Below are 111702 nucleotides of genomic sequence, written 5' to 3'. Positions count from 1 at the left end.
CGACCACGTACAGCGGGCCGGGGGCGTCACCGCGGGTGGGCTCGGGCGCCGGGTCCTGGGCCGGCACGGTGACCTGCACGGTGTCCCCGCGGTTGATGACGGGGAGGTCGCGCTGGGTCGGGGTGTAGCCCTCGGGTTCGGGCTCGTCGCCGAAACGGCTGGTCACCTGGCCGAGGCGGGCGGTCTCGTCGCCGAAGCGGCCGGGCTCCGCGCCCGGGCGGCCGGCCTCCTCGCCGAGGCGGCCGGCCTGATGCACGTACGCGGGTACGCGGAAGTCGCGGACCGTGTCCGTACGCACCACGGGTCCCTGACCGGCCCCCTGAGTCATCGACCCCTCCACCACCGTCGCGCCGCATTCCACCGGATCGGACTGCCTGGTCGCGGCTGTCCGTGGTGTCGTGCGCCCATCATAGGAATGCGCCTGGCGCTCTGTGATGCACCAGGGGTGGTGAATCGTGGCAGGACCCGGAGGCCGGGCCGATTCCTCCCGAATTGCCGGCCCCGGCGCATCCTTCCCGGGGAGCCCCCGGCCGCCCGGAGGTCACCGGCGTCCACTCCCCGGCGCCCTTGACGCCGTCGGGCGCCCCCGGAACGCTCCGTCGCCGTCGACCGGTTCGTCCGCTGCAGGGCGGGCGCCCGACTCGCGTCCGCCGGGCATCCCTGGGAACGCGCGCCCGCCGTCACCGGGCATCCCTGGGAACGCGCGCCCGCCGTCACCAGGCACGCCGGAGAACGCGCGCCTGTCGCCGCCGGGCGGGACGTCGTCTGCGGCGCCCGGCGGCCGGCCCTCATTGTTCGGGCGTACGCGGCGGGCTCACCGTCGTGCGGGGGCGGCGGCGCTGCGAGGACGTGCGAACGATCAGCTCCGTCGGTATCACCTGCTCCAGCGGCCCCGCCGTATCGACCCCCTCGATGGCGTCGATGAGCAGCTGCACCACGGCCGTTCCGATCCGCCGCGGCTTGAGGGAGAGCGTGGTGATGGGCGGCTCGGTGGTGGCGTACACCGTGGATTCGCTGCAGCAGACGAGCAGCAGGTCGTCGGGCACGCGTAACCCGTAGCGCCGGGCGGCCGCGAGCAGGTCGGTGCCGTTGGGGTCGAACAGCCCGTAGACGGCGTCGGGCCGGTCGGGCCGTGCGAGCAGCCGGTCGGCGGCCACGGCGCCCGCGCACGGGTCGTGCGCCGGATAGGCCTCGTACACCGGATCCTGGCCCACGCGCTTGCACCAGCGCAGATACGCGGTGGTGGACAGATGGGTGTACGTGTCCGTGGTGGTGCCGGTGAGCAGGCCGATACGGCGGGCGCCGGCCGCGGCGAGGTGGTCGAGGATCTCCAGGACGGCGGCCTCGTGGTCGTTGTCCACCCAGGCGGTCACGGGGAGCGATCCGGCCGGGCGGCCGTCGGAGACCACGGGCAGGCCCTGGCGGACCAGTTCGGTCACGACCGGGTCCTGGTCGGACGGATCGATCACCACGGTGCCGTCGAGCGCCACGTTCGACCACACGTCGTGGCGCGAGGTCGCGGGCAGAATGACCAGCGCGTATCCGCGCGCGAGCGCCGCGGAGGTGGCGGCTCTGGCCATCTCCGCGAAGTACGCGAACTCGGTGAAGGTGAAAGGTTCATCCCCGTACGTCGTCACGGTCAGGCCGATGAGGCCCGACTTGCCGGTACGGAGCGTGCGGGCCGCTGCGGACGGGCGGTAGCCCAACCGGTCGGCGACCTCGCGGACATGGCGGCGGGTGGCGTCGGGTAGCCGGCCCTTGCCGTTGAGCGCGTCGGAGACGGTCGTGATGGAGACACCGGCAGCGGCGGCCACGTCCCGGATACCCGCCCGACCCTGCCGGCTACTGCCTCCGCGGGTGGTGCCCGCCCGGCTCACCTGGTGCTTCCCTGCTGCTGTCATGGCGAGCCGATAGTAGGGCTCATGAGGGTGGTCGGCGTGGGCGCATATGCACGCGTTGACAGGCACGTTTCTGCAAGGTCCATTTCCCTTAACTGCCATGGATACCAAGGTAGTTAAGGGCTTTCGGAGCGTTCGCCACGACGCGTGACTGCATGCGCCTGGCAAGTGCTGCATGTTGCGAACAGGTCTCAACTCACCTTCACGGGGGATGCGCGCCACGGCGCAAGCCACCGGCGCACGGCACCCCGCAGGGCGCTCCCCCTCTTCCTCCGCGCTCTGCCGTCCCGGGCTTCTCCCGAGCCGCGTCACCGTCACAGCCGCTCCGGATGCCCGCGTCGCTCTCGTTATCCACAGGCCATTCGCAGGCGGGCTGAATCCTCATAGAGTGAGGAGTATTCGAACCTGAGTGGCACGACGCCTTCAGTGGCATGAGGAGGACCTGCGGTGAGCCAGAGCCCGAAGCTGCGCCCTGCGCTGGACGGCATCCCGACGTACAAGCCGGGCAAGCCCGCCGCGGCCGGCGGTCCGGTGGCGTACAAGCTGTCCTCCAACGAGAACCCGTATCCGCCCCTGCCCGGCGTCATGGAGCAGGTCACGGCGGCCGCCGGCAGCTTCAACCGCTACCCGGACATGGCGTGCACGGGGCTGATGAACGAGCTGTCGGAGCGCTTCGGCGTCCCGCTCTCGCACCTCGCCACCGGCACCGGTTCGGTGGGCGTCGCCCAGCAGCTGATCCAGGCGACCAGTGGCCCGGGTGACGAGGTGATGTACGCGTGGCGGTCCTTCGAGGCGTACCCGATCATTACGCAGATCAGCGGCGCGACCTCGGTGCAGGTCCCGCTGACCCCGGGGGAGGTGCACGACCTCGACGCGATGCTCGCGGCGATCACCGACCGCACCCGCCTGATCTTCGTCTGCAACCCCAACAACCCGACGGGCACCGTGGTGCGCCGGGCCGAGCTGGAGCGCTTCCTCGACCAGGTGCCGAGCGATGTTCTCGTCGTCCTCGACGAGGCCTACCGCGAGTTCATCCGCGACACCGAGGTGCCGGACGGCATCGAGCTCTACCGCGACCGTCCCAACGTCTGCGTGCTGCGCACCTTCTCCAAGGCGTACGGGCTCGCGGGTCTGCGCGTCGGCTTCGCCGTGGCGCACGAGCCGGTGGCGGCCGCGCTGCGCAAGACGGCGGTCCCGTTCGGCGTGAGCCAGCTCGCGCAGGACGCGGCGGTGGCCTCGCTGCGCGCCGAGGACGAACTGCTCGGCCGCGTCGGCGCGTTGGTGGCCGAGCGCACCCGCGTCGTGGAGGCGCTCAGGACCCAGGGCTGGACCGTCCCCGAGACGCAGGCCAACTTCGTCTGGCTGCGCCTCGGGGAGCGCACGGTCGACTTCGCGGCCGCCTGCGAAAAGGCCGGCGTCGTGGTGCGCCCGTTCCCGGGCGAGGGCGTACGGGTCACCATCGGTGAGAACGAGGCGAACGACCTGTTCCTGCACACCGCGGAGGCCTTCCGCAAGGAGCTGTGACGGCAGGGGCCTTGGTTTCCCCCACGCTCTTTATTCGGCGACCAGTTCCACGCGGATCGGGTCGCCGTTGCGCACGGTGGCGAGGCGGCGGGGATCGCCGTCGAGCGAGCCGAGCAGATTGCACGGGCTCGCCAGGCGGCACTCCTCGCCGCGCGAGATCGGCGTCGGGCCGTACGGCAGCGCAAGTGCGTCGCCGTCGGTCCAGAACGCGACGGTGCCGGGGTCCACGACCTGCTCGGCATCGTCCTCGCGCTCGACGCTGACGCCCGTGTCGAAGTAGACCTCCTCGCCCCAGGTGTTGGCCGAGGCGGTGATCGGGAGCGCCTTGGCCAGCGCGCGGCTGGTCGGGGTGTCCTCGAGGGTCGCGGTCAGATGGTCTGCGGGCCAGGAAATGCGTATCTGCATGCCGCGGATTCAACAAGATGTTGAAGTTCTTGGGAAGGCCCGTCTCGCATGTCACAACGCGAGGCCCCGGCCCGTCATATGGGGTGGAAGCCCGGAAGGGGACCCCGCCGGATGTTGCCGACATGCGGTACGACATAATGCTTGTGAATGTGAACGCGTTCACAAACGTGTCCTGTTTGATCCCGTAATCACCGGGATCAAGGGGGCAAACTGCCGCTGTGACCACGGCGACGTAAGGAGACTGACGACGTGGACCTGGCTTTGGCGCCGGAGACCCTGGCGCGATGGCAGTTCGGTATCACCACCGTCTACCACTTCCTTTTCGTCCCCATCACGATCTCGCTCGCCGCTCTCGTGGCCGGCCTGCAGACCGCGTGGGTGCGGACGGAGAAGGAGAAGTACCTCAAGGCGACCAAGTTCTGGGGAAAGCTGTTTCTGATCAACATCGCGATGGGTGTCGTCACCGGCATCCTTCAGGAGTTCCAGTTCGGCATGAACTGGTCCGACTACTCGCGCTTCGTCGGTGACATCTTCGGCGCACCCCTCGCGTTCGAGGCTCTGATCGCCTTCTTCTTCGAGTCGACCTTCATCGGTCTGTGGATCTTCGGCTGGGACAAGCTGCCGAAGAAGATCCACCTGGCCTGCATGTGGATGGTCTCGATCGGCACCATCCTGTCCGCGTACTTCATCCTCGCGGCCAACTCGTGGATGCAGCACCCGGTCGGCTACAAGATCAACGAGGAGAAGGGCCGGGCCGAGCTCACCGACTTCTGGCACGTCCTGACCCAGAACACGGCGATCGCCCAGATGTTCCACACCATGACCGGTGCCTTCATGGTGGGTGGCGCGTTCATGGCCGGCATCGCCGCGTACCACCTGATGCGCAAGAAGCACATCGAGACCATGAAGACCTCGCTGCGGCTCGGTCTGGTCACGCTCGCCATCAGCGGTGTGCTCTCCGCGGTCAGCGGCGACCACCTCGGCAAGATCATGTTCGAGCAGCAGCCGATGAAGATGGCCGCGGCCGAGGCGCTGTGGGACGGCGAGGAGAGCGCGCCCTTCTCGATCTTCGCGTACGGCGATGTCGACGAGGGCCACAACAAGGTCGCCATAGAGATTCCGGGCCTGCTGTCCTTCCTCGCGCACAACAACTTCGACGAGTACGTCCCCGGCATCAACGACCTGAACGAGCAGATGCAGGAGAAGTACGGTCCCGGTGACTACCGGCCGAACATCCCGGTCGCGTACTGGGGCTTCCGGTGGATGATCGGGTTCGGCATGGCCTCGCTCGGCATCGGTCTGCTCGGGCTCTGGCTGACGCGGAAGAAGTTCCTGCTGCCGCAGCACCTGCGGGTCGGCGAGGACGAGGTGCCGCACCTGGTGGTCTGGAAGAAGCCGCTCGGCGCCAAGTGGGGCAAGTGGTACTGGCTGCTCCTGCTTTGGACCATGCTCTTCCCGCTGATCGCCAACTCCTGGGGCTGGATCTTCACCGAGATGGGCCGGCAGCCGTGGGTGGTGTTCGGCGTCATGAAGACCTCGGCCGCCGTCTCCCCCAACGTCTCGCAGGGCGAGGTCATCGCCTCGATGTCGATCTACACGCTCCTGTACGCGGCGCTCGCCGTGATCGAGGTCAAGCTGATCGCCAAGTACGCCAAGGCCGGGCCGCCGGAGCTCACGGAGGACGACCTCAACCCGCCGACCAAGATCGGCGGGAACTCCAAGGACGACTCCGACCGGCCGATGGCCTTCTCGTACTGAGGGAGTGACAGGGATATGGAACTCCACGACGTCTGGTTCGTCCTGATCGCCGTTCTGTGGACCGGCTACTTCTTCCTCGAGGGCTTCGACTTCGGGGTCGGCATCCTCACCAAGCTGCTCGCCCGCGACCGCACCGAGCGCCGGGTCCTGATCAACACGATCGGCCCGGTCTGGGACGGCAACGAGGTGTGGCTGCTGACGGCCGGCGGTGCCACCTTCGCCGCGTTCCCCGAGTGGTACGCGACGCTGTTCTCCGGCTTCTACCTGCCGCTGCTGTTCATCCTGATCTGCCTGATCATCCGCGGTGTCGCCTTCGAGTACCGGCACAAGCGGCCCGAGGACAAGTGGCAGACCAACTGGGAGCACGCGATCTTCTGGACCTCGCTGATCCCCGCGCTCCTGTGGGGTGTGGCCTTCGGCAACATCGTGCGGGGCGTGAAGATCGACCAGGACATGGAGTACGTGGGCAACTTCTGGGATCTGCTCAACCCGTACGCGCTGCTCGGCGGACTGGTGACGCTCTCCCTGTTCACCTTCCACGGTGCGGTGTTCACGGCGCTGAAGACGGTCGGGGACATCCGGGAGCGGGCGCGCAGGCTGGCGCTGCAACTCGGCCTGGTCACCGCGGTCCTGGCGCTGGTCTTCCTGATCTGGACCCAGATCGACAACGGTGACGGGAAGTCGCTCATCGCGATGATCGTGGCGGCGCTCGCCCTGGTCGGTGCGATCGGTGCCATCAAGGTGGGGCGCGAGGGCTGGTCGTTCGCGCTGTCCGGGATCACGATCGCGGCGGCGGTGGCCATGCTGTTCCTGACGCTCTTCCCGAACGTCATGCCGTCCTCGCTGAACGAGGAGTGGAACCTCACGGTCACCAACGCCTCGTCCAGCCCGTACACCCTGAAGATCATGACCTGGTGTGCGGCGGTGGCCACCCCGATCGTCCTGCTCTACCAGGGCTGGACGTACTGGGTGTTCCGCAAGCGGATCGGCACGCAGCACATCGCGGCCGACTCGCACTGAGCGCGCGGTGAGCGTGTGATGTCCAGGGGTGCGCCAACGACGGCTCGGATACGGGCTGTTGGCGCACCCCTTTCCCGTACTGGAGGCTGTTTCACGTGAAACCGGTCGATCCTCGCCTCATCCGCTACGCCCAGGCCACCCGGCTCTTCCTCATCGCGATCGTGGTGCTCGGCCTGGCCGGGGCCGGCCTGGTCATCGCCCAGGCGATGCTGATCGCCGAGATCGTGGTGGGCGGCTTCGAGCAGGGGCTTTCCGCAAGCGCGTTGGGCACTCCGCTGCTGTTGCTCGCGGCCGTCGCCGTGGGGCGCGGTCTGGTGGGCTGGCTCACGGAGCTGGCCGCGCACAAGGCCAGCGCGGCGGTGAAGTCCGAGCTGAGGGGGAGGCTGCTCGGACAGGCGACCGCGCTGGGCCCCGGCTGGCTGAGCGGGCAGCGGACCGGTTCGCTGGTCGCGCTCGCCACTCGCGGGGTGGACGCGCTCGACGACTACTTCGCGCGCTACCTCCCGCAGTTGGGGCTCGCGATCGTCGTGCCGGTGGCCGTGCTCGCACGGATCGTCACCGAGGACTGGGTGTCCGCGGCGATCATCGTGGTCACGCTGCCGCTGATCCCGCTCTTCATGATCCTGATCGGCTGGGCCACCCAGGCGCGCATGGACCGGCAGTGGAAGCTGCTCTCGCGGCTGTCCGGGCACTTCCTCGACGTGGTGGCCGGACTGCCCACGCTGAAGGTGTTCGGACGGGCCAAGGCGCAGGCGGAGTCGATCCGGAAGATCACCGGGGAGTACCGGCAGGCGACGATGCGGACCCTCCGTATCGCCTTCATCTCCTCCTTCGCCCTCGAACTGCTCGCCACCCTGTCGGTCGCGCTGGTCGCGGTGACCATCGGGATGCGCCTGGTCCACGGGGAGCTGGACCTCTACATCGGGCTTGTCGTGCTGGTGCTCGCGCCCGAGGCGTATCTGCCGCTGCGACAGGTCGGGGCGCAGTACCACGCGGCCGCCGAGGGCCTCGCCGCCGCCGAAGAGATCTTCTCCGTCCTGGAGACCCCGCTGCCGGCCGCCGGTGACGGACCCGCGCCGAGCGGGGAGTTGAGCGTCGAGGGCGTGACCGTGCGCTATCCCGGACGCGACACGGCGGCGGTGGAAGGGGTGTCGTTCACGGTCCGCGAGGGCGAGACCGTGGCGCTCGTCGGGCCCAGCGGCGCGGGCAAGTCGACCCTGCTCGCCGCCGTGCTCGGTTTCGTACGTCCCGACGAGGGGCGGATCCGGGTCGGCGGGACCGATCTCGCCTCCGTGGCGCCGGACGCCTGGCACGGTCAGGTGGCGTGGGTGCCGCAGCGGCCGCATGTGTTCGCGGGCACGCTCGCCGAGAACGTACGGCTCGCACGGCCGGACGCCACCGACGCACAGGTGTGGCAGGCCCTAGAGGACGCCGGCGCCCTGGAGTTCGTGGACGCGCTGCCCGCCGGGCTCGACACCCTGCTCGGCGAGGACGGCGCCGGGCTCTCGGCCGGGCAGAAGCAACGGCTCGCCCTGGCCCGGGCGTTCCTCGCGGACCGGCCCGTGCTGCTGCTCGACGAGCCGACGGCCGCGCTCGACGGGGCCACCGAGGCGCAGATCGTGGACGCGGTACGGCGGCTCGCGGTGGGCCGGACCGTGCTGCTCGTGGTGCACCGGCCCGCGCTGCTCGCGGTGGCGGACCGGGTCGTACGGATCGAAACGGGCGCTCTCTCCGGTGAGTCGACCGCTCCCGCGACCGCGGTGGCCCTGCGCGAAGGCGTGGCCGAGGCGGCCGCCGGCGGGGACGGCCTGGTCGCGGTCACGGTGGATGAACCGGATGCCGTGCGGCCCGTACGGGCCGGAGTGCTCGCCCGCGTACGGGACATGGCCGGGGCGCGGCGCGGTCGGCTGCTGCTCGGGCTCTTCCTCGGCAGCCTCGCGCTCGGCAGCGCCGTCGGTCTGATGGCCACCTCCGGCTGGCTGATCTCCAAGGCCTCGCTCGAGCCGCCCGTCCTGCACCTGATGGTGGCCGTCACCGCCACCCGGGCCTTCGGCATCGGGCGCGCCGTCTTCCGGTACGCCGAGCGCCTGGTCACCCACGACGCCGTCCTTCGGATGCTGGCCGACACCCGGGTCGCCGTCTACCGGCGCCTGGAGCGGCTCGCGCCCGCCGGGCTGCGCAGGACCCGGCGCGGCGATCTGCTCGCACGGCTCGTCGGCGACGTGGACGCGCTCCAGGACTACTGGCTGCGCTGGCTGCTGCCCGCGGGCGCGGCGGCGGTCGTGGGGGTGGGCGCCAGCGCCTTCACCGCCTGGCTGCTGCCCGAGGCAGGTGCGCTGCTCGCCCTCGGACTGCTGCTCGCCGGGGTCGGGGTGCCGTGGCTGAGCGGGCTCGTGGCCCGCCGGGCCGAACGCCGCCTCGCACCCGCCCGCGGGGTGCTGTCGACGCGGGTGGCCGATCTGCTCACCGGGACGGCCGAGCTGACGGTCGCGGGTGCCCTTCCCTCCCGTACGGCCTCGGCGCGCGCAGCCGACGCCGACCTCACCCGGATCGCCTCCCGGGGCGCGGGCGCGACCGCGCTCGGGGCCGGGCTCACCGCGCTGATCTGCGGGCTCACGGTCGTCGCGGCCGGCGCGGTCGGGGTCGCGGCCGTCGGCGACGGGCGGCTGAACGGGGTCTCGCTCGCCGTCGTCGTACTGACTCCCCTGGCCGCCTTCGAGGCCGTGACCGGTCTGCCGCTCGCCGTGCAGTACCGGCAGCGCGTGCGGCGCAGTGCGGAGCGGGTGTTCGAGGTGCTCGACGCGCCCGAGCCCGTGCAGGAACCGAAGGTGCCCGCCGAAGCCCCCGCCGACCCCTTCCCGCTGGAGCTGCGCGGGATCACGGCCCGGCACCCCGGGCAGGAGCGGGACGCCCTGGCCGACGTGGACCTGACCCTGCACGAGGGGCGGCGGATCGCGGTGGTCGGCCACTCCGGATCGGGCAAGACCACGCTCGCCCAGGTGCTGCTCCGGTTCCTGGACGCGACCGACGGCTCGTACACGCTGGCCGGCGTGGACGCGTACGGGATGCACAGCGACGCGGTACGGCGGCTCGTCGGACTGTGCGCCCAGGACGCGCACCTCTTCGACAGCTCCGTGCGCGAGAACCTGCGTCTGGCCCGGCCGGACGCCGAAGACGCCGAGCTGCGCGAGGTCCTCGGCCGGGCGCGGCTCCTGGAGTGGGTGGACTCGCTGCCCGAGGGCCTGGACACCCTCGTCGGCGAGCACGGGGCCCGGCTCTCCGGCGGTCAGCGGCAGCGGCTCGCGCTGGCCCGCGCGCTGCTCGCCCGCTTCCCCGTCCTCGTCCTGGACGAGCCCGCCGAACACCTCGACCTGCCGACCGCCGACGCCCTCACCGCCGATCTCCTGGCTGCTACGGAGGGCACGGCGACCGTGTTGATCACGCACCGTCTGGCCGGGCTCGACGCGGTGGACGAGGTGCTCGTCCTGGCGGACGGGCGGGTGGTGCAGCACGGCGCCTACGCCGAGCTGATCGAGGCCGAGGGGCCGCTGCGGAGCATGTGGGAGCGGGAGCGCGCGGCGGATGTGCTGGTGGGGGCGGGGCGGTGACAAGGGCGATGCGGCGCCTACCCGACTTTCCTCTGAAATTCGGACTAACTAGGCTCAAGGCATGCAAGCCCCCGCCTCCCCCGAAGAGCTGCCCGCCGATCCGCCTCCGTTCCCGGAGCGGGACGTGACCGGGAGCGCCGCCGCCGAGCAGGCCGCGCGCAGCCTCCAGTCGCTGCCCGAGGAGCTCGCGGCCCGGCTTCCGCAGCTGCTCGAAGCCATGGTCTCGGTGGGCAGCGGGCTCGATCTGCACACCACGCTCGACCGCATCGCGGAGACCGCGGCCAGCCTCACCGGGGCGAAGTACGCGGCGATCGGCGTGATCAACGACAAGGGCGACGGGCTCGCCGACTTCGTGACGTACGGCATCTCCCGGGAGCACCGCGAGCGGATCGGGGCGCTGCCCGACGGCAGGAGCGGACTGCTCGGTGCGCTGATCAAGGACCCGGCGACGGTACGGCTCGACGACCTCTCCAAGGACCCGCGCTCGGTCGGCTTCCCGCCGAACCATCCGCCGATGCGGACCTTCCTCGGCGTCCCCATCCGGGTGGGCAACGAGGTCTTCGGCAACCTGTATCTGACCGAGAAGCAGGGCGGGGGCGGCTTCGGCGTCTACGACCTGCACATGGTCAAGGTGCTCGCGACCGAGGCCGGCATCCAGATCGGCAACGCGCGTCTGTACGAGGCGACCCGGCAGCGCGAGCGCTGGATCGACGGGTCCGTGGCCGTCACCACCGCCCTCCTGTCCGGCGCCGACGCCGACGAGTCGCTGACCGTGGTGGCCGAGCAGGCCCGCAAACTCGCCGCCGCCTCCGCCGCCTTCGTGCTGCTGCATGCCGAGGAGGGCGGCCTGGAGATCGTGGCCGAGTCCACCGAGAGTGGCCCGTCCTCCGCGCTCGGCATGCTCGTGCCGCCCGAGTCGCCCGTCGTGGACCTGCTCCTCGGCGGCGAACCGGTCTTCGTCGAGGATGCGGCCTCCGACCAGCGCCTGATCACCGAACTCGCGCTGTCCTACGGGCCCACCATGTTCCTGCCGCTGGAGAGCGGCGGGCGGGTGCTCGGGGTGCTGGCCGTGCCGCGGGTGCGGGGCGCACAGCCGTACAGCGAGGCCGAGAAGACCCTCGCGATGCAGTTCGCCGCACAGGCCGCGCTCGCGCTGATGATGGCCGAGGCCCAGCGCGACCGGGAGCGGCTCGCGGTCTTCGAGGACCGCGACCGGATCGCCCGCGACCTGCACGACCTGGTGATCCAGCGGCTGTTCGCCACCGGGATGATGCTGGAGAGCGCCCAGCGGCGGTCGGTGGTGCCCGAGGTGCAGACCGGCGTGGGCAAGGCGGTCGACGAACTCGACGTGACCATCCAGGAGATCCGTACCGCGATCTTCGCCCTCCAACAGGGGCCGGCCGAGGCGCCGTCCGGGCTGCGGACCCGGGTGCTCAGAGAGATCAACATGGCGGCAGTGCCGCTGGGGTTCAAGCCCTCGCACCGCTTCCTCGGGCCGGTGGACACCGTGGTCGGGGAGCTCACCGGCAAGAACCTGATCGCCGCGCTGCGCGAGGCGCTGTCCAACGCCTTCCGGCACGCGCAGGCCGGCCGTATCGAGGTCGTGGTGGACGCGCAGGCCGAGCTGCCGGACGGGCGGGAAGGCGTCCGCCTCACCGTGGCCGACGACGGGGTCGGCATCCCCGAGGGCGGCCGGCGCAGCGGTCTGAAGAACCTCAAGCGGCGGGCCGAGTCGCTCGGCGGCGACAGCTGGTACGGGCCGGGGATCGGGGAGGACGGGGCGGGGACGACGGTGGTGTGGCAGGCGCCGCACTGAGGTTCCCGGTCGGTGGAGCGCTGTTCTCGGTGGGCCCACGCTGTTTCACGTGAAACACCGCGGGCCCGAGCCCGGGCCCTGCCCCCGCCCACCCCAGGCCCCTGTTCGGCTCAACTCCCCGACCCCGTATGGGGCAAGGGTCACCCCTGTGCCCTGTTCGTACGGGCGTGGCGTCAACCGGCGGGTGACGATCCGTGCATGGTCCTGACGACGCGTCGCATTCCGTCCGTCCTCGCGGTGGGCGCGCTGCTGCTCGCGCTCGCCGGGCCCGCGGCCTCCTCCGAGCCGGACCCCGAAGGGTCCGGCGGACACGGCCACGGGCCGGGCACGAGCGGCAAGGTGGCGCGGCTCCTCGAGGACGCGGCCCAGGCCACGCAGGAGTACGAGCACGGGCGGCGGGCCGCGGAGGTGCAGCGCCAGAAGGCCCAGCGGCTGGAACGGCTCGTCACCCGGCACCGCAAGGAAATGAAGCGCCTGAACGCCGAGTTGGGGCGGATCGCACGCGGCCAGTACCGCGACGGAGGCGGCATCCCGTATGCCGCACAACTCCTGCTCGCCGACGACCCGGAAGAGCTGATGCGCGGTCAGCGCGCGGCCCTGCAGGCGAATCTGGCCATGAACCACCTGATCGACAAGACCCAGCGGGCGGCCCGCCGCCTCGACGAGGACCAGCAGCGGGCCACGGCCGCCTGGCACTCCCTCGATGAACGCCGGGCTCGGCTCGCGACGTTGAAGAGCGGGCTGGAGAAGAAGCTGGAGGACGCCCGGTGGACGCTTCAGGGCGAGGCGGACCGGCAGGTGGCGGCCGGTGCCTGCCGTGGTGCGGTCCGGCTCGACCAGCCGTCGCTGCCGAAGGGCCGTCCGTGGGTCGCGCCGGTGGAGACGTATGAACTCTCCGCCGGGTTCGGCAGCGGCGGCGAGCGCTGGGCGAAACGGCACACCGGCCAGGACTTCGCGGTCGGCATCGGCGAACCCGTGCGGTCGGTCGGCGCCGGGCGCGTGGTGAGGGTGTCGTGCGGGGGAGCCTTCGGGATGGAGGTGCTCGTCCGGCACCCCGGCGGCTACTACTCGCAGTACGCCCACCTCGCCTCCGTCACCGTCGACCAGGGCGAGAAGGTGCGGGCGGGCCAGTGGGTCGGGCAGGCGGGCACGACCGGCAACTCGACCGGCCCGCATCTGCACTTCGAGATCCGGCTGACCCCGTATCTGGGGTCGGGGGTCGATCCGCGCAGGTGGCTGGCGGAGCGGGGTGTGAAGCTCTAGCCGCCGCGCCGGGGGAGCCGGAGGCGGGGCACGCGCGGCTCAGTTCGCGGTGCGGGCTTCCTCGATGAGCTGCTCGATGATGACGGCCACGCCGTCGTCGTTGTTCGCGACCGTGCTGCTGGAGGCGGCGGCGATGACGTCCGGGTGGGCGTTGCCCATCGCGTACGAGCGGCCGGCCCAGGTGAGCATCTCGACGTCGTTGGGCATGTCCCCGAAGGCCACGACCTCCTCCGGGCCGATGCCCCGCTCGGCGCAGCACAGGGCGAGCGTGCTGGCCTTGGAGACGCCCGGCGCACTGATCTCCAGGAGCGCGGTGGGGCTGGAGCGGGTGACCTCGGCGCGGGTGCCGATGGCCTCGCGGGCCAGGGCGAGGAAGGCGTCGGGGGTGAGGTCGCCGTGGTGGGCGAGGAGCTTGAGTACCGGCTGGTCGGCCAGGTCGAAGTCCTCGGCGAGCAGCTTCTCGGCGGGGGCGATCGCGATCACCGGGTCGATGTGCACCGGCGGATAGGCGAACTCGTGGCAGATGCCGCCGGTGCGCTCGACCGCGAAGGAGGTGCCGGGGGCGGCGGCGCGCAGCACCTCGATGACGTCGAGGGCCGTCTCGCGCTCCATCGCGCGCAGCTTCACGAAGCGGTGCTGTCCGGGGCCGCCGTGCAGATCGACCACCGCGGCGCCGTTGCCGCAGATCGCCAGGCCGTGGCCGTGCACATGGTCGCTGACGACGTCCATCCAGCGGGCGGGACGGCCCGTCACGAAGAACACCTCGATGCCGGCCTGTTCGGCGGCGGCGAGGGCCGCGACCGTACGCGGCGAGACGGACTTGTCGTCCCGCAGCAGCGTGCCGTCCAAGTCCGTGGCGATCAGCCGGGGACGGGGCTGGGCGGGCGCGGGGTGCTGGGCTGCTGCGGAGGTCGTCACCTCCGCATTGTTTCGCATATGCCGCAGAGCCGTGCTGCCGGGTGCACATTTGAGTGGGGGTGAGCGCTGGTGAGTGATATCACAGCGTGCCGGGGGCTGCCGGTCCGGTCGCCCCCGGTCGCCTCGTACGGCATCAGGCCAGGCGGGCCGCCGCCTCCCGCGCGATCTGCTCGTAGCCCTGCTCGTCGGCGGCGAAGACCGAGTCCGCGATGGGCATGTGGACCACGAGCTCGGTGAAGCCGAGTTCCGCGTACGGCCGCGCGAACTCGACGAAGGCGTCCACCGAGCGCAGCGGGTGGGCGCCGGCCGCGTACGTGTCCGGGTTGAACTCGGGTGTGAAGCCCGTGAGCAGGATCTTGTCCAGCTCGGCCACGTCCCGGCCCTGCTCGGCGCAGGCCTTGCCCAGCTTGGCCACCTGTGCGGCCACCGCTTCGACGGACTGCTCGGGCGTGCCCGCCTCGTACAGCTTCGGGTCGCCCGTGGTCACCCACGCCTGGCCGTGCCGCGCAGCGAGCCGCAGCCCGCGCGGGCCGGTGGCGGCGACGGCGAGCGGCAGCCGCGGGGACTGCACGCAGCCGGGGAGGTTGCGCGCCTCGGTCGCCGAGTAGAACGCGCCCTCGCTCGTGACCTCCGCCGGCTCGCTCAGGAGCCGGTCGAGCAGCGCCACGAACTCGGCGAACCGGTCCGCACGCTCCTTCGGCGTCCACTGCTCCTCGCCCGGCTTCTTGAGGGTGGTGGCGTCGAAGCCGTTGCCGCCCGCGCCGATGCCGAGGGTGATCCGGCCGCCGGAGATGTCGTCGAGGGAGATCAGTTCCTTGGCGAGGGTGACCGGGTGCCGGAAGTTCGGCGAGGTCACGAGGGTGCCCAGGCGCAGCGTGCTGGTCGCGGTGGCGGCCGCGGTGAGCGTCGGAATCGCACCGAACCACGGGCCGTCGCGGAAGGTCCGCCAGGCGAGGTGGTCATAGGTGTACGCGGCGTGGAACCCGAGTTCCTCGGCGCGCTGCCACTTCTCGCGGCCGCCGCGAAGCCAGGGGGTGGTGGGGAGGATGACGGTGCTCAGGCGCATGGTCCTCAGCGTACGTCGGGGGCGGGGTGGCTTCCCGGGGCTGCGGGGGGCGGAGCGACCCTGAAACGCCGCCCACGCCCCTTGTTGAAATTCCAAGCTACGGAATACATTTTCCGCGATGTGATGACGGGGGCGCTCATCTCGTGATGATCCGGGCAAACCCCCGCGAGTGAAGAGGGGAGTCCCGTGCACAGCAGCACCTCGCCGGTCCGTAAGGCCGCGGCCGAACTCGTCGGTACCGCGGCCCTGGTGGCCGTCGTCGTCGGATCGGGGATCCAGGCCGCGGGCCTCACGCGGGACACCGGGGTCCAGCTGCTCGCCAACTCGCTCGCGTCGGCGATCGGGCTCGGCCTGCTGATCGCGCTGTTCGGCCCGGTCTCGGGCGGTCATCTCAATCCGGTGGTGACCCTGTCGGCCTGGTGGCTGGGGCGGCGCGACGGCAGCGGGCCGGGGACACGGGAGGCGCTCGCGTACGTCCTGGCGCAGACCGCGGGGGCGGTCGCCGGAGCGCTGCTCGCGGAGGCGATGTTCGGGCGGGCGCAGGTCGTGTGGTCCACACAGGAGCGGACCGGGGGCCGGCTGCTGCTCGGTGAGGTGGTCGCCACCGCCGGTCTGGTGCTGCTGATCTGCGGTCTGAACAGGATCGGCCGTCCGCAGCTCGCGCCGGTCGCGGTGGCGGCGTACATCGCGGCGGCGATCTGGTTCACCTCGTCCGGCTCGTTCGCCAATCCGGCGGCGAGCGTCGGGCGCGCCTTCACGGACTCGTTCACCGGGATCTCCCCCGGCTCGCTGCCGGGGTTCATCACGGCTCAGCTCGCGGGCGGCGCGCTGGGGCTCGCGCTGGCGGCCCTGCTGTACGGGAAGCCGGGTGGGCAGGAGGAGTCGGGCGTACGCGAGGGGTCGCGCGGGCAAGGGGAGCTGGGCGGGCAGCGCGAGGTGGGCGCCGCGGGGGAGGTCAGCCCGGGAAGCGCAGGTAACGCGGCGGTACGGCTGCGGTCAGCCACACCCCGTTCGCACTGACGCGGAAGACGTGCCCGTCCCGGTGCATCGCGCCCGCGTCCACGGAGAGGATCACGGGACGGCCGCGGCGGGCGCCCACGCGGGTGGCGGTCTCCCGGTCCACCGAGAGATGGACGTCGTGCCGGGCCATCGGGAGCAGCCCGTCGGTGCGGATCGCGTCCAGGTGGCGGGCCACCGTGCCGTGGTAGAGGTACGCGGGCGGAACGGCGGGCGGCAGGTCGAGGTCCACCGGGACCGTGTGGCCCTGGCTGGCGCGGATCCGGCCGCCGTCGACCGCGAAGCGCTTCTTGTCGTTGACGGCCACCACGTGGTCCAGTTCGGCGCGCGTGAACACGAAGCCGTGCGCGGCCGCGGCGGCGATCAGGGTGTCGATCTCGACCCAGCCGTGGGCGTCGAGGGTGAGTCCGATGCGCTCGGGCTGATGGCGCAGGTGTCTGGAGAGATACTTCGAGACCTTTATGGTCCGCCTCTCGTCGGGTGTCGTGTGGGTCATCGCCCCAGGATGCCGGGGCGGCTCCGGCGGACGCATCAGGATTTACGGACCCGCGATCCGCGGCAGCGCGGCGTGGAGATCCAGTCGGCTCCGAATTCCCCGAAAATTTACCGGACTTAGGCATGATCCACAGGTAACCCTGGTTATCCACAGGCTGGTTGGCGAAAGTGTGGACAACCCTGCGGGGTCACCGGCCCGCTGGGGACAACTCGACTGTGGCACAGGGGACTTGGCCAACTCAGGTTTTCTCGCCCTGTTTTGCCGCGAGTGCGTCCAAGGTCCTTGCGTGCACCTCGCGTTCGGCTGCCGTGGCGATGAAGACGGAAAGCCCTTCGACGCCAACAAGCCCACGTACCGCATCAATTGTGCGTATGGGCAGAGCCACCGGAATGTCGCCGGAGGGGGCCGGAACGGAAGGCGCCGCGCCCAGGTGCTGCTGGAGGTGGCGGGTGGCGAACATCCGCATCGCGCGGGCCAGTTCGGCGTCCACGGTCTGCTGGGCGAGCGGCCGCAGGCGTCGTACGAGCGCGGCCGCCTCGGCGGCGTCCGCGTCGGTCGGCGGCTGATGTTCCAGATACCGCAGGAAGACATGCTCGGTCGTGAACTCCAGGAAACGGGAGGCGATGTGCTCCACCTGCACCCGCAACTCCCGCAGATGGCCGGAGATCGCTCGCAGCGGCACCCCGGCCGCGTGCAGTTCCGCCGCCACGGCCAGCTCCTGCGGACTCGGCACGAGGAACTCGTCCGGGCGGCCCGGAATCCTTTCCAGGACGCCGAGTTCTATCGCCTCCTCGACCGCCGCCTCGTCCGGGTTCCCGCCGAACTTGCGGTCCAGCTCCTCGCGGGTGATCCGGTCCGCCTCCTCGTCGGTCCAGGGACCGTCGACCTCGGCGACCAGGCCGAGCACACCGCCGAGACCGCGGCCGGAGTCCCAGGCCTCCAGGAGCTCCTTGATGGAGGCCAGGGTGTAGCCGCGGTCCAGGAGGTCGGCTATCTGCCGCAGCCGGGCCAGGTGGGCGTCGCCGTACACGTTCGACCGGCCCCTGCGCTCGGGGCGGGGGAGCAGGCCGCGGTCCTGGTACGCACGGATCGTGCGGACCGTGGCGCCGCTGTGGTGGGCGAGATCCTCGATCCGGTACTCGGCGCGTTGCCCCGCGCCCGGCTTGCGGTCCGCATCCGCCAGCCGCTCCGTATCCGCCGGCCGGTCCGCACCCGCACCCCGTTCCGCGCCCGCCGACCGTTCCGTACCCGCCTGCCGACCCGCGCCCGCCCGCTGCTCCGTCACTCGCCCGCCCCTCCTGCCCCTCCCGGCCCGCCCGTGGCCCTCGGCGCCCGACCCTACCCACGCCCCTACAGGGGCGGCTCCACCCGTGCGATCGCCCGCAGCGCCTTCGGTGTGAAGCGGGACATCAGGTGGGCGCCGCGTGCCTCCGGGGTCACGGGGACCACCGCCCGGTCGGTGAGCACCGCGTGCAGGATCGCATCGGCCACCTTCTCCGGCGGATAGTTGCGCAGCCCGTACAGCCGGGAGGCGCGCTTCTGCCGGCGCTTCTCCTCGGCCGCGTCGACCCCGGCGAAGCGGGCGGTCGCGGTGATGTCGGTGTTCACGAAGCCCGGGCAGACCGCCGTCACGCCGATGCCCTGACCGGCCAGCTCGGCCCGCAGGCACTCGCTGAGCATCAGGACGGCGGCCTTCGAGGTCGCGTACGCGGGCAGCGCCTTCGAGGGCTGATACGCCGCCGCGGACGCGGTGTTGACGATGTGGCCGCCCTGGCCGCGCCCGGCCATCTGCGCGCCGAAGAGGCGGCAGCCGTGGATCACGCCCCACAGGTTGACGTCGAGGACCTTCTTCCAGTCCTCGGGCGTGGTCGCGAAGAAGGAGCCGGAGAGCCCGATCCCCGCATTGTTGACCAGCACGTCGACGATCCCGTACTCGGCGGCGACCTTCGCGGCCAGCTTCTCCATGGCCGCCTCGTCGGAGACGTCCGTCTGCTCGCCCCAGGCCTCCGCCGCGCCGATCAGGCCCGCCAACTCCGCGGTGCGTGCGGCCCCTTCACCGTCCCGGTCCACCGCGACCACCCGCGCGCCGGCCTCGGCGAAGGCGAACGCGGTGGCCCGTCCGATGCCGCTCGCGGCCCCGGTGACGAGGACGAGCTGTCCGCCGAAGCGCTGCGCGTACGCGTCGGCACGGCGGCCCTTCCTGACGGGCTCGGTGCGGGCCGTGGCGGGCACCGAGCCCGGCGCCTCGGCCGATATCACGAACTCACGTATCCACGAAGCAAGTTGATCGGGGCGCGTCCGCGGCACCCAGTGCTTGGCCGCCACCGTCCGGCGGGTCAGCCGGGGCACCCACCGCTCCAACTCGTCGTAGAGCTGCGGCGACAGGAAGATGTCGCCGGTGGGCGTGATCAGCTGCACAGGGGCGTGTGCGCGGGCGTCGGGGCGTGGGCGGCGCAGCCGCGCCCGTACGTTGTCCCGGTAGAGCCAGGCGCCGTGGGCGGCGTCCGAGGGCAGCGAGGACGTCGGGTAGCCGTCACCCGGCACCTTCTCCACGCGCCGCAGCAGCCGCGGCCACTGCTTGCCGAGCGGTCCGCGCCATGCGAGCTCGGGCAGGACGGGGGTGTGCAGCATGTACACGTACCAGGACTTGGCGCCTTGGCCGAGCAGCTGGCCCACCTTGCGCGGGGTCGGCCGCGTCATGCGCTTCTTGATCCAGTGGCCGAAGTGGTCAAGGGACGGGCCGGATATGGAGGTGAAGGAGGCGATCCTGCCGCGCGTGCGCTCCACCGTCGTGAACTCCCAGGCCTGCACCGAGCCCCAGTCGTGGCCCACCAGGTGGACGGGGGCGTCGGGGCTCACGGCGTCCGCGACGGCCAGGAAGTCGTCGGTCAGCTTCTCCAGCGTGAAGCCGCCGCGCAGCGGGGCCGGTGCGGTGCTGCGGCCGTGGCCCCGTACGTCGTAGAGCACCACATGGAAGTGCTCGGCCAGCCGCGCCGCGACCTCGGACCACACCTCCTTGGAGTCCGGATAGCCGTGCACCAGAAGGACCGTGGGCCGCCCGGCGTCCCCCAGCTCCGCGACGCACAGCTCGACCCCGCCCGTCCGCACGAACCGCTCGCGCGCACCGTTCACCTGTCCGCTCCCCACACTCACGCCTCCGCTTCCCGTCTCCCGGCGCCCGCCGCGCACGCCTCCGCTGCCTGCCTCCCGGCGCCCGCCACTCACACCCGTACCGCCTTCGCCCTTGCCGTCCCAGCCGCCCTCGCCGCCCAGCGCCGTACATGCGGCAGCTCGTCGTCCAGCCAGAACGCGCTCTCCGCCGGGTCCTTCGAGTCCGTCACCACCAGCAGCTCCTCGAACTTCGCGCCCGTCCCCGGAAGCCGAGATGCGGCTCCACCGCCCACAGGCCCGGCTGCGGCGGATGGTCGGAGAACCGGTACGGGGACCACAGCGGGGACCAGCCGTCCCGGTGCCCGTGCAGGGCGTCGCTCGCGAGCCCCTTCAGGGACTGCGTGCCGAACCCGAACACCGTCGGGTTGAACCGCCGCTCCTTGACCCGGTCCACCTTGTGCGCGATCACGCCGAAGGGGTACGCGCGGTGCCGGTTCGCATAGCCCTGCCGCTGCATCAGACGCTCCACGTCCTCGTAGATCTCCCGCAGCGGCCGCCGCTCGCGCACCTCGGCGAGGATCAGCTCGCGGTGCGCCTCCAGGTCGTCGAGCAGCTTGTCGTGCAGCGGGTTCGGCCCCAGGCAGCCCGAGTAACCGATGTCCGCCGTATGGCCGTTGAAGACCGGAGCCATGTCGAGGATGTACGGCATCCCCTCCTCCAGGACCCGGTTGGTCGGGAAGAACTGCAACGGGACCTTGAACCCCACGAAGGCCGTACGGTCCCCGAACCAGGCGAACGGCAGATGGAACCAGTCCCGCACCCCGCGCTCGCGCAGCCACACCCGCTGCATCCGCGCGGCCTCACGCTCGGTCACCCCGGGGGTGAGCTGCGCGGCCACGGCCTCGGCGCACTCGTACGCGAGCGCCTGCACCTGCCTGAACCCCCGCAGCCGCGCGTCGACTCCGACCCCTGAGCTCATGCCACCCGCCCTGTCCGTCCGGTCATGCGTGCTCTACTCCCCCAAGCTCTCGACTGCGCTCGAGCAGGGGGTACCCCCATCCGTAACTTGACACTGATGAATGTGACAATGCCTGACGGCTGCGTCAAGGGGCGTGCGCAGCCTGTGGAAAACCTTGCGGATACGGGAAGTTGGGCCTGTCCGGTTCGGGACGAGTGGCCGTCACCGCATGCGTAAGGCGCGGATAAATTCCGCCTATGAGCCCTTGTACGCGCGGTAGCCGCCGGATCCTCGCTCTCACCGTCGCCGGCGTGTTCGCCCTCGTGGGATGCGGTGCGCAGGCGGCGGGTGCCGGCGGGAAGAAGGCGGTGGAAGCCCAGGCCGACAAGCCTGCCGGGGCGCCCAACGGCGTCGAGAAGCTGACCGCCGACGAGGCGATCCGACGCAGCCGCGAAGTGATGGCCGGGATCCAGTCGGTCAGACGGGTCTACACGCCGACCGTCCAGCCGGGCAAGGACAGCCCGTTGATCACCTCGGAGGCGGATCTGCGGACCGGCTGTGCGCTCCGCTACGACTTCGGGACGTACGGAAAGACGGACGTCCGGTTCACCACGACAGGCAACAGCCCGGTGGTGTACATGCGCTTGGACGCCGCCGCCCTGAAGAACGAGCACGGCAGCAAGGGCGAGCAGGCGGCCGAGCGGTACGCGGGCAGGTTCGTCGCCGACGACCAGCCGGACATCATGCTGTACCAGCGCCTCGTCTACCCCTGCGAGCTGGATGTCTTCTCCTGGGAGAACACCGAGCCCGGACCCGGGACCCGGTACGAGAAGGGCACGCCGACCGAGATCGACGGCATGCCGGTGCTCCCGGTCGTGCAGACCAACGCGGACAGCGAAGGCAACGCCGCGCAGACCGCGTACATCGCGCTGCGCGGCAAGCCGTACATCGTGCGGCAGTCCTCGGAGGGCTACCGCGCGGATCTCAGCCGCTTCGACGAGGAGTTCGGCATCGAGGCACCGGGTCCGGGGCAGACCGTGCCGATGGCGGAGTTCAACGCGTTCCTCGGCATCGAAGCCCCCCACTGGGAGATCGACGTCCACTGACCCCGCAGCCCCCGCCTCAAGTCGTACCCCTACGGGCCCGTACGCCCAAAGACGGAGACGCAGACAGGAACCAGGTCTGACGCCGGAGGTGACGCGCGCCACTACCTTCGGAATGTGACTGTGATCGCGACCGAAAGCCTGAGCAAGCGGTTCCCCAGGGTGACCGCTCTTGACCGGCTCTCCATGGACATCGGCCCGGGTGTGACCGGACTCGTCGGTGCCAACGGAGCCGGCAAGTCCACGTTGATCAAGATTCTTCTTGGTCTGTCCCCCGCTTCCGAGGGCCGTGCCGAAGTGCTCGGTCTGGACGTCGCGACCAAGGGGGGCGAGATCCGCGAGCGGGTCGGGTACATGCCCGAGCACGACTGCCTGCCGCCGGACGTCTCGGCCACCGAGTTCGTCGTCCACATGGCCCGGATGTCGGGGCTGCCGCCGGCCGCCGCGCGCGAGCGCACGGCCGACACCCTCCGCCACGTAGGCCTCTACGAGGAGCGCTACCGCCCCATCGGCGGCTATTCGACCGGCATGAAGCAGCGGGTCAAGCTGGCCCAGGCGCTCGTGCACGACCCGGACTTGGTCTTCCTCGACGAGCCGACCAACGGCCTCGACCCGGTCGGCCGCGACGAGATGCTGGGCCTGATCCGCCGTGTGCACACGGACTTCGGCATCTCGGTGCTCGTGACGAGCCACCTGCTCGGCGAGCTGGAGCGCACCTGCGACCACGTCGTCGTGATCGACGGCGGCAAGCTGCTCCGCTCCAGCTCCACCAGCGACTTCACCCAGACCATGGCCACCCTCGCGGTCGAGGTCACCGACACCGACGCGCACCCGGACGGCACCCGGGCGGTACGCGAAGCGCTCGCCGCCCGCGGGGTCACGCTCCAGGCCACCACCGAGGAGGGCCTGCCCGGCGCCGGCCACATCCTGCTGCTCGAAGCGACCGGCGAGGAGACGTACGACCTCGTCCGCGACACCGTCGCCGAGCTCGGCCTCGGCCTCGTCCGGATGGAACAGCGCAGGCACCACATCTCCGAGGTGTTCAAGGACGAGCCCGCGCCCGAGGAGGTAACGGCCCGATGAGCACCCCGAACAGCACGGCCCAGACCCAGATCCACAACATCGGCTACCGCAAGTACGACGGCCAGCGCCTCGGCCGCGCGTACGCCCGCCGCTCGCTCTACTCGCAGTCCCTGCGCGGCGCGTACGGCCTCGGCCGCAGCGCGAAGTCCAAGGTCACGCCGATGATCCTGTTCGCCGTGATGTGCGTGCCCGCCGCGATCATCGTCGCGGTGGCCGTGGCCACCAACGCGACCAAGCTGCCCATCGAGTACACGCGGTACGCGATCGTCACGCAGGCGATCATCGGTCTCTACCTCGCGGCCCAGGCACCTCAGTCCGTCTCGCGCGACCTGCGCTTCAAGACGGTGCCGCTGTACTTCTCGCGCCCCATCGAGCGCGTGGACTATGTGGTGGCCAAGTTCGCCGCCATGGCCACGGCCCTGTTCATCCTGACCGGGGCGCCGGTGATCGTCCTCTACGTGGGCTCGCTGCTCGCCAAGATGGACTTCACGACCCAGACCAAGGGATTCGCCCAGGGGATGGTCTCCGTGCTTCTGCTCTCGCTGCTCTTCGCGGGCATCGGCCTGGTGATGGCCGCGCTGACCCCGCGCCGCGGTTTCGGTGTCGCCGCCGTGATCGCCGTCCTGACCATCTCGTTCGGAGCGGTCTCCACCGTCCAGGCCATCGCGGACGCGCAGGGCTCGACGGGCGCGGTCGAATGGCTCGGCCTGTTCTCGCCGATCACCCTGATCGACGGCGTGCAGACCGCCTTCCTCGGTGCGGGCTCCTCCTTCCCGGGCGCCCACGGCCCCGGCGCCGGCCTCGGCCTCGTCTACCTCCTGGTCGTCCTCGCGCTGATCGCCGGCTCGTACGGAGCCCTGATGCGCCGCTACCGGAAGGCGGGGCTGTGACCATGACCGGCATCGACCACGGAAAGGCCGGGCTCTAGAACCATGGCCACCATCGAAATCGACCACGTCAGCCGCTGGTTCGGCAATGTCGTCGCCGTCAACGACGTCACGATGACCATCGGCCCGGGCGTCACCGGCCTGCTCGGCCCGAACGGCGCCGGCAAGTCCACCCTGATCAACATGATGGGCGGCTTCCTCGCCCCCTCCACCGGCTCGGTCACGCTCGACGGGCGGCCGATCTGGAAGAACGAGCAGATCTACAAGGAGATCGGCCTCGTCCCCGAGCGCGAGGCGATGTACGACTTCCTCACCGGCCGTGAATTCGTCGTCGCCAACGCCGAGTTGCACGGCCTGGGCAAGAAGGCCGCCGAACTCGCCCTCGCCACGGTCGAGATGGAGTATGCGCAGGACCGCAAGATCGGCACGTACTCCAAGGGCATGCGCCAGCGCGTGAAGATGGCCTCCGCTCTGGTCCACGACCCGTCGGTGCTGCTGCTCGACGAGCCCTTCAACGGCATGGACCCGCGCCAGCGCATGCACCTCATGGAGCTGCTGCGGCGCATGGGCGCGGAGGGCCGTACGGTCCTGTTCTCCTCGCACATCCTCGAAGAGGTGGAGCAGCTCGCCTCGCACATCGAGGTGATCGTGGCCGGACGGCATGCGGCCAGCGGCGACTTCCGCCGGATCCGGCGCCTCATGACCGACCGCCCGCACCGCTACACCGTCCGCTCCAGCGACGACCGCAGGCTGGCGGCCGCGCTGATCGCGGACCCGTCCACCGCGGGCATCGAAGTCGACCTCACCGAGGGCGCGTTGCTCATCCAGGCCGTCGACTTCGGCCGCTTCACCGAGCTCCTGCCGCGGGTCGCCCGCGACCAGGGCATCCGGCTCCTGACGGTCTCGCCCTCGGACGAGTCCCTGGAATCGGTCTTCTCCTACCTCGTCACGGCCTGAAGGGAGCGACGACCTCATGTACGACCCCACAGTCGCCCGTCTCACCTACCGGGCCCTCCTCGGCCGCCGCCGCGCGCTGATCCTGTTCCTGCTGCCCGTGCTGCTCATCGCCATCTCGGTGGCGGTACGGGCCCTCACCGGCGCCGACGACCAGGTCGCCGCGGATGTGCTCGGCGGGTTCGCGCTCGCCACGATGGTCCCGCTGATCGGCGTCATCGCCGGTACGGGTGCCATCGGGCCCGAGATCGACGACGGTTCCGTGGTCTATCTCCTGTCCAAGCCGGTCAAGCGGCCCACGATCATCACCACCAAGCTCATCGTGGCGATCGGCGTGACCATGGCCTTCTCGGCCATCCCCACGTTCATCGCGGGCATGATCCTCAACGGCAACGGACAGCAGGTGGCGGTCGCCTACACCGTCGCGGCCCTCGTCGCCTCGATCGCGTACGCGGCCCTCTTCCTCCTCCTCGGCACGGTCACCAAGCACGCGGTGGTCTTCGGGCTGGTCTACGCCCTGGTCTGGGAGGCGCTCTTCGGCTCGCTGGTGGCCGGCGCGCGCACCCTGTCCGTCCAGCAGTGGTCCCTGGCCCTCGCCGAGAAGGTCGCGGGCAGCGACCTGGTGAAGTCCGACGTGGGCCTGCCGGTCGCGGTCGTGCTGCTCGCGGCGGTCACGGCCGGGGCCACCTGGTACGCGGGCCAGAAGCTGCGCACGCTGACGCTGGCCGGCGAGGACTAGGCCGACCGCGCGTCAACAGGAGCCCGGGACCTACGACTTGTGTCGGTCCCGGGCTCCTCCCGTTGCCTGATCCACCCGGGTGCGGCCCCCTCGTAACGTCGCAGCCATGCGCATCGGAATCCTCGGAACAGGCCATGTGGGCAAGGCGATCGCCGCCGGAGCGGCAGCGGCGGGACACGAGGTCGTCTTCGGCTCACGCACCCCCGACACCCGCGCCGACCTCGGGCACCCGGCGGTCAGCCACGCGGCGGCGATCGCCGGGAGCGACCTGGTCGTCAACGCTCTGACCAGCAACGCCTCCCTGCCCACGCTCACCGCGCTCGCCGCCGAGCTCGACGGGAAGGTCCTGCTCGACATCGGCGTGGACCTCACCGCCGAGCTCGGGCTCGCCCACCCGAACTCCAGCCTCGGCGAGAAGCTCCAGGCCGCGCTGCCCGGCACCCGCGTGGTGAAGTCGCTCTGCACCATCGACAACGAGGCGATGGCCCAGCCCCTGAAGACCTTCGGCACCCCGACCACGATCTTCCTGTCGGGCGAGGACGCCGCCGCGAAGGCCGTGGTCGGCGCCTTCCTCGAAGACCTGGGCTGGGACCGGGCGGACCAGCTCGACCTGGGCGGCATCACCACGGCCCGCGGCCAGGAGCACTTCGCGCTGCTCTTCATGGCGGTGGGGGACGCACTGCAGAACTACACGTTCAACTTCCGGCTGGTCACCCCGCAGGCACCCTGACGCACCGTGGGCCGCTCCTCGTCGCTCCCGTCGCGCAGGCTCCCGCGGCCCGGGTGATGATCAAGGGGTGACCGAGCAGCCGGCCCCCGCCCCGGAGCGCTCGCCCGAGCCGTCCCGACCGGTGCGGAGCTGGGTGCGCTCCGCCCCCGGCACGCACGTCTGGCTGCTGATCATCTTCTGCACCAGCCTGGTGATCGTCTTCGCCACGGACCCGTACGAGACGTATCTGCTGCACCGCAACAGCAGCAACCTGGTGCAGCTGAACGAACGCCCCGTCCGTGCCCTGCTCCTCAGCGCCTTCTGGATCGAGAACCCGAGCTCGCTCCCCCTGTACGTGGTCCTCTTCGAGCTGATCCACGCACGGGTGGAGCGGGCGCTCGGCACGCTGCGCTGGCTGATCGTGGTGGCCACGGCGCACATCGCGGCGACGCTCATCAGCCAGAAGGCGGTCCTGTACCGGATCCAGCACCATGACGCCCCGCGCCATCTGATCCATGTGGTCGACATCGGCGTCTCGTACGGCCTCGCGGCCTCGGCGGGCATCCTGACGTACCTGCTCCCCGGCCGCTGGAAGTTCGCCTACGCGGTGGCGGTCATCGCGTTCTTCGCGATCCCGCTGGCCGCGGACGCCACGTTCACCGACCTGGGCCACGCCATCGCCCTCACCATCGGCTTCGCTTTCTGGCCGCTGACGCGGGGGCGGGCGCGGCATCCGGAGTACCGGAGGTAGGCAGGCGCGCTGGGTGCGGAAGAGGTGGGGGTCGAACCCACACGGGCAGTCCCCTGCCCCGACACTTTTCGAGAGTGCGGCCGGCGCCGGCTTTCGGCCGGCTCTTCCCGGTGCTCGTTTCGTACGGCGCGGAGGATGCGCGGATCGAACGCGCGCGGGGTTTTCGGCCCCGACGACGGCTTAGCAAGCCGCTGCCTTACCACTCGGCCAATCCTCCGGGAGGGGCGGCCCGTGCGGCATCGCGCACGAGAAAGCCGCCCCGGGCTGCTCACAGGGCGGCTGCGACGGAGTGCGGTGAACTACTCCGGAGCCGGGTGCTGTGAACTGCCCTGTCGGGAGCTCGACGAGCTCGAGATGGACATCGTCGTGCTCCTCTCCCAGCGGGCGGGCGCCCCGGAACGGGCGCGTGCGGACACCTCTACTGTGCCGTCGGGGTGGGCCGGCCCGCCACTGATTTTCCGGACCGCCGTACGTACAGGCCAGGGGGTTCCGTCCCCTCGGACCTCCGCACCGCACCCGGTGGCGAGGGCCAGTCCGGCCCTCCCGGGACCCCTGCACCGCGCACGCGTGGCAAGGGGTCAGCAAGCCCGGCGCTCCTAGCCGCCCCGGCACCGCACTCCCGCGGCGAGGGTCAGTCGGCCCGGTCCTTCTCGGTCCCCGGAGCTGCTCCCCGATACCGGGCGTTCAGCCCAGCACCCGCAGCAGCACCGCCACATGGCTGTGCTCGACGTCCTTCGAGGCCGTCAGGAGTGTCACCGGGCCCGCGGCCACCAGCTTGCGCAGCTCGTCGAGGGCGGCGGCGGCTTCCGGGGCCGCCAGTTCGGCCTCGTATCGGCTCGAGAACTCCTCGAAGGCGTCCGGTCCCTGTGCGTGGTACCACTTCCGCAGCTCCGCCGACGGGGTCAGGCTCTTGGGCCATACGTCGATGTGCGCCGCGTCCTTCGACAGGCCGCGCGGCCACAGCCGGTCCACCAGGACCCGCTTGCCGTCCGACGGTGAGGGGGCCTCGTAGATCCTGCGGCCGCGAAGGGTGCTCATGCGCCGAGCCTACGACCGGTCGGACGCGACCGCCGGACGGCCGTCCACGGCCCGAGCCCTCGGGCAGAGGCGCCCGGAGCCGCCGGTCAGAAGCCCCCGGAGCAGACCGGCGCCCCCGCGCTCACGCCCCGAGCAACCGCTCCAGGACGACCGCGATGCCGTCCTCCTCGTTGGAGAGCGTCAGCTCGTCGGCCACCGCCTTGAGCTCCTCGTGTGCGTTGGCCATCGCGACGCCGTGGGCCGCCCAGCCGAACATCGGGATGTCGTTGGGCATGTCGCCGAACGCGATCGTGTCCGCCGCCTTGCGGCCCAGCCGGCGCGCCGCCAGGGAGAGGCCCGTGGCCTTCGACAGGCCCAGCGGCAGCAGTTCGACGATGCCCGCGCCGGCCATCGTGACCCCGACCAGCTCGCCCGCGACGCGGTGCGCCACGGCCCACAGCTCGTCGTCCGTCAGCTCGGGGTGCTGCACGTACACCTTGTTGAGCGGCGCCGACCACAGCTCCGAGGCGTCCTTGATCGGCACGTACGGCAGCGGGCCCTCCTGGGCCTGGTAGCCGGGGCCGATCAGCACGTCCCCGTCCACGCCGTCGCGGCTCGCGGCCAGCGACAGCGGGCCGACCTCGGCCTCGATCTTGGCGAGGGCGAGACCGGCCAGCTGGCGGTCGAGCGTGACGGAGGTGAGCAGCCGGTGCTCACCCGCGTGGTAGACCTGCGCACCCTGTCCGCACACCGCGAGCCCCTCGTAGCCGAGGTCGTCGAGGATGTGCCGGGTCCAGGGCACCGCACGGCCGGTGACGACGATGTGCGCCGCACCGGCCTCGGTGGCCGCCGCGAGCGCGTCCCTGGTGCGCTGCGAGACCGTGTGGTCCTCCCGCAGCAGCGTGCCGTCCAGATCGGTCGCGACCAGCTTGTACGGGAAGCCCCCCACGGACCCGCCGGTAGGTGCGCTCACTTGGCGATCGGCTCCAGGACCTCACGGCCGCCCAGGTACGGGCGGAGCACCTCGGGGACGCGGACCGAGCCGTCGGCCTGCTGGTGGTTCTCGAGGATCGCCACGATGGTGCGCGGGACGGCGCACAGCGTGCCGTTCAGCGTCGCGAGCGGCTTGACCTGCTTGCCGTCGCGCATCCGGATCGACAGGCGGCGCGACTGGAACTCGGTGCAGTCCGAGGTCGAGGTCAGCTCGCGGTACTTGCCCTGGGTGGGGATCCACGCCTCGCAGTCGAACTTGCGGGCCGCGGAGGAGCCGAGGTCACCGGTGGCGACGTCGATGACGCGGTACGGCAGCTCCAGCGAGTCCAGCCACTGCTTCTCCCACTCCAGCAGACGCTGGTGCTCGGCCTGCGAGTCCGCCGGGTCGACGTACGAGAACATCTCGACCTTGTCGAACTGGTGGACGCGGAAGATGCCCCGGGTGTCCTTGCCGTGCGAACCGGCCTCGCGGCGGAAGCAGGGCGAGAAGCCCGCGTAGCGCAGCGGGAGGCGGTCCGCCTCGATGATCTCGTCCATGTGGTACGCGGCGAGCGCGACCTCGGAGGTGCCGACCAGGTACAGGTCGTCCTTGTCGAGGTGGTACACGTCGTCGGCGGCCTGGCCGAGGAAGCCGGTGCCGGCCATCGACTGCGGGCGGACCAGCGCGGGGACGAGCATCGGCGTGAAGCCGGCGGCCGTGGCCTGCGCCATCGCCGCGTTCACCAGCGCGAGTTCGAGCAGTGCGCCCACACCGGTGAGGAAGTAGAAGCGCGAACCGGAGACCTTGGCGCCGCGCTCGACGTCGATCGCGCCGAGGATGTGGCCGAGCTCGAGGTGGTCCTTGGGCTTGAAGCCCTCCTCCTCGAAGTCGCGGATGGTGCCGTGCGTCTCCAGGGTGACGAAGTCCTCCTCGCCGCCGACCGGGACACCGGGGTGGACGAGGTTGCCCAGGCGCTGGAGCAGCTCCTCGGTCTCGGCCTTCGCCTTGTCCTGCTCGGCGTCGGCGGCCTTCACGGCGGCCGCGAGCTCCTTGGTCTTCTTCAGGAGCTCCTCGCGCTCCTCGGGCGAGGCCTTGGAGACGAGCTTGCCGATGGCCTTCTGCTCGGCGCGCAGTTCGTCGAAGCGGACGCCGGACGACCTGCGCCGCTCGTCGGCGGAGATGAGGGAGTCGACGAGCGCGACATCCTCACCACGGGCGCGCTGGGAAGCGCGGACACGGTCGGGGTCCTCACGGAGCAGGCGAAGGTCAATCACGGGATCCAGGCTACCGGTGCGGAGGGGCTCCCTTCGAACGGTATGGAGCGCCCTCGGTGTCCCGGCCCGTAGCAGCTCTCCGGCAGCGCTCCGGTCCACCGCGGTCCGTCCCCGCACGGTCCCGGTCCTACCTGCGGATTGTCTCTGTCCACAGAAGTTTTCCACAGGGGTCCATCTCGACCTGGGGACAAGTCGACAACGAACTACGACACAGTCGACAAATGGCTTTCTCGCGGGCACTTCTGTCCACAGGTGGGCATGTCACCCTTCGTCAACCTGTTTCCATTGATCAACACGTTGCAGGGATTCGAATCCACTCGAAAGTGGGTGTACGAGAGGTTTGAACCGGGAATCCTGAGGCGCCGTCCACCGATGCCGAACGCCGGCTTCCGAAATCCACAGATCATGGAGAAGGCCTGTGGATAACTCTGTGGAGCTGTGCACCGCTGTGGACAACCCGCTCTCAACTGCCGCCTGTCACAAGGGGTTTGAGTCAAAGCGGGATGCCGGAATTGCCCCTATCGAGAGGGATAGGGGAATGCGTTGACGGCCTGGTCGACGGCCTGGTGGACGGCCTGGGGAAATGCGCTGCCGCCGGGCGCGCGGGCGCTGCTACGCCCGCCCGTCCTGGGCGCGCGTCAGCCAGTCGGAGGCCGAGACGAAATCGGCGTCCGTGGTGCCGGGGCGCAGCGCGCGGACCTCCGCCGGCGAGACGCCCGCCCTCGGATACGAGCCGAGGAAACGGACCTTCGGGGAGATGCGCTTGAGGCCCATGAGGGCCTCGCCGACGCGGCGGTCCGAGATATGGCCCTCGGCGTCCACGGCGAAGCAGTAGTTGCCGATGCCGGCGCCGGTCGGGCGGGACTGGATCAGCATCAGGTTGACCCCGCGGACCGCGAACTCCTGGAGCAGTTCGAGCAGCGCGCCCGGGTGGTCGTCGCCCAGCCAGATCACGACGGAGGTCTTGTCCGCGCCCGTCGGGGCGGCGGGCCGGGCCGGGCGGCCGACCAGCACGAAGCGCGTCTCGGCGTTCTCGGCGTCGTGGATGTCGGTGACCAGCGCTTCGAGCCCGTACGTGGCGGCGGCGAACTCGCCCGCGAAGGCCGCGTCGAAGCGGCCCTCCTGCACGAGCCGCGCCCCGTCCGCGTTGGACGCGGCCGACTCCCACAGCGCGTCCGGCAGGTGCGCGCGCAGCCAGTTGCGCACCTGGGGCTGGGCGACGGGGTGGCCGGTGACGGTCTTGATGTCGCTGAGCTTCGTGCCGGGACGCACAAGGAGTGCGAAGGCGATCGGGAGCAGCACCTCGCGGTAGATCATCAGCGGTTCGCCGGTGGCGAGTTCGTCGAGGGTGGCGGTGACGCCGCCCTCCACCGAGTTCTCGATCGGGACGAGCGCGGCGGCGGCTTCCCCGTTCCGTACGGCGTCCAGCGCGGCCGGCACCGAGACCATGGGCACGAGCTCGCGGGTCGCGGCCTCCGGGAGCGTGCGCAGGGCGGCCTCCGTGAAGGTGCCTTCCGGGCCGAGGTACGTGTAACGGGTCGCCGACATACCGTCACCCTAATGGGCCGGACGGAGCATGTGCGCCCCGATGGGCGGCCGTCACCCTTCGGGGAGCCGTCCCCTTCGAGAAGCGCCCCTTTCCAGGGGCCGTCGTGCGGCCCTCACCCTTCGAGCAGCCGCTGCCCCACGTACTCGCCCTCGCCCGGCCCGCCCGGCACCGCGTACAGGCCGCTCGACTCGTGCCGGATGAACGCCGACAGCGCGTCCCCGCGGTCCAGCTTGCGCTGCACCGGGATGAAGCCGCGCAGTGGATCGGCCTGCCAGCAGATGAAGAGCAGGCCCGCGTCCGGCGTCCCGTCCGCGGCGATCCCGTCGTGGTACGAGAACGGGCGCCGCAGCATCGCCGCCCCGCCGTTCTGGTCCGGTCGCGAGATGCGCGCATGGGCGTCGAGCGGGATGACCACCTTGCCGTCCGCGCCCACCTTGTCGAGCTCGGGCTCCGTGGTCTCCGTACCGCCCGTCAGCGGTGCGCCGTCCGACTTGCGGCGGCCGATCACCTTCTCCTGCGCGTCGAGCGCGAGCTTGTCCCAGTCGTCGAGCAGCATCCGGATGCGCCGCACGACCGCGTACGAACCCCCGGCCATCCACGCCGGATCGGCCCCCGAGTCCGGCACGAAGATCCGCCGGTCGAAGTCGGGCTCCGACGGCTTCGGGTTGTTCGTGCCGTCCACCTGGCCCATCAGGTTCCGTGCCGTCATCGGCTCGGCGGTGGCGCCCGGCGAACGGTTGAAGCCGTTCATCTGCCAGCGCACCTTCGCCGCCTGCCCGGCGTCCTTCTGCACCGCGCGCAGCGCGTCGAAGGCGACCAGCGCGTCGTCCGCGCCGATCTGCACCCACAGGTCGCCCTCGGACCGCCGCGGGTCCACCTGGTCCGAGGAGAACGGCGGCAGCGGATCGAGCGCGCCCGGCCGCTGCTTCTCCAGACCCGTACGGGAGAAGAAGGTGCGGCCGAAACCGAAGGTGACGGTCAGAGAGGACGGACCCGCGTCCCGGGCCACGGCGGCGTCGGAGCCGCCGCCCTTCATGAGCCGCCGCGCGGTCGCGGACCAGCGCTTGAGGAGCGCCGCCGCCTCCTTGCGGCCGGCGCCCGGCGCGAGGTCGAAGGCGATCAGGTGGCCCCTGGCCTGCAACGGCTGGAGGATGCCCGGCTGGTGGGCGCCGCCCCACGCGACCTCGGTGGAGCCCACGGTGCTGAGCGCGGCCGGTGCGTCCGGCGAGGCGGCGGCGTAGCCGGCCGCACCGCCCGCCGCCCCGAGCACGAGCCCGCCCGCGCCGACGGCGCCCGCGGTCCCGAGCAGCCGCCGCCGCGAGATGCCGTCCACGGAGGCCCGCTCAGCCGTCTCCGTACGGTCCTTGCTGTCCTGCATGGTCGATCAGCCGATCTTCACGTTCTTGCGCACGGTCACCTGGTCGATGTCCGAGGTCCGCACCGTCACCGCGAGCTCCCACTCGCCGCCCATCGGGATCTGCACCCCGGTCGAGGACCAGTGTCCCGTCACGATGCGGTCGGGGGTGACCGGCAGCGGGCCGATGTCCTTGGACTCCAGGGTGAAGGCCACCTGGACCTCGGGGAGGTCGAAGGGCTTGCCGTTGGGGCGCGTGGCCCACACGTGCAGCTCGTTGGAGCCCGTACGGCCCGGGGTCAGGTCGATCCGGACCTTGCCCTTGCCGTCCTCGCCCTTGGTGTCGAAGGGCAGGGTGAGGTCGAGCGGCTGGTTCACGCCGGCGCCCGCGGAGGCGCCGGACTGCTCCGCCTGCTCCACGGTCCGTCCCGGCTCCGTCGAGGTGAGCACCGTGGTCACCGCGAGCAGCACCACCGCGACTCCCGCCTCGGCGAGCACCGAGCGCCGCAGTCCCGCACGGCCCGGATCCGCGTCCCGCAACTGCTTCTCGCGGGCCGCCGCGACCGCGGCCTGCTGCCGGGCGAGCTGGGCGGCCCGCTTGGGGTTCTTCGGCGCCTTGCCCGAGCCGTCGGCAGAGCGCGCCGAGCCGGAGGCACCCGCCGCACCGGAGGAGGCCGTCGAGCCGGAGGAGCCCGTCGTGCCGGATGCACCCGCCGAACCGGAGGCTCCACCCCCCGCCGCGGCCGCCACCTTGGTCCGCTGCTCGCCGACCTTCGCGGCACCCGCCGCGGGCAGCTCCGCGAGCCGCGCGGTCCACTTGCGCGAGATCCAGCCGATCCCGAGCAGCAGCGCGATCAGGCCGATCTTGACGATGAGGAGCTGCCCGTACGAGGTGCCGGTCAGCGCCGACCACGAGCCGACCTGCCGCCACGACTGGTAGATGCCGGTCGCGGCCAGCACGACCACCGACCAGAAGGCCAGCGAGGAGAACCGGCGCGCGGCCGCGGCCTCGAAGGACGGCACCTTGAACAGCGCCACGAGCAGCGCCGTCAGACCGCCCAGCCAGGCCGCCACGGCCAGCAGGTGCAGCACGTCCACGGGCATCGCGACACCGGTCTGGATCCCGCTGGACGCGTGCTCGGCCAGCGCCCAGGTCGAGGCGATACCCGCCGCGACCACGGTGCCGCCGATACCCAGACCGAAGGTGAGGTCCCGCTTCTCCTTCGCGTCCTCGCGCTTCGCGTACGCCCCGAAGAGCACCGCGATGAACAGCGCCGCCGCCGCGAGCAGCAGCAGCCGCGAGACGAGGGCGGCACCGGTCTTGGTCTCCAGGACCGCGCCGATCCCGCCCAGGTCGAACACGTCGGAGAGCTTGCCGGAGTCCTGGTACGGGCCGCGCAGGAGCAGCAGCGCGAGCGTGGCCGCGGTCAGCGCGACCCAGCCGTACGCCACAAGCCGCTGGAGCGGACGGGCCGTTGCGCCCTTCGGCCAGCAGACGAGCACGAAGGCGGCGCCGCCCACGACCAGGACGAAGGCCGCGTACGAGACATAGCGCGCGAGCCCATAGAGGACACCGACCGCGCCGCCGCCGGCTTCCTGGTTCGAGAGCTGCACGGTGGTGTCGGAGGGCGCGCCGATCGAGAAGCTGAAGGCGCCCGAGACCGGGTGGCTGTCGGTGGAGACCGCCTTCCAGGCCACGGTGAACGTGCCGTCGGGCAGCCCTGCGACCAGGGCCTTCTCGTACGAGGCCGTCTTGCCGCTGCTGACGTCCTTGATCTCGCCCTTGTCGACCCGCTTGCCCTTGGGGTCGAGGACGCGCACCGAGTCGGCCGACATCGCGACCTTCTCGGAGAAGTGCAGCGTGACTTTCCCGGGGGCCTGCTGCACCACCGACCCCTGCCCGGGATCGGTCCCGGTCAGCGCCGCGTGCGCCGAAGCGGGCGCGGCACCGGCGAGCAGAGACCCGGCGACGGCCACGAACAGCAGCAGGAACTGCACGAACGGACTGCGGATCGCGCTCGTACGCAGGCGAGGGGCGGTGGGCAGCATGGCTTGCGGTCCCCTTCTCAGCTGTTCTTCGGGTTGTACGTGGCTTCCTTGACCTCGAGTTCGGCCGTGATCGGGGCCGACTTCTCGAAGCGCAGCTCCACCTCGACCTTGTCGCCGACCTCCGGCAGCTCCTTGAGGTCCATGAACATCAGGTGGTTGCCGCCGCGCTCGAAGTCGAGCTCGCCGTTCGCCGGGATGTCGAAGGACTTCACGTGCTGCATCTTCTGGCCGACGGTGCGGTGCCCCATCGTCTCCTCGGCGAGCGGGCTGCTCATCGAGACGAGCTTGTCCGCGCCGCCCTTGTTGACGATGGTCAGGAACCCGCCTGCCATGTCCTTCAGTGCGGGCTTCGGGATGTACCCGTCGACCACGCTCAACTGCGGCTTCCCGTCGCCCTGCCGGGCGGACGCCTTGGTGTCGCCGTCACCGGAGCAGCCCGCCAGCGTCAGGGCCGCACCGGCGGCTATGGCGCAGACGAGGGCGGTACGGCGTCGTGTGCCTCGGACCGTCACGGCTTGGCCCCCTTCATGATCTTCGGGAGGTCCTTGGCGTAGTCGTCCGCGGTGGCTTCCTCGCCGTTGTAGATGACATAGCCCGCGTCGGTCTTCGGCGAGAACGCGATGACCTGCTTGCCGTGCGTCGAGGTGATCGAGCCGTCCTTCTCCTTGACCGGCGCCTCGATGGTGATGCCGAGGGTGCGGGCGCTGGCCTGCACGGTCGGGAAGTCACCGGTCAGACCGATGAAGGACGGGTCCTGGGCCTTCATCCACTTGCCCAGGTGCTCGGGGGTGTCCCGGTCCGGGTCGGTGGAGACCATGATGACCTTGAGCTCGGCGAGCTCGGCCTTGGAGAGCTTCTTCTCCAGCTCCTTCTTGGCGACCGCGAGATTGCTCATGGTGAGCGGGCAGACGTCCGGGCAGTGCGTGTAGCCGAAGTACAGGAGCGTCGGCTTGCCCTTGGTCTGCTCGCGCAGGTCGAACTTCTTGCCGTCGGTGTCCGTGAGGACCATGTCCGGCTTCTCGAAGGGCTGGTCGATGACGGTGGCCGCCTTGTCCTCGGTCTGCTCGGACACGGCGGCGGGGGCGTCGCCGCCGTCACCGCTGCCGCACGCCGTCACGGTGAACGTGGCGGCGGCGAGCAGGGCGACGGCGGCAAGGTGCTTGGTGCGCATGGTGAATGGTCCCAAAGGGGGTCAGTTGGAGCTCGGGCTGGTCCGACGGCGGCCGGCCAGGACACCGAAGGCGACACCGGCGGCACCGACCAGGATGCCCACGACACCGAGGACGCGGGCGGTGCCGTCGCTGGAGTCGGCGGAGGCGGTGCTCTGCTCGGCGTCGCCGCCCTTGTCGTCGGTGCTCGACGAGGCCTTGTCGGCGTCGGCACCGCCGCCGTGGTGGTCATCGGCCGCGGCGGAGAGCTTGAGGACGGGCGCCGGCTTCTCCGGCTCCTCGCCGCCCTCGACCGGCTCCTCGATCCAGCGCACGACTTCCTTGTCGCTGTAGGTCTGGAGCGCCTTGAACACCATCTGGTCGGCGTCCTCGGGCAGCTGGCCGAGCGAGACCGGGAACTGCTGGAAGGTGCCGGGCTCGATGCCCTTGTCGTCCGCGGTCCAGGTGACCTTCGAGACGGCCTCGTCGATCTTGTTGCCGTGCACCTCGAGCGGCTTGTCCAGCTTGGACTTGGTGACCTTCACGTCCCAGCCCGGCACCGGCTGCGGCATCACGGACGCGAGCGGCTGGTCGGTCGGGAAGTTGACCTCCAGCTTCACGGTGGAGGCGGTGTCCGACTCGTTCGGGACCTTGAAGTTGACGGTGGCGTACGAGCCCTTGGCGGCCTCACCCTGCGGCTGCACGGAGACGTGCGCGAAGGCCGTACCGGAGAGCAGGACGACGGAACCGGCGGCGACGGCGGATGCGGTCACCAGACGGGAGACACGGGAGACACGGGAAGCGGTCATGGAACGCATGGAACGCATGGAACGCATGGAAGACATGGCAGAAACTCCACTCGGCAGTGGTGAAAGGTGTCGGGAGACGCGCGGGCCTCGTGCGGCCGCGCGTGAACGCCGCGCGACACCTTCCGGTTTCCGTGAGGCTCCCTGTGAAGCGCTCCGAGGAGGTGCCGCGTCAGGCGGCGAGTGCGAACCCGTCCGCGGGCGGCCCGCGCCGGACCACGGTGTGCGCGAGTGCGGTCGTACGGGGCTTCGCGGGCGCGTCCGGCAGCGTGCCCCAGGCGCCCGCGAGGGCTCCGGGCGCGGCGGACAGACCGCTCTGCAGGGCCCGTACGAACGACAGGGCGGCGCGCAGGGACCGTACGAGCGCCCCCTCCGCGACCCCGTGCGCCGACAGCACCGAGAGCTCGATGACGCGGTTCAGCGCGAGATCGCCGCGGCGGAGCAGCCAGCCGAGGACGAGCGCGGCCAGCAGGTGGCCGAGCAGCATCGGCAGATCGGGCAGCAGACCCGCACCCTGCGCCATGCCGTCCGGCATGTGGTGGGCGTGCCCGCCCGAGGTCGGCGGGGCCAGGCCCGCGTCCGCGAGGATCCCGTACGCCTGGTGGGGGCTGGTGACCACGGCCCCGGCCCCGCACAGCAGACCCTTGGCCTGCTCCATCGCGGTGTGGTCGGCCATGTGCTGCGCCGCCACCGTCTGGCCGTGCCCGAACAGCGAGTGCAGGCCCAGCTGCCCCACGGCCAGCGCCCCGGCGAGCGCCGCCGAGGAGCGCGGACGCCCCGCGAGCGGCACGGCCACCGCGAGCGTCAGGAGGAACCCGAGCCCGAGCGACCACACGGGCACGGCGCCATGGGAGGCGAGGATGTGACCGCCCGCGGACAGCGCGACACAGACCGTGGCGAACGCCACGGCCCTCAACAGCCGGAACTCGCTACGAGTCCGCCGGGCGCGCGGGTGGGGGGCAGTCATGACCGGCTCATCATCGCACTGGGCTTATCCCGTCCGTACGGCAGGTCCGCAAGGTCCGGAACGCGGCATTCTGCGGGCGCGGGCCCACGGCGTTCCGCGGGCGCCGGCCCGCGGCACTGCGCGGTGCCGGCCCACGGCGGGTGATTCCCTTACACCCGGCGTCGTACGCGGCACATCCGCCGTATGGGCGGCATCACGTCAACTGCGCGATTGCGCACGGCCGTAGGCGGCAATACGTACTCGTATGTCGAGCCGCAGCCAGGAGGCCTGAGCATGAGCCTTTGGTGGTCACTCCACTTGCGGCGCGAGGCTGCCAGCGTCCCGCTGGCCCGGCGGCTCCTGCTCGGCACCATGGAGACCGCGGGCGTCGACCCCGACATCTCCTTCGAACTCTCGGTCGCGCTCACCGAGGCCTGCGCCAACGCGGTGGAGCACGGCGCCGCCGCGCACCGCTCGGCCCAGGACGCGTACCAGGTCACGGCCTATCTGGACGGCGAGCGGTGCCGCATCGAGGTGGCGGACTCGGGCCCCGGGTTCCCCCTCGCCACGATCGAGCGCCCGACGGCCGCCCCGGACCGCACACCGCCCGCCGAACAGGTCGCGGAGCACGGCCGGGGCCTGGGGCTGATCGAGGAGCTCGCCGACCATGTCTCGTTCGCGAACCGGGACGGCGCGGGCGCGGTGGTGAGCTTCGACAAGATCCTCAAGTGGCGCAAGGATTCACCGCTGGTCACGGTGTAGCGCCGGGTCTCCGCTCACGTTGATACGTCCGGTGCGCGCAGCACCGAGCACAGCGCGTCCACCGCGGCCCCGTACGCATGCTCCGGCGCCGCCGCGTACCCCACCACCAGTCCGTCCGGACCGGGCCCGGCCGCCTCCGGGTGCCGGAAGGCGGAGAGGCCGTCGAGGGCGATCCCGGCCCGCCGCGCCCGGTCGAGCACCGCCTGCTCCGTCCCCTCCGGCAGCCGCAGCACCGCATGCAGTCCCGCCGCGATCCCGGTGGCCCCGACGTGCGGCGCGCGTGCCGCCAGCGCATCGAGCAGCCTGTCACGCCGGCCCCGGTAGCGCTGCCGCATCCGGCGCACATGCCGGTCGTACTGCCCGGACGCGAGGAACTCCGCGAGCGTCAGCTGGTCCAGCGCACTGGCCCACGCCTCCCGCTCGCCCTTCACGGACAGCACCTGGTCCACCAGATGTCCCGGCAGCACTATCCACCCCAGCCGCACCGCGGGCGACAGGCTCTTGCTCACCGAGCCGAGGTAGACCACGCGCTCGGGGTCCAACCCCTGTACGGCGCCCACGGGTTCGCGGTCGTAGCGGAACTCCCCGTCGTAGTCGTCCTCCAGGACGAGCCCGCCGCGCCGCCGCGCCCAGTCCACGACGGCCGCCCGCCGCCCGGGCGCCAGCGGCCCGCCGGTGGGGAACTGGTGCGCCGGGGTCAGCAACGCGGCCCGCACCCCGGACGCCAACTCCCCGACGCGGGCGCCCTGTTCGTCCACCTCGACCGGCACCGTACGCACGGACGCGGCGGCCAGCAGCGAGCGGTGGAAGCCGAGCCCGTACGCCTCCACGGCCAGCGGCCCGCGCAGCACCCCGCGCCCCGAGCCGCCGGCCCCGCCGAACAGCAGCCGCAGCGCGTGCGCGAACCCGGAGCAGACCACGATCCGTTCCGGCGAGGTCCGCACGCCCCGCACCCGCCCCAGATACTCCGCGAGCGCCGCACGCAGCTCGGGCCTGCCGCGCGGATCCCCGGGCCCGAAGGCCTCGTTGGGCGCGGCGGTCAACGCCCGCCGGGCGGCGGCGGCCCAGGCGGTGCGCGGGAACGAGGACGGGTCCGGCTTGCCCTGCCCCAGGTCGTGCACCACCGCCCGGCGCTCGACGGCGGCGGGCGCGCGCGGCGCGGCGGCGGGCGCGGTCCGCGAGGCCACCCGCGTCCCCGACCCCTGCCGCGCCGTCAGCCACCCCTCGGCGACCAGCTCGGCGTAGGCGCTCGCGACCGTGTTCCGGGTGAGCCCGAGATCGGCGGCGAGCGACCGGTACGGCGGCAGCTTCTGCCCGGGCCGCAACCGCCCCTCGCGTACGGCGGAACGCAGCGCGCGGATCAGCGCAGCCCGCCGGCTGCCCCCGCCGCCGAGCTCCAAGTGCAGGTCGGCACCGATCCGTCCGGCCTGCTCGGCCCAGGTGTCACCCATGGTGGGGACCCTATTAGGCGCATACGGAAGGGGCGGTACGCAGCCGCGTACCGCCCCCTCACCGCAAGCAGAGGGCTCAGCCCTTCAGGGAAGCCATCCAGGCCTCGACGTCCGCGCTCGTACGGGGCAGCGCGTCCGAGAGGTTCCGGTTGCCGTCCTCCGTCACGAGGATGTCGTCCTCGATCCGGACGCCGATGCCGCGGTACTCCTCGGGCACCGTCAGGTCGTCGGCCTGGAAGTACAGACCCGGCTCGACCGTCAGGCACATGCCCGGCTCAAGGGTGCAGTCGACGTAGGTCTCACGGCGCGCGGCGGCGCAGTCGTGGACGTCCATGCCGAGCATGTGGCCGGTGCCGTGCAGCGTGAAGCGGCGCTGGAGGCCGAGCTCAAGGACCTTCTCCGCCGGGCCTTCGAGCAGGCCCCACTCCACCAGCTTCTCGGCGAGCACGCGCTGCGCGGCGTCGTGGAAGTCGCGGTAGTTGGCGCCCGGCTTCACGGCCGCGATGCCCGCCTCCTGGGCCTCGTACACCGCGTCGTAGATCTTCTTCTGCAGCTCGGTGTAGCGGCCGTTGATCGGCAGGGTGCGGGTCACGTCCGCGGTGTAGAGCTCGTTGGTCTCCACGCCGGCGTCGAGGAGCAGCAGGTCGCCGGAGCGGACCTCGCCGTTGTTGCGCACCCAGTGCAGGGTCGTGGCGTGCGGGCCGGCGGCGCAGATGGAGCCGTAGCCGACGTCGTTGCCCTCGACGCGGGCGCGCAGGAAGAACGTGCCCTCGATGTAGCGCTCGGAGGTCGCCTCGGCCTTGTCCAGGACCTTCACGACGTCCTCGAAGCCGCGCGCGGTGGAGGCGCAGGCCTGCTCCAGCTGCGCGATCTCGAACTCGTCCTTCACGAGGCGCGCCTCGGACAGGAAGACCCGCAGCTCCTCGTCGCGCTCGGCGGTGACCTTGTCGGCCAGGGCCGCCTCGATCCCGGCGTTGTGGCCCCGGACCACACGGGTCGGGCCGGTGGACTCGGCCAGCGCCTCGGCCAGCTTGCGGACGTCGGAGGCGGGGATGCCGTAGAGCTTCTCGGCCTCGGTCAGGGAGTGGCGGCGGCCGACCCACAGCTCGCCCTGGCCGTCCAGCCAGAACTCGCCGTTCTCCCGGTTGGAGCGCGGAAGGAGGTAGAGCGTGGCCTCGTGACCGCCCTCGACCGGCTCGAGGACGAGGACGCCGTCCTCGGTCTGGTTGCCGGTCAGGTACGCGTACTCGGTGGAGGCGCGGAAGCTGTACTCGGTGTCGTTGGAGCGGGTCTTCAGGTTGCCCGCGGGGATCACCAGCCGCTCGCCCGGGAAGGCGGCGGACAGGGCGGCGCGGCGGCGGGCGGTGTGCGCGGCCTGGGCGATCGGCTCCAGGTCGGTCAGCTCGGTGTCCGCCCAGCCCGAGCGCATGGACTCGGCCAGCTCGTCGGACACGCCCGGGTACAGCCCGTTCTTCCGCTGCTTGATGGGCTTCTCGGCTGCTTCTTCTGCTGCGTCGTGGGTGGGCGCGTCAGTGAGCTCTTCGGCCACGAATGCCTCCTCGTAGTGACCTGGGGACCACCGTCCATCGTATGTCCGTACGGAAGGGGGCCCGAGGCCTGGCACCTATGGCCAAAGTCACGCGAAAGGGACTCCGGACCGGTCAGTCGAACCGCGCCGCCAGGAGCACCACATCCTCGGCGCTGTCCTGCTCGTCCCGTCCGTCGGTGAGCACCGTGCGCAGGACGTGGTCGGCGATCGCCCCGGGATCGTCCCGCAGCGCCCGCGGCACGCTCGACGCGGCCGCGTGCAGCCGGGCGAAGGCGCGGTCCATCGGGTCGCCGGTGCGGTGCAGCAGCCCGTCCGTGTAGAGCAGCACCGTCTCGCCCGGCTCCGGTGAGAGCTCCACGCTCGGCGCCTCCCAGCAGCTCAGCATCCCGAGCGGCGCGGACAGCGAGGTCTCCACGAACTCGGTGCGCCGGTCGCCGATGACCAGCGGCGGGGAGTGTCCGGCCCCGGCGAGCACGATCTTGCGCCGGCGCGGCTCGCAGTACGCGAAGAGCGCGGTGGCGCTGCGCGCCGGTTCGGTGAGGCGGAGCAGCAGTTCGAGATCGGACAGGACCGCGACCGGGTCCTCGCCCTCCATCACCGCGTACGCCCGCAGGGACGCCCGCAGCCGGCCCATCGCCGCGACCGCGCTCGGCCCCGACCCGGTGACGGATCCGACCGCGAGCCCGAGCGCGCCTTCCGGCAGCGGCAGCGCGTCGTACCAGTCGCCGCCGCCGCGCGGCCCGGTGCGGTGCCGGGCGGCGAGCTGCACGCCCGCGACCCGGGGCAGCCGGCTGGGCAGCAGCTCCTCGGCGATCGTGGCCATGGTCGTACGGGAGCGCTCCAGCTCGACGAGCCGTGCCGTGTGCTCGCTCGCGTACCGCAGGTACAGGCCGGCCAGATGGCGCTGGCGTTCGACGGGCTCGGCGGGCTCGTCGTACAGCCAGACCGCCGCGCCGAGCCGGCCGCCCGCTCCGGGGCGCTCGGTGTTCTCGCAGGTCAGCGGCAGGGCATAGCTGGCCGCATAGCCGAGCTGGGCGGCCACCGAGCGGTGCCGAGGGTCGAGGTCCTCCTCGTTGAGGAGGTCGGGCTGCGCGATCCCGCACTCGCCGGGTGCGGGCGGACCCGAGCCGTCGAGCAGCCGCCCGTAGGAGGTGGCGCTGCGCGGCACGGTCTCGATGTGGCCGAGTTCGGCCCGCTCGAGACCGAGTCCGGTCATGGTGTCGGGGCCGAGCCCGTCGGCGGGTTCGAGGACGACGAGTCCGCGGCGCGCCCCGACGAGGGCGGCGCCGGCCCGCAGCATCTCGCGCAGGCAGTCCTCGAGCGTGGTGGTGCGCGTCAGGCGCTCGGTCAGTTCGTGGAGCGTGGTGAGGTCGGAGACCCAGCCGGCGAGCCGGTCCTGGATCACGGCCGCCGGTGTGGGCGGCGCGGGGGCGCAGCCGGGCGCCGTCGTGAGCGCGTCGGGCGCCGCAGTGTGCGCGGGGGCGGGAACCGAAGAAGAGCTGGGATCGATTCCGGCCACTTTCGGAAGGTGCGGGGCGTTCATGGCGCGCTGTTCTGCCGGGATTCCGGCCGGTGCATATTGCTCTTTAGCATCGCAAACCCCCATGTCATTCTGCGCCGCCAGCAATAGGTCCACATCTACACGCAGTGGTCTAGGGATGTCCAGCATTGTCCTGCGGGGATTCCTGGTGTCCATGGGGTGTTCGGGACATCCGTGACGAGAAAGGGAACTTGGCGGAAAACAGCCCTGTCCTTTCGGGTATTGCGGTCGACTGGACCCGCACCAAGCACCGACTCGGGCGTCAGTACCGGCGTATCGGGTACGTACTGGGTGAAGGGCAGCAGGAGTTGAAGCTGTTCCTGAACCGGACGACGGACCCGTACGTCTTAGAGAGCGACGGCCGCGTACCGGCCGGGCACCTTGTGGCGGTTCGCAAGCGGGACAGCAAGAAGGCGGGCGCGACGCAGTACGCGCCAGGCACGCGCCACCCACCGCCATGGTTGTAATGGATGCATCTGCGTGTGCAGTCCGAGCTCCAAGCGTGACTCAAGTGTCAGCAGTGTCCGTCATGCACGTCATGTGCGGTTTGTCTGAAGTGCATGAAATGGCCCGCAGTGTCGGTAGTGTCTCTGCGTTTTCAACGGAAAGGAACGAGCGCTCATGCGCGAGATCCTCGGAAGGCGACGCAGGCTCCTGTCGAAGCGACCCGGTGGGAGGCCTGACCAGATCAGCGCGGCCCTGACCTTCGCGAGCACCTGGCAGTGGCCCGTGCTCCCCGGCGTCGGCCTGCGGCAGCCCGGATCGCCGCAATGCGCCTGCCCCGACCCCGACTGCGCCACCCCCGGCGCGCACCCCTTCGACCCCGGCATCCTGGCCGCGACCAGTGATGAGCGGATGGTGCGCTGGTGGTGGACCAACCGGCCCACGGCGCCGATCGTGCTGGCCACCGGCGGACCGGGACCCAGCGCGGTGAGCCTGCCGGCCATCGCCGCGGCCCGCTCGCTGGCCGAGCTCGACCGCAGGGGCGTGCGCCTCGGCCCCGTCGTCGCGACCCCCGACCGCTGGTCGTTCCTCGTCGCGCCGTACTCGATGCCCCACCTCGGCGAGCTGCTCTACGCCAAGGACCACGTCCCCGGCTCGCTCCGCTTCCACGGCACCGGCGGCTATGTCGTCCTGCCGCCCTCGGAGACCGGCCAGGGCGAGGTCCGCTGGGAGCGCGCGCCGCTGCCCGGCTCGGCCAAGCCCTGGCTGCCGGACATCGAGGCCCTGGTGGACGTGCTGGTCGACATCCTCACTCATACGGGTGTGAGCGCGCCCGAGTTGTAGGCGGCTTGGGCGTGCGCGGGGCCTGCGGGCCCCCGCCCGTCGCTATCTTCGGCTCACCTCCGTTGTTTCGCCGTTCAGTTGAGCAGGTGGGTCCGTTGCAGCGAGCACGTATGTCCGCGCTCATCGCCGTCGTGCTGCTCGCGGTCCTGCTGCCGCTCGCGGGTGCGGCGGCGGGGCCCGCGGGCCCTTTCGACACTCCCGACGACGTACGGGATGAACGCGCCTCGGGCGTACGGGATGAAGGCGCCGCGGACGGACGCGGTGAGCGAGCCGCGGAGCAGCAGCGGACCGGCTCCGCACCGGAGGACGGAAAGGCACCCGCGGCTGAGGACGACGAGTCGGCAGATGGGGTGGCGGCCGGTGGTGCCGTCCCGGCCGACGACTCCGCACCCGGGCTCCTGGCCGGGCTCGGTCTGACCACCGCCGCCCAGTGCGGCCCCGAACTCGCCTCGCCCGAGGGCGTGGAGGCGCAGACCTGCGTGCTCAGCCAGGGCGAGCAGACCTGGGCCCGCACCTACTACCGCAACGCCACCGGCGAGGAACTGAGCTCGGTGCTCACGCTGATGGGCCCCGGCGGGCGGACCGTGCAGATGCACTGCGTGGTGGACGAGGACGACGAACCGGGCGCGTGCGAGACGCCGCGCGAGCGGACGGCGGGCGACCGGGCCGCGTACACGGCGGTGGCGGAGTTCGCGGCCCGCGAGGAGTCGGCGGACGCGGAGGAGGGGAGCGGCCCGATGCTGCTCCGCTCCGGGAGCAACGAGGCGTCTGCCGCGGGCCGTTGAGGCGCGCGCGGCGACGGGGTGTGCGGGCATGGAAAGGCCCGGTCGCTGGCGACGGGGGATGCACCAGCGACCGGGCTACTTGAACGGTAACCGAAGATCTGCCGTTCGCAAATTCGATCTCGGGCGGTATCGGCCACTCCGCAGGGGATTTACCTGCCAAGGGCCGGAGTTGTGACCGTTGTCATACCTTTTCTCCGGCTTTCCTGTGGCTTTCCTGAGGACTTCCTGGGGAACGGAACGATCATGAATGGCCATTTCTGATCATTCGCCGAACGCGCCATGACCCACTGCGGACTGACCGGCCGGTCAGTGCAGCCCACCGGCCGGACCGACCGGGCCGACCGAACCGGCAGATCCAGTCAGCCGGTCGGCCTGTGCCCGGCCGTTCGTCCGCCGGGCGGATCAGCTCAGCGTGACCTGACGGTTGGTGAGGCCGCCGCGGGCGCGGCGCTCGTCGCCGGTCAGCGGGGACTCGTCCGCGAGGGCGGCGGCAAGCCGCTCGGCGAACTCGGCGGCGGGCTTCTCGACATCGGCCGCGCTCATGCCGGTCGGCAGATCCCACACGGGGACCATCAGACCGTGCGCACGGAACGAGCCCACCAGGCGCGTGTTCTCGCCCAGGCTCGACTTGCCGGCCGCGTGCAGCCGGGCGAGCGCGTCGAGGAGCTTCTCCTCGGGGTGCGGCATGACCCAGCGCAGGTGGTTCTTCTCCGGGGTCTCGCACCAGTACGCGGCCTCGAGGTCCGGCAGCTTCACGGTCGGGATCGCGGCGGCGTTGGCCCGCTCCAGGGAGGCGGTCACCTCCGCCGAGGCGTTCTCCGCGTCCGGCACCCAGAACTCGAAGCCCTCGTGCACGACGGGCTCGAACGGCCCCTTCGGGTCGAGCAGTTCCTGAAGGCGCGGGCCGTCGGCCGGTGCCCGGCGGGCGGCGACCGGGTTGCCCGGCTCGGTGCTGAGCGCCTGCGTGAGGATGTCGGCGAGGTCGCGGCTGAGGTCACCGGACGAGGTGTCGTTCTGCAGGCCGATGAGGACCGAGCCGTCCTCGCGGCGCAGACCCGGCCACGCCATCGGGAGCACGGTCGCGAGCGTCACCGACGGGACGCCCTCGGGCAGTCCGTCCTTGAGGGTGAGCTCGACGGTGGCGGCGGGCACCAGCTCGCGCAGCGCGACCCAGTCGCACTCGCCGGGCAGTCCCTCGAAGGGGCGGTGCACCAGCTCGGTCACGGCCTGGGCGGCGGCGCGGCCGTGGCAGGCCTTGTAGCGCCGGCCCGAACCGCACGGGCAGGGCTCACGCGCGCCGACGACGGGCACTTCCCCGTCGGTGATCTGCGCCTTCTGCGGCTTCTTCGTCTGAGGGCGCTTCTTGGCCATCGTGCGTCTCCCGGTCACGGCTTGGGCGGTACGGCGGTGAGCCTAGCCGGAGGGGTGGGGGCACGTGGTCAGGACAGCCCTCGCAAGGTGTCGAACGGATGGTGTGCGGAAGGCCCGTCCGCGTCCGCCGTGCCCGCGTCCAGCACGACCCAGACCGTCACTTCGCCGGACGCGCCGTCGCGCACGCCCCACTCCTCGCCGAGTGCGGCGATGATGCCCAGACCTCGGCCGCCGCGCGCCGTGACCGACGGAGTGGCCGGAACCGGTCGGGTCGGTCCGCCCCCGTCCGTCACCTCCACGGTCAGCCTGCCCGACTTGTCCAGGCGCCAGGCCGCGCGCACGCTGCCGTCCCCCATGAGCGCCGCGTCCCCGAGCGGCCTGCCGTGCCGGCAGGCATTGCTGAGCAGTTCGGAAAGGATCAGAACCGCATCGTCTATGACAGCTTCGGATACGCCGCTGATACGCAGCTGATCACGCATGCAGTGTCTTGCTCGTCCCACGCCCGCAGGACCGTGGGGTACGGCCATGCTCGACGACGCCGGCACCTCTTGTGCCACCACCAACGCCACCCCCGAGACCTCCTTAGCCCCACGCCACGGTGTGGATGCCCCAATGGACTGGACCGGAAACCGGCCAATCCGCATACGGAACGCCCTCGTGACGCACTCAGGACAAGCGCCTACGGTCCGAACGCGCCGGTGCACTCTGCGTGAGTGACGCGTGCTCAAACTGTCCGGTTCAGCCGGGTTGCCCGCTCCGTCCCGGCAAGGCCCGCCCGGCTTCCGTCACGGCCCGGCCGGCGCGGCTTCCGGCACGGCTCAGCGGCGGCCGAGCTGTTCGAGGACCGCGCGCGGCCGGTTGGTGATGATCGCGTCGATGCCGAGCCGGACGCAGAGGTCCACGTCCGCCGGTTCGTTCACCGTCCACACGTGCACTTGGTGCCCGGCCCGCTGGAGCTTCTCGATGTACGCGGGGTTGTTCCGTACGAGCCGGATGCCGGGCCCCGCGATCCGTACCCCTTCCGGCAGCCGCCCGTCCCGCATGCGCGGGGTCAGGAACTGGACCAGATGGACCGTCGGCAGCTGGGGTGCGCCCGCCCGGACCCGTTGCAGGGAACGCGCGGAGAAGCTCATCACCCGTACCGGAGAATCCGCCGGCGTCTTGGGCGCGTCCAGGCCGAAGCGCTTGAGCAGCAGGAGCAGCCGCTCCTCCACCTGGCCCGCCCAGCGAGTGGGGTGCTTGGTCTCGATGGCGAGCTCCACGGGCCGGCCGGCGTCCGCGACCAGTTCGAGCAGCCGCTCCAGGGTGAGGACGGAGGTGTCCTCCCACTCCGGTCCGTCCTCCCTGTTCTTCCAGGAGCCGAAGTCGAGTGCGGCGAGGTCGGCGAGCTCGAGCGCGGAGACGGCTCCGCGGCCGTTTGACGTACGGTTGACGCGCCGGTCGTGGACACACACGAGGTGTCCGTCGGCCGTGAGCCGGACATCGCATTCCAGCGCGTCCGCGCCGTCCTCGATCGCTCTCTTGTACGCGGTGAGGGTGTGCTCGGGGGCGTCCTCGGAGGCACCCCGGTGCGCGACGACCTGGATCGAGCGGGGATCGCGCCCCGAGGGCTGCGGGGTTCGTGCGGAAGTCACCGCGACATGGTGTCACTTCGCGGGGTACCCGTGGCGTACGCCGGGTTCCTGACGAGGGCTCAGCGGATCCGCAGCGTTTCCTGACGGGGGCTCAGCGGATGCGCCGCTTCCGGCGCCCGCCGAGGATGGGCGTCGGACGCACAGGTGCGGCTTATGGTGCCCTGACGTCCGGTGGGAAAGGCTTGCGGACACAAGTGCGGCCGGATGAAGAAGACACAGACGCCGTGGATCGAGGAGTAGAGCTGTGAGCACCGAGAACGAGGGCAACGAGGTTCCCCCCGCCCCGTCCGTACCTCCTGCGCCTCCGTCGAGTTCTCCCGCTGCTCCCGCCGCTTCCGGTGCCTCCGGAAGCGGCGCCGCGGGTGCTGCCGGGGGTTCCTCCGGTACGAGGGCTCCCGCCGCGGACGAGCACGTGACCGCCCCGCTGCCGCCGGTGGCCTCCGGCGAGACGGCGCAGCTGCCGCCGGTCCCGCCGGCGGATGCTCCGCAGTCCGCGCAGGGTGGCACGCCGACGGGAGCCGGAGTCGGAGCCGCGGAAGGTTCCCCGGCTTCCCCGGCCGGTGCGCCGTACGGACCGCCGGCGGGACAGCAGCCCGGACACCAGGCAGGACACCAGGCCGGAGCCCCGGCAGGACAGCACGCGGGCGGCTGGCCTCCGCAGCCGCCCGCCACCCCTTCGTACGCGAACGGCGGGGGCGGCCAGGAGTGGGGTGCCTCGTACCAGCCGGCCCCCGTGTCCCCCAAGTCCCGCAAGGGCGGCCTCGTCGCGGCCGCGCTCGCCGCGGCCCTGGTGGCCGGCGGTGTCGGCGGCGGCATCGGCTACTGGGCCGCCGAGCGCAACGACAACAGCACGGACTCGACCACCGTCTCCGCCTCGGACACCCCGGCCGACCTCAAGCGCGAGCCGGGCACCGTCGCGGACATCGCCGCGAAGGCGCTGCCGAGCGTCGTGACCATCGACGCGCAGGGCGGCGACGGCGAGGGCGGCACGGGCACCGGGTTCGTGTACGACCGCGAGGGCCACATCCTCACCAACAACCACGTGGTGGCGACGGCGGCGCAGGGCGGCAAGCTCTCGGCCACGTTCTCCAACGGCAAGAAGTACGAGGCCGAGGTGATCGGCCGGGCGCAGGGTTACGACGTGGCCGTGCTCAAGCTGAAGAACGCCTCCGGTCTCAAGCCGCTCGCGCTCGGCAACTCGGACAAGGTCGCGGTGGGCGACTCGACGATCGCGATCGGCGCTCCGTTCGGGCTCTCCAACACCGTGACCACCGGCATCGTCTCGGCCAAGAACCGCCCGGTCGCCTCCAGCGACGGCGGCCAGAGCCGCTCGTACATGAGCGCCCTGCAGACCGACGCCTCGATCAACCCGGGCAACTCGGGCGGTCCGCTGCTCGACGCGCGCGGCGCGGTGATCGGCATCAACTCGGCGATCCAGTCGGCCGGTCAGGGCATGGGCGGCCAGCAGGCCGGTTCGATCGGTCTCGGTTTCGCGATCCCGATCAACCAGGCGAAGAACGTGGCCAAGCAGCTGATCGAGAACGGCAAGGCCACGTACCCGATGATCGGCGCGTCGGTCTCCATCGACGAGACCAGCCGTGACGGCGGCGCCCGCATCACGGAACAGGGCACGGGCAACACCGCGCCGGTCACGCCGGGCGGCCCCGCGGACAAGGCGGGTCTCGAGCCGGGCGACCTCATCACCAAGCTGAACGACCGCCCGATCGACAGCGGCCCGACCCTGATCAGCGAGATCTGGAACCACAAGCCGGGCGACACCGTGAAGCTGACGTACGAGCGCGACGGCAAGGAGCACACGGTCGACGTGGTGCTCGGCAGCAAGGGCGAGGGGAACTGAGCCTGCGCCAGGCATGGCGAAGGGGTGCTCCGGGAGAACCGGAGCACCCCTTCGCCGTGGGGCCGCGCCTCAGGGTGTGAGCGTCAGCTGAACTTCATGCAGACGGTCTGGGGAGCGACGGTCTCGGCCGTGGACGAGGTGTTCTTGAGGCCGTAGGTCGTGGATCCGTTGGCCTGGACGGCCGCCCGGCCCACCGACAGGCGGCCTTCGGACGGGGCGCCCACGCCGAAGCCGCTGTTGACGGCGAACTCGCCTGCGGCGCAGGTGGGCGTGGACACCTGGACCGTGCGGCCCGCCGGGACGCTGACAGGGGAGCCCGTGACGGTGCGCATGGTCGGCGTCAGCGCGGGCCCGGTGTCGCCCTTGTCACCCTTGTCACCCTTGTCGCCCTTCACGCCGGGCGTCCCGGGGTCTCCCTTGTCGCCCTTGGCCCCTGCCGAGCCGGTGGCGCCGGTGTCGCCCTTGTCGCCCTTGTCGCCCTTCACGCCGGGCGCCCCGGGGTCGCCTTTGTCGCCCTTGGCCCCTGCCGGGCCGGTGGCGCCGGTGGCACCCCTGGCTCCGGTGTCACCCTTGTCACCCTTGTCGCCCTTGGGGCCTTTCAGGGAGGCGGTGTAGTCGGCGCGGGACTTGGTGGGGTTGTCCTTCAACCACTCCTCGGACGCGGACAGCCCGTTCTTGCCGGCGGGACCCTGCAGGCCGGCGGGACCGGCCGGGCCGGCCGGACCTGCGGGACCGGCCGGGCCACCCGGCGTGCCGGGGTCACCCTTCTCGCCCTTGAACAGCTTGCTGTACTTGGCCTTCTCCTTCTTCAGGAGGGCGTCGAGGTAGCGCTCGAGGTTGTTCTCCAGGCACTCCTCGCAGTCCATGCCGGGGCCGGGGCCCATCTCCTGGACCTGGGTGTCCGAGGGTGCCGAAGCGGCGGCGAACGCGGGGACGGGGGCGAGTGCGGCGCCGGCGAGGACGAGCCCCGTGACGCCGGCCGTGGTGAAGTTTCTGATCTTCATGCGGCCCAGCATCGGACCCGTGGCGCCCTCGCAACGGCATACCGCTACGCCGACGCGCTCAACTCAACTCGATCAGCCGATGAACGGATTTCCGGTTCGGCGACACTGTCGGATGTACGGCGGTTTCCAGCCACTCGGGGTGATTCTGCTGCCTGCCCGCACGTGATCCCCACGGCGGGGCGTCTCTCCTCGAGGACTGGGGGTCCCCATGCGGCTGAGCCCGCGCCGCATCGCCGTCACCCTGATCGTGCTGCTCGCCACGCTCCTGCCGCTCACCGGTCAGGCACCCGCCGCCGACGCTGCCGCGGCGCCGAAGCCGCCGAAGCCGCGGATGAAGGTGCCGGAACAGGAGCAGTGGCCGCCGTACGAGAAGAAGAAGCGGCCGCCGTTCTGCACCGCCCAAGCAGGCCCGCACCAGCGGCAGTTGGAGCGCTATCTCAGGCTGCGGGTCGACGGGAAGCAGTCGCCCGCGGACTGCAAGGCCATCCAGCGCTTCCAGCAGCGGTACGGGATCCGGCACGCGGTGGGCTACGCGGGGCGGGTGACCTGGGGGACCGCCCGGCTCCTCGACGAGCGTGCACATCCCAACCGCGGGCGCCGCTGTCCGCGCACCCCGTACAGCCTGATCTGCGTGGACCTGACGCGGCAGCTGGTGTGGGTGCAGAAGGGCGGCAAGGTGACGTTCAAGGCACGGCCGATGCGGTCCGGGGCGCCCAAGTACCGTACGCGTACCGGATGGTTCCGGGTGTACGCACGGGTCCGCTTCCACTGGTCGACGCTGTACGACAACGCGCCCATGCCGTGGTCGCAGTTCTTCTCCGGGGGCCAGGCCTTCCACGGACACTACGGCTCGATCTACGCGCCGCCCGGCTCGCACGGCTGCGTCAACATGCGCCCGGGCGACGCGGCGGCGCTGTGGCGCAAGGCGGGCAAGGGCACACGCGTGTACGTCTTCGGCCGCAAGCCCGCCTGACCCCGACGGTCCGTCCTGCTGACCGTCAGCGCACGATGACCTGGACCGGGTCCGAAGTGGCGCAGACCGGGGCCGAGTTGCGCAGCGTGTAGGCGTCCGACTCCGGCGCCGCGCAGGCGATGACGCGCAGGTCGTTGTGGCCCTTCATGCCGAGCTTCACGCGCATGCTGTACGTGCCGTCGGACCGGGTGTGCACCTTCGCCGGCAGGCTGACCCAGCCCTTCTTCTGCCGCTGCTGCAGGGTCACTTCGGTGCCCGCGGGGAAGGACTCGGCCTGCCCGCGCACCCGGAACTCCTCCTGCGCGGTCACGGACCGGGTGGCCGTGTGCACGGTCAGCGTGGGGGCCTGGCCGCTGTCGCCGGCCGGGCAGCCCGCCGGGCCGTCCATCGTGCCGGCCGAGGCGGCACCGGCCGGGACGACGGAGAGCAGAAGCCCGGCGCTCACGAGCGCGACGCGAGCCGAAGTCTGGTGCATGAGAGGTCCTTTGAGGGGAATGGGCGGGTTCACGCCCCGACCTTGCTCCCCTCGCCCCGCCATTTCACGCGCGCCACTCCGTGCCCGGCCACGGTCACTCGGTCGATGTCCTGCTGAGGTGACCGAGTTCCACCGGGCAGCCCTTCATCCCCGGCTGCGGGCGCGTGCCGAGGTCCTCGATGCGGTAGCCCTCGGGATAGCCGGGGTAGCCCTTGATCTCGCGGTTCTGGCGCGCGAAGTGGGCCGCCCCGCGCGGCGGCAGCAGCCGTACCGCCCGCCCGCGCAGCCGCACCGCACCACGGACCAGGGACCGCGTGCGGGCGGGCGGCGCCTCGTAGCGGAAGGCGCGCAGCAAGTGGTCGTCCAGGAGCGCGAGCACGCCCGTGCGCAGCAGCCCGGCGAGCGGCCGCGGATACCAGGAGGCCATGAGCGCGATCGTGGCGTCCGAGACCTCACGCGAGCGCGCGTCCCAGGCGAAGTGCTCGGCCTCGTACGCGTCCAGGAACTCCTCGAACTCCTCGTAGCTCCCGGGGATGTCCTGGATGCCCATGTGCCGCCCGAGGGTGCGGTAGTACGTGACCGTGGCGACCGTCTCGTGCCGCGAGAGCCGGCGCCAGCCGTAGGCGTCGATCCAGCGCTTGGGCATCACGACGAAGGTCGACAGGACGTACCGCATGTCGTCGTTCGAGATGGCGTAGCTGCGGTGCATCCGGTTGATCCGCCGGATGGCCGCCCGCCCCTCGCCGGACCCGAACCCGAACTCCACCACGGCGTCGAGCAGCAGCGCGGTGTCGTCGTACCGCTTCTGCGAACGCGCGGTCAACTCTGCCGTCTCGGCGAGGAGTCGGCCGATGCTCGGCACGGCATACGTGCGGTAGAGGGCGAGTTCGAGCGCACGGGTCACATCCCAGGGAAACTCGTATGCGACCATGAGCCGGTAGATTTCGTGCGCGTCACGCTCCGGATGCAGCCGCCGGATCTGCGCGAGCCGCTCGTAGCGCTTCGACGTCGTCACGATGTCCCTCCACGGTCGGGTCGGCGGTCCTCGGGCGAGCCGGGGCCGTACGGCGCGGCGGGCGCACGGAGCCGCGCCGGCTGATCCGGTCCAACTTTCGTGCGGAGAGCGCCCGTTGTCGACCGGCATGGACCATGCTGTCCGACAAGCCGTCATACGGTTGTCGGTTGAACGCGCTATTCCGGGCGTGCTAACGGAGTGGCGCCCGGCCCGCGCCGGGCGGCGCGCCATGCTCGGGGAATGCAGATCAGGACATTCGTCGGCGCGAGCGCCGCAGCGGTGCTGCTGACCGGGGCGTTCCTCCACCCCCAGGCCTTCGCAGCCCCTTTCGTGCCCGCAACTGCCGGTCGGGCCGAAGCCCCGTCCCTCGGCCCGGGACCCGGCGGCATGGACTGTGAGGAGTGCCTGGAGCAGAACTTCGAGCGCTACCTGGACGCCCTGCTGGCCAGGAAGCCGGCGAAGTACAAGAAGCTGTTCCAGGGCGACCCCGGGCCTGAGGGGCCGCGGGGTGAGACCGGCCCCGGACTGCGGAACATCAGGAAGGTCCTCGGGCCGGGGACGTCCGTCGCGCCCGGGACCGAGGGCACCGACGTGGCCTCCTGCGGGCCGGACGAGGTCATGCTCTCGGGCGGATTCAACTACCGGGGCGAGTCGTTCGAGCCCGGCGAGCAGACCATTTCCGCCTCGTCGATGGTCGGCGATGAATGGCACGTCACGCTGGTGAACCAGGGCACCAAGCCGCTCGAGGTGGTGGCCTTCGCGGTGTGCGCGCAGGTGGGCTGAGCCGCCGCGCGGAGTGCCGCGGACAGACACGAAGAAGGGGCGCCGCCGAGCCGGCGACACCCCCTTCGTACGGTCCTCGGGGACCTGCGGCGGTGGGTGTGGGATTTGAACCCACGGTGACTTGCGCCACGACGGTTTTCAAGACCGTTCGGCGAACACCATGTTTGGGCTGGTCACGGGGTTATTGGGGCGGGCCGCGATGCTGCTTGGCCCACACATGGCCCACAGGACCCCAGGAGGGGCCCTCTCAGAGCAGTTTGCGGAGTGCCGCGTCAAGCTCATCGCGGCTCACCTGCCGCGGGGGCGGAAGGGGTGTCAGGCTGTCCAGCACGACCCAGAGATGGGCTACCCCAGCCATCAGGTCCTCGAAGGCTTCGCTCGAACCGATGGTTTCCGCTGCGGGAGCGGCGGCGGTGCCGTCGGCGTTGATTCGGCCAGCTGCGAGATGCACCACGCTGTCGGTGCTCGAAGTGCTCACCCCCAGCCAGTACTCATCTTCGGACACCCACAGGCGGGCCTGATGCTCCCCGAAGGGCTGGGGGGCGAGGTCATCCCAACCAGCGCTCTGCGCGATCTTTACCGCGACGTCGTACGCTGCCTGTCCCAAGGTGCTTCCTCCGGCTGTCAGTCCTCAGTGCCCAACGTACGTTCCAAGCGAGCCATAGCTTCGGCGCGGCTGATGTAGAGCAGCACGTCGGCCATGACCAATCCGCGCTCCCAGTAGTTGGCGCCCTCACAGGCCCCTGGAGGACGTTGTCCTTTCCAGCGTGGCGGTACGTGCGCGGAGAGACCTGTGACGACGGCATACGCGGCCTGATGGACTCTGGTCCAGAGGAGTTGGGCGTCGGGGTCATTCGAGGTGGCTGCTTCCGCAAGCCGGGCTTGCTCAAGGGCACCGAGCCCAGCGACTGCGGGAGCTTCGACAAGGGCGCCATACGGTGAGCACGCCAGGGTTCCGGTTACTCCGTCACGCAACCGTGGTGCGGTCAATGCGACCCCTTCTACAGGCTGCTCAGCACGCAACACGCTCATGCGCTCGTGAAGTGCGGCTGCGATCAGGAAGAGCACAAGGTCTTCCTGATCGCCGCTGAGCATGTCCGCGGTGATTTCGTCGAGTCCGCCAGTCTGCCTGAGGTACGCCACGTGGTGTTGAAGGAGTAGCCCTGCCCAGACCACGGAGCGCTGCCACGGTGACGGAGATGCCGGCACGTGTGTACGAAGTTCCTCGCCGAGCATGAGCAGACTCTCCTTGGGTCGGTCGCCGGTTGGCGGTCAGCGTACGGAGCACCGTTCCCTTCTCACCTCTGGCGGGGGATCATCTGCTCTGGCGTTGCTGCACATCGGAACCCGGTGTCGTCGTCGTGCATCGTGTCGCCGGCGTCATTCGGAATGGCCGGAGCCCCTCGGAAAAGAGGGCTCGTGAAGGCGCTCCCGCGAAGCTCGTACCGGCCCGGCGTGGTTGGGGTGGCGAGCCATTCCCAGACGTTGCCCACCATGTCGTACACGCCGTAGGGGGAGACGCCGCTGTGGTAGCGGGAGACGGACGTTGTGCCCTCTACGCCGGTCTCACGGACGTTGCACTTTGCCGCGGTCTTCTGGTCACCCCACGGGAACGTTCGGCCCGTGGTGCCGCGAGCGGCCTTCTCCCACTGCTCGGCTGTGGGCAGGGACTTACCTGCCCATGTCGCGTAGGCGTGGGCGTCTTTCCACGTCACGTGGACCACCGGGTGGTCGTACAGATCGCGCGGACATCGTCCGTTCTCCCAGTGCTCCGGGACACGGTGTTTCGTCGCCGCGCAGAACCGCGCGTAGTCGGCATTGGTCGTCGGAAACGTGTCGATGTGGAACGCGTCCACCCACACGGGATCGTCGTTCTCGCCCGCGAGGTAGATCCCCTCTGGCACAAACGCCATTAGCTTCCCGTCGCCCGGGTGCTTCACGTAGTCGCCGCTGCTTGTCTCGCCGTCCGCAGGCTCGATGATGGCGTGGGTGGGTACGTCATCTGCCGCCAGGATGCCGACGAATCGGCCCTGGGAGTCCCTGTCCGCCTGCGAGAGCAGGGTGTCCAAGGCTGCTTGGTTCACCATGCGGAGCGAGGCCGATTCCCCGTCCGCCTCCCAGCGGGAGACGATGCGGTCGGACACACCGAGCTTCTCGGCAAAGTCCATCAGGCTCATGCGTACGGCCTCCCGTAACGCCTTCACCTCGCGGCCGGTCCATTTCGTAACGAGTGGCATGGGCTACCTCTGCGGTGAGAGCCGCCGCCCTCCCCGGGCGGCGGCGGTCATCTACAGGCGTTCGCCGGGGATGCCGGCGTAGGCGGTGCGCAGTTCGGCGAGTACGGGGTGGTCCTGGGGGAACTGAACGTCGTCGATGGCGCTGACGGTCCGAACACCGATCGTCGTGTTGGTGGCGAACGCTGCCGCCATGTTCGGGATGTCGGCCAGGCTCACCGGCGCGGTGATCTGCCGCGGGGCGTCAAGGCTGCGCAGGAGAAGCATCACGGTCCCCGGAAGCACAGGTGCCTCTGGCCAAACGACTGTGCCGTCCTGGTCGATGAAGCCGAGATTCCACGTTCCGCCTTCGGAGACGCGCCCGTCGGGTTCGACGAACACGGCGTCGTCGAAGCCGGCGAGCTGGGCCTCACGCCGCAGGCGAAGCTGAGGGTGCAGCCCGATGTGCTTCACCTCTGCACTGTCGCGCGTGAAGGGGAAGGTCTTGGCCGTGAGCGGCGGCGGGGACATCTCGCCGCCAGGCCGCAGGTTCACCAGAATGTGGGGGTCCTGAGCCTCACTCGGGCGCCCCATGTCGATGGCTGGGTCGAAGACAGTCACGCGGAGTCCGGCTACTCCGGTCAGCCCTTCTGCTGCCTGGCGGATGTACTTCAACGTCTGCTCGCGGTCCAGCTCGACACCGAAGACGATGCGGCAGTCACGGGCGAGGCGGTCCATGTGGAGCGACAGGCCACGGATCGTGCCGTCCTCCATCCGCATGGACGTGAAGTGTCCGTAGTTGGTGAGGGCGAGGCGTTCGAGGTCTTCGAGGCTGACGGGTTTCCCGTTGAGTTCGGCCATGGAGCCAGTCTTACAGCCCGTCAGCTGGCCCAACACCCGCTTCCAGGCCGAAAGTTCGGATTAGTTCGGTGCAACGGCGGCGGGAGTACGTACTCGCGGAGTGCTCGCCGGGACACGCTTAGAGCATGAAGACGAGCACTCCGCGAGAGCAGCTAAGCGCCGGACTCTCCGGCCAGGGAGCCCACGGTCTCCTCAAGCCGCTTGACGCGTTCGACGAGGTCCGAGAGATCGGCCGAGACGCGCGCGACTTCGACGCGAAGGTCGGCCAGGTTCTGAGCTGCCTCGCGGGGGCTCTGCTCGCCGGCCGCGGGGTCCCGGACGTAGGTGCCGCTACCGGTACGACCTTCGACGAGGCCCTCATCCCGAAGCTGGGCGTACGCGCTCTGCACGGTCATCAGGCTTACGCCGAGCTTCTTGGCATAGGCCCGGCCGCCGGGGAGGCGGTCGTTGGGGCCGAAGGTCCCTGCGGCGATCTCATCTCTGAGCTTGGCCGCGATTTCTCGGGCGTTGGGCGTCCTCTTCGTCTGTGAATCCACCTCGAAAGCGTACTTGACCTAGGTCGTTTGAAAACAGGTCGCCGAACCACTTGACGCCCTGAAGTGACCTAGGTAGCTTTCTCATCAACGGCAAGCGACCTAGGTCGCTTTGCTTCCTGGGTCTTCGGGCCTAGGGGATTGCCTGCTTGAACTGCAAGAACGCGTCGCCGGGTCCCGTCCGCGAGGACGGATCCCTCTTCGGAGGGTTACCGAGCCCCGGCGGGAGCGCTCGTTCCTTGAGAACTCAATATGTGGGCCCCGCCTCCCCGAGTCGAAAAGGCGGACCGCGCGGTATCCGCCGCGCTGGTACTCAGCCCCGGCATCCATGCCGTGAGGGCGCCGGATCGAATCCGGCCCGGGGCTCTTCCCTCATCCCCGCCTTCGACTCCTGGGAGTCCTCATGAGCGCTGCTGTTGAGATCGTCTCCTTCGGCTACTTGCACGATGTGCCGCCCGCGGCTCACCTGACCATCGACCTGCGTCACCACTTCCGCGACCCGCACGTGTCGCCGGAGCTGCGGTACATGACCGCGAACGACGAGCCGGTCCGCACCGCGGTGCTGAACACCCCCGGCATCGCGGACTTGGTGGAGGCCACCGCTACGGCGGTCGCCGCGTTCGTGTCCGGCCCGAGCGCTGGGACGGTCACCGTCGCCGACGGATGCGCTGGCGGCCGTCACCGCGCCCCGACCTTCGCTCGCGCGCTGGCCGAACGGCTCGCCGCGGCTGGCCACACCGTCAGCGTCCACCACCGCGACTTGGACAAGCCCGTCGTCCAGCGCTGACCTCCGGTGCGGTCGCCTCTCGCCAAGGACCGCGACCGCGCCGGCACTCGCACGGCTCAACACCCCTTCACACATCAGGAGTTCAGCCATGACCGAGCGTGCTTTCGTCTCCGAGACCTCCGGCCCGATCGTCCTGGGCATCGCGCTGCCGGTGGGCAGCGTCCGCGTCCAGGTCCTCGACAGCCTCACCATGGCCCGCGTGGTGCTGCGCACCGAGGACACCAGCGGCCCGGCGGCCGACGCGGTGAACCGAGCCCGTAGCTCGCAGAACGGGCAGGCGTTCAGCATTGAGGTGCCGGACATGCCCGGCAACGTGATGGTGCAGAGCCGCCGCGGCGGCCGGATCGTGCACAACAACTCGGTGACCAACATGGTCATCGTCAACGGCCGGGTCATCTCGGGCGGCAACAGCAACATGCAGACCGTCAGCCCGATCGAGGTCACGGTGAGCCTGCCGCCGCATTCCTCGCTCGCGGTCGTCGCGCAGTCCGCCGACGCGGAGGTCTTCGGCTACGTCGACCGGATGGAGTTCCACTCCATCTCCGGCGACCTGAACGCCGATGGCGTCCGCCAGCTCAAGGCCAACACCACCTCCGGCGACATCTACGCCGGGCGCGTCACCGAGCAGATCACTGCCCAGTCGGTGTCCGGTGACATCGAGATCGGCCTGTACGACGGCCGCGGCGCGAGCCTCGGCACCACCTCGGGCGACATCACTGTCCAGGCCACGAACGGCTCTTCCGGGCACGTGAGCGCGAACAGCGTCTCCGGCGACGTGCGGATCTCCGGCGCCCGGCACCTGAACGTGTCCGCGAACACCGCCTCCGGCCGCGTCCGCAACCGCTGAACCTCCCCACCCCACCGGACCGCTGACCGGTCCGCACTTCCACTTCCCGAGGGCGGTCGCCTCTCGCCAAGAACCGCGACCGCGCCGGCACCTTTCGCCCTTCGACAAGGAGCAATCCCATGCGTACGTACATCGGCGGCCACCAGGCCGTGAACGCCGACGACTTCGAAGAGCTCGCCCTCGGTGAGGAGCGCGCCTTCTGGCTTGAGGCGGTGTTCGGCAAGCCGGGCGAGAGCGAGCAGGAGCGCCAGGCCCGCGAGGACGCGGCCCGCGACATGCTCGCCGACTCCGAGCACCCGGAGCTGCCCGAGCAGGTGTGCCGCATCGTCGCGGAGGCCATCGAGTCCCGCGCGGCTGAGCTGTTCAACGTCGTGCCCCTGATGCGGCCCACCTCACGCCGGCCCCGCTCGCGGAAGGGAGCCGCAGCATGACCACCACTGCCCCCGCCCCCGAGCGGCTGCTTGACCACACCGGCAAGCCGCGTCCGATGTTCGCGATGCCGCTCGACTACGAGCAGGCTCGGCTGGGCCTGGCGTTCCATGAGGCCGGGCACGCAGTGCTCGCCCTCGCCTACGGCATGCACGTGTTCACCAGCGAGGTCATCGCCTGGGAGCCGCAGCCGGGCGGCTGGGCCGTCACCGGCAACACCGCCCGTGACCCGAACGGCGCCGTGCCGTGGCACTTCGCCGCGATGTGCGCGGCCGGGGAGCTGGCTCACGTCAACTACCTGATGGTGTACGGGCTGTGGACCCCGGGACGTGCCGCTGCGTGCGCTGCTGACCACGACCGTGAGCAGGCCATCGACGTCCTCGCCGACCACGGCGTGGCCCTGGGCCGCGACCGCGCCCCGGAGGGCGGCAAGTCGTGGGGGATGGTGCGCGGGATGGCCCGCCGCAAGGTCGGCTTCCTGTGGCGCGAGATCCGCACCGTCGCGCACGCCATGAACGAAGCGACCGTGCTGACGGGCGACGAGATCGCCGCCATGACGGGCCTGGCCAACCGGCCCGTGACGGGGGGTGCCGCATGAGCACCGCATCCTCGACCACACAGGCGGCGGTTCCGCCGCTGACGCGCCCGGAGATGGGCCTGGCTGGCATCGGCGCCCTGGCGGCGGCCGGGGTCGGCGCGCTGGGCCTGCTCTCGTCGTACGACTCGGTCTCCGAGGCTGCGGCGAGCTGGGGCTTTGAGTCTCCGTGGATGCTGCCGGTCGGTATCGACCTGGCCATCCCGGTGTTCACCGTGGCCAATCTGCTGCTGATCCGGATGGATATGGCGCTCGGCTGGGTGCGCTTCGTGCCCTGGGTGCTCACCGCGGTGACGTGCTGGTTGAACGTCGCGGCGGGCCACGGTTGGGTGGCGAAGCTCGCGCACGGCGTCATGCCGCTGCTGTGGGTGGTGTTCTCCGAGATCGGCGCTCACATCTACGCCGTACGGATCGGGGTCGCGACGGGTCGGCGTATGGAGAAGGTTCGCTTCTCCCGCTGGCTGCTCGCGCCGCTGTCTACGTTCGGGCTGTGGCGCCGCATGACCCTGTGGGAGATCACGTCCTACCCCGAGGCACTGCGCCGCGAGCGGGAACGCCAGCTGGCACGGGCGGAGCTCCGCGAGCGCCACGGGCGCCGGTGGCGCTCGCAGACCCCGCGGACTGAGCGTGTGCTGCTCAAGCTCGGTGAACTCGCCCCCGCGGCCGAAGAGGTGGTGACTCCGCCTGCCGCTGAGGAGCAGCCGGCCGAGGCGCCCGGGCCCAAGCAGGACCGCAAGCCGAAGGACTCGCGCAAGTCGAAGAAGCCTCCGACGCGCAGCCTTGAGGAGCTGCTCGTAGAAGCCCGCGAGCTGACCACAGATTGGGCCGACTCGGACGTCAACGGCGAGGCGCTGCGCAAGGGCCTGCGGTGCTCGTCGGAGAGTGCGCGGCGTGTGCGGGATGCCCTGCTCGCCGAACGCAAGGCCCGGCGCCCGCACTCGGTGAGCACGGAGCCTGAGGCGGTGGCGGCATGAGCACCGCCTACGCCGACTGCTTCGACCCGACCGGCGCCCGCCACGGGATACCGACCTTCCCGTGGAAGTACGCCCCGGACGGCTACGCCACCCGCCGACAGCTCCGCGAAAAGGGGCTGCGGCCGGGTGGCCAGCCGGTGGCCGCGCAGCTCATGCGCCGTACGCGGCGCCGCAAGTCAGGCTGCGCCATCGCCTACCTCTACCGGCTGGACAAGGCGCTGCCGGTGCGGCCGATGACCTCGCGCAAGTGGGGCGCGCTCGCCCTGGCGATGCTCGCCCGCCGCACCTGCGGGGTCTGTCGGATCACCTACAGCTACTGCCTGCCGACCTCGCTCGGCATGTGCCTGCACTGCCACCAGACCAAGGAACAGCGCGCCACCCAACACCCCACCAACTACGAGGAGATCGCGTCGTGAAGGTCACCGCACACCGCCTGTTCGGCCACCGGCACATCCTGCGCGAGATCCAGCACGTCGCCCCCTCGGCGGCCGACCTGGTCACGCGGAACGTGCGCGGCAGGCTGCCGCGGGTGGACATCGTGCTCACCACCCCGCAGGGGATGACCGAGCTGACCGTGGACACCGAGATCCAGACCGTGGGCGGCAAGGTCACACCGCAGGCCCGAAGGAAGGCCGCGAACCGGATCTCGTGGAACGACCGCCGCATCTTCGGCAAGACCGTCCTCGCCCCCAAGGGCGCGGTCCTGATCCTGATCAACGCGCGCAGGGTCAACCACGGCGAGCAGGTCGCCCCGACGCTCGTGCATGAACTCGTGCACGCGGTGCAGTTCACCCGCCCCGGCATCGCCGACCTGCTCGTGGCCGGACTCAAGAACAACTTCGGCATCGAGCCCCTGTCCCGCCGCGACGTGCGCCGCTATGAGAAGCAGCTCAAGGCCCACGAAGACGAGGCGTACCGCATGGAGCACCGTCTCACCGGCCAGTTCAACGCCTACGCCGCCTAAATCCGATGGGAGTTCGCCTCATGGCACCGCGCACCGCTCGGCTCCTTGTCGAGTCTGTCCTGCTGCTCGTCGTGCTGACCCCGGCTGTGTGGATCAGCACCGAGCTGCACGCCCACCGCGTCCCGGTTGATCTGGTCATAGGGGCGGGGGCGGGGACGGCGTCCAGCGGACTGCTGACGCTCTCCTACGCGCTGCGCCGATTCGACCTGGCTCGCAGGCTGGCCACCCTCGGACGCTGCCCCACCTGCTCGGCACCGCTCCGTGAGGAGCAATCCCGATGAGCGCCCGGCGCCTGCGCGCTCTGCTGCGCCGCCGCCCCAAGCCACTGCCGCCGGGGCACGTCGGCGTAGTCCGGCTGACGAACTACCGCCCCGCCGCGCGCGGCTCGATGCCCGCCAGCTACGCCCGGTTCCAGCTCAGCAAGCGCCTCGCCTACCGCTACGACGTGCGCGCCTACCCGACGACGGACCGCGAGGGCATGCCGCTCACGGTCGCCTACACGCGCACCACGGACACGAGCCACCCCGACCACGCCGACGACGTGGTCTGCCTGTGGGAGTTCCCGAACCACATCGAACTGCCCACCGCCGCCGAACAAGTCGACTGAAGGAGGCCCGTTATGGGCTACGCCCTCTACACCGTGCACCGCAACGGCGAGGAGATCGACGCCGGATACAGCGTCGAAGCGACCTGCGAAGAGCCCGAGTGCAGCGAGCAGATTGACCGCGGCCTCGCCTACCTGTGCGGCGCGATCCCGGGCGGCGACGAGTACGGGTGCGGCGGCTACTTCTGCGGCGCCCACCTCTACACCGCCCTGGCCAGCGTGCCGGCACACCAGTGCTCCCGCTGCCTGTCCAGCACTGCCTGACCGACTGCCCCACAACGGGGCCCGGCCGCCCACCTCCTACAGCGACGGCCGGGCCCCTATCCCTCACAGAGAAGGACACCCCAGTGAAGCACCCCGATGACGACCCTGAATTCTTCAAGCGACTCGAAGCGGAGATGGCCGCGGAGAAGTCGGCCGACCCGGGCGCGAAGGTAGTCGACCTGGAGTCGGCCCGATCGGCGCGCGCGGAGTCGGCCGACTCGGGCGCCGACCGGTCGGCCGACTCCGCCGACCTTGAGTCGGGCGACCCGAGCCGACGGGTCATGGTCGACTCGCCAGACGTGAAGGCGGCCGGGCCCGGCTATGTCGGTCGGCTGATGGGCGCCCGGCGCCGGGATGTCATCCCGCCCTGGCTGCGCTCGACCAGCGAGCTGAAGACGGCCACCGCGTGGGTGGCCAAGCACTACGCGCACTCCGTGGGCTATCACGCGCTGCGCTCCCCGGTCTACGCCGCCCGGCTCACGCTTCAGGCCCCGGTTGGGGCCGCTCGGTTCGTCGGGTCGACGATGCGGTGGGTGGCCGATCGCGAGGGCGAGCCGGTCCGACTCGCCGCGGTGCGGCGTGAGGATGCGGCCGAGTACCTGAAGCTGTCCAGGCAGAGGGACGGTCGGGTCAAGCTCCGCGCTCTCATCACGGCCCTGTCCTTGTTCGTCGGGCTCGGTGCGGCGCTGGCGATATACGTGCTGGCGCCCGGCTGGCTTCAGGCGGTGTCGGTCGGGGCGCTGGTGATGGCGCTCGGCTTCAACGGCCGGCGCGCGGATGATCCGGTCATCCACAGGGCTGTGGAAGTTCCGCAGGCGACCAAGCTCACCAGCGACATTGTGCTGCGGGCGCTCGGCTCGCTCGGGATCGCGCCGATCAACCAGGCGCAGGCCAAGGGCAAGCCCGGCTTGGAGTTCACCGCCCCCATCACCCGGGACGGGCCCGGCTGGCGTGCGGAGGGTGATCTGCCCTACGGCGTGACGGTCACGGACATCATCGAGCGGCGCGAGCGGCTCGCCTCGGGTCTGCGCCGGCCGCTCGGGTGCGTGTGGCCGGAGGCGGTGCCGGATGAGCACACCGCCCGGCTCGTCCTGTGGGTCGGGGATCAGGACATGTCCAAGGCCAAGCAGCCCAAGTGGCCGCTGCTCTCGGGCGGCACGGTGGATCTGTTCAAGCCGGTCGCCTATGGCACTGACCAGCGTGGACGCTGGGTCGCGGTGACGCTCATGTACATCGCGGGCGTGATCGGCGCGATCCCGCGCATGGGCAAGACGTTCCTGCTGCGCCTGCTGCTGCTGATTGCGGCGTTGGACCCGCGGGCGGAGCTGCACACCTACGACATGAAGGGCACCGGCGACCTGGATCCGGTCGGCAACGCGGTCTCGCACCGCCACGCCGCGGGGGATGACGACGAGTCGATTCAGTACGCGCTCGCCGACTTCCGTGCGCTGCGTGAGGAGCTGCGTCGCCGCACCAAGGTGATCCGGTCCCTGCCGCGGGACATCTGCCCTGAGTCGAAGGTGACCAGCGAGCTGGCGTCCAAGAAGTCGCTGGGGCTGCACCCGATCGTGGTCGGGGTAGATGAGTGCCAGGTTCTCTTCGAGCACCCCGAGCACGGCAAGGAGTTCGAGGAAATCGCCACTGACCTGGTCAAGCGTGGTCCGGCGACCGGCATCGTGTTCCTGGCCGCGACCCAGCGGCCGGACGCGAAGGCGCTGCCCACCGGCATCTCCGCCAACGCGTCCGCGCGTTGGTGCCTGAAGGTCATGGGGCAGTTGGAGAACGACATGGTGTTGGGCACGTCCGCGTACAAGCGCGGCGTGCGGGCGACCATGTTCGCCTGGGGTGACAAGGGCATCCACTACTTCGTCGGTGAAGGCTCGGATGCGCGGATCGTCCGCTCCGTCTACATCGACGGCCCCACCGCCGACGCCATCGCCGCACGGGCCCGCAAGGCCCGCGAACGCGCCGGCCTGCTGTCCGGGCACGCGCTCGGGGAGGAGCCGGAGCAGGTCACGCCCGCGTATGACCTGCTCGCGGACGTGCTCGCGGTCACGCCGGAGAAGGAACTGAAGGCGTGGAACGACGTGACCGTGGACCGGCTCGCCGACCTGCGGCCCGACATCTACGGGCCGTGGTCCGAGCAGGAGCCCGCGGAGAAGGCCGCGCAGCTCACCACGGCGCTCAAGCCGTACGGCGTGGCCACCGGCCAGGTGGCCCGCCGCATCAACGGCAAGACCGTCAACCGCACCGGCTTCACCCGCTCCCACATCACCGAGGCGATTGCGGAGCGTAACGGAAAGCGGTCCGCGGGCTGAGTGCGGATCGGGTCTAGCGCTAGCGGCACGGCCCTCTAGCGCTAGACCCTCCGCTAGCCCCCAAAACCGCCCTTGATCAGGCCGCTAGACGATAGCGGCCCACCTGCGCAAACCCCAGAAACCCGCCAGGAAGGCCCCGTCATGCCCTTCGAACTGGCCGCTATCGCCTGCCTGTTCGCCCTCACCCTCTGTTACTGCTTGCTGTGTGCGGTCTCCCCGTTCGGGGACTGCCGCCGCTGCCGCGGCCTCGGCTTCAAGACCAAGACCAACCGCCGCGGCATCGTCAAGCGCGGCAAGGACTGCGTCCGCTGCAAGACCACCGGCAAGCGCATACGCGTCGGCCGCCACCTCTACAACCTCTGGGCCGCCACCTACCGCGACGGCACCCGATGACCGGCCTGCGCTTCACGCTGCTCGCCCTCATCGCCCTCGGCGTCGCCATCGGCTGCTACGAGGACACCGACACCGCACCCGCGCCCCCGCCGCCCACCGTCCAGCACTGCTGAAGGAGCCACGCCATGGACCACAACGCAGAGCACATCACCGACTCCGCCCACGGGCCCGAACTGGTCCTCATCGAGGACGAGGCGAGCGCGTACTTCAACGCCCCGGCGGCCGAGCCCCGCACGGCCGAGCTGATCGAGGAACTGCACGCCCTGGCCCGGCAGATGCACCGCCGCATCGGGCCCCACTGACCCGCTCCCGAAGGGAGGCCATCTCGTGGCCATCACCGTCTCGCTCGTGCTCGTCCTCGGCATCGCTGCGGCGGTGCTGCTCAAGTTCAAGGCCGTCGGCGGCGTCGCCGCCGTAATCCTCATCCTCTTCGGCTTCTACCTCGCCGACACCGGAGCCCGCACCACCATCAACGACGGCGTGAGCTCCCTTCTCGACACCCTCCGCGACATCGATTCCTGAACGGAGGCACCACCGTGAGCACCTTCACTGAACCGATCGTCGCCAAGCACTGGCTCGCCCTCGCCGCCCCCAAAGCGGCGCCCGCGATCGCCACCTCAACGGTGCTGATCCTGGCCCGGATCTGGAACGCCAACGGCGCCGAACACGACCTCGGGGGAGCGTCGTTGATGACCGTCCTCGCGGTCGGCGCCGCCGCGGCCGGTACCGCCATGACCCGGCTCGGTGAGCCCGCGTTCGCCGCCACCGGCTACGCCACCTCCGGGGCGCTCGCCCTGTCCGGTGTGGCCGCGTACTCGGACGGGATCGCGCTGCCGCTGCTGCTGTGGGCGCTCGCCACGATCCTCGCCTACTGCTGCACCGCCCGCCTGTGGCGCACCGACCGCCGCGAACAGGTGGCCTTCGAGCGCGAGCGCACCGAACGGCAAGAAGAGCACGCCCACATCGAGCGCGTCACCGCCATCGAGGCCGGATCCCGCATCGAGGTCGCCCGCGCCGGCGCCCAGTACGCGGAACAGCTCGCCACCGCGCTCATCCACCGCGCCGGGCAGCCCGCCTTCGACCCTGCGGCGCTCACGGCTGCGGGCCTGCCCCAACTCCCGTCCGCATCCGACGAGATCACCAAGGAGTTCTGATCATGACTCTGCCCGACCCGATGAAGACACCCGCGGAGCACGCGAGCGCCGCGGCCGAAGCGATCCGCCACCTGAACCACGCCACCCAGTTCCACAAGAGCGAGCTGGTGTATCCGAGCAACGCCTACGACGTGATCGGGGCACTGCACCGCCTCGCCTACAGCCTGCCCCAGGCCTTCGAGCAGATCGGCGCATTCCTCAAGGAGTGCGACGAGACCGGGTACGTCACGGCCGACCACGGCACCACGTACGGGCACATCACCGAAGCGCGTTCCGCGCTCGCTTCCAGTGCGCTCATTGCCCAGACCCTCGCCGAACACCTCGGCAACGCGCACACCGCCACCGCCCCGCTCGGATGGGCTGGCACCACCGAGGACGACGACTGCGAAGAGGCGGACTGGGCGTGATTGAGATCCGGATCATCTGCGACCCCGAGCGCACCGAGGACGCGACTGAGGCACTGGCGCAGGGGTTCGTCACCGGCCCCGTACGCCGCTACGAGGCGCGCGACGGCCGCACCCGGCTGTACGTGACGGCCGCCCTCCGGACGAACGTCACGGAGCTGCCCGAGCGATAGCTGTGCCCGGGGCGGTCGCCTCTCGCCAAAGACCGCGACCGCCCCGGTTCTCCATGCCCTTCGACAGAACAGGAGTACCCCCCAGCATGACTCATGCCATTACCGCCCGGACAGGGCGCCTGAAGCCCGATCCTTCCGGCCCGTTGGCGACCGCGTTGGAGCTCGCGGCCCGCGGTGTCCCGGTGTTGCCGCTGCGCGTGGGCAAGGCCCCGTTCGGGAACTGCCCGGCCTGTGCCAAGAACGCGTGCGGCGGCCGGCCGAACATGAAACAGGCCGGGCCCTGCGCCTGCCCGCGGCCCTGCCACGGCTGGGCCGCGGCCACCGCCGATCCCGCCGTACTCACCTCTGCGGAGTGGTCTGCCGCGTGGGCGCAGACCGCGGCGCTCGCCTACCACCCGGCCGGCATCCGCCTCACCGTGGTGGATCTCGACCACGCCGAGGCCATCGCCTGGGCGCAGGCGCATCTTCCGCCCACGCGAGTGGTGCCGACCACGCGCGGTCAGCACTGGATCTACGCCGGCACCATGCCCTCAACTCAGGGCGTACGGCCGGGCGTCGACATCAAGTCCCGCATGGCGTATGCCCGGTGGCTCGGCACCGGCACCGGCCGCATCACCGAGCTGCCGCAGACCGTGCGCGCCCTGGGCCTCAAGAGGCCGGCCGTGGTCATGCCGACCGGCCTCGCCGCTTCCGCGTCGGGCGGGAGTGGGCCGTGTCCGCACCGCACGCCGGCCTATCTCGAGCGCGGTATCTCCATGGCTACCGAGCGCATCACCGACGCGCAAAGCGCGGTCCACAACACCGTCTACGCCACGTTCCTGGCGGTGCTGTCCACGCACGGCCGATGCGGCTGCCTCACCGAGGCCCACATCACCCGGCTGTTCACCGCGGCACGCGCCAAGGGCGAGAGCGAGCGGCACTGCACGGAGGCGTGGGCCAACGCACGTACGAGGTTGGGACTGTGACATGTCCGAGGACGACAAGACCCCTGCCCGCCAACTCATCACCGACTACGCCCAAGCCCACTTCCGGTACTTCCGCACCGTCGACGGCACCGTCTACGCGCAGAAGAACGGCCACCCCGTGGCCCGCCCGATCCGCTCGCAGGGCACCACGGGCAGCCACCGCCAGGAACTCATGGTCGGCCTGTTCAAAGACGGGGTCGGCGTCTTCAACGGCACCGCACTGAAGGAGGCGTTGGACTTGATCGAAGCACTCGCCCTCACCGAGAACACCCAGCCCGTCCACATCCGCGTCGCCCCCGGCTACGGCGGCGCCACCTGGCTGGACCTGGGCCGCGACGACGGCCAGTCCGTACGCATCCACCCCACCGGCTGGGACATCGCCACCCCCGACCCGCGTGAGGTCTGCTGGCGGCGCACTCAGCTCACCGGAGAACTGCCGTTGCCGGTCAAGGACACCAACGGCAAGGGCATCGACCTGCTAATGCGGCTGTGTAACTTCGCCACCGCCGACACCGAGTCCCTGGCCCTGGCCTGGCTCGTCGGCTGCCTCGGCCCGTCCGTGCCGGTGCCGGCACCGTTCCTCACCGGCCCGCAAGGTGCGGGCAAGTCCACCGGCGGCCGGATGCTGATCCGGATCATCGAAGGCATGAGCGGCGACCTGCGCCGCGCACCGAAGGACGAAGAGAACCTCATCTCCGCCGTGGCCGCGGGCTGGGTCACCGCCCTGGACAACCTCTCCCATCTCACGCCGGCGTTGTCGGATGCGATGTGCTGCATCGTGACCGGCGCGGAGAACGTGAAGCGGGCGCTGTTCACCGACGGGGACGTGTTCCGCGTCGGCTACCGCCGCCCGCTCCTGCTCACCGGCATCGACGTGGGCGTTATCCGGCCGGACCTTGCCGAACGGCTCCTGCCGCTGCGACTTGAGCGTCCGAAGGTGCGGCGCACCGAGGCGGAGTTGTGGGCGGAGTACGAGGAGATCCTCCCCGTCGTGCTCGGCTCGCTCCTTGACCTGACGGTCAAGGTCCGCGCGGCCGAGGCAGAGACGCCAACAGAGCTGCGGATGGCGGACTTCGCGCACCTGTGCGCGCAGTTGGACGCGGCCACCGGGCTCGGGGCGCTCGCCGCGTATCGGGCCAGCCTCGATGACCTGAACGACGACGTGATCGAAGGCGACCTGCTCGCGCAGACCGTTCTCACGCACGCCGCCGGCATGCAGGAGGGCGAGGCGCAGCGGATGACATCCACCGGCTGGCTGGCGCACCTCAGCGACCTCTACAGCGGCGAGGAACTGCGCCCCCTGCCCAAGGGCTGGCCGACCACCGGCAAGGTGCTCTCCGACCGGCTCAAGCGCCTTCAACCCACCCTCGCCGCACGGGGCGTCCTCATCGACGCGGGCCGCACCAAAGAGGGCCGCTACCTCGAAATGACCCGGCCGGCGCCCGAACCCGAGCACGAGCAACCGCCGCTCGGCTGAACCGCGGGCCGGGACAAGCAAGAAGAGCACCCGGGGCACCACCGCCGATGGTGCTCTTCTTGTGGTTCGGCGCGCAGCGCCGGCCGAAGGACGCGCCGCGAAGCGGCCCCTTCTTCAAGCCCTGACCCGCGCATAGAACAGACATTTCTCCCCTTCTTTTTTCCTAAGGAGGGGAACGCTGCGTCACCTGCGTCACCCGAGGGTCGGAAACCGCCTGCCACCTGCGGATACGGGGGTGACGCAGACGGCCTTTCTCTGCGTCACCCTGCGTCATCTGCGTCACCCCTCGATGACGCAGGTGACGCACGCGGTGACGCACCCCCACCCGCTGCGTCACCGCGAAACGCCAGGTCAGACGGCATCGGTGACGCAGGTGACGCGGTGACGCAGAAATCCCAAGTTCGGACACACACGCCTCCAAGGAGTCGACCGTGCCCAGCCCCAAGCTCAAGCTCGCCGAAGTCCTCAAAGAACTCGACATGAGCCGCGCGGCCTTCTACCGCATGCGCGCCCGCGGCCAAGCCCCCCGCATCCACAAACTCCCCAACGGCCAGGTCCGCGTCAGTCGCGCGGACCTGGACGCGTGGTGGGCCCGCTGCGAGCAGGACGCAGCGTAGATCAGCACACACCATCGGGGCCCGCGCCCAGCGCGGGCCCCCTTTTCATGCCTGGAGAGCCATGCTCACGTACGACGTCGATATCTGGTCCATCCGAAAGCGCTCCGGTCGGCCGAAGCCCTGGGAGCTGCGCTGGCGCGTGGGCGACCGCCCTCACTCCCGCAGCTTCAAGCTCAAACCGCAGGCAGACGGCCGTCGCGCGGAACTCATGGCTGCCCTCCGCGACCATCAGCAGTTCGATGAGGAAACCGGGCTCCCCGCGCAGGAGTTGATGGCTCGCACGTCGCCAACGTGGTACGAGCACGTCACTGAGTACGTGATCAAGAAATGGCCGCGTATTTCCGCCAAGCACCGAGCGAGCATCGCCGAGGCCCTCGCGGTCGTTACGCCCACACTCGTCACGAGCAAGCGCGGGGAGCCTGCGAGCGCCGTTCTGCGAGCCGCGCTGTACCAGTGGGCGTTCCGGGCGGTTCGCGGGCCACGCGGCGCGTGGGCGCCACGACACGAGGTTGAGGAGCCTCCCACGGAGATCAGGTCAGCCCTCGACTGGATCGCAGCTCACTCGCGCAAGGTGAAGGATCTGGAGGATCCCGCGCTTCTGCGCCCTGCGCTTGAAGCCCTCTCGCTGCGCTTGAACGGGAAGCCAGCCGCGGAGAACACGGCACGGCGGAAGCGCATGGTCCTCAGCAACGTGCTGCGCTACACCGTGGAGGAGAAGGGGTTGTTGTCCTCGAACCCGCTCCCCAGGGTGGACTGGACACCGCAGGACACCGATGACGAGATCGATTTCCGATACGTCCCGGGACCGGCCCTGGCTCGCGCGCTGCTCGGAGCGATCCGGGATACCGGCGCACGTGGCGAGCACATGCACGCGTTCTTCGGGTGCCTGTACTACGCGGCCATGCGACCGGGTGAAGCGGTCGCGCTCAAGGAATCGGACTGCACCTTGCCGCCCAACTCGCCTGACACGGTGCAGGACTGGGGCGAGCTCCTTCTTGGGGAGAGCCGTCCAGAGGTCGGCGGTGGCTGGACCGAGGAAGGGACTTCGTACGAGAAGCGCGGGCTCAAGCGGCGCAAGATCGGGGCGACACGGACCGTGCCGATTCCGCCCGTTCTCGTGCACCTGCTCCGTGAGCACATTGCGCGCTACGGCACGGCAGAGGACGGCCGGCTGTTCCGCGGCCACCGAGGCGGGCGCCTGCCGTCTACCGAGTACTGCGACGTGTGGGAGGTGGCGCGGAAGACCGTGCTCACCGCCAGGGAGGTTGAATCTGACCTGGCCGCCGTGCCGTACTCGCTCCGGCACGCAGGCGTTTCCCTCTGGATCAAATCGGGGGTCGACCCCGCAGAGGTCGCCGCTCGTGCCGGCCACAGCATCGCCGTGCTCTACCGCTTCTACGCGAAGATCCTCAAGGGCGGCCAAGGGCACGCCAACAACCTGATCTCGGCAGCCCTCGAAGAGGGGGAGTAGCCCGAATCCTGGCCCACAGATGGCCCATACGTACTGGTCAGAGGTGGGATTCAGGCGAGAAAGGGTGAGACAACCTGCATGCGAAAGGGGTGCTCCGTTGATCGGGGCACCCCTTCTGACCAGCGCATACGCTGACCTGCGGCGGTGGGTGTGGGATTTGAACCCACGGTGACTTGCGCCACGACGGTTTTCAAGACCGTTCCCTTAGGCCGCTCGGGCAACCCACCTCGCTCCGCCACCTGGGCCGGAGCGTGTACAGCGTACCGGCCCGAGGGTGGGGGCCCTACAGGGCCTCGTTGCGGCCGGCCGTGAGGCGGGCCGCCGAGGCGATGGTCGCGCGGGCCTCGCGTTCGGTCAGGCCGGTGCGGACGGCCGCGTCCGTGAGGTGGCGGGCCAGGTCGTCGCCGATGCCGTTCTCGTACGCGCGGCAAGCCGCCCAGAACAGGCGGGTGTTGCGCTGGCCCACGCGGGCGCCCAGGACGAAGTGGACCAGGCCGCGGCCCTGGTGCGAGGGGCCTCCCGCGGGCGGTGTCTTCGTGCGCGGCGGCGGTGTGAGCAGCCGCAGGAGGGTGCGGGGGCAGGGGGCCGGCGCCAGGTGGGCGGTGCCGGGGGCCGTGCTGTAGACGCCGTGGTCGGTGCGTGAGCCCGGGCCCACCAGGTAGCCGCCGGCGCCGCGGATGTCGATGCCGGGGGCGAGGCGGCTGGCCGAGTTGGGGACGACGACGTCCGGCGGTCCTGAGAGCCAGAGGTGCCGGCCGCCGCTCGGGGTCAGGACCACCACGGTCGGCGGGATGGTGAAGAGGTGGCGTAAGGCCAGCTCGCGCAGGACGGCCGAGGAGTCCGTGCCCGACTTCGTGTCCAGGTCGATGCCGATCAGGTGGTGCGGGGGGAGGCCGCACGCGATGCCGTAACCCGTGGCCCAGGGGGCGGCGGCGAAGAGTTCGCGGATGCGGAACGGGTCCGTGCTCGCGTCGTACACCCCGTGTCCGGGGCGGCCGCATTCGCCGTGGCACTGGGGCGCGTCCACCGGGTCCTCGTGGTGGGGGGAGCGCAGGGCCGGGAGTTTTGTTCGGGAGAGCGGGATCACGGCGAGGCCGCGCTCCGCGGCGGACAGGGCGTGGGCGAGGGCCAGGGTCGTTGCCTGCCGGTCGGAGGTGGGCATGGCTTTATTTTCGTACGGATGTTCGAAGAAGGGAAGGGGGTTCTGTGCCTCGTATGGGTGAGCCCGGGGGTGCTGAGGGGTGCCCGGGTGGGGGTGCGGCGGAACGCTTCGTCTCTTGCGGGGGTTCGGCGAGCGGCTGTCCGGGGGCGTCAGCGTGGCGCTGACCTGCGGGGATATTCAGTTCGTGCAGGTTTATCGACTTGTCCTCACACTCGCGAGGGAAAGATCCGTTCCGGGGTGGTTCGCCGGGGATCGGCTGGGCAACTCTGGTCTCGCGACGTCGAGCACATCGCCCAGGCAGTCGGCCAACTGTCCGGGCACAAGCCGCACTTACCGGCCCAGCCGGTTCTGATCCACCGGGTACGCCCGGTCGATGGAGGAATTGACATGGCAAGCATCCGTACCGCCCGCATCATCGCCGCTGCCGCCGCCCTGCCCCTCGCAACCGCACTCTTCACCGGGGTCGCCCAGGCCGACAACGGCGGTTTCGCGGACGACGGATCGAACACGAGCGTGGCCAGCATCGTCGGCAGCGGTGTGGGCGACGACAACAACGGCAACTCCGCGACCAACCAGCAGGTGGCCACCGGCGCCGGTGCCTCCAACCAGAACAACAACGCCCAGGTGAACGGCTCGGCCTTCACGGCCATCCACCAGTCGAACGAGAAGGTCGACATCAACTTCACCGAGCTCTGGTAGCAGCGGGGCTGTTCGAACACCGGCGGCAACTCGGGGAGTTGCACCGGTAGTCACCTGGAAAGTCGCACCGGGAGGTCACCTGGGGAGTTGACCGGCCCGAGGGGGTGAGGGGACTGCGCGGCGGCACCGGCTCGGTGCCGCCGCACAGGTGTGTCCGGAGGGAGTGTCGGGAGGGGGTGTGCGGGGCGTCCCGGCGGGTGCCGGGGACCTTGACAGCCGTCGGTATCTGACGGACAGTCAGAAACCTTCACCCGTACGAGGTCAGGGAGGCCGCCGCCGTGCACCTCGCCCCAACCGAGCGCCAGCAGGAGCTGCGCGCCGAGCTGCGTGCGTACTTCAGGGACGTGATGCCGCCCGACCGCACCGCGCTCGCCGACGACCCCGCCGAACAGCGCCGGCTGCTGCGCAGGATCGGCGGGGACGGCCGGCTCGGGCTCGGCTGGCCGCAGGAGTACGGGGGCCAAGGGCGCGGTCCCGACGAGCAGTTCGTGTTCTTCGACGAGGCCTACCGCGCGGGCGCGCCCGTCTCCATGGTCACGCTCAACACCGTCGGCCCGACCCTGATGAAGTACGGGACCCGGGAGCAGAAGGACTACTTCCTGCCCCGGATCCTCAGCGGCGAGATCGTCTTCGCGATCGGCTACAGCGAGCCCTCGGCCGGCACCGACCTCGCCTCGCTGCGGACGAAGGCCGTGCGTGACGGCGACAGCTGGGTGATCGACGGGCAGAAGATCTTCACGTCCAACGCGCAGAACGCCGACTGGATCTGGCTGGCCTGCCGCACCGACCCCGACGCCCCCAAGCACAAGGGCATCTCGATCATCCTCGTGCCCACGGACGCGCCCGGCTTCTCCTGGACGCCGATCCACACGGTGGGCGGCCTCGCCACCACGGCCACGTACTACGACGGCATACGGGTCCCGGCCGGCAACCTCGTCGGCGAGGAGAACGGCGGCTGGGGCCTCATCACCAACCAGCTCAACCACGAACGCGTCGCGCTCGCCGCGATCGGCATGCAGGCCGAGGACTTCTACGCGGAGGCGCTCGCGTACGCCCGTACACCTGATCCGGTGACCGGCGAACGCCGGATCGACCTGCCGTGGGTGCAGTCGCGGCTGGCCGAGGTGCACGCCCGGCTGGCGGCGACGCGCCTGCTCAACTGGCGTCTGGTGGGGGATGTCGGGGCCGGCACGCTCGCGCCCGGCGATGCTTCCGGCGTGAAATTCGCGGGAACCGAATCGGCCGTCGAGGTGTATCGAATGTGCCAGGAGATCACGGGCGAGGCGGGGACGGTCCGCGCCGGGTCGCCGGGGGTCTTCGGCGACGGGGAGCTGGAGCGGATGAACCGTGCGGCCCAGATCAACACCTTCGGGGGAGGGGTGAGCGAGGTGCAGCGCGAGATCGTCGCCACGATGCGGCTCGGCATGCGGAGGGTGAAGCGGTGAGCGGCGCCTTGGACGTCGACGGTGCGGGCGGCGTGGACGAGGACGCCTTCCTCAAGGAGCTCAAGGCGTACGAGGGGCAGCCCGCCGCCGAGGGCGGAGTGGGCCGCGACCTCGTCAACGAGCCGATGATCAGGCACTGGTGCGAGGCGATGGGCGACACGAACCCGGCGTATACGGGCCCGGACGCCGTCGCCCCGCCGACCATGCTCCAGGCCTGGACGATGGGCGGGCTCGGCGGGCACCAGGGGCGCTCGGCCGCGCAGCAGGAGCTGTTCGAGCTGCTCGACGGGGCCGGGTTCCGGTCGGTCGTGGCCACCGACTGCGAGCAGGAGTACCTGCGGCCGCTGCGGATCGGCGACGAGATCACCTTCGACGCCGTGATCGAGTCGGTGTCGGAGCGGAAGACCACCAAGCTCGGGACCGGCCACTTCGTGACGACCCGGATGGATGTGCGGGCGAACGGGGAGCTCGCGGGCACCCACCGCTTCCGCATCCTCAAGTTCGCGCCCGCCAAGCGCCCGGCGAGGACGTCAGGGGCCAAGGACGGCAAGCCCGTACGCCGCCCCCGCCCCGTGATCAACCGGGACAATGCGGGGTTCTGGCAGGGCGTCGAGCAGCACAAGCTGCTCATCCAGTGCTGCACCGGCTGCTCGGTCCTCCGTTTCCCCTGGCTGCCGGGGTGCAACTCCTGCGGGAGCCAGGAGTGGGACACCGTCGAGGCGAGCGGTGAGGGCACGGTCTATTCGTACGTGGTCATGCATCACCCGCCCTTCCCGGCCTTCGATCCCCCGTACGCCGTGGGCCTGATCGAGCTGGCGGAAGGTGTGCGGATCATCAGCAATGTGGTGGGCGTCCCGCATGACGAGGTGCGGATCGGCATGCCCGTACGACTGGAATTCCTGCGCGCCGACGAGGAGTTGGAGGTGCCGGTGTTCCGGCCCGTCCAGCAGGAGTCGCCGGCGGCTGCTTCGGCTGAGGGGAGCGCGGCCTGATGGACTTCACGCCCACGGAGGAGCAGGCGGCCGCGCGGGAGCTGGCCGCGCAGATCTTCGGCGACCTCTCCACCCCCGAGCGCCTCGCGGCGAACGGGACGGGGACGGACGCCGAGCTGTGGAAGGCGCTCGGGTCCTCCGGACTCATCGGCGCAGTACGGGACATCGGGCTGCTCGGGCTCGTCCTGCTCCTGGAGGAACAGGGGCGGACCACGGCGCAGGTGCCGTTCGCGGCCGGCTGCGTCTACGGGCTGCTCGCGGTGGACACGCACGGCACGGACGAGCAGCGTCGGCGGCTGCTGCCCGGGTTCGAGGACGGCTCGGCGGTGGCGACCGGGGCGTTCCCTGCGGCCGCGGGTGTACGGGCGGAGGGCTCGGCCCTCACCGGTACGGTGCCGTGGGTCCCGTGGCTGCGCGACGCCACCCATGTCCTGGTCGCCGACGCCGCCCACAGGCTGTGGATGGTGCGGGCGGCGGACGCGCGGATCGAGGACGTGGAGCTGACCGCGCCCTGGTCGGCCGGGCGGCTGGTGCTCGACGGGACACCGGCCGAGCGGATCGGCGGCGACCATGCGTACGAGCGGGTGCTCGCCGACGCGCGGACCGCCTTCGCCGGAGTGCAGGCCGGCGTGTGCTCGGGCTCGCTGGCCCGAGCCGTCGAATACACCTCCGTACGCGAACAGTTCGGCAAGCCGCTCGCCGCCAAGCAGGCCGTGCTCCTTCGCGCGGCCGACGCGTACATGGACACCGAGGCGATACGGGTCACCTCCTACGAGGCCGCCTGGCGCCGCGACGAGCTGCTCGGCTACCGGGAGGCCGCGCTCACCGCGGCCTGGTGGGCCGCCGAGGCGGGCACGCGCGTGGTGCACGCCGGGCAGCATCTGCACGGCGGCATGGGCGCGGACCTGGACCATCCCGTGCACCGGCACTTCCTGTGGGGGCGGCAGATCGCGGCGTATCTGGGCTGCGGATCCGAAGTCCTTTCGGAGTTGGGCGAGTTGATAGCCGTGAGCGCCGAGGGAGGTGCGCGATGAGTGCCGGCGCGCGGACGTGGGCGGAGGGCGACGAGCTGCCGCCGCTGGAGATCCCCGTCACCCGCACCCTGATCGTCGCCGGCGCCATCGCCTCGCGCGACTACCAGGACGTGCACCACGACGCGGAGCTCGCGAAGGCCAAGGGCTCCCCCGACATCTTCATGAACATCCTGACCACCAACGGCCTGGTCGGCCGCTACCTCACCGACCACTTCGGCCCGGACGCGGTGCTCCGCAAGGTCGCCATCCGGCTCGGGGCGCCCAACTACCCGGGGGACACGATGGTGTTGACCGGCAAGGTCGTCTCCGTCGCGGAGGGCACGGCTCAGGTCGCGGTGGTGGGGGCCAACGGGATCGGCAAGCACGTGACCGGCACGGTGACGGTGGGGCTGCCGCGGGAAGGGGCGAGCCGATGAGCGTGCGCAACCGGGACAGCCTCGGCGGCAGGGCCGCCGTCGCGGGCATCGGCGCGACCGAGTTCTCCAAGGACTCCGGGCGCAGCGAGCTCAAGCTCGCGGTCGAGGCCGTACGGGCCGCGCTCGACGACGCCGGGCTCACCCCGGCCGACGTCGACGGCATGGTCACCTTCTCCATGGACACGAGCCCCGAGATCACCGTCGCCCAGGCGGCCGGCATCGGCGACCTCTCCTTCTTCTCGCGGATCCACTACGGGGGCGGCGCGGCCTGCGCCACCGTCCAGCAGGCGGCCCTCGCGGTCGCGACCGGGGTGGCCGAAGTGGTCGTCTGCTACCGGGCGTTCAACGAGCGCTCCGGCCGCCGCTTCGGCTCCGGTGTGCAGCAGCGCGAGCCCTCGGCGGAGGGCGCGGCGCTCGGCTGGTCGCTGCCCTTCGGGCTGCTCACACCCGCGTCCTGGGTGGCGATGGCGGCCCAGCGCTATCTGCACACGTACGGACTGACGCCCGAGGCCTTCGGGCATGTGGCCGTCACCGACCGCACGTACGCGGCGAACAACCCGGCGGCGTACTTCTACGAGAAGCCGATCACCCTCGCCGACCACGCGGCCTCGCGCTGGATCGTCGAGCCGCTGCGGCTGCTCGACTGCTGCCAGGAGACGGACGGCGGTCAGGCCATCGTGGTGACCACCGCCGAGCGCGCCCGCGACCTGCGGCACAAGCCCGCCGTGATCACGGCGGCAGCGCAGGGCGCGGGCCGCAAGCAGGAGGCCATGACCAGCTTCTACCGCGACGACCTGACCGGGCTGCCCGAAATGAGTGTGGTGGCGCGGCAGTTGTGGCGGACCTCCGGGCTGCGGCCCGAGCAGATCGACGTCGGCATCCTGTACGACCACTTCACGCCGTTCGTGCTGATGCAGCTGGAGGAGTTCGGGTTCTGCAAGCCGGGCGAGGCCGCGGACTTCGTCGCCGAGGGGGCACTGCCGATCAACACCCATGGCGGGCAGCTCGGCGAGGCGTATCTGCACGGGATGAACGGGATAGCCGAGGGCGTCCGCCAGCTGCGCGGCACCTCCGTGAACCAGGTGGCGGGGGCGTCGAACGTGCTGGTGACGGCCGGCACCGGGGTGCCGACCTCGGGGCTTGTGCTGGGGGCGGACGGCTGAACCCGCCGGCGTTCCGGGGCGCGGACGGCTGAACCTGTCCCGCCCCGGGGCGTGTCCCCGGGGCGGGGCCGGGGGCGCGGCCCTTCACTCGGTGCATGCGCACTCCCAAGCTGATCATTGGACTACTGGTCCTGGTGGCCCTGACCTCGCTGACCACGCCCTCGGCGGCGGTGCCGGCGTCCGATCACCGAGGCACCGCATCCGCGTCGGCCTCCGCCCCGGTGGGTGCGGCCCGCGGCAAGGTGTTCGACGGCTGGGCCTTCGACACCTGTCTGACCCCGTCCCTGGGCACGATGTCGGCCTGGCGGAAGTCCAAGTTCCGCGGGGTCGCGGTCTACTTCGGGGGCCGCGGCCGCTTCTGCAGGAAGCAGCCGAACCTGACGCCGAACTGGCTGCGCGAGGTCGACCGGATGGGCTGGAGCGTGCTCCCGGTGTACGTCGGCTCGCAGTCGCCGTGCGTTCTCGTACCGCACAAGAAGAAGGTGCGGATCGGGCGCGACGCCTGGGGCCAGGGCCGCAAGGAGGGCCGGGACGCGCTGCGCCGCGCGCGGACGCTCGGCATGAAGCGGGGCAGCGCGCTCTACCTCGACATCGAGAACTACCGGATGGACAAGTGGCAGTGCCGCAAGCCCACCCTGACCTTCGTACGGGCGTGGAACCGCACGGTGCGCGCGCACGGTTACGTGCCCGGCTTCTACTCCAGCCTCGGCTCCGGCATCTGGCACATGGAGCGCGCCCGCAAGGCCGGTTACGGGGACCTGCCGAGCGCCCTCTGGTACGCGCGCTGGAACGGAAAGCCGCGCGCCTACCCCATCCCGGGCGTGAGCCCGAACGCGTGGCGGGGTGCGAGCATCCACCAGTACCGGGGCCCGAAGAAGGAGAAGTACGGCGGCCGCACCCTGGAGGTCGACCGCAACCGGGTCCACGCGCCGGTGGCGGTGATCCGCTGAGCGCGGTGGGACGCGGGCCCAACCCCCCCCTCGCCCCGCCCCGTGACCCCTCTGCCTCAGGTATGACCCCGAGGGGACCGTCATCGGCTCCTCCACCCTCAGGAGGTGGGGGCAGCCCCCGTCCTACAACCTGAGGCGGACACGGCTTCAAGCCCTGCGGCCGATCCGCGCGGGCGGGGCCGCTTCTAGCGTGGAGCCATGACCACACCCGTGTGCACCAGCGCATCGAAGCCCGCCGGCCTCGGCGCCGTGAAGGCCGCGCAGAAGCCGGCGCGGGGGGCCGCGCGACCGTCCGGCGCGCAGGCCGCCGCGGCCGCTTCCGGCGTACGGTCCGTATCCGGCGTACGGGCCACCTCGGGCAAGCGGCCCGCGACCAGCACGCGGGCCGCTTCCGGTACACGGGCCGTGACCGGCACGCGGTCCGCGGGATCCGCCGCGACCCCGGCCGCCGCGCACACCGCGCACGCCACGGGGACCCTGATGTACCCGAGCTTCGCCTCGTACGTACGCGCCCGGCAGCCGGTCCTGCTGCGCACCGCGCGCTCGCTCACCTCGAACCCGTCGGATGCCGAGGACCTGCTCCAGACCGCGCTGACCAAGACGTATGTCGCCTGGGAGCGCATCGAGGACCACCGCGCCCTCGACGGCTACGTCCGCCGCGCGCTGCTCAACACCCGGACCTCGCAGTGGCGCAAGCGCAAGGTCGACGAGTTCGCCTGCGACGAGCTGCCCGAGCCCGAGCCGGTGCCCGTCGCCGACCCGGCCGAGCAGCAGGTGCTCCAGGACGCGATGTGGCGCGCGATCATGAAACTGCCGGACCGGCAGCGGGCGATGGTCGTCCTCAGGTACTACGAGGACCTCAGCGAGGCGCAGACCGCCGAGGTGCTCGGTGTCTCGATCGGCACGGTCAAGAGCGCGGTCTCCCGTGCGCTCGGCAAGCTCCGCGAGGACCCGGAACTGACGCCCGTCCGCTGATCACAGCTTCGCAGCGGCTGATCGATCATTCCCTGGGCTAGTGACATACCAGTGGGTATGCGGTGAGAATCGGCGCAACCCTACTGCTCCGTAGCGCCCACCGGGAGGACGCCGTGCTGAGCACGATGCAGGACGTACCGCTGACAGTGACCCGCATTCTCCAGCACGGGTCGAAAATCCACGGGACGTCCCAGGTGACGACCTGGACCGGCGAGGCGGAGCCGCACCGCCGCTCCTTCGCCGAGATCGGCGAGCGCGCGGCCCAGCTGGCCCACGCCCTGCGCGACGACCTCGGGGTCGACGGCGACGAGCGCGTGGCCACCCTGATGTGGAACAACGCGGAGCATGTCGAGGCCTACTTCGCCATCCCGTCCATGGGTGCGGTCCTGCACACGCTCAACCTGCGCCTTCCCCCTGAGCAGTTGGCGTGGATCGTCAACCACGCGGCCGACCGCGTCGTCCTGGTCAACGGCTCGCTGCTCCCCCTGCTCGCCCCGCTCCTGCCGCACCTCGCGCCCATCGAGCACGTGGTCATCAGCGGCCCGGGCGACCGCTCGCTGCTCGACGGCGCGAGCGTCCAGGTGCACGAGTACGAGGAGCTGCTCGCCGGGAAGCCCACCACGTACGCCTGGCCGGAGCTGGACGAACGCCAGGCCGCCGCCATGTGCTACACCTCCGGCACCACGGGCGACCCCAAGGGCGTCGTCTACTCGCACCGCTCCATCTACCTGCACTCCATGCAGGTCAACATGGCCCAGTCGATGGGCCTCACCGACCAGGACACCAGCCTGATCGTGGTGCCCCAGTTCCACGTCAACGCCTGGGGGCTGCCGCACGGCGTCTTCATGACCGGCGTGAACATGCTGATGCCGGACCGCTTCCTGCAGCCCGCGCCGCTCGCCGAGATGATCGAGCGCGAGCAGCCCACGCACGCCGCCGCCGTGCCCACCATCTGGCAGGGCCTGCTCGGCGAACTCCAGCAGAACCCGCGGGACATCAGCTGCATGAAGCAGGTGACGATCGGCGGCTCGGCCTGCCCGCCCGCCCTCATGGAGGCCTTCGACAAGCTGGGTGCCACGGTCTGCCACGCCTGGGGCATGACGGAGACCTCCCCGCTCGGCACCGTCGCCCGCCCGCCGGCCCACGTGGTCGGCACCGAGGAGGAGATGGCGTACCGCCTGACCCAGGGCCGCTTCCCGGCCGGTGTCGAGGCGCGGCTGGTCGGCCCGGGCGGCGAACACCTGCCCTGGGACGGGCAGTCGGCCGGTGAGCTGGAGGTGCGCGGCCCCTGGATCGCGGGCTCGTACTACGGCGGCGCAGCGGGCGAGAACTTCAAGCCCGAGGACAAGTTCAGCGAGGACGGCTGGCTCAAGACCGGCGATGTCGGCGTGATCAGCGCCGACGGCTTCCTGACCCTGACCGACCGTGCGAAGGACGTCATCAAGTCCGGCGGCGAGTGGATCTCCTCCGTCGAGCTGGAGAACGCGCTGATGTCCCACCCGGAGGTCGCCGAGGCAGCGGTCGTCGCCGTCCCGGACAAGAAGTGGGGCGAACGCCCGCTTGCCACCGTGGTGTTGAAGGAGGGCGCCTCGACGGACTTCGTTCAGCTCAAGGAGTTCCTGGCCACGAAGATCGCCAAGTGGCAGTTGCCGGAGCGCTGGTCGATCGTGGAGGCGGTGCCGAAGACGAGCGTGGGCAAGTTCGACAAGAAGGTGATCCGCCGCCAGTACGCGGACGGTGACCTGGACATCACCGAGCTGGCGTAACGCCGCTCGGCCCTACGGGGCCGGGCTCGCGGAGCCGGATATACGGAGCCGGGCCCGGGTTTCACGTGAAACATCACGTGCGACCCGGGCCCAACGCCGTTCGGGCACGGCCTAGTTGGGGCACGGCCTAGTTGGTGCCGATCTTCGCGAGCAGGTCCACGATCCGGGTCTGCACCTCGACGCTCGTCGACCGTTCGGCGAGGAAGAGCACGGTCTCCCCCGAGGCCAGCTTCGGCAGGTCGGACTGGTCCACGGCCGCCGTGTAGACCACGAGCGGGGTGCGGTTGAGCTGCCCGTTCGCCCGCAGCCAGTCCACGATTCCGGCGCGCCGGCGCCGTACCTGCAAGAGGTCCATCACCACGAGGTTGGGCCGCATCTGCGTCGCGAGGGTGACCGCGTCGGCGTCGCTGGCAGCCCGCGCCACCTGCATGCCGCGCCGCTCCAGGGAAGCGGTGAGCGCCTGCGCGATCTCCTCGTGCTCCTCGATGAGCAGCACCCGCGGCGGATGCTGCTCGCTGTCGCGGGGAGCAAGTGCCTTGAGGAGTACGGCGGGATCGGCCCCGTACGCCGCCTCGCGCGAGGCCTGCCCGAGCCCGGCCGTCACCAGGACCGGCACCTCGGCGGCCACCGCGGCCTGCCGCAGCGCCTGGAGCGCGGTGCGCGTGATCGGCCCGGTCAGCGGGTCGACGAAGAGCGCGGCGGGGAACGCCGCGATCTGCGCGTCCACCTCCTCGCGGGAGTGCACGATCACCGGCCGGTAGCCGCGGTCGCTCAGCGCCTGCTGCGTGGACACGTCCGGCGCGGGCCACACCAGGAGGCGGCGCGGGTTGTCCAGCGGCTCGGGCGGCAACTCGTCGTCCATCGGCAGCGGTTGGGGCCGGTTGGCCACCTCGACGGCACCGCCGGGACCGTCGAGCGCCTGCGGTCCCTCGGCACCCTCGTCGGGCGCCTCTATCGCGTAGGCACGCCCCTGGCTCTCCGCCGGCGCGCGGCCCGGGATCATCTCCGCGGGCGCCCGCTCGGGCTGCTGCATGGGCGGCAGCGGCTGCGATACGGGGGCGGTGGGCGCTTCAGGTGCGGCTGGTGTGACAGGTGCCGTGGCGGCGGGCATTCCGGGTGCGGGTGTGCCGTGTGTGGGTGCGCCGTGCTGGGGAGTGCCCTGTGCCGGCGTGCCGACGGTGGGCACACCGGCCGTGGGGGTACCGGCTGCGGGAGTGCCGCCCGTGGGAGTTCCGGACGCGGGTGTCCCCGCCGCGGGTGTACCGGAGGCAGGTGTCCCGCCCGCGGGCGTGCCCCCGGCGGGGGTCTCCTCGGAGCGGCGCGGGTCCGGGGGCGTCCCCAGCTTGCGCCGCCGCCCGGAGCCCGCGGGCGCCTGCCCGCCCAGGCTCTGGCCGGAGCGCGCGGAGGGCAGCGGCGGCAGGCCGGGCCTGCGCTGCTGCTCGGCGAAGTGCTGCGCGAACGGCACGCCCTGCCCGAGCGTGCGCACGCTGAACCCGCGCCCCTGCGAGGCACCCGGGTCCGCGGCCGCCTCGGCCGGCAGGGGCTGCGCGATCCGCGGGCGCGCGGGGGTGGCCGGCTGCGGACCGGCGCCGGGGTGCTGCTGGGGGCCGGCCTCGGGCCCGGCCGCCTGTTCGGCCGCGGCCGCGTCTTCCCGTACGGGAGAAGCCTGTTGGGCCGGAAGCTCCACGGCCGGGACGTCCTGGACCGACGACGCCTGGACCGACGACGCCTGGGCCGACGGCCCCGCAGCCTCCTGCGCCGCTACGGGGCTCTGCGGGCTCTGCGGAGGGGCTGGCTGCGAGGAGGCCTGCACGGCGCCGTCCTGCACCGCACCCTCGGCGGCGCCCTGCCTGGACTGCGCCACGAAGTCCAGCGCGGACTCCTGGATGGACGGCAGACCCTGAGCAGCGGGCAGCTCCTGGTGGCCGGGCAGCTTCTGCGCGGCGGCGAACCCTTCCGCAGCGGGCAGCTCCTGCACACCGGGCTGCTGGGACGGGTCCCAACCCCCCGGCCGCACCGGCTCGTTCACCTCGGGACGCGCCCGGCGGCGCCCGCTCGGCGCCTCGGCCGGGTGCGGCTGCGGGGGAGTGTGCCCGGCCGGGAGGCCGTACGCGGCCACCTCGTCCGCGCGCGGAGCCGCGTCCTGCGCCGGCCCGGCGCCGTGGGCCGCGGCGCCCCGCTCATCGTGTGAGTGGGCACCGGCGTGGTCGTGCGGATGCGCACCGGCATGGTCGTGCGGGTGGGCGGCCGGCAGCGCGGAATCGTCGAGCACCGTGGCCTCGCCGGTCACGCCCGGTGTGCGGTCCGCCTCGGCGGGCGGCAGCGCGAAGGCCGTACGCCCGGAGCCGGCCTCCTCCGCAGCGGCACGCTCGGCGGCCGCGGCGAGCGCCCGGCGGCGCCGGCCGGTCGGCTGCGGCTGCGCACCCTCCGCGGCCGGCGGCAGCGCGGCGACGGCCGAGGACGCACGCCGGGCCCTGCGCCCGGTGGGCGCCCCGGCTTCGGCGGGCACACCCTGCGGAGGCACCGCGGCACCGAGCCCGGGGGCACCGGCCGGCGCCCCCGCGGCGTGCTCGGCCGCGGTCACCACGGCGCCCTGCGCGACCTCGGCCGCGGGCTCGTTCGGCACGGGCTCGGCGTGCGCACGGCGCCGGCGCCCCGTACCGCCACCGCCTCCGGTCACGGAGATACCGCCGCCGTCCGACTCGGCGGAGACCTGCGCGGGCACCCGGTCGCCCTCGCCCGCCGCTGCGGCCCGCCGACGGCGGCGGCCGGTCGGCGCGGGCTGGTCGGCGGGGGCCGCCGGCACCGGGGCGGGCTCGGCCTCACGGTTGTCGAGGAAGGAGTCCACGGAGGCCCGCCGGGCCCTGCGCCGCCCGCCCGAACCGGGCGCGGTGTCCCCGTTGCCGGCCACGGAAGCCACGTCCGCCGCGGCAGCCCCGTCCGGGGCGGCGGCCTGCTCGGGCAGCGCGAGTTCGCTGCCCGCGGGAGCGGCCTCGACCGTCCCGGCCCCCGACCCGATCGGCACCTCGAGCACGAAGGCGCTGCCACCCATGCCGGGCACCTCGTGCGTCTGGAGCACACCGCCGTGCGCCCGCACGATGCCCGCCACCAGCGGCGCATGCACCGGATCGCCGCCCGCGAACGGCCCGCGCACCTCGATCCGGACGACGTCACCGCGCTGCGCCACGGCGACCACGATCGTGGAATCGACATAACCGGCCGACGGATCGGCCACCCGCGCATTGCCCGTGGAATCGATGCCCGCGACATCCGCGATCAGATGCGCGAGGGCGGTGGCGAGCCGCGCGGCGTCCACCTCGGCCTCGATCGGCGGCGCGTGCACCGCGAACTGGGCCCGCCCGGGCCCGATCAGCTCCGCCGCACCCTCGACACCGGCGGTCACCACGCGGTCGAGCAGCGCGGGCACCTTGTGCAGCGAGTGCGAACCGTCGTCGAGGAGCTGGTAGTTCAGGACGTTGTCGACGAGCGTCGTCATCCGCGTATAGCCGGCGGCGAGGTGGTGCAGGATCTGGTTGGCCTCGGGCCACAGCTGTCCCGCCGGGTCGTCGGCGAGCGTGCCGAGCTCGGCCCGCAGATGCTCCAGGGGCCCGCGCAGCGACTCGCCGAGCACCGCGAGCAGTTGGGCGTGCCGCGCGGACAGCTGGGCGTAGCGCTCCCGCTCGCGCTCGGCGAGCTGCTCGTAGCGCGCGGCCTCCCGCTCCCGCAGGTCCGCATAGCGCTCGCGGGCGCCGGCCTCCAGCTCCGCGTACCGCTCGGCCTCGCTCGCGGCGAGCGCGTCGTACTTCTCCTGCGCCGCGGCCCGCTCCTGCTCGAGCTGCTCCTGCAACGCGTCGTAGGGCCGCCGGTCGGTGAACGTGAGCACCGCGCCGACGAGCTGGTCCCCGTCCCGTACCGGCGCCGTCGTCAGATCGACCGCGACCGGCTTGCCGTCCTTCGCCCACAGGACCTGCCCGCGCACGCGGTGCTTGCGGCCGGAGCGCAGGGTGTCGGCGAGCGGGCTCTCCTCGTACGGGAAGGGCTCACCGTCGGCGCGCGAGTGCTGCACCAGGGTGTGCAGCTCCCGGCCGCCGAGGTCGGAGGCCCGGTACCCGAGGATCTGCGCGGCGGCCGGATTGACGAGGACGACCCGCCCCTCCGTGTCCGTGCCGACCACGCCCTCGGCCGCGGCCCGCAGGATCATCTCGGTCTGCCGCTGCGAGCGCGCGAGCTCGGCCTCGGTGTCGAGGGTGCCGCTCAGATCCCGTACGACGAGCATGAGCAGCTCGTCGCCCCGGGAGCCCGAGCCCTGGCTCTCGTAGGCCTCGCGCCCGTCGAGATTGGCGCTGGTCACCTCGACCGGGAACTCGGTGCCGTCGGTCCGCCGCGCGGTCATCCGCTTCGGCTTGGTCCGCCCGCGCTCGTCGGTCGTGTCGGGCCGCCGCATCGAACCCGGGATCAGCCGCGAGTCGAATGCGGGCAGCAGATCGAGCAGCCCCCGCCCCACCAGTGCCGTACCCGGCGCCTCGAAGGTGTCCAGCGCGATCGTGTTGGCGTTGACCACCGTGCCGTTGGCGTTGACGAGCAGCAGCGCGTCCGGCAGGGCGTCGAGTATGGCTGCGAGGCGAGCAGCGCCTCGGGATGGCCTGCTGCTCACGACGACGGGTCCTCCCTGTTACCGCACCTTGCGTGCCCGCGGACCCGGCATTCCCCCCGGCCCGTGGCATGTCACTCCAGGGAGTCTACGGGCAGCGGTTGCGCTCGGGACGCCGGATGAGAGGGAGATCCCAGGAAGGGGGAACGGAGGAGGTGTGACCGCGCAGGTGGGCCGCCTTCACGGCCTTCCGCACGGGATGTACCGGACCTTCACCACACGCGGGGGCCGCCGGAGTCGGGCGAGGACTGCGGGAGCACGGGCACGAGCTGGTTCCAGCGCCCGATCTCGCACCCGTTGCTCCGGTCGAAGCTCGCGGACACCTGCTGCCCGCGCCAGGTCCCGGTGATCCGCGCGGTCTCGGGTCCGCCGTACTGCATGGTGCAGAGCGCGTCGGCCGGCACCGGCGCGAACGGATCGCGCCCCTCCTGCGCGATCGCGTCCAGCCGTGCACAGGCCTCCTCGGCCTGCGGATGACTCCCGCCGCCACTGCCGCTGGAGCTCCCACTCCCATCGCCCTCACACGTGAGCTCGTACGTCTCGTACGGCGCGGCCGCTCCGGCCCCCGACGTGATCGTCAGCACATCGGGCTGCGGCTCGGGCAGGGCGTGGGCCGGCGGCTCGTCGGCGTGCGCGGCGACGGGCGCCCCGGCCACCGCGGCGAGCGACGCGGCCACGGCGACGGCGAAACGACTGACCTTCATGGGGACTCCAGGTGTGGGACGGACACCCTGTTCAACGCCCGCGTCGCCCGGACGTTGCGCCCCCGTGCCCCGGGCCGACAATGCTTTGCCCTGCCGCCCACGTGCCTAGTACCGTGGGGGGCGATTGGTGACAGCCCGCTCGGCTGTGTCATCATCTGCAACGCACCACGCGCTCGCGCAGGTGCGCTGGAGGCGTCGCCTAGTCCGGTCTATGGCGCCGCACTGCTAATGCGGTTTGGGCCTTAAAGCCCATCGAGGGTTCAAATCCCTCCGCCTCCGCACCACGACTCAGGGCGCCCACTCCTCACGGAGCGGGCGCCCTGAGCCGTTCCCGGACCCGACCGCACGTGCCCGCCGGTTGTCAGCCCGCCGGTGGTCAGCCCGTCGATTGTCAGTGCCGGATGCGAGCATCGCCGGATGACCTCGAACGCATCCCACAATCCGCCGGAACCGCCCGCACGCCCCCTGCCGCCCCTGAACGCCGACGAGCGCACCACCCTCACCGCCTGGCTGGACTTCCACCGCGCGACGCTCGCGCTCAAGTGCGAGGGCCTGACGGACGACCAAGCCGCGACGGCCTCGGTCCCGCCCTCCGCATTCACGCTCACCGGCCTGGTCCAGCACATGGCGGAGGTGGAGCGGAACTGGTTCCGGCGCGTGTTCGCCGGCGAGGACGCCCCGCCGATCCACGACCCGCAGGCGGACCCTCGGGGACCGGACGGCGGCTTCGACCTCGCCGACGACGCCACCCTGGGCGGAGCGCTGGCGACGTGGCAGGCGGAGGTGGAGTACGCCCGCAAGCTCTGCGCCGACCATCCGCTGACCGCCACGGGCCGCTTCATGGGCCAGGACGTCAGCCTCCGCTGGATCCTCGTCCACATGATCGAGGAGTACGCCCGCCACAACGGTCACGCGGACCTGCTCCGCGAACGCATCGACGGCACGACGGGAGTGTGACCGCACCCCGTACATCTGCCCGGATCCGACGTTTCCGCAGGTCACAAGGGGTGCGGATAACGGATTTCACATGGCGGCGGCAGTCATGTAATGTTCTTCCTGTCGCCGCGAGCGGGGCGAAAGCACCGAAGCGGGACAACAGAACAAGCACTCGTAGCTTAACGGATAGAGCATCTGACTACGGATCAGAAGGTTGCAGGTTCGAATCCTGCCGAGTGCACATAGGCAAAGGGCCCGGGAGATTCTCCCGGGCCCTTTGGTTTGTCTCCGATGAGTTTGCGCGTGCTCCCCGGTCTCCCCTCTGACAACCGGAGACAAAAGGGAGAGGCGGTGGCCGTCATGGACAAGCAGTTCAGTGCGGTGTTGCAGAAGAGTGCGAGCAAAGGTGGCTGGACCTATGTGGTCTGGCCCCAGGCCGCGGAGTTCTTCGGGACCCGAGGGCTCGTGAAGGTGCGGGGCACGATCGACGGGCATCCGTTCCGGAGCTCTTTCATGGCGCTGGGGGACGGGACGCACAAGCTGCCGGTGAAGGCGGAGGTGCGCAAGGCCATCGGCAAGGGCGAGGGCGACACGGTCACGGTCCGGCTCCAGGAGCGGCTCGAAGAGTGAGCGTGAGTTCCCGCGGAGTTCCCGCGGTCCTACCTGCCGGGTAATCGACGTCGCGTACCGCTGCTGCCAGCATCGAGGCAGAGCGGCTCCGAGCGGGCCGAACGAGTCGCATCAGTCGATCAGTCGGAGGTCGTCGTGTCTTCTGCCTACGTCATAGCCCGTCTGCGCAAAGGGCCCCTGCATGCGGATCTCGCCGAGTACATCGAGCGGATTCCCGGGACCTTCGAGCCGTTCGGCGGGCGGTTTCTCGTGCATGTCACGCCGCACGAGGTGCTCGAGGGGAGCTGGGACGAGGACGTCGTGATGATCGGGTTCCCCGGGGTCGAGGAGGCGCGGGCCTGGTGGGAGTCCCCGGCGTATCAGGAGATCGCCCCGCTGCGGACCCGGCATCTCGACGGCGACATCATCCTGATCCGGGGCGTTCCGGAGGGGTATGACGCGACGAAGACCGCGGCCGGGCTGCGGGGGATGCTCAAGGGACAGGAGTAGGGAGAGGTCCGCGAGAGGTCAGCGGGGTGTGAGGCGGTGGGCCAGGCCCGCGTAGCTCGTGACGAAGCCCGACGCGTCGAACTCGACCTCGCTCTCGAAGGCGCCCGAGGTGAAGTGCACCCGGGTGCCCGCGGGGCCGGGGCCCTCGTACGCGTAGGTCTGCGGGGAGGCGTGCACCGTCAGGTCCGGGACCGATACCCACGCCATCGTGAAGTCGCGCGTGCCCGGCGTGCGGTGCAGCGCGTGGCGCAGGACCGGCATCGCGTTCGTGAGCGGTGAGAGGCCGAGATCGCAGTCCAGGGTGTCCGGACCGGCCCATGGGAGCGGGGCCCCGTTCGCGGTCCAGGCGCCGGTCGCCTCGTCCCGGCGCAGGTCCAGATGACGGTGCGACTCCAGGTGCTGTTGTGGGCCCGGGTGCTGCTGCGGGCCAAGGTGCTGGTATGAGCCACGGTGCTGCTGCGAGCTCAGGTGCTGCTGCGGCTCCAAGTGCCCGGTGCCGTCCGTGGTTTCGGCCGTGACGGTCAGGCGGCGCGTGATCCAGTCGGGGCCGGTCTCCAGGTCGTACGAGAGCCAGTACGGGTACGGCAGGGCGGCGAAGACGCGGCCGTGGGCCGTGAACGCGCGCGGTCCCGTCTCCGTGACCCAGGCCGTCTCGAAGCCGCCGGTCTCCGTCACCTGCCAGGTGAGGACTCGGGTCCGGGCCCGGTGCCGGTGCTGCTCCTGGACGCGACTGTCAGTCATGGGCACCAGGATGGGGCCCATGGCGTGGTGGTGCACAGGGGTGCGGTGGCGGGAGGCCGGTCCGGCGCTCGGGTGGTGGGCGCCCGGGCGTGCGGGGCGCGAGAGCGTGCTCGCGTACGGACAGGAGCTCGCCTTCGTCGTACGCGGCGGGCGCGGCTGTCTCGGGGTGTGGCGGGGCGGGCGGCGTACGCCCTGTCCGCGCGGGGCGGAGGTGCCCGCGCGGGCCACGCGGGCGCAGTGCGAGGAGTGCGCGCGGATCGACCGGTCGTACTCGGTCGCGGCCGACACGATGGCCGACGACCCGCGGCCGTATGCCGTCTATCTGGCGTACTTCGGGCCGGGCCTGGTGAAGGTCGGGATCACCGCGGACGAGCGCGGCTCCGCGCGGCTGCTCGAACAGGGCGCGGTGGCCTTCACATGGCTCGCACGCGGGCCGTTGATGGCGGCGCGGCGGGTGGAGGAGCTGGTCGGGGTGGCGCTCGGGGTGCCGGACCGCATCCCGTACGCGAAGAAGCGCCTGGTGCGGTCCGCCCTGCCGCCGTTCGACGAGCGGGTGGCCGAGCTGCGGGAGTGCCGGGAGCGCGCCGGGCGGCTCACGGGCTGGCCGGAGTCGTTGGAGCGCGCGCCGTTCGAAGTCGTCGACCACAGCGGACGGTTCGGCCTGACCGGTGAAGGGGCCGCCACCGCGGTGGTACGGGAACTGGCCGCCGAGGCCGTGGTGGTGGGCCGGCTGACGGGGGTCGCGGGGCCCGATCTGCATCTGGCGGCAGAGGGGGGCGAGGTGCTCGTCCTGGACGGGCGGCTGCTGGCGGGGTGGCGCCTCGACACGGCGCCGGCGGGGGCGGTGGCGGATGTGCGGACGGTGGAACTCGGGGGTGTGCAGGGCGGGTTGTTCTGAGTCCGGCGCGCGTTCGGTGAGGTGGAACGGGAGGCCGCTCACGGCTGCCCGCGGCCGGCCGCGAATGGTCAAGTCTTGGATCCCTTTGACCGGCAGACCTGGACAGCCCGTCGAGCCCGGCCACAGGCTTGGCCCATGGAGATCACGCCCGTCGAGGCCTTCGAACTTCCCTACTACACCGTCGTCTTCACCTCCGTGAAGAAGCCCGAGGCGTACGCCGACGGCAGCTACCCCGAAGCGGCCCAGCTGATGAACGACCTGGTCAAGGGCGTGGACGGCTACCTCGGCCACGAGAACGCCAGCACCCCGGGCGGACTGTCCATCACCGTCGGGTACTTCCGCGACGAGGAGGCCATCAAGGCCTGGCGGCAGAACCTGGAGCACCAGCGGGTGCAGAAGCAGGGCAGGGCCGAGTGGTACGACAGCTACACCTGCCATGTGGCGAAGGTGGAGCGGAGCTACGGGTTCCGGCGGGACGCCTGAGCGACGGGCCGTCGCACCGGACTCCTGCGAGACGCGGGCCGTTTCTCAGGGAATTCACAGATTCGGGTCAGACGGCTCTCACCCGCCCCCGCCAGGGTCGTCACCATGGCCCCCACCAATAGCGATGCGCGTACCGAACTGTTCCGGCCGGACGGCTCTCCCGTGCGGGTGCTCGTCGTGGACGACGAGGCCTCGATCACCGAGCTGCTCGCCATGGCCCTGCGCTACGAGGGCTGGGAGGTGCGGACGGCGCACGACGGCGCGAGCGCCATCCGGGCCGCGCGGTCCTTCGCCCCCGACGCCGTGATCCTCGACGTCATGCTGCCCGACCTGCACGGGCTCACCGTGCTCGGCCGCATCCGGGCCGACCGCCCCGAGGTCCCCGTGCTGTTCCTGACGGCCAAGGACGCGGTCGAGGACCGGATCGCCGGGCTCACGGCGGGCGGGGACGACCACGTCACCAAGCCGTTCTCCCTGGAGGACGTCGTGGCCCGGCTGCGCGGCCTCATCCGCCGCTCCGGCGCCGCCGCCAGGCGCAGCGAGTCCCTGCTCACCGTCGGCGACCTGACCCTCGACGAGGACAGCCACGAGGTGACCCGCGGCGGCGAGCAGATCCAGCTCACCGCGACGGAGTTCGAGCTCCTTCGCTACCTGATGCGCAATCCGCGCCGCGTGCTCAGCAAGGCGCAGATCCTCGACCGCGTGTGGAGCTACGACTTCGGCGGCAAGGCGAACGTCGTGGAGCTCTACATCTCGTATCTGCGCAAGAAGATCGACGCCGGCCGGCCCGCGATGATCCACACGCGCCGCGGCGCCGGCTATCTGATCAAGGCCGCCGAAGCCCCTGCTCAGCCTCAGGTCCAGACCCAGGCCCGGGCACAGGTGCAGTCACAAAATCTCGCGGGAGCCGCCGCGGGCGCCGGAGCCGGAGCCCGATGAGAGGTCCGCGGCCGCCGCTCGGCCGGCGGCCCGCGAGGGCCTCCACACCCTCGCCGCCCCAAATCAGCTATACAGCGTAAGAGAGTTTCTTGTACGGTGTACGGGATCGAGTCCCATACACCGTACAAGGAGCTCTTGCCATGACGGCGCCGACCGCCGACCAACCCTCCAGCGGAGCCACCGCCCGCACCGGAGGCCACCCGCAGCGCTGGCTGATCCTCGGCGTCATCTGCCTGGCCCAGCTCACCGTGCTGCTCGACAACACCGTCCTGAGCGTGGCGATCCCCTCGCTCACCACGGAGCTGGACGCGTCCACCGCCGACATCCAGTGGATGATCAATGCGTACAGCCTCGTCCAGTCCGGACTCCTCCTCACGGCCGGCAACATGGCCGACCGCTACGGCCGCAAGAAGCTGCTCGCCCTCGGCCTCGCCCTCTTCGGCATCGGGTCGCTGTGTGCCGGACTCGCCCAGTCCAGCGGCCAGTTGATCGCCGCACGCGCCGGCATGGGCATCGGCGGCGCGCTGCTCATGACCACCACGCTCGCCGTCGTGATGCAGATCTTCGACGAGAGCGAGCGCGTCAAGGCCATCGCCCTGTGGGCCACGGTCGGCTCGCTCGGCTTCGTCTGCGGCCCGCTCGTCGGCGGCTTCATCCTGGAGCACTACTGGTGGGGCGCGATCTTCCTGATCAACATCCCCGTCGCCCTGATCGGCCTCGCCGCCGTCATCAAACTGGTGCCCGAGTCCAAGAATCCGCAGGGCGACAAGCCCGACCTCATGGGCGCCCTGCTCTCCACCATCGGTATGTCCTCGGTGGTCTTCGCGATCATCTCCGGGCCGGAGCACGGCTGGTTCTCCGCGCAGGTCGGCATCTCCGCCCTGGTGGGTGTGGTGTTCCTGGGCGCCTTCGCGCTCTACGAGCTGCGCATCCCGTATCCGATGCTGGACATGCACTTCTTCCAGAACCCGAAGTTCATCGGCGCGGTCTCCGGTTCGCTGCTCGTGGTCTTCGGCATGGGCGGTTCGCTCTTCCTGCTCACCCAGCACCTCCAGTTCGTCCTCGGATACGAGCCGTTGGAGGCCGGTCTGCGGATGGCGCCCCTCGCGCTCACCGTGGTCGCGCTCAATGTCACCGGGATCGGGCCGAAGTTCCTGATGAAGCTCGGGGTGCCGAAGACCGTGCTGCTCGGCATGACGGTGGTCGCGCTCGGTCTCGCCTCCATCGCGCTCCTCGGCGGCGGCACCGACGGCAGCTACTGGGGCATGCTCCTCGGCCTGGTGCTCTTCGGCATCGGTCTCGCGGTCGCCCAGCCCGCGATGGCCAACGCGATCATGAGCGCCATCCCGGCCGAGAAGGCCGGCGTGGGCGCGGGCATCAACGGCACGCTCGCCGAGTTCGGCAACGGTCTCGGCGTGGCCGTACTCGGCGCGGTGCTCAACGCCCGCTTCGCGGCCCTCGTAGCCGTCACCGCCTCCTCGCTGCCGGCCGCCCTCGCGGCGGCGAAGACGGCGGGCGAGCGGGCCGAGATCCAGGACGCCTTCGCCTCCGGCCTGCAGACCAGCCAGCTGGTCGGCGCGATCGCCGTGTTCCTCGGCGGTCTGCTCGCGGCGGCTCTCCTTCGCCGGGCCGAGCTCGCGGTTCCGGCCGCGGTGCCGGCGCAGGGCGAGGCCGTGGAGCCCGACAAGGCGGGCAAGACCGACGACGCCGCACCTACGGCGAGCTAAGTAGCATCGGGTACGGCGGGCCGGACCACACCGTTCCGGCCCGCCGCACCCACCCTCGTAACGCTTCACGGACGAACAAGAAGGTGCGCCATGGTCAGGGCAGCCGAGCGGGCGAAGCGCCCTGCGACCTCCAGCATCTGGCTGGACAGCGACCGGGCCCGCCGGCAGCGCAAGGACGGCCAGCCGGCCGGCCTCGACCGCGACAAGATCGTGGAGACCTCGATGCGGATGCTGGACGCGGAGGGGCTCCAGAAGTTCTCCATGCGCAAGCTGGCCGCCGAGCTGAACGTCACCGCGATGTCCCTCTACTGGTACGTGGACACCAAGGACGACATCCTCGAGCTCGCCCTCGACGCGGTCTGGGACGAGATCGAGGTGCCGGACCCGGACCGCCCGATCGTCTGGCGCGAGGACCTGCGGGCGCTCTCCGATTCGTACCGGGCCATGCTGGTGCGCCACACCTGGGCCGCGGCGATCTTCAACACGTATCTGAACATCGGCCCGAACGCGCTCCGGGTCTCCCGGGCCATCCACGACATCGCGATGGCCACCGGTCTGACGCCCGCGGGGCAGGCGGGCGCGATCACCGCGGTCTTCCAGTTCGTGTACGGCTTCGCCACCACCATGGGCAACTTCCAGCGCCGCTGCGACGAGTCCGGCATCAGCCAGGACGAGTACTACGAGCAGGCGATGAACGCCTTCCGCAGCGACCCGGAACTGGACGCCGTCATGGAGCGCTCCAGGCCCATCATCGAGGCCCGGGGCGGCACGAGCGTCGCGGAGATGTGGGAGCGGGACTTCGCGTTCGGCCTCGACGTGCTGATCGCGGGGATCGAGGCGATGGTGGCGCGCGCCGAGCAGTGACCGCGCGGGCCCTCTTCTCGTGCGCTCCTACGCGAGCCGCGCGGGGAACCCGCCCGTCGCCACCGGTCCCCACCGCTCGGGCGTGACCCGGATGATCGACTTGCCCTGCTTGACCATGGCCTCCCGGTACTCCGCCCAGTCCGGGTGCTCGCCGGAGATGTTGCGGAAGTACTCGACGAGCGGCTCCACGGAGTCGGGGGAGTCGAGCACCTCGGCGGTCCCGTCGATCTGCACCCAGGGGCCGTCCCACTTGTCGCTGAGCACGACCACGCTGACGCGCGCGTCCCGCTTGGCGTTCCGCGTCTTCGCACGCTCCGGATACGTGGACATGACGATCCGGCCCGAGTCGTCCACACCGCAGGTCAGCGGCGAGGCCTGCGGACCGCCGTCCCGGCGGCGCGTGAGCAGCAGCGCCCGGTGCCGCGGGCGCACGAACTCCAGCAACTGGTCGAGATCGACAGGGGTGTTGGTCGCGATGCTTCTGGCCATACGGCCACCTTACGAGCCCTGGGCCGGCTCTTCCCGTACGACCGGAACCTCTTCGCGTACGAGCTGAATGTCGAGCTCCACCTGCAGCGTCGCCCCGATCGCCGCGACCCCGGCCTGCACGATCTGGTTGTAGTGCATCGCGAAGTCCTCGCGGTGCAGGGTGGCCGTCGCGCGGAAGCCGGCCCGCACCCCTCCCCACGGGTCGCTGCTCGTGCCCGAGTAGGTGAGTTCCAGGGGGACTTCGCGCACGATGCCGCGCAGCGCGAGCGTGCCGTGCACCGTCCACTTGCCGGGCGCGGTCTCGCGTACCGACGTACCCCGGTAGACCAGCGACGGGTGGCTGTCCACGTCGAGGAAGTCGGCGGAGCGCAGGTGCTTGTCGCGCAGCGCGTTGCCGGTGTCGATGGAGGCGGCGGCCAGCGTGGCCTCGACCGTCGAGGAGACGGTGTCGGGGGCGATCTGCACGGTGCCGGAGAAGTCCGTGAACCGGCCGCGCACGCTGGAGATCCCCAGGTGCTGCGCCACGGCGGCCACCGTGGAGTGCGCCGGATCGATGGTCCAGCGCCCCGGCGGCGGGAGCGCGGCCCCGCCCTGCCGCACCAGCGTCACCGTGCCGAGTTCAGCCCGTCCGCTCGCGGTGACCAGGGCGGTCGCGGCGTGCGGCGCGTAGCCCACGGCCGTGACGATCGCCGTGTACGGCCCCGGCCGCAGCGCCTCCTCGGTCCGTACGACCCCGTCCGCGTCCGCGCCGGCGCGCAGCACCTGCTCGCCGCGCATGTCCGTCAGCGTCACCACCGCGTGCTCCACCGCCCAGCCGTCGCCGGTCCGGATCCGCGCCGTCAGTCCCACAGCCAACTCCCCTTGCACACATGCCTGTCCGGCACGAAAACGATCGGGGCCCGGCGGGCCGTCCCCTGCCCGCCGGGCCCCCTTCCCTGCCCGCCCCCCGGACACCGCCTCCGCTCGGAGCGGCACCCGGGGCACGTGGGTCTATCTCCGGCCTTCCGGCCTTCCGGCCTTCCGGCCTTCCGGCCTTCCGGCCTTCCGGCCTTCCGGCCTTCCGGCCATTCGACCTGTCGGCCGCGAACTACTCGTCCGGGTGGGCGAGTTCGATGTCCTGGCCGTCGATGCCGCGGCCCGCGACGGTCAGCGCCATCGCGGCCGGCGGGTAGCCGGTGGCCATCAGCGTGTACTCGCCGCCGTCCAGATCGGCGAAGGCGTACGCCCCGTCCTCGCCGGTCGTCGCGGTCGCGACCACGTTGCCCGCGCCGTCCACGAGCGTCACCCGCGCGTCCTTGAGCGGACCGCCGCCGGCGAGCACCGTGCCGCTGACGCGCGCCCCGGAGTGCAGCGCGACCTCGACCTGCGTGACGCCCTGGCCCGCGACCTCGACGGGGAGCGCGACGGGCCGGTGCCCGGGCGCGTTCACCGCGACGGTCACGGCGCCCGGCACGAGCTCGGCGAAGGTGAACTCGCCCTGCTCACCGCTGAGTCCGGTGGCCAGCACGTCCCCGCGCACATCGGTCACCACGACCATGGCGCCGGCGACGGGCTCGCCGCCCTCGGCGGCCAGGACGACTCCGCTGAGCCCGCTCGTCCCGCTGAGCAGCAGGTCGTAGGCAAGCGGTCCGTCCCCCACCACGACGGTGGCGGCCTGCGGCTGGAAGCCGTCGGCGGAGGCGATCAGGACGTACGAGCCGGGGCCCGGGGCGTCCACGCTGTACGCGCCGTCGGCCTGCGCGATCGTCCGGCCGAGCTGCCGTCCCGCGAGCGAGATCAGCGTGACGGCGGCGCGCGGTACGGGGGCCTGGTCGGCGGTGCGGACGATGCCGCGTACCGCAGTGCCCTCGGACTTCACGGGCTCCGCGGCGGCGTCCGCCACCACGGCCACCTCGGCCGGGGCCTCGGCTGCGACGGGACCGGCGACGGGAGCGGTGACGGCCGAGGGAGCATCGGTGTCCGAACCGGCCGCGGCGGCGGCCGCGTTGGCGGTCCGCAGCGGGACCTCCTTGATGAACAGCGTGATCAGGAAGGCGAGCAGCGCGGCCGGAGCGGCGTACAGGAAGACATCGGCGACACCGTGGCCGTACGCGACCTCCATGACGGTACGGATCGGCGCGGGCAGCTCGTCCAGGTTCGGGATCGCACCGCCGCCCGTACCGCCGTGGCCGAGGGCCGCGCCCTTCGGGCCGAGCTCGGTCAGACCGTCCTTCACGTAGTCCGTCACGCGCGTGGCCATCACCGCGCCGAGCGCCGAGACACCGATCGCACCGCCGAGGGAGCGGAAGAAGGTGACGACGGACGAGGCCGCACCGAGGTCGCTCGGGTCGACCTGGTTCTGGGTGCAGAGCACGAGGTTCTGCATCATCATGCCGATGCCGAGCCCCATCAGGCCCATGTAGACGGCGAGATGCCAGTACGGGGTGTCGTACCGCATCGTGCCGAGCAGGCCGAGTCCGGCCGTCACGAGGACGCCGCCGCTGACCAGCCAGCCCTTCCACTTGCCGGTCTTGGTGATGATCTGGCCCGAGACGGTGGAGGAGATGAACAGGCCGCCGATCATCGGGATCGTCATGATCCCGGACATCGTCGGGGACTTGTCCCGCGCGAGCTGGAAGTACTGGCTGAAGAACACCGTGCCGCTGAACATCGCCACACCCACGAACAGCGACGCGAGCGAGGCCAGGGTGATGGTGCGGTTGCGGAACAGGCGCAGCGGGATGATCGGCTCGCTGGCCTTGGTCTCGGTGAACAGGAAGAGCGCGATGAGGACGGCCGAGCCGCCGGTCATCGCCGCGGTCTGCCAGGAGGCCCAGTCGTACTTGTCGCCCGCGAAGGTCACCCACACGAGCAGCAGCGAGACGGCCGCCGAGATCAGGAAGGCACCGGTCCAGTCGACCTTCACCTTGCGCTTGGTGACCGGCAGCTTCAGCGTCTTCTGGAGCACGATCAGCGCGATGACGGCGAACGGGACGCCGACGTAGAAGCACCAGCGCCAGCCCCAGTGGTCGGTGATCACACCGCCGAGCAGCGGGCCGCCGACGGTGGCCACGGCGAAGGTGGCGCCCAGGTAGCCGCTGTAACGGCCGCGCTCGCGCGGCGCGATCATCGCGGCCATCACGATCTGGGCGAGCGCGGACAGACCGCCGACGCCGATGCCCTGCACGACGCGGCAGGCGATCAGCATCCCGGCGCTGGTGGACAGACCGGCGACGACGGATCCCGCCACGTACACGACGAGCGATATCTGGACGAGCAGCTTCTTGCTGAACAGGTCGGCGAGCTTGCCCCACAGGGGCGTGGTGGCCGTCATGGCCAGCAGGGAGGCGGTGACGACCCAGGTGTACGCGGACTGGCCGCCGCCGAGGTCGGAGATGATCTCCGGCAGGGCGTTGGAGACGATCGTGGACGACAGGATCGCCACGAACATGCCGAGCAGCAGGCCGGAGAGCGCCTCCATGATCTGGCGGTGCGTCATCGGGGCGCCGTCGCCGGACGGCTGGCCTCCGTGCTTGGCATGGCTGCCCCGCACACCGGTGGGTGTGGTCGTTGCCATGGAAGTCCTTCTCTTTGTGCTTTGTTGCGGGGGGATGGGTCGGTACGGGGTGGGGCGGGGCCTACGAGGCCCGTGCCCGTGTGGCCCGTATGGCCTGTGTGACCTGTGCGGCCTCAGGCCTGAGCCGGCAACGGCGGCGGCTCGGGGAGGGGCGACGGATCGGCGAGCCGCGAGGGCTCGGCGACCGGCGGGGGCGCGGCCAGGTCCTGGAACCGCGGCGTGCTCCCCCGGCACACGCCGAAGCTGTCGTGCAGCTTGGCCAGCAGGGCGTTCAGCTGTCCCAGTTCCTCGTCGGACCAGCCGCTGAGGCAGTGCGCGAGCGCCTGCGTGTAGCGCTCGCCGAGCTCCAGGAGGCGCTGCTTTCCCGCGGGCGTGAGCCGCAGGATGCGTGAGCGGCGGTCGCCCGGATCGGGATCGCGGTCGATCCAGCCGCGCTCGGCTCCGTGCGCCACATGCCGGCTGGTCACCGACATGTCGATGGCGAGCAGCTCGGCCAGCCGGCTCATCCGCATCTCGCCGTGCCGGTCGAGCACGGTGAGGACGGCGGCGGAGGCGGGCGGGCAGTCGGCCGGCAGCACACGGGCGAGGTCCCGCTTGACCGCGTTGACGGCGCTCAGCTGTCGCGCGAGCTCCTCGTAGCGCTCCCGCTCGGCCACTGGACACCCCCGGGGATCTTCTTCTTGCGGAACGTTCGGAGCCACTCAGGGCTTTTGTTGCTTAGGGCAACGATAGAAGCGGTTGGTTGCCGCAGGCAAATTAAAAAGGGGCGAAGGCCCTTAAATTCCTGGCAATGGTCCGGCAAAGCGGCGGGATCGTGAGGAGCGGGCGCCGGGACGGTGTGCGGCGCGGGGCCGGGGGTTGGGCGAAACCGGCGACTTCGCTAGGGTCCTGCCCCATGGCACACAACCCCCACGCGCCCCAGGGTCCCGAGAGCCACGACCCCGCGGGGAGCACGCAGATGTTCCGCGCCTTCGTCGACGAGGGCGGCCCGGCCCGCGGCGCGCAGCCGGCGGCTTCGGCGGGACCGCGTATCGGTCTGATCGTCGGCGTCATCGCGGCCGTCGCGATCGTCGCGGCGGTGGCCTGGCTGGCGCTCGCCTGACGAAGCCTTGCGCGGGCGCCGGTGAGGACCGGCGCCTGGCCGGGGAGGTACGAGCGCGGCCAGGACGCACGAGCGCGGTCAGGACGTACGAGCCCGGCCTGCGCAGCCCGATGCCCGGCTGGCGAAGGCGTGACGGTGCCTGGGTTCAGGCACTTGCCGTCGCTCCCTCGCCGCCTACTGCCACTTCACCGAGACGTCCTGCGTCTCGATCCGCATGCCCAGCGGTACGCGCCACGCCTCCACGCACACCGTCCAGGTCTGCGTCTTCTTCGCCCCTGCGGCGATCGGCGCGGCCACCTTCTCCGTGGACTTGATCGTGGCCCAGTCCACACCGAGCGCGCCGATGATGTGCGTCCCGAAGGTCACCTCGGCTGAACGCACCGCGCTGCCACCGGTGTTGTGGAAGGTCACGCTGACCTTCTCGCACCAGCGCCGGTCGGTCGCCTTCCGTACCGGCTCGCCGAGGACCTTGAGCACCGCGGGCCCGGCCGGCGCCCCGGTACCCGGCGCGGCACCCGAACTCCCCGACGTACCACCGGAGTCGGACCCGCCACCGCCGGACCCGCCGGACGTACCCGACCCGCCGGACCCACCCGCGGCTCCCGACGTACCGGTACCGGAACCGGCGCTCCCGCCCGGCGACTCCCCCTCCGAGCCGCCCGGCTCCGCGCCGGATCCCGAACCACCGCCCGAGCCGCCAGAACCACCCGAGCCGCCCGCGCCTCCGGACGCCGACCCCGGCCCTGACCCGCCCTTGCCGGAGTCCGCGCCGTCCTTCCCCTGCGCACCGGAGGAGGGCGTCCCCTCCGCGCCCTTCTCACCGTCGAGCGGTACGAACTCCACGTCCTCCGTGGGCTGCACCGGCTCGACCCGCTCGCTCGGGCCGGACCCCGCCGCGCCCACCGCCACGTACCCGTCATCCGACGTGCCGGAGCCGCACGCGGCGAGCAGGGTGCCGAGGCAGACCACGGCAGCGGAAGCCGCGACGGCCATGCCGCGGCGCTGACGACGGAAGGGACTCCTGGCGCTCATCGCGCCAGTGTGGCTGACGGTGCGTCAATTAGGAACCCCGGGATGCCCGCAATGAGGCATCGCGTCAACAAGTGAGACCACCCGGGGCGCCCAGGGGGGAGCTCCAACCAGCCGGCCCCGTAAGGGACTTACGGGACGTACGGGCCGTCAGTCCGCGATGAGGCCCTCACGCAGCTGCGCCAGCGTCCGCGTGAGCAGCCGCGAGACATGCATCTGCGAGATGCCCACCTCTTCGCCGATCTGCGACTGCGTCATGTTCGCGAAGAAGCGCAGCATGATGATCCGGCGCTCGCGCGGCGGCAGCTTTGCGAGCAGCGGCTTCAGCGACTCGCGGTACTCCACGCCTTCGAGCGCGGTGTCCTCGTAGCCGAGCCGGTCCGCGAGCGAGCCCTCGCCGCCGTCGTCCTCCATGGCGGGGGAGTCGAGCGAGGAGGCGGTGTACGCGTTGCCCACCGCGAGGCCGTCGACGACGTCCTCCTCCGATACGCCGAGCACCGCGGCGAGTTCGGGCACGGTCGGCGAGCGGTCGAGCTTCTGGGCGAGCTCGTCGCTGGCCTTGGTCAGGGCCAGGCGCAGCTCCTGGAGTCTGCGCGGCACCCGCACCGACCAGGAGGTGTCACGGAAGAAGCGCTTGATCTCGCCGACGACGGTCGGCATCGCGAACGTCGGGAATTCCACGCCCCGTTCGCAGTCGAAGCGGTCGATCGCCTTGATCAGGCCGATGGTGCCGACCTGGACGATGTCCTCCATCGGCTCATTGCGACTGCGGAAGCGGGCGGCCGCGTAGCGCACCAGCGGCAGGTTCAACTCGATGAGCGTGTCGCGTACATACGCGCGCTCCGGGCTGTCCTCGTCGAGCGTGGCGAGCCGCAGGAAGAGAGAGCGGGACAGGGTGCGGGTGTCGATGACCTCGGGCCGTGCGTCGAGCGGGACTTCTGCGCGGTCGAGCACATCGGCTGCGGCGGTCGTGCTGCGCGTGAGCACCTTCGAGCTGCCCTGTTCTGCGGACATGCCACCCCCTCATGGGTCGCGGACGGTCGCGGCCGGCGCTCCCGTCTTCAAGGAACGCAGCCACACCCTGAATACCGGTCGTGAGGCTGCGGCAAACGCGGTTCCAGCAGAATGTCACATGTCGGCAACACGCTGTAGTGACTTGTCGACAAGTTACGGCTGGATCTGCGCAGGTAAGGGGGGTTCTGCGGCTTTTCGCGGGCTCAAGTGAGCCCAAAAGAGCGTTACTCGATCCAGCTACGCTTCGATCCTGTTTGCGGATCGCAGTCGCGCAAAGCTCCGGGCGAGGAGCCTTGACACATGCATCTGGGATACGCCCAGTTCGGCGCTGATCTGCGACTGCGTGAGGTTGCTGTAGTAACGGAGCAGCAGGATGCGCTGTTCGCGTTCGGGCAGTTGAACCAGCAGGTGCCGGACGAGGTCGCGGTGCTCCACGCCGTCGAGCGCGGGGTCCTCGTAGCCGAGCCGGTCGAGCAGTCCGGGCAGCCCGTCGCCCTCCTGCGCCGCCTCCAGTGAAGTGGCGTGGTACGAACGCCCGGCCTCGATACAGGCGAGCACCTCGTCCTCGGTGATGCGCAGCCGCTCGGCGATCTCGGCCGTGGTCGGCGAACGCCCGAAGGAGGTCGTCAGATCCTCGGTCGCGCTGGTCACCTGCACCCACAGCTCGTGCAGCCGGCGCGGCACGTGCACGGTGCGCACGTTGTCGCGGAAGTACCGCTTGATCTCGCCGACCACCGTGGGCATCGCGAACGTCGGGAACTGCACGCCGCGGTCCGGGTCGAACCGGTCGATGGCGTTGATGAGCCCGATCGTGCCGACCTGGACCACGTCCTCCATCGGCTCGTTGCGGCTGCGGAAGCGCGCGGCCGCGTACCGGACCAGCGGGAGGTTGGCCTCGATCAGCGCGGCGCGTACGCGGCCGTGCTCGGCGGTCCCGGGGGACAGCTGCTTGAGCTGGCCGAACAGCACTTGGGTCAGGGCCCTGGTGTCCGCCGTGCGCTTCTTCGCGGGAGACAGGGGGCGTTCGTCGCCGTCCACGGCACTGGCCGGGGTGTCCTGGGGCGGCACTTGGGGAGCAGTACTGGCCGGCACGGTCAACGCCACCCCTTATCGATGCAACCGATCAACATTTCGCAAAAGCGGTCATAGCATCACAAGACATGTGCACTGTGTGCAAGCACCGGATAACGCCGTGTTGAGGGCAAGTTGGGACGTAAACCTAAAAATGCCCCCACGTTCGAGTGGAGGGCGGTGTGCCCGGGCTGACTTTCGCCGGGCGTTTCGCGGGGTCTTCCCGGCCGTCTAGTTCACGAGCTCCGACATGAAGTCCCCCACGCCCTGGGCGGCGTCGGAGATGCCCTCGAAGCCCACCTGGACGAGGTCGGCGGCGCGCTCCGGAGACGTGATGATCGTGTACAGCACGAAGACGACGACCATGTAGAGCGCGACCTTCTTCGCTTGCACCACGTACGGCCTCCCCGTGCCTGTCTCCTTCGTGCAGTCGGGTGAGTCTATCCAGGGCGTACGGGCGCTCGTGCAGGAGTCCGCACGGCGAAAACGTGAAGGGTTCGGCGGGGTTGCGAGCCCGCGTCCCCGACCCCCGTACGGCGAGAGCCCCGGCTCCGTGAAGGCGCCGGGGCTCTCGCTCCGTTTGGGCGGGGGAAGCGGCATCGGGGGGACAAGCCGCTTCCCCCGGCGAGGACCTGGCTCATCAGCCCACGCCGCAGTCAGGGGGGAAGCTCGCGGCGTGGACCCCGCAGTGGAGCCGGGTCCCGGTGCCCTGCGGATTCCTGCCAGATCCGCCGGGCGCACGACCAATCCTGCTCCTGTCCCGGGCGGCCGCGGCACGGCAAAGGGCCTGGCTTGGCGGGCCTTAGGTCCTTAAAGGCCGTGTCAGGCTGTGAACCGCCTCGCCGGGGCTCTGCGCGCAGGCGCGCCGAAAGCCCACAGGCCCTGCGGCCGGCGTACGGGGTACGCCGGCCGCAGGGCCTCGTCGGAACGCCGTCGAGCTGCCGGTCAGTTCAGGGTGGTGTACGTGTTCCAGCCGCCGCCGAGCCTGAACGGAGCGGTGAACTGGCCGCTGCCGTTGGAGGTGTAGCGGTAGAGGCTGCCGTCACGGGCGACGCCGAGGAGGTCGGCCTTGCCGTCTCCGTTGATGTCGCCGGGTGCGACCAGCTTCGTGTACGTGTTCCAGCCGTTGCCGACGGGGAACGGCGCCAGGAACGGGCGGTACTTGTCGCCCGTGCCCCGGTACATGTACAGCGTGCCCCCTGAGTTGCGGCTCAGCAGGTCGGCGCGGCCGTCACCGGTGAAGTCACCGGCACCGACGATCACGGTGTACGTGTTCCAGCCGCCGCCGATCTTGATGCGCGAGCCGAAGCCGCTGCCCGTACCGGTGCCCGGGTGCAGGTACAGGTATCCCGAGCGGTCCCGGGCCAGGAGGTCGCCCTTGCCGTCGCCGGTCAGGTCGCCGGGGCCGACGGTCACGTTGTAACTGCCCCAGCTGCTGCTGATCTTCGGGACGCTGTCCGTCGAATAGCTGTAGTTGTACAGCTCGCTGCCGTACACCTCGAGCAGGTCGACGAGGGTGTTCTCGTTGAGCGAGGACACGTACAGCGGCTTGGCGCCCTTCCAGCCGCCGGGGTCGCTCATCTGGGTGCGCGGCGTGAGGGTGCCGTTGTTCAGCGACCAGTAGGACCAGAGCGTGCCCTTGGTGTCGAGGCCGAGGACGTCGTTCTTGCCGAAGTCGGGATTGCCGCCGGCGCCGGCGATGAGCGACGCCACGTTGAGACCGGAGCCGCCCGCGGTGCGCGGTGCGAGCTCGCCTCCGTTGCCGGAGGCGAGGTAGACGTAGACGTCACCGTTCACGGCGCGGCCGATCAGATCACCGCGGCCGTCCCCGTTGAGGTCGTCGACGCCGACGACCTGGTTGTAGATCTTCCAGCCGTGGCCGGCCTTGACGGCCTTCTTGAACGGCGCGGCCGCGGAGCCGGTGCCCTCGTAGAAGTACAGGTCGCCGGAGACGGTCCGTCCGTAGAGGTCGGCGATGCCGTCCGCGGTGACATCGTTCGCCCCGATGAGCTGGTCGTACATGGTCCAGCCGTTGCCGACCTTCACCCGTGCGGCGAACGGGGCCGAGGCCGTGTTGCCGGTGGCCGCGTACAGGTACAGCTCGCCCGCGGGCGTACGGGCCACCAGGTCGGCCCGGCCGTCGCCGGTCAGGTCGCCAGGTGAGAGGACCTTGTTGTAGATCTGCCAGCCCTTGCCGGTCCATGACGCGGAGCCGGCCCCGGCTGCGGAGCCGCCGGGGTGGAAGGAGAGCGACCCGTAGGGCGACAGGCTCAGGAGGTCGGCGACCCCGTCGCCGGTCTGGTCGCCGACCGGGACGATGTCCTTGTGCGCGGACGGAACCCGCCCGGGAAGGTCGAACGGCCTGCTCTCCGTCGCGCTGCTGGGTTCGATGTACAGCTCGGCGTCGTACGTCCGGTAGAGGAGGTCCGAGACTCCGTCACCGTCGAAGTCCGCACGCGCCTGCGCCGTGCCGGCTGCGGCGGCCCTGGCCGGCCGGGAGGCGGGCTTCGGGAGTGCCAGGTCCGGCAGTTGGGCCTTTGCGGAGGCGGGCCGTTCGGTGACGGTGCGGTCGGGTGCCGGGGTGTCGGCGGTGGCCGGGGCGGCCAGCAGCATGCCGGCCGAGAGAACCAGAGCGGTGCAGGCCGCGATCCGGCGCGCGCTGCTCCCTCGCGCGGGCGCGGACAGCGCAGGTTCCACAGAAGACAAAGCCCCCCCAGGGGTAAGAAAGTGGTGGAACCGGGTCGAAGAGATTCACAAATGCGCCACACGCATGGTGAATTGGTGCCCGGAGTGGGGTGACTCTACCGCTGAGGCGCGTGAGGCTGAAGTGGTGAACCAGGATTGACCTGCGCACTTACGGCCGATGCCCTCGACGCGGCTCGTGAAGGTTGTCGGATCACGCAAGAAGGCCCGGTCCATATGGACCGGGCCTTCTGTCAGCGGTAGCGGAGGGATTTGAACCCTCGGTGACTTGCGCCACACTCGCTTTCGAGGCGAGCTCCTTCGGCCGCTCGGACACGCTACCGAGAGAGAGCTTAGCCCAAAGGAGCCCGTGCTCTGAAATCCGTATCGATCAGGACGTGGTGAGCTGGCCCACAGCCGGCCCGCCGGCGCCGGTGACCCGCGTGAACTGGGGCTCAGCGGTCCCGGAAGAAGCGCGTGAGGCGACGCGAGCACTCCTCCTCCAGGACGCCCGCGATCACCTCCGGGCGGTGGTTGAGGCGCCGGTCGCGGACGAGGTCCCACAGGGAGCCCGCCGCGCCGGCCTTCTCGTCGCGCGCGCCGTAGACGACCCGGGCGATACGGGACTGCACCAGCGCGCCCGCGCACATCACGCACGGTTCGAGCGTGACGACGAGGGTGCAGCCGGGCAGCCGCCACTCCCCGAGCTTCGCCGCGGCCCGGCGCAGCGCCAGGATCTCGGCGTGGGCCGTGGGGTCGCCGGTGACCTCGCGTTCGTTGTGCCCGGCGGCGAGGAGCTCGCCCTCCGGGGACAGGACGAGCGCGCCGACGGGCACGTCCCCGCCCCGGAGGGCCAGACCGGCCTCCTCCAGGGCGCGCTCCATCGGCGCCCGCCAGCGGTCGCGTACAGGGTCGGTGCTGTTCAAGACATCGGGTGCGGTGTCGTGCGTACGGGGATCAGCGCACCGTCTCCAGGACTTCCGAGGCGCCGAGTGCCTCGGCGATCTCGCTCAGGGCGTCGGTGCGCAGGGACAGGAGCTCCTTCTCGGGCAGGCCCAGGTCCTCCAGGATCCGGGTGTCGCCCAGCGGGCCCGAGGGCACGGAGTCGGACGGGGCGTCGGCGTCGGCCTCCGCCTCGTCCTCGTACGCACCGGACTCGCCGTCCTCGGTGCCGTCGAGGTCGGTGAGCTCCTCCAGGTCGTCCTCCTCGCCCGTGCCGGGCTCGCGGCCGAGCAGTTCGTCGGTGAGCAGGATCTCGCCGTAGCTGCTGCGGGAGGCCGCGGCGGCATCCGAGACGTAGATCCTCGGGTCCTCCTCGCCGTCCACGCGGACGACGCCGAACCACACATCTTCCTGCTCGATGAAGACCAGCACCGTGTCGTCGGCGTCACCGGACGCGGCTTCCAGGGCCAGTTCTGTCAGATCCGACAGGGTCTCCACATCGTCGAGCTCCGTGTCGCTCGCTTCCCACCCGTCTTCGGTGCGCGCGAGCAGTGCGGCGAAGTACACCGTGACTCTCCCACTGGTCTGAGGCGTGCCGGTCGGGGGTCCCCCCGGCGGAGTCTGGCGGACGGAGTGCTTTTCCTGCCCGCCCACTCGGAATCGTGGCAGAAACGACGGCTTCGCGAGAGGTCTTCGGCCCGCTGTGTCTGCGGCGAGCCGTGGTTGTGATCTACGGCACGGGGTGAGTGGGGCCGCCGCTACCAGCGGAACGTGCGCATGCGCATCGCCTGGCGCATGCGGGCCGCCCGGGCGCGCCGCGGCTTGACGCGGTCGCGCAGCTCCTGGGCCTCGTGGCGCTCGCGCAGGAACTGGGCGCGGCGCCTGCGGCGCTCCGCGTCGGTCTCGGTCTCCTGCTGCGGTTCGTTCTGCTGCATGGGCCGCACCACCTCCGGTCGGTCGAAAGGCAGGCCCTTGCCCCTGCAGTTTCCCTCGTACGGCGGGTTTGATGCGAACGCTCACGGGTGCGGTACCGAACGCGAGCGCGAGCCGGGCCCTGTTTGCCCCGGTAATCTGAGGGCGGGTCGCTGCCGCGGCCTCGCCCGTCGCCGTACCGGCGCGGGCCCGCAGTGAGGACCCCGACCGGAGCTCTGGAGGCTCTTGTGCGCCTGCACGTCGTCGACCACCCCCTGGTCGCGCACAAACTCACCACGCTGCGCGACAAGCGCACCGACTCGCCGACCTTCCGCCGGCTCGCCGACGAGCTCGTGACGCTGCTCGCGTACGAGGCCACGCGGGACGTGCGCACCGAGCAGGTCGACATCGAGACGCCCGTGGGCCCGACGACCGGGGTCAAGCTCTCCTACCCGCGCCCGCTGGTCGTGCCGATCCTGCGCGCCGGGCTCGGCATGCTCGACGGCATGGTGCGTCTGCTGCCGACCGCCGAGGTGGGCTTCCTGGGCATGGTGCGCAACGAGGAGACGCTCGAGGCCTCCACGTACGCCACGCGCATGCCGGAGGACCTGTCGGGGCGGCAGGTGTACGTCGTGGACCCGATGCTCGCCACCGGCGGCACCCTGGTCGCGGCGATCAAGGAGCTGATCAAGCGCGGCGCCGACGACGTCACCGCCGTGGTGCTGCTCGCGGCGCCCGAGGGCGTCGAGGTGATGGAGCGCGAGCTGGCCGGCACCCCGGTGACGGTGCTGACCGCCGCCGTCGACGAGCGGCTCAACGAGGTCGGCTACATCGTGCCGGGCCTCGGTGACGCGGGCGACCGGATGTACGGGACGGCTGAGTAGGTCAGTCGCTCTCGCGAGAAGACATGCGCGGGAAGACATGACGGAGGGGCCGCCGGTGATCCGGCGGCCCCTCCGTCATGTGGTGGGCGATGTCCGTCGAGGCGGTCAGCAGCCCTTCGGCTTCTGCGGCGCCGGGGCCGGCTTCGTCAGGGCGTCCAGCGCCTTCGCCGCGTCCTCCTTGGTCGCGAGGGACTTGAAGCCCGCGCCGAGGATGAGGTCGATGTCCGCGGTCTTGCGGGTGTCCGTCTGCGTCTCGGCGCCCGCGACCTGCGTGCCGAGGACGACCATCCCCTTGGTGAGCGTGGACTTGGGGCCGAGCAGTATCGCTTCGCCCTTGACCTTCTTGTCGAACTTCTTCTCCGCGTTGCCCACCTTGCCGACGGTGAAGCCGCGCTTCTTGAGCTCGTCCGCCGTCTCCTTGGCGAGACCGCCGCGCGGCGTCGCGTTGAAGACGTTGACCTGTACGTCCGCCGGCTCGGGCAGCACCATCGGGGGCTTCTTCGGCTTCGACGGCGCCGAGGGGGCCGGCTTGCAGTCCGGCTCCGGCTTGTTGGCGGCGACGGTGCGCTCGCCCCGGTCGCTCTTCTCGCCGGAGAAGACACCGATCAACTCGATGGTTCCGTACGTGAGAAGCCCGAGGACGGCGACGCAGGCGAAGACCGCGAGCACGATCCGGCGGCGCCGCCGGTTGCGGCGCATTCGCGGGTACTTGTCCCCCGTGATGCGGTATTCGCCGCCCATGCCGGGGGGAGTGAGCATGCTCATGGGCGCAGCGTAATGCCGGGTGTGGGGTCTGCCTACTAAATGATCAATGGGTGGCGGGCGAACCCAACCCGAAAGGGTCAATGCCGACTTGGGGCCTTGCGCCCCGGGGGTCAGCCCAGTTCGAGAACGCGCGCGTGCAGCACCTGGCGCTGCTGGAGGGCGGCGCGGACGGCGCGGTGCAGGCCGTCCTCCAGGTAGAGGTCGCCCTGCCACTTCACGACGTGGGCGAAGAGGTCGCCGTAGAAGGTGGAGTCCTCGGCGAGCAGGGTCTCCAGGTCCAGCTGGCCCTTGGTGGTCACCAGCTGATCGAGGCGGACCGGGCGCGGCGCGACGTCCGCCCACTGCCGGGTGCTTTCCCGGCCGTGGTCGGGGTACGGCCGGCCGTTTCCGATGCGCTTGAAGATCACACGGAAAGCCTACCGGGCAGGGGGCTCCGGGCGCAGCCATGGCGACGGAGTGCGAGGCTGGGAAATGACGCCCCAAACCGGGGCATACCGGGAACAGTCAAACCGGGAACAGGGGCCTGAAATGAGCGAGAGCGAGCCGATGGCGCCCGAGGGCGCGGACCAGCCCGACGCCACCGCGGCCCCGGCGGCCGGCACCGATCCGGCCGCGGCACCTGCCCCCGCGCCCGCCCCGGGCCCCGCCCCCGGCTCCGCCCCGGCTCCGGCTCCCGCACCTCCGGGCCCCGCCACGCACCCCGCCCCGCAGCCCGAGCCGGCGCCCGAGCCCGCCCCGGCCCCCGCGCCCCCGGGCCCGGCGGCAACGCCCTCCGCGTCCACGGACCCGGCAGCGACCCCGGCCGCACCCACCGAGCCCACTGAGCCCGCCGCACCCCCCGCCCCACCCGCAGGCCCCGCCC

Annotated in this window: 111 protein-coding genes, 6 tRNA genes and 1 pseudogene (1 of these 118 only partly in view); 63 read left to right on the top strand and 55 right to left on the bottom strand. The window is 71.1% G+C overall.

What is annotated here, in order from left to right:
• Both BLT97_RS25990 and BLT97_RS25985 read right to left on the bottom strand, forming a co-directional pair.
• Positions 1-343: the 5' portion of a metallophosphoesterase family protein gene (locus BLT97_RS25990; protein ID WP_245769547.1), read on the bottom strand. 797 nt of this gene lie to the left of the window's left edge; 343 of the gene's 1140 nt are visible here — the first part of the coding sequence; it begins with the start codon at positions 341-343; its stop codon lies beyond the left edge, outside the window.
• A 445-nt stretch (positions 344-788) separates the two neighbouring features.
• Positions 789-1901, bottom strand: coding sequence for a LacI family DNA-binding transcriptional regulator (locus BLT97_RS25985; protein WP_093614311.1), 1113 nt, complete (start codon positions 1899-1901; stop codon positions 789-791).
• Positions 1902-2345: 444 nt separating this feature from the next.
• Between BLT97_RS25985 and hisC the strand changes: the two genes are divergently transcribed.
• Positions 2346-3422: a histidinol-phosphate transaminase gene (hisC, locus tag BLT97_RS25980; RefSeq protein WP_093614309.1), complete on the top strand. Its 1077-nt coding sequence runs from the start codon at positions 2346-2348 to the stop codon at positions 3420-3422.
• Positions 3423-3452: 30 nt separating this feature from the next.
• Here the strand turns inward: hisC and BLT97_RS25975 are convergent, their stop codons facing one another.
• The gene (locus BLT97_RS25975; RefSeq protein WP_093614307.1) at positions 3453-3827 is read right to left on the bottom strand and encodes a cyclophilin-like fold protein; all 375 of its coding nucleotides are present in this window, start codon (positions 3825-3827) and stop codon (positions 3453-3455) included.
• A 249-nt stretch (positions 3828-4076) separates the two neighbouring features.
• Between BLT97_RS25975 and BLT97_RS25970 the strand changes: the two genes are divergently transcribed.
• The 5 genes from BLT97_RS25970 (at position 4077) to BLT97_RS25950 (ending at position 13292) form a co-directional block, all read left to right on the top strand.
• Entirely contained in the window at positions 4077-5585 is a 1509-nt protein-coding gene (locus BLT97_RS25970) for a cytochrome ubiquinol oxidase subunit I (RefSeq protein WP_093614305.1), read from the top strand.
• 15 nt (positions 5586-5600) lie between these two features.
• Positions 5601-6605: a cytochrome d ubiquinol oxidase subunit II gene (cydB, locus tag BLT97_RS25965; RefSeq protein WP_093614303.1), complete on the top strand. Its 1005-nt coding sequence runs from the start codon at positions 5601-5603 to the stop codon at positions 6603-6605.
• 95 nt (positions 6606-6700) lie between these two features.
• Positions 6701-10213: a thiol reductant ABC exporter subunit CydD gene (gene cydD, locus BLT97_RS25960; RefSeq protein ID WP_093614301.1), complete on the top strand. Its 3513-nt coding sequence runs from the start codon at positions 6701-6703 to the stop codon at positions 10211-10213.
• A gap of 61 nt (positions 10214-10274) precedes the next feature.
• On the top strand, positions 10275-12029 hold the full coding sequence (locus BLT97_RS25955) for a GAF domain-containing sensor histidine kinase (RefSeq protein ID WP_093614299.1): 1755 nt from the start codon (positions 10275-10277) through the stop codon (positions 12027-12029).
• Positions 12030-12227: 198 nt separating this feature from the next.
• Positions 12228-13292: a M23 family metallopeptidase gene (locus BLT97_RS25950; RefSeq protein WP_093614297.1), complete on the top strand. Its 1065-nt coding sequence runs from the start codon at positions 12228-12230 to the stop codon at positions 13290-13292.
• A gap of 39 nt (positions 13293-13331) precedes the next feature.
• On the opposite strand, the gene BLT97_RS25945 is transcribed toward BLT97_RS25950, so the two are convergent.
• Together BLT97_RS25945 and BLT97_RS25940 are read right to left on the bottom strand one after the other, a co-directional pair.
• Positions 13332-14228 carry a Cof-type HAD-IIB family hydrolase gene (locus tag BLT97_RS25945; protein ID WP_093614295.1) on the bottom strand — a complete coding sequence of 299 codons (897 nt, stop codon included), beginning with the start codon at positions 14226-14228 and terminating at the stop codon, positions 13332-13334.
• A 115-nt stretch (positions 14229-14343) separates the two neighbouring features.
• The gene (locus BLT97_RS25940; protein WP_093614293.1) at positions 14344-15276 is read right to left on the bottom strand and encodes an LLM class flavin-dependent oxidoreductase; all 933 of its coding nucleotides are present in this window, start codon (positions 15274-15276) and stop codon (positions 14344-14346) included.
• A gap of 186 nt (positions 15277-15462) precedes the next feature.
• Here BLT97_RS25940 and BLT97_RS25935 point away from each other — a divergent pair, with 186 nt between their 5' ends.
• On the top strand, positions 15463-16296 hold the full coding sequence (locus BLT97_RS25935) for an aquaporin (RefSeq protein ID WP_093614291.1): 834 nt from the start codon (positions 15463-15465) through the stop codon (positions 16294-16296).
• Here the strand turns inward: BLT97_RS25935 and BLT97_RS25930 are convergent.
• The 4 genes and pseudogenes from BLT97_RS25930 to BLT97_RS25915 all read right to left on the bottom strand — a co-directional run bounded on the left by BLT97_RS25930 (position 16232) and on the right by BLT97_RS25915 (position 20879).
• A complete protein-coding gene (locus BLT97_RS25930; RefSeq protein ID WP_093614289.1) occupies positions 16232-16789 on the bottom strand; it encodes an RNA 2'-phosphotransferase in 558 nt (185 codons plus the stop codon). The two genes, BLT97_RS25935 and BLT97_RS25930, sit on opposite strands and share 65 nt — an antisense overlap.
• A 238-nt stretch (positions 16790-17027) precedes the next feature.
• Complete coding sequence (locus tag BLT97_RS25925) at positions 17028-17972, bottom strand: MerR family transcriptional regulator (protein WP_093614472.1); 945 nt, start codon at positions 17970-17972, stop codon at positions 17028-17030.
• A gap of 167 nt (positions 17973-18139) precedes the next feature.
• On the bottom strand, positions 18140-19921 hold the full coding sequence (locus BLT97_RS25920) for an SDR family oxidoreductase (protein WP_093614287.1): 1782 nt from the start codon (positions 19919-19921) through the stop codon (positions 18140-18142).
• Positions 19922-20010: 89 nt separating this feature from the next.
• Positions 20011-20879: pseudogene (locus BLT97_RS25915) on the bottom strand (M24 family metallopeptidase).
• A gap of 236 nt (positions 20880-21115) precedes the next feature.
• Here BLT97_RS25915 and BLT97_RS25910 point away from each other — a divergent pair.
• From BLT97_RS25910 to BLT97_RS25880, 7 genes are all read left to right on the top strand, one after another.
• On the top strand, positions 21116-21964 hold the full coding sequence (locus tag BLT97_RS25910; RefSeq protein WP_143041390.1) for a hypothetical protein: 849 nt from the start codon (positions 21116-21118) through the stop codon (positions 21962-21964).
• 120 nt (positions 21965-22084) lie between these two features.
• Positions 22085-23044 (top strand): ABC transporter ATP-binding protein, encoded by a 960-nt coding sequence (locus BLT97_RS25905; RefSeq protein WP_093614283.1) that lies wholly within the window; start codon positions 22085-22087, stop codon positions 23042-23044.
• Positions 23041-23934: an ABC transporter permease subunit gene (locus BLT97_RS25900; RefSeq protein ID WP_093614281.1), complete on the top strand. Its 894-nt coding sequence runs from the start codon at positions 23041-23043 to the stop codon at positions 23932-23934. The genes BLT97_RS25905 and BLT97_RS25900 overlap by 4 nt, the downstream gene beginning before the upstream one ends.
• A gap of 42 nt (positions 23935-23976) precedes the next feature.
• Positions 23977-24888 (top strand): ABC transporter ATP-binding protein, encoded by a 912-nt coding sequence (locus tag BLT97_RS25895; protein WP_093614279.1) that lies wholly within the window; start codon positions 23977-23979, stop codon positions 24886-24888.
• A gap of 16 nt (positions 24889-24904) precedes the next feature.
• Positions 24905-25624, top strand: a complete 720-nt coding sequence (locus BLT97_RS25890) for an ABC transporter permease (RefSeq protein ID WP_093614277.1) — start codon at positions 24905-24907, stop codon at positions 25622-25624.
• Positions 25625-25703: 79 nt separating this feature from the next.
• Positions 25704-26354, top strand: a complete 651-nt coding sequence (locus BLT97_RS25885) for an NADPH-dependent F420 reductase (RefSeq protein ID WP_281251155.1) — start codon at positions 25704-25706, stop codon at positions 26352-26354.
• Positions 26355-26421: 67 nt separating this feature from the next.
• Positions 26422-27084, top strand: coding sequence for a rhomboid-like protein (locus BLT97_RS25880; protein WP_093614273.1), 663 nt, complete (start codon positions 26422-26424; stop codon positions 27082-27084).
• A gap of 16 nt (positions 27085-27100) precedes the next feature.
• On the opposite strand, the gene BLT97_RS38025 is transcribed toward BLT97_RS25880, so the two are convergent.
• From BLT97_RS38025 to BLT97_RS25825, 12 genes are all read right to left on the bottom strand, one after another.
• Positions 27101-27192, bottom strand: a tRNA-Ser gene (locus BLT97_RS38025).
• A 21-nt stretch (positions 27193-27213) separates the two neighbouring features.
• Positions 27214-27301: transfer RNA gene (locus tag BLT97_RS25875), tRNA-Ser, on the bottom strand.
• 467 nt (positions 27302-27768) lie between these two features.
• On the bottom strand, positions 27769-28122 hold the full coding sequence (locus tag BLT97_RS25870; protein ID WP_093614271.1) for a DUF488 domain-containing protein: 354 nt from the start codon (positions 28120-28122) through the stop codon (positions 27769-27771).
• A gap of 121 nt (positions 28123-28243) precedes the next feature.
• Entirely contained in the window at positions 28244-29074 is an 831-nt protein-coding gene (locus BLT97_RS25865; RefSeq protein ID WP_245769546.1) for an HAD family hydrolase, read from the bottom strand.
• Entirely contained in the window at positions 29071-30348 is a 1278-nt protein-coding gene (gene serS / locus BLT97_RS25860; RefSeq protein ID WP_093614267.1) for a serine--tRNA ligase, read from the bottom strand. The genes BLT97_RS25865 and serS overlap by 4 nt, the downstream gene beginning before the upstream one ends.
• A gap of 612 nt (positions 30349-30960) precedes the next feature.
• A complete protein-coding gene (gene pheA, locus BLT97_RS25855; protein ID WP_093614265.1) occupies positions 30961-31896 on the bottom strand; it encodes a prephenate dehydratase in 936 nt (311 codons plus the stop codon).
• 113 nt (positions 31897-32009) lie between these two features.
• Entirely contained in the window at positions 32010-33275 is a 1266-nt protein-coding gene (efeB, locus tag BLT97_RS25850) for an iron uptake transporter deferrochelatase/peroxidase subunit (protein WP_093614263.1), read from the bottom strand.
• A gap of 6 nt (positions 33276-33281) precedes the next feature.
• Positions 33282-35300 (bottom strand): copper resistance CopC/CopD family protein, encoded by a 2019-nt coding sequence (locus BLT97_RS25845; protein WP_093614261.1) that lies wholly within the window; start codon positions 35298-35300, stop codon positions 33282-33284.
• 17 nt (positions 35301-35317) lie between these two features.
• Positions 35318-35812, bottom strand: a complete 495-nt coding sequence (locus tag BLT97_RS25840; RefSeq protein ID WP_093614259.1) for a copper chaperone PCu(A)C — start codon at positions 35810-35812, stop codon at positions 35318-35320.
• Entirely contained in the window at positions 35809-36471 is a 663-nt protein-coding gene (locus BLT97_RS25835) for an SCO family protein (protein ID WP_093614257.1), read from the bottom strand. The genes BLT97_RS25840 and BLT97_RS25835 overlap by 4 nt, the downstream gene beginning before the upstream one ends.
• A 21-nt stretch (positions 36472-36492) precedes the next feature.
• Positions 36493-37257, bottom strand: coding sequence for a YcnI family copper-binding membrane protein (locus BLT97_RS25830; protein WP_093614470.1), 765 nt, complete (start codon positions 37255-37257; stop codon positions 36493-36495).
• A gap of 169 nt (positions 37258-37426) precedes the next feature.
• Positions 37427-38221 carry a hypothetical protein gene (locus BLT97_RS25825; protein ID WP_093614255.1) on the bottom strand — a complete coding sequence of 265 codons (795 nt, stop codon included), beginning with the start codon at positions 38219-38221 and terminating at the stop codon, positions 37427-37429.
• Between the two features lie 273 nt (positions 38222-38494).
• Between BLT97_RS25825 and BLT97_RS25820 the strand changes: the two genes are divergently transcribed.
• Positions 38495-38962, top strand: a complete 468-nt coding sequence (locus tag BLT97_RS25820) for an ATP-binding protein (protein WP_093614253.1) — start codon at positions 38495-38497, stop codon at positions 38960-38962.
• A 14-nt stretch (positions 38963-38976) separates the two neighbouring features.
• Here the strand turns inward: BLT97_RS25820 and pdxR are convergent, their stop codons facing one another.
• The 3 genes from pdxR to BLT97_RS25805 all read right to left on the bottom strand — a co-directional run bounded on the left by pdxR (position 38977) and on the right by BLT97_RS25805 (position 43631).
• On the bottom strand, positions 38977-40413 hold the full coding sequence (gene pdxR / locus BLT97_RS25815; RefSeq protein ID WP_093614251.1) for a MocR-like pyridoxine biosynthesis transcription factor PdxR: 1437 nt from the start codon (positions 40411-40413) through the stop codon (positions 38977-38979).
• Between the two features lie 76 nt (positions 40414-40489).
• The gene (locus BLT97_RS25810) at positions 40490-41962 is read right to left on the bottom strand and encodes an aminopeptidase P family protein (RefSeq protein ID WP_093614249.1); all 1473 of its coding nucleotides are present in this window, start codon (positions 41960-41962) and stop codon (positions 40490-40492) included.
• Between the two features lie 112 nt (positions 41963-42074).
• Positions 42075-43631 carry a PP2C family protein-serine/threonine phosphatase gene (locus BLT97_RS25805; protein WP_093614247.1) on the bottom strand — a complete coding sequence of 519 codons (1557 nt, stop codon included), beginning with the start codon at positions 43629-43631 and terminating at the stop codon, positions 42075-42077.
• 492 nt (positions 43632-44123) lie between these two features.
• Here BLT97_RS25805 and BLT97_RS25800 point away from each other — a divergent pair, with 492 nt between their 5' ends.
• Entirely contained in the window at positions 44124-44789 is a 666-nt protein-coding gene (locus BLT97_RS25800; protein WP_093614245.1) for a bifunctional DNA primase/polymerase, read from the top strand.
• 95 nt (positions 44790-44884) lie between these two features.
• Complete coding sequence (locus BLT97_RS25795; RefSeq protein WP_425442766.1) at positions 44885-45574, top strand: hypothetical protein; 690 nt, start codon at positions 44885-44887, stop codon at positions 45572-45574.
• 402 nt (positions 45575-45976) lie between these two features.
• On the opposite strand, the gene BLT97_RS25790 is transcribed toward BLT97_RS25795, so the two are convergent.
• From BLT97_RS25790 to BLT97_RS25780, 3 genes are all read right to left on the bottom strand, one after another.
• Positions 45977-46945: a DUF5926 family protein gene (locus tag BLT97_RS25790; protein ID WP_093614241.1), complete on the bottom strand. Its 969-nt coding sequence runs from the start codon at positions 46943-46945 to the stop codon at positions 45977-45979.
• A 68-nt stretch (positions 46946-47013) separates the two neighbouring features.
• Positions 47014-47589, bottom strand: coding sequence for an ATP-binding protein (locus BLT97_RS25785; protein ID WP_093614239.1), 576 nt, complete (start codon positions 47587-47589; stop codon positions 47014-47016).
• A 174-nt stretch (positions 47590-47763) separates the two neighbouring features.
• A complete protein-coding gene (locus tag BLT97_RS25780) occupies positions 47764-48579 on the bottom strand; it encodes a glycerophosphodiester phosphodiesterase (protein WP_093614237.1) in 816 nt (271 codons plus the stop codon).
• Between the two features lie 244 nt (positions 48580-48823).
• Between BLT97_RS25780 and BLT97_RS25775 the strand changes: the two genes are divergently transcribed.
• Positions 48824-50437 (top strand): S1C family serine protease, encoded by a 1614-nt coding sequence (locus BLT97_RS25775; RefSeq protein WP_093614235.1) that lies wholly within the window; start codon positions 48824-48826, stop codon positions 50435-50437.
• 83 nt (positions 50438-50520) lie between these two features.
• Here BLT97_RS25775 and BLT97_RS25770 read toward each other — a convergent pair whose 3' ends face one another.
• Complete coding sequence (locus BLT97_RS25770) at positions 50521-51441, bottom strand: collagen-like domain-containing protein (protein ID WP_143041389.1); 921 nt, start codon at positions 51439-51441, stop codon at positions 50521-50523.
• 208 nt (positions 51442-51649) lie between these two features.
• Between BLT97_RS25770 and BLT97_RS25765 the strand changes: the two genes are divergently transcribed.
• A complete protein-coding gene (locus BLT97_RS25765; RefSeq protein ID WP_245769545.1) occupies positions 51650-52414 on the top strand; it encodes a L,D-transpeptidase family protein in 765 nt (254 codons plus the stop codon).
• A 25-nt stretch (positions 52415-52439) separates the two neighbouring features.
• Here BLT97_RS25765 and BLT97_RS25760 read toward each other — a convergent pair whose 3' ends face one another.
• Together BLT97_RS25760 and BLT97_RS25755 are read right to left on the bottom strand one after the other, a co-directional pair.
• Positions 52440-52889 carry a hypothetical protein gene (locus BLT97_RS25760; protein WP_093614231.1) on the bottom strand — a complete coding sequence of 150 codons (450 nt, stop codon included), beginning with the start codon at positions 52887-52889 and terminating at the stop codon, positions 52440-52442.
• A gap of 94 nt (positions 52890-52983) precedes the next feature.
• A complete protein-coding gene (locus BLT97_RS25755; RefSeq protein ID WP_245769544.1) occupies positions 52984-53904 on the bottom strand; it encodes an oxygenase MpaB family protein in 921 nt (306 codons plus the stop codon).
• Between the two features lie 240 nt (positions 53905-54144).
• On the opposite strand from BLT97_RS25755, the gene BLT97_RS25750 reads away from it, so the two are divergent.
• Entirely contained in the window at positions 54145-54687 is a 543-nt protein-coding gene (locus tag BLT97_RS25750) for a hypothetical protein (protein WP_143041388.1), read from the top strand.
• Positions 54688-54934: 247 nt separating this feature from the next.
• Here BLT97_RS25750 and BLT97_RS25745 read toward each other — a convergent pair whose 3' ends face one another.
• The 5 genes from BLT97_RS25745 to BLT97_RS25730 form a co-directional block, all read right to left on the bottom strand.
• A complete protein-coding gene (locus BLT97_RS25745) occupies positions 54935-55294 on the bottom strand; it encodes a hypothetical protein (RefSeq protein ID WP_093614225.1) in 360 nt (119 codons plus the stop codon).
• 17 nt (positions 55295-55311) lie between these two features.
• On the bottom strand, positions 55312-55923 hold the full coding sequence (locus BLT97_RS37585; RefSeq protein WP_143041387.1) for a hypothetical protein: 612 nt from the start codon (positions 55921-55923) through the stop codon (positions 55312-55314).
• Positions 55924-55985: 62 nt separating this feature from the next.
• The gene (locus BLT97_RS25740; protein ID WP_342742776.1) at positions 55986-56924 is read right to left on the bottom strand and encodes an SUMF1/EgtB/PvdO family nonheme iron enzyme; all 939 of its coding nucleotides are present in this window, start codon (positions 56922-56924) and stop codon (positions 55986-55988) included.
• Positions 56925-56975: 51 nt separating this feature from the next.
• Positions 56976-57761 (bottom strand): aminotransferase class IV family protein, encoded by a 786-nt coding sequence (locus BLT97_RS25735; protein ID WP_093614221.1) that lies wholly within the window; start codon positions 57759-57761, stop codon positions 56976-56978.
• Between the two features lie 152 nt (positions 57762-57913).
• A complete protein-coding gene (locus tag BLT97_RS25730; RefSeq protein WP_093614219.1) occupies positions 57914-58297 on the bottom strand; it encodes a GntR family transcriptional regulator in 384 nt (127 codons plus the stop codon).
• Between the two features lie 400 nt (positions 58298-58697).
• Here BLT97_RS25730 and BLT97_RS25725 point away from each other — a divergent pair, with 400 nt between their 5' ends.
• The 21 genes from BLT97_RS25725 (at position 58698) to BLT97_RS25635 (ending at position 72730) form a co-directional block, all read left to right on the top strand.
• Positions 58698-59081 carry a RapZ C-terminal domain-containing protein gene (locus BLT97_RS25725; protein ID WP_093614217.1) on the top strand — a complete coding sequence of 128 codons (384 nt, stop codon included), beginning with the start codon at positions 58698-58700 and terminating at the stop codon, positions 59079-59081.
• An 88-nt stretch (positions 59082-59169) separates the two neighbouring features.
• Positions 59170-59928: a DUF4097 family beta strand repeat-containing protein gene (locus tag BLT97_RS25720; protein WP_093614215.1), complete on the top strand. Its 759-nt coding sequence runs from the start codon at positions 59170-59172 to the stop codon at positions 59926-59928.
• A 119-nt stretch (positions 59929-60047) separates the two neighbouring features.
• A complete protein-coding gene (locus tag BLT97_RS25715) occupies positions 60048-60359 on the top strand; it encodes a hypothetical protein (protein WP_093614213.1) in 312 nt (103 codons plus the stop codon).
• Positions 60356-60955 (top strand): hypothetical protein, encoded by a 600-nt coding sequence (locus tag BLT97_RS25710; protein WP_093614211.1) that lies wholly within the window; start codon positions 60356-60358, stop codon positions 60953-60955. Before BLT97_RS25715 ends, BLT97_RS25710 begins: the two co-directional genes overlap by 4 nt.
• Positions 60952-61926, top strand: a complete 975-nt coding sequence (locus BLT97_RS25705; RefSeq protein ID WP_245769543.1) for a DUF2637 domain-containing protein — start codon at positions 60952-60954, stop codon at positions 61924-61926. The genes BLT97_RS25710 and BLT97_RS25705 overlap by 4 nt, the downstream gene beginning before the upstream one ends.
• Positions 61923-62342 (top strand): RRQRL motif-containing zinc-binding protein, encoded by a 420-nt coding sequence (locus BLT97_RS25700; protein ID WP_093614209.1) that lies wholly within the window; start codon positions 61923-61925, stop codon positions 62340-62342. Before BLT97_RS25705 ends, BLT97_RS25700 begins: the two co-directional genes overlap by 4 nt.
• On the top strand, positions 62339-62890 hold the full coding sequence (locus BLT97_RS25695) for a hypothetical protein (protein ID WP_093614207.1): 552 nt from the start codon (positions 62339-62341) through the stop codon (positions 62888-62890). The genes BLT97_RS25700 and BLT97_RS25695 overlap by 4 nt, the downstream gene beginning before the upstream one ends.
• Positions 62891-62895: 5 nt before the next feature.
• Entirely contained in the window at positions 62896-63171 is a 276-nt protein-coding gene (locus tag BLT97_RS25690; RefSeq protein ID WP_143041386.1) for a hypothetical protein, read from the top strand.
• A complete protein-coding gene (locus BLT97_RS25685) occupies positions 63168-63497 on the top strand; it encodes a hypothetical protein (RefSeq protein WP_093614203.1) in 330 nt (109 codons plus the stop codon). The genes BLT97_RS25690 and BLT97_RS25685 overlap by 4 nt, the downstream gene beginning before the upstream one ends.
• A gap of 12 nt (positions 63498-63509) precedes the next feature.
• Positions 63510-63758 carry a hypothetical protein gene (locus tag BLT97_RS25680; RefSeq protein WP_093614201.1) on the top strand — a complete coding sequence of 83 codons (249 nt, stop codon included), beginning with the start codon at positions 63510-63512 and terminating at the stop codon, positions 63756-63758.
• 83 nt (positions 63759-63841) lie between these two features.
• A complete protein-coding gene (locus BLT97_RS25675; protein WP_176953895.1) occupies positions 63842-66076 on the top strand; it encodes a cell division protein FtsK in 2235 nt (744 codons plus the stop codon).
• Between the two features lie 141 nt (positions 66077-66217).
• A complete protein-coding gene (locus tag BLT97_RS25670) occupies positions 66218-66469 on the top strand; it encodes a hypothetical protein (RefSeq protein WP_093614199.1) in 252 nt (83 codons plus the stop codon).
• 125 nt (positions 66470-66594) lie between these two features.
• The gene (locus BLT97_RS38020; RefSeq protein ID WP_176953894.1) at positions 66595-66771 is read left to right on the top strand and encodes a hypothetical protein; all 177 of its coding nucleotides are present in this window, start codon (positions 66595-66597) and stop codon (positions 66769-66771) included.
• A gap of 25 nt (positions 66772-66796) precedes the next feature.
• Positions 66797-66991, top strand: a complete 195-nt coding sequence (locus BLT97_RS25665; protein WP_093614197.1) for a hypothetical protein — start codon at positions 66797-66799, stop codon at positions 66989-66991.
• A 14-nt stretch (positions 66992-67005) separates the two neighbouring features.
• Positions 67006-67623 carry a hypothetical protein gene (locus BLT97_RS25660; RefSeq protein WP_093614195.1) on the top strand — a complete coding sequence of 206 codons (618 nt, stop codon included), beginning with the start codon at positions 67006-67008 and terminating at the stop codon, positions 67621-67623.
• 2 nt (positions 67624-67625) lie between these two features.
• Complete coding sequence (locus BLT97_RS25655; RefSeq protein ID WP_093614193.1) at positions 67626-68030, top strand: hypothetical protein; 405 nt, start codon at positions 67626-67628, stop codon at positions 68028-68030.
• Positions 68027-68200, top strand: coding sequence for a hypothetical protein (locus BLT97_RS38015; protein WP_176953893.1), 174 nt, complete (start codon positions 68027-68029; stop codon positions 68198-68200). Before BLT97_RS25655 ends, BLT97_RS38015 begins: the two co-directional genes overlap by 4 nt.
• An 86-nt stretch (positions 68201-68286) precedes the next feature.
• Positions 68287-69165, top strand: coding sequence for a bifunctional DNA primase/polymerase (locus BLT97_RS25650; protein WP_093614191.1), 879 nt, complete (start codon positions 68287-68289; stop codon positions 69163-69165).
• A gap of 1 nt (position 69166) precedes the next feature.
• Positions 69167-70642 (top strand): ATP-binding protein, encoded by a 1476-nt coding sequence (locus tag BLT97_RS25645; RefSeq protein ID WP_093614189.1) that lies wholly within the window; start codon positions 69167-69169, stop codon positions 70640-70642.
• Between the two features lie 431 nt (positions 70643-71073).
• The gene (locus tag BLT97_RS25640) at positions 71074-71259 is read left to right on the top strand and encodes a helix-turn-helix transcriptional regulator (RefSeq protein ID WP_093614187.1); all 186 of its coding nucleotides are present in this window, start codon (positions 71074-71076) and stop codon (positions 71257-71259) included.
• Positions 71260-71320: 61 nt separating this feature from the next.
• Positions 71321-72730 (top strand): tyrosine-type recombinase/integrase, encoded by a 1410-nt coding sequence (locus BLT97_RS25635; protein WP_093614185.1) that lies wholly within the window; start codon positions 71321-71323, stop codon positions 72728-72730.
• A gap of 142 nt (positions 72731-72872) precedes the next feature.
• On the opposite strand, the gene BLT97_RS25630 is transcribed toward BLT97_RS25635, so the two are convergent.
• Positions 72873-72957, bottom strand: a tRNA-Ser gene (locus BLT97_RS25630).
• Positions 72958-73013: 56 nt separating this feature from the next.
• Positions 73014-73892: a bifunctional DNA primase/polymerase gene (locus tag BLT97_RS25625; protein ID WP_093614183.1), complete on the bottom strand. Its 879-nt coding sequence runs from the start codon at positions 73890-73892 to the stop codon at positions 73014-73016.
• Positions 73893-74279: 387 nt separating this feature from the next.
• On the opposite strand from BLT97_RS25625, the gene BLT97_RS25620 reads away from it, so the two are divergent.
• The 9 genes from BLT97_RS25620 (at position 74280) to BLT97_RS25580 (ending at position 83332) form a co-directional block, all read left to right on the top strand.
• Positions 74280-74591 (top strand): hypothetical protein, encoded by a 312-nt coding sequence (locus BLT97_RS25620; RefSeq protein ID WP_093614181.1) that lies wholly within the window; start codon positions 74280-74282, stop codon positions 74589-74591.
• A gap of 278 nt (positions 74592-74869) precedes the next feature.
• Positions 74870-76036 carry an acyl-CoA dehydrogenase family protein gene (locus BLT97_RS25615; RefSeq protein WP_093614179.1) on the top strand — a complete coding sequence of 389 codons (1167 nt, stop codon included), beginning with the start codon at positions 74870-74872 and terminating at the stop codon, positions 76034-76036.
• An 8-nt stretch (positions 76037-76044) separates the two neighbouring features.
• Positions 76045-77028 carry a bifunctional MaoC family dehydratase N-terminal/OB-fold nucleic acid binding domain-containing protein gene (locus tag BLT97_RS25610; RefSeq protein ID WP_425442768.1) on the top strand — a complete coding sequence of 328 codons (984 nt, stop codon included), beginning with the start codon at positions 76045-76047 and terminating at the stop codon, positions 77026-77028.
• Positions 77028-78062: an acyl-CoA dehydrogenase family protein gene (locus BLT97_RS25605; RefSeq protein WP_093614177.1), complete on the top strand. Its 1035-nt coding sequence runs from the start codon at positions 77028-77030 to the stop codon at positions 78060-78062. Before BLT97_RS25610 ends, BLT97_RS25605 begins: the two co-directional genes overlap by 1 nt.
• Positions 78059-78478 (top strand): MaoC family dehydratase, encoded by a 420-nt coding sequence (locus BLT97_RS25600; RefSeq protein WP_093614175.1) that lies wholly within the window; start codon positions 78059-78061, stop codon positions 78476-78478. Before BLT97_RS25605 ends, BLT97_RS25600 begins: the two co-directional genes overlap by 4 nt.
• On the top strand, positions 78475-79641 hold the full coding sequence (locus BLT97_RS25595) for a lipid-transfer protein (RefSeq protein ID WP_093614173.1): 1167 nt from the start codon (positions 78475-78477) through the stop codon (positions 79639-79641). Before BLT97_RS25600 ends, BLT97_RS25595 begins: the two co-directional genes overlap by 4 nt.
• A gap of 95 nt (positions 79642-79736) precedes the next feature.
• The gene (locus BLT97_RS25590; protein WP_093614171.1) at positions 79737-80591 is read left to right on the top strand and encodes a glycoside hydrolase domain-containing protein; all 855 of its coding nucleotides are present in this window, start codon (positions 79737-79739) and stop codon (positions 80589-80591) included.
• A 480-nt stretch (positions 80592-81071) separates the two neighbouring features.
• Positions 81072-81566, top strand: a complete 495-nt coding sequence (locus BLT97_RS25585) for a SigE family RNA polymerase sigma factor (RefSeq protein WP_093614460.1) — start codon at positions 81072-81074, stop codon at positions 81564-81566.
• 113 nt (positions 81567-81679) lie between these two features.
• Complete coding sequence (locus BLT97_RS25580; protein ID WP_176953892.1) at positions 81680-83332, top strand: long-chain fatty acid--CoA ligase; 1653 nt, start codon at positions 81680-81682, stop codon at positions 83330-83332.
• A gap of 127 nt (positions 83333-83459) precedes the next feature.
• Here the strand turns inward: BLT97_RS25580 and BLT97_RS25575 are convergent, their stop codons facing one another.
• Together BLT97_RS25575 and BLT97_RS25570 are read right to left on the bottom strand one after the other, a co-directional pair.
• Entirely contained in the window at positions 83460-87986 is a 4527-nt protein-coding gene (locus BLT97_RS25575) for a PAS domain-containing protein (protein ID WP_093614169.1), read from the bottom strand.
• Positions 87987-88195: 209 nt separating this feature from the next.
• Complete coding sequence (locus BLT97_RS25570) at positions 88196-88687, bottom strand: SSI family serine proteinase inhibitor (RefSeq protein ID WP_093614167.1); 492 nt, start codon at positions 88685-88687, stop codon at positions 88196-88198.
• A gap of 188 nt (positions 88688-88875) precedes the next feature.
• On the opposite strand from BLT97_RS25570, the gene BLT97_RS25565 reads away from it, so the two are divergent.
• The 5 genes from BLT97_RS25565 to BLT97_RS25545 all read left to right on the top strand — a co-directional run bounded on the left by BLT97_RS25565 (position 88876) and on the right by BLT97_RS25545 (position 90742).
• Positions 88876-88966 (top strand) — tRNA-Ser (locus tag BLT97_RS25565).
• A 138-nt stretch (positions 88967-89104) separates the two neighbouring features.
• Positions 89105-89644: a DinB family protein gene (locus BLT97_RS25560; RefSeq protein WP_093614165.1), complete on the top strand. Its 540-nt coding sequence runs from the start codon at positions 89105-89107 to the stop codon at positions 89642-89644.
• Between the two features lie 147 nt (positions 89645-89791).
• Positions 89792-89864: transfer RNA gene (locus BLT97_RS25555), tRNA-Arg, on the top strand.
• 119 nt (positions 89865-89983) lie between these two features.
• On the top strand, positions 89984-90253 hold the full coding sequence (locus BLT97_RS25550) for a DUF1905 domain-containing protein (RefSeq protein ID WP_093614456.1): 270 nt from the start codon (positions 89984-89986) through the stop codon (positions 90251-90253).
• A gap of 135 nt (positions 90254-90388) precedes the next feature.
• Positions 90389-90742, top strand: a complete 354-nt coding sequence (locus tag BLT97_RS25545; protein ID WP_093614163.1) for a DUF1330 domain-containing protein — start codon at positions 90389-90391, stop codon at positions 90740-90742.
• A gap of 18 nt (positions 90743-90760) precedes the next feature.
• Here BLT97_RS25545 and BLT97_RS25540 read toward each other — a convergent pair whose 3' ends face one another.
• A complete protein-coding gene (locus tag BLT97_RS25540; RefSeq protein WP_093614454.1) occupies positions 90761-91483 on the bottom strand; it encodes a putative glycolipid-binding domain-containing protein in 723 nt (240 codons plus the stop codon).
• A gap of 19 nt (positions 91484-91502) precedes the next feature.
• On the opposite strand from BLT97_RS25540, the gene BLT97_RS25535 reads away from it, so the two are divergent.
• The 5 genes from BLT97_RS25535 to BLT97_RS25515 all read left to right on the top strand — a co-directional run bounded on the left by BLT97_RS25535 (position 91503) and on the right by BLT97_RS25515 (position 96394).
• Positions 91503-92381 carry a DUF2797 domain-containing protein gene (locus BLT97_RS25535; RefSeq protein WP_093614161.1) on the top strand — a complete coding sequence of 293 codons (879 nt, stop codon included), beginning with the start codon at positions 91503-91505 and terminating at the stop codon, positions 92379-92381.
• 135 nt (positions 92382-92516) lie between these two features.
• On the top strand, positions 92517-92864 hold the full coding sequence (locus BLT97_RS25530; protein WP_093614159.1) for an antibiotic biosynthesis monooxygenase family protein: 348 nt from the start codon (positions 92517-92519) through the stop codon (positions 92862-92864).
• A 105-nt stretch (positions 92865-92969) separates the two neighbouring features.
• Positions 92970-93803: a response regulator transcription factor gene (locus tag BLT97_RS25525; protein ID WP_093614156.1), complete on the top strand. Its 834-nt coding sequence runs from the start codon at positions 92970-92972 to the stop codon at positions 93801-93803.
• Between the two features lie 140 nt (positions 93804-93943).
• Entirely contained in the window at positions 93944-95530 is a 1587-nt protein-coding gene (locus BLT97_RS25520) for an MFS transporter (RefSeq protein ID WP_093614154.1), read from the top strand.
• Between the two features lie 90 nt (positions 95531-95620).
• Positions 95621-96394 (top strand): TetR/AcrR family transcriptional regulator, encoded by a 774-nt coding sequence (locus BLT97_RS25515; RefSeq protein WP_093614152.1) that lies wholly within the window; start codon positions 95621-95623, stop codon positions 96392-96394.
• Positions 96395-96421: 27 nt separating this feature from the next.
• On the opposite strand, the gene BLT97_RS25510 is transcribed toward BLT97_RS25515, so the two are convergent.
• The 4 genes from BLT97_RS25510 to BLT97_RS25495 all read right to left on the bottom strand — a co-directional run bounded on the left by BLT97_RS25510 (position 96422) and on the right by BLT97_RS25495 (position 101095).
• Positions 96422-96883: a PPOX class F420-dependent oxidoreductase gene (locus tag BLT97_RS25510; protein ID WP_093614150.1), complete on the bottom strand. Its 462-nt coding sequence runs from the start codon at positions 96881-96883 to the stop codon at positions 96422-96424.
• Between the two features lie 9 nt (positions 96884-96892).
• On the bottom strand, positions 96893-97732 hold the full coding sequence (locus BLT97_RS25505; RefSeq protein ID WP_093614148.1) for a YceI family protein: 840 nt from the start codon (positions 97730-97732) through the stop codon (positions 96893-96895).
• Positions 97733-97970: 238 nt separating this feature from the next.
• The gene (locus tag BLT97_RS25500) at positions 97971-100361 is read right to left on the bottom strand and encodes an MFS transporter (protein WP_483883503.1); all 2391 of its coding nucleotides are present in this window, start codon (positions 100359-100361) and stop codon (positions 97971-97973) included.
• 191 nt (positions 100362-100552) lie between these two features.
• The gene (locus BLT97_RS25495; protein WP_093614144.1) at positions 100553-101095 is read right to left on the bottom strand and encodes a MarR family winged helix-turn-helix transcriptional regulator; all 543 of its coding nucleotides are present in this window, start codon (positions 101093-101095) and stop codon (positions 100553-100555) included.
• Positions 101096-101334: 239 nt separating this feature from the next.
• On the opposite strand from BLT97_RS25495, the gene BLT97_RS25490 reads away from it, so the two are divergent.
• Positions 101335-101541: a hypothetical protein gene (locus tag BLT97_RS25490; RefSeq protein ID WP_093614142.1), complete on the top strand. Its 207-nt coding sequence runs from the start codon at positions 101335-101337 to the stop codon at positions 101539-101541.
• 174 nt (positions 101542-101715) lie between these two features.
• On the opposite strand, the gene BLT97_RS25485 is transcribed toward BLT97_RS25490, so the two are convergent.
• The 9 genes from BLT97_RS25485 to BLT97_RS38005 form a co-directional block, all read right to left on the bottom strand.
• Positions 101716-102573 carry a hypothetical protein gene (locus BLT97_RS25485; protein ID WP_245769542.1) on the bottom strand — a complete coding sequence of 286 codons (858 nt, stop codon included), beginning with the start codon at positions 102571-102573 and terminating at the stop codon, positions 101716-101718.
• Between the two features lie 147 nt (positions 102574-102720).
• Entirely contained in the window at positions 102721-103584 is an 864-nt protein-coding gene (locus tag BLT97_RS25480) for an RNA polymerase sigma factor SigF (RefSeq protein ID WP_093614138.1), read from the bottom strand.
• Positions 103585-103821: 237 nt separating this feature from the next.
• A complete protein-coding gene (locus BLT97_RS25475) occupies positions 103822-104676 on the bottom strand; it encodes an RNA polymerase sigma factor SigF (protein ID WP_093614452.1) in 855 nt (284 codons plus the stop codon).
• A 210-nt stretch (positions 104677-104886) separates the two neighbouring features.
• Positions 104887-105051, bottom strand: coding sequence for a hypothetical protein (locus tag BLT97_RS38010; protein WP_165335433.1), 165 nt, complete (start codon positions 105049-105051; stop codon positions 104887-104889).
• Between the two features lie 549 nt (positions 105052-105600).
• Positions 105601-107268, bottom strand: a complete 1668-nt coding sequence (locus tag BLT97_RS25470) for an FG-GAP repeat domain-containing protein (RefSeq protein ID WP_093614136.1) — start codon at positions 107266-107268, stop codon at positions 105601-105603.
• Positions 107269-107595: 327 nt separating this feature from the next.
• Positions 107596-107680 (bottom strand) — tRNA-Ser (locus BLT97_RS25465).
• A gap of 112 nt (positions 107681-107792) precedes the next feature.
• The gene (gene tadA, locus BLT97_RS25460; protein ID WP_093614134.1) at positions 107793-108221 is read right to left on the bottom strand and encodes a tRNA adenosine(34) deaminase TadA; all 429 of its coding nucleotides are present in this window, start codon (positions 108219-108221) and stop codon (positions 107793-107795) included.
• A gap of 73 nt (positions 108222-108294) precedes the next feature.
• Positions 108295-108846 carry a tRNA adenosine deaminase-associated protein gene (locus BLT97_RS25455; protein WP_093614132.1) on the bottom strand — a complete coding sequence of 184 codons (552 nt, stop codon included), beginning with the start codon at positions 108844-108846 and terminating at the stop codon, positions 108295-108297.
• Between the two features lie 191 nt (positions 108847-109037).
• Positions 109038-109214, bottom strand: coding sequence for a hypothetical protein (locus BLT97_RS38005; RefSeq protein ID WP_176953891.1), 177 nt, complete (start codon positions 109212-109214; stop codon positions 109038-109040).
• Positions 109215-109439: 225 nt separating this feature from the next.
• On the opposite strand from BLT97_RS38005, the gene upp reads away from it, so the two are divergent.
• Positions 109440-110075 (top strand): uracil phosphoribosyltransferase, encoded by a 636-nt coding sequence (upp, locus tag BLT97_RS25450; protein WP_093614130.1) that lies wholly within the window; start codon positions 109440-109442, stop codon positions 110073-110075.
• A gap of 105 nt (positions 110076-110180) precedes the next feature.
• On the opposite strand, the gene BLT97_RS25445 is transcribed toward upp, so the two are convergent.
• Together BLT97_RS25445 and BLT97_RS25440 are read right to left on the bottom strand one after the other, a co-directional pair.
• Positions 110181-110840: a LytR C-terminal domain-containing protein gene (locus BLT97_RS25445; RefSeq protein ID WP_093614128.1), complete on the bottom strand. Its 660-nt coding sequence runs from the start codon at positions 110838-110840 to the stop codon at positions 110181-110183.
• Between the two features lie 110 nt (positions 110841-110950).
• Positions 110951-111247, bottom strand: coding sequence for a type II toxin-antitoxin system VapB family antitoxin (locus tag BLT97_RS25440; protein WP_003955420.1), 297 nt, complete (start codon positions 111245-111247; stop codon positions 110951-110953).
• 121 nt (positions 111248-111368) lie between these two features.
• On the opposite strand from BLT97_RS25440, the gene BLT97_RS38305 reads away from it, so the two are divergent.
• Positions 111369-111702 (top strand): hypothetical protein (locus tag BLT97_RS38305; protein WP_218137324.1); only part of this gene is annotated, 334 nt, incomplete at its 3' end.

Origin of the sequence: Streptomyces indicus, assembly GCF_900100315.1 — a bacterium.
Classification (GTDB): domain Bacteria; phylum Actinomycetota; class Actinomycetes; order Streptomycetales; family Streptomycetaceae; genus Streptomyces; species Streptomyces indicus.
This window is presented reverse-complemented; position numbering and strand designations above follow the sequence as displayed.

Coding starts and splice junctions, on each gene's coding strand:
- BLT97_RS25985 (WP_093614311.1), bottom strand. CDS start 1,901: ATGACAGCAGCAGGGAAGCACCAGGTGAGCCGGGCGGGCACCACCCGC.
- BLT97_RS25975 (WP_093614307.1), bottom strand. CDS start 3,827: ATGCAGATACGCATTTCCTGGCCCGCAGACCATCTGACCGCGACCCTC.
- cydB (WP_093614303.1), top strand. CDS start 5,601: ATGGAACTCCACGACGTCTGGTTCGTCCTGATCGCCGTTCTGTGGACC.
- BLT97_RS25955 (WP_093614299.1), top strand. CDS start 10,275: ATGCAAGCCCCCGCCTCCCCCGAAGAGCTGCCCGCCGATCCGCCTCCG.
- BLT97_RS25950 (WP_093614297.1), top strand. CDS start 12,228: ATGGTCCTGACGACGCGTCGCATTCCGTCCGTCCTCGCGGTGGGCGCG.
- BLT97_RS25945 (WP_093614295.1), bottom strand. CDS start 14,228: ATGCGAAACAATGCGGAGGTGACGACCTCCGCAGCAGCCCAGCACCCC.
- BLT97_RS25940 (WP_093614293.1), bottom strand. CDS start 15,276: ATGCGCCTGAGCACCGTCATCCTCCCCACCACCCCCTGGCTTCGCGGC.
- BLT97_RS25930 (WP_093614289.1), bottom strand. CDS start 16,789: ATGACCCACACGACACCCGACGAGAGGCGGACCATAAAGGTCTCGAAG.
- BLT97_RS25910 (WP_143041390.1), top strand. CDS start 21,116: ATGAGCCCTTGTACGCGCGGTAGCCGCCGGATCCTCGCTCTCACCGTC.
- BLT97_RS25900 (WP_093614281.1), top strand. CDS start 23,041: ATGAGCACCCCGAACAGCACGGCCCAGACCCAGATCCACAACATCGGC.
- BLT97_RS25895 (WP_093614279.1), top strand. CDS start 23,977: ATGGCCACCATCGAAATCGACCACGTCAGCCGCTGGTTCGGCAATGTC.
- BLT97_RS25890 (WP_093614277.1), top strand. CDS start 24,905: ATGTACGACCCCACAGTCGCCCGTCTCACCTACCGGGCCCTCCTCGGC.
- BLT97_RS25870 (WP_093614271.1), bottom strand. CDS start 28,122: ATGAGCACCCTTCGCGGCCGCAGGATCTACGAGGCCCCCTCACCGTCG.
- pheA (WP_093614265.1), bottom strand. CDS start 31,896: ATGTCGGCGACCCGTTACACGTACCTCGGCCCGGAAGGCACCTTCACG.
- efeB (WP_093614263.1), bottom strand. CDS start 33,275: ATGCAGGACAGCAAGGACCGTACGGAGACGGCTGAGCGGGCCTCCGTG.
- BLT97_RS25845 (WP_093614261.1), bottom strand. CDS start 35,300: ATGCTGCCCACCGCCCCTCGCCTGCGTACGAGCGCGATCCGCAGTCCG.
- BLT97_RS25835 (WP_093614257.1), bottom strand. CDS start 36,471: ATGCGCACCAAGCACCTTGCCGCCGTCGCCCTGCTCGCCGCCGCCACG.
- BLT97_RS25830 (WP_093614470.1), bottom strand. CDS start 37,257: ATGACCGCTTCCCGTGTCTCCCGTGTCTCCCGTCTGGTGACCGCATCC.
- BLT97_RS25825 (WP_093614255.1), bottom strand. CDS start 38,221: ATGACTGCCCCCCACCCGCGCGCCCGGCGGACTCGTAGCGAGTTCCGG.
- BLT97_RS25820 (WP_093614253.1), top strand. CDS start 38,495: ATGAGCCTTTGGTGGTCACTCCACTTGCGGCGCGAGGCTGCCAGCGTC.
- pdxR (WP_093614251.1), bottom strand. CDS start 40,413: ATGGGTGACACCTGGGCCGAGCAGGCCGGACGGATCGGTGCCGACCTG.
- BLT97_RS25805 (WP_093614247.1), bottom strand. CDS start 43,631: ATGCTGGACATCCCTAGACCACTGCGTGTAGATGTGGACCTATTGCTG.
- BLT97_RS25800 (WP_093614245.1), top strand. CDS start 44,124: ATGCGCGAGATCCTCGGAAGGCGACGCAGGCTCCTGTCGAAGCGACCC.
- BLT97_RS25790 (WP_093614241.1), bottom strand. CDS start 46,945: ATGGCCAAGAAGCGCCCTCAGACGAAGAAGCCGCAGAAGGCGCAGATC.
- BLT97_RS25785 (WP_093614239.1), bottom strand. CDS start 47,589: ATGCGGATTGGCCGGTTTCCGGTCCAGTCCATTGGGGCATCCACACCG.
- BLT97_RS25770 (WP_143041389.1), bottom strand. CDS start 51,441: ATGAAGATCAGAAACTTCACCACGGCCGGCGTCACGGGGCTCGTCCTC.
- BLT97_RS25765 (WP_245769545.1), top strand. CDS start 51,650: ATGCGGCTGAGCCCGCGCCGCATCGCCGTCACCCTGATCGTGCTGCTC.
- BLT97_RS25760 (WP_093614231.1), bottom strand. CDS start 52,889: ATGCACCAGACTTCGGCTCGCGTCGCGCTCGTGAGCGCCGGGCTTCTG.
- BLT97_RS25750 (WP_143041388.1), top strand. CDS start 54,145: ATGCAGATCAGGACATTCGTCGGCGCGAGCGCCGCAGCGGTGCTGCTG.
- BLT97_RS37585 (WP_143041387.1), bottom strand. CDS start 55,923: ATGCTCGGCGAGGAACTTCGTACACACGTGCCGGCATCTCCGTCACCG.
- BLT97_RS25740 (WP_342742776.1), bottom strand. CDS start 56,924: ATGCCACTCGTTACGAAATGGACCGGCCGCGAGGTGAAGGCGTTACGG.
- BLT97_RS25735 (WP_093614221.1), bottom strand. CDS start 57,761: ATGGCCGAACTCAACGGGAAACCCGTCAGCCTCGAAGACCTCGAACGC.
- BLT97_RS25725 (WP_093614217.1), top strand. CDS start 58,698: ATGAGCGCTGCTGTTGAGATCGTCTCCTTCGGCTACTTGCACGATGTG.
- BLT97_RS25720 (WP_093614215.1), top strand. CDS start 59,170: ATGACCGAGCGTGCTTTCGTCTCCGAGACCTCCGGCCCGATCGTCCTG.
- BLT97_RS25715 (WP_093614213.1), top strand. CDS start 60,048: ATGCGTACGTACATCGGCGGCCACCAGGCCGTGAACGCCGACGACTTC.
- BLT97_RS25710 (WP_093614211.1), top strand. CDS start 60,356: ATGACCACCACTGCCCCCGCCCCCGAGCGGCTGCTTGACCACACCGGC.
- BLT97_RS25705 (WP_245769543.1), top strand. CDS start 60,952: ATGAGCACCGCATCCTCGACCACACAGGCGGCGGTTCCGCCGCTGACG.
- BLT97_RS25700 (WP_093614209.1), top strand. CDS start 61,923: ATGAGCACCGCCTACGCCGACTGCTTCGACCCGACCGGCGCCCGCCAC.
- BLT97_RS25690 (WP_143041386.1), top strand. CDS start 62,896: ATGGGAGTTCGCCTCATGGCACCGCGCACCGCTCGGCTCCTTGTCGAG.
- BLT97_RS25685 (WP_093614203.1), top strand. CDS start 63,168: ATGAGCGCCCGGCGCCTGCGCGCTCTGCTGCGCCGCCGCCCCAAGCCA.
- BLT97_RS25680 (WP_093614201.1), top strand. CDS start 63,510: ATGGGCTACGCCCTCTACACCGTGCACCGCAACGGCGAGGAGATCGAC.
- BLT97_RS25670 (WP_093614199.1), top strand. CDS start 66,218: ATGCCCTTCGAACTGGCCGCTATCGCCTGCCTGTTCGCCCTCACCCTC.
- BLT97_RS38020 (WP_176953894.1), top strand. CDS start 66,595: ATGGACCACAACGCAGAGCACATCACCGACTCCGCCCACGGGCCCGAA.
- BLT97_RS25655 (WP_093614193.1), top strand. CDS start 67,626: ATGACTCTGCCCGACCCGATGAAGACACCCGCGGAGCACGCGAGCGCC.
- BLT97_RS25650 (WP_093614191.1), top strand. CDS start 68,287: ATGACTCATGCCATTACCGCCCGGACAGGGCGCCTGAAGCCCGATCCT.
- BLT97_RS25645 (WP_093614189.1), top strand. CDS start 69,167: ATGTCCGAGGACGACAAGACCCCTGCCCGCCAACTCATCACCGACTAC.
- BLT97_RS25635 (WP_093614185.1), top strand. CDS start 71,321: ATGCTCACGTACGACGTCGATATCTGGTCCATCCGAAAGCGCTCCGGT.
- BLT97_RS25625 (WP_093614183.1), bottom strand. CDS start 73,892: ATGCCCACCTCCGACCGGCAGGCAACGACCCTGGCCCTCGCCCACGCC.
- BLT97_RS25620 (WP_093614181.1), top strand. CDS start 74,280: ATGGCAAGCATCCGTACCGCCCGCATCATCGCCGCTGCCGCCGCCCTG.
- BLT97_RS25605 (WP_093614177.1), top strand. CDS start 77,028: ATGGACTTCACGCCCACGGAGGAGCAGGCGGCCGCGCGGGAGCTGGCC.
- BLT97_RS25600 (WP_093614175.1), top strand. CDS start 78,059: ATGAGTGCCGGCGCGCGGACGTGGGCGGAGGGCGACGAGCTGCCGCCG.
- BLT97_RS25595 (WP_093614173.1), top strand. CDS start 78,475: ATGAGCGTGCGCAACCGGGACAGCCTCGGCGGCAGGGCCGCCGTCGCG.
- BLT97_RS25590 (WP_093614171.1), top strand. CDS start 79,737: ATGCGCACTCCCAAGCTGATCATTGGACTACTGGTCCTGGTGGCCCTG.
- BLT97_RS25585 (WP_093614460.1), top strand. CDS start 81,072: ATGTACCCGAGCTTCGCCTCGTACGTACGCGCCCGGCAGCCGGTCCTG.
- BLT97_RS25570 (WP_093614167.1), bottom strand. CDS start 88,687: ATGAAGGTCAGTCGTTTCGCCGTCGCCGTGGCCGCGTCGCTCGCCGCG.
- BLT97_RS25560 (WP_093614165.1), top strand. CDS start 89,105: ATGACCTCGAACGCATCCCACAATCCGCCGGAACCGCCCGCACGCCCC.
- BLT97_RS25550 (WP_093614456.1), top strand. CDS start 89,984: ATGGACAAGCAGTTCAGTGCGGTGTTGCAGAAGAGTGCGAGCAAAGGT.
- BLT97_RS25540 (WP_093614454.1), bottom strand. CDS start 91,483: ATGACTGACAGTCGCGTCCAGGAGCAGCACCGGCACCGGGCCCGGACC.
- BLT97_RS25535 (WP_093614161.1), top strand. CDS start 91,503: ATGGCGTGGTGGTGCACAGGGGTGCGGTGGCGGGAGGCCGGTCCGGCG.
- BLT97_RS25530 (WP_093614159.1), top strand. CDS start 92,517: ATGGAGATCACGCCCGTCGAGGCCTTCGAACTTCCCTACTACACCGTC.
- BLT97_RS25525 (WP_093614156.1), top strand. CDS start 92,970: ATGGCCCCCACCAATAGCGATGCGCGTACCGAACTGTTCCGGCCGGAC.
- BLT97_RS25520 (WP_093614154.1), top strand. CDS start 93,944: ATGACGGCGCCGACCGCCGACCAACCCTCCAGCGGAGCCACCGCCCGC.
- BLT97_RS25515 (WP_093614152.1), top strand. CDS start 95,621: ATGGTCAGGGCAGCCGAGCGGGCGAAGCGCCCTGCGACCTCCAGCATC.
- BLT97_RS25510 (WP_093614150.1), bottom strand. CDS start 96,883: ATGGCCAGAAGCATCGCGACCAACACCCCTGTCGATCTCGACCAGTTG.
- BLT97_RS25500 (WP_483883503.1), bottom strand. CDS start 100,361: ATGACGCACCGCCAGATCATGGAGGCGCTCTCCGGCCTGCTGCTCGGC.
- BLT97_RS25490 (WP_093614142.1), top strand. CDS start 101,335: ATGGCACACAACCCCCACGCGCCCCAGGGTCCCGAGAGCCACGACCCC.
- BLT97_RS25485 (WP_245769542.1), bottom strand. CDS start 102,573: ATGAGCGCCAGGAGTCCCTTCCGTCGTCAGCGCCGCGGCATGGCCGTC.
- BLT97_RS25480 (WP_093614138.1), bottom strand. CDS start 103,584: ATGTCCGCAGAACAGGGCAGCTCGAAGGTGCTCACGCGCAGCACGACC.
- BLT97_RS25470 (WP_093614136.1), bottom strand. CDS start 107,268: ATGCTGCTGGCCGCCCCGGCCACCGCCGACACCCCGGCACCCGACCGC.
- tadA (WP_093614134.1), bottom strand. CDS start 108,221: ATGGAGCGCGCCCTGGAGGAGGCCGGTCTGGCCCTCCGGGGCGGGGAC.
- BLT97_RS38005 (WP_176953891.1), bottom strand. CDS start 109,214: ATGCAGCAGAACGAACCGCAGCAGGAGACCGAGACCGACGCGGAGCGC.
- BLT97_RS25445 (WP_093614128.1), bottom strand. CDS start 110,840: ATGAGCATGCTCACTCCCCCCGGCATGGGCGGCGAATACCGCATCACG.